Here is a 112,892-nt window from a genome sequence, read left to right as displayed (position 1 = left end):
GAGGCCCTGAAACACGGGCGGGAATGGTTTCTCAAACCGGCATGGCCTCCCTATGTGCTTTGGTGGGTTGACGCGAGCCACCGTCCCACATGGCAGGAGGCCGTGGTGCGGCACGAGTTTCTGCACGATCAAGGAGCCTGTCCTTTCGCTTTTGATTTCAAGAGCCCGTTTGACAGGGAAGGAAAGCAGACCTCGATTGATCGTAAGGCGGTCAGGTCGAAGGCCCTGTTGAACGAGACCCGCCAGAAAAATTTCGTCTGATATGTGCGAGCTATCGCGCTTCAGTACATTCGCGCCGCCCGAAGCGCTCGGGCGTGTCCCGCTCCCGGCGGCGGCCGTCCTACACGACTTCGCGATCCGGGCGGGCCGCGCGGAACCTCGAAGGCTAAGGCGAATTGTTGGCTTGGGATGCGCAATTGTGGCGCAACCCGCCGGGCGGTACGAGCCGCCCAGGAAAAGTCCGCCATGTCGCTGGCCGAATACATGCTCCGCAAGCCCATTGCCGAGATCATCCGCGCCGCGCCGGGGCATACGCTGAGGCCCAGCCTCGGCGCCTTGAGCATCACCGCGCTCGGCATCGGCTGCATCATCGGCGCCGGCATCTTCGTCCTGACCGGAACCGCGGCGGCGCAATTTGCCGGCCCGAGCATCATGCTTTCATTCGTGCTGGGCGGCATCGCCTGCGCCTTCGTGGGGCTTTGCTATGCCGAACTGGCGGCGCTGATCCCGGTCTCCGGCAGCACCTATACCTACACCTACGTCACCTTGGGCGAGCTGGTCGCCTGGATCATCGGCTGGGACCTTGTCCTCGAATACGCCATGGGCGCGGCCACCGTCTCCGTCGGCTGGTCGGGCTATGTCGTCAGCCTGCTGAAGAATTTTGGCATCGTCATTCCGCCGGCCTTCGCCGCGGCCCCCGGAACGGTCGCCGAAAAGCTTGCCGACGGCACGGTGGTGTATGGCATCGTCAACCTGCCCGCCGCCTTCATCGTCGCCGTCCTGACCTATCTCCTAGTCATCGGAACCAGCGAGTCGGCGCGGCTCAACAACGTCATGGTCGCCGTGAAGCTGGTCGTGGTGCTGGCCTTCATCCTGATCGGCTCGGCCTATGTCTCGTCCGCCAACTGGCATCCCCTCATCCCCCAAAACACAGGCGAATTCGGCCATTTCGGCTGGAGCGGCATGCTCCGCGGCTCGGCGGTGGTGTTCTTCGCCTTCATCGGCTTCGACGCGGTTTCCACCGCCGCGCAGGAGGCCAAAAACCCCCAGCGCGACATGCCCATCGGCATATTGGGCTCGCTTGCCATCTGCACCGTGCTCTACATCGCCGTTTCGGCGGTGCTGACCGGCATCGTCCCCTACCAGGAGCTGAACGTCGCCGACCCGATCGCCAAGGCGGTCGACGTCATCGGGCTGACGTGGTTTTCGGTGCTGATCAAGATCGGCGCCCTGGCCGGCCTGACTACGGTGATCCTGGTGCTGCTCTACGGCCAGAGCCGCGTCTTCTTCACCATCGCCCACGATGGCCTGCTGCCGCCGGTGTTCGCGCAGATTCATCCTGTTCGCAGAACCCCCTGGAAAAGCCAGATCCTGATCGGCACCGTCGTGGCTATCGTCGCCGCCCTGACCCCGATCGGCATATTGGGCGAGATGGTGAGCATCGGCACGCTATTCGCCTTCGTCCTGGTCTGCGGCGGGGTCCTCTATCTGCGTAAGAGCCACGCCACCGTTGCGCGGCCGTTCCGCGCGCCCGGCGTGCCGGTCGTGCCCATACTGGGCATCCTGTTCTGCCTGCTCCTCATGGCCGGGCTGCCGCTGGAAACTTGGCTGCGGCTGCTCGTCTGGCTGGTCATCGGGCTCGCGATCTACTTCCTATACGGCCGCAATCATTCGGTCCTGCGGAAGAGATCGTTGCCCATGGCGCTGGGCCGCGAGCCATGACATGACCGGGCAGCGTCGGACTTTGAAGCGCTAGCGGCAGCATCCCCTAGTTCGAGAGGGCTACGAGACCGCGCGCGTGCGCCCGGGATGCGAGGAGGATTGAGGGATGGAAGACAGAGAGATTCGAGCTGCTCTCGATCGCCACTGGGCCGCCTCCGACGCGAACGACTTCGAGGCCGAGCATCGGATTTACCAAGAGGACGCGGTGCTTGAGTATCCGCAGTCGGGGGAACGCATACGCGGTCGGCACAACATTCAGGCATCTCGTTTCGCACAGCCGAACAAGAAACGCTTCACGGTGCAGCGGATACTCGGCGCTGGCGACCTCTGGATCACCGAATTGGTCCTGACCTACGACGGGCAGCCGTCTTACACGGTAAGCATTATGGAGTTTAGCAACGGGCAGGTGGCCCGCGAAACCCAATATTTCGGTGATCCGTTCGAACCGGGCCTTTCACGGGTTCAATGGGTCGAGCGGATGCCTTGAAACGCCCGCCAGGCGTCAATAGGGCGTCGCCCAGTAGTTCAGGACCGCCGACGAAGCCGCGCCTCCGAGCACGCAGGGCAGGCCGAAAGCGACCTGGCCGGTCGCCGCGGCAGCGATGCATCCCACCGAAAGCGCGCCCTGCCCGAGCTTGCCCCACCACGCGACATCGCGATTGGAGCCGGGGCCCATGCGCTTGAGATTCTCCAGCCGGTCGAGTGCGGTCTTGCGCAGGGACGAGATCTCGACGGTCTCGGCCGCTTCGATCGTCTCCGCAAGCTGCTTGGCCGTCTCCTTGTCGGTCTGCTGCGCCTGCAGCGTCTTGAGAAGCTTGAGCAGCTTGGGGTCACGCGACGCGTTCATCGCCAGGGTGAATTTCGCCATGCTGCCGATGGTCAGCTTCTCGACGCTGTCGCGCTCGACCGACCAGGGCAGCATCTTGATCATGCGCTCGACCGGCGGGGCGCTGCGTGAGGCGTAGTAGTAGCCCCAGTATATGTCGAGCGTCTCCGGGCGCTGATCGAGCGGAATTTCCTTGTTCTTTTCCTTCTTGGCGAACCACTTGGCCGGATTGGCGCGGTCCTTCCACGTGGTCTTCTCTTCGTCCAACGGAGTGTCCGGGGTCGGCAGCTTGCCTTCTAGATATCGCTGCGCCATCAGCGCGCGGGTCGGCATCTTCGGCGCCGCTCGCGTCATCAGCCCGCGCCAGTCCGGATGATCGGAATAGGCGATGGCGCGAACGATCGCCCAGTGATCGGCCGCGCGCATGTGAACCAGCTTGTCGATGACGGCATCGGCCTTTTTGGGATTCGATCCGATCATCCCGGCCATGAACCCGACATACATGCCGGCCCCTTCCGGATCGTTGAGCACGCCAAGGTCGCTCGCCATCTTCATGACCGACGGAGCGCGCGCGGCATCGCGGTTCGGATCATAGGCATTGATCCAGGCCAGCACGTCATCCTTGGAAGGTTTGGCCGGCGGTACTGCAAAGGCCATGCCCGAAGCCATAAATACGGCAAACAGCGCAACAAAAAGAGCTCGCATATCCAAGATCGCGCTCCGGCGCGCCCCACATCTTGATTGTCGTAGAGTGTCCATGATCGCGGGGGAATTCATCAGGCGCGTGGGACCATTTCACGACGCGCTTGCGACCATTTTGCGGCGAGAACGCCACGAAAGCGGCGGATTTAGGCCCTCCGGTCCGGTTCGAGGCCGTTTCGTTGCGCTGCATCGAACAGCGCGATGCCTCTCCACGCCACCCCGCCAACCGCCGGACAGGTCGACATAACCGAGAATCAAAGTATCCTCCGGTCCTTTACTGGAGCGCACGCTATGGCCGAAAAAGTACCCGAGAAATCGGCGAAGGCTGCAGAGCCGACCCTCCTCTCGGGCGGCAACCCGCAGATCGCGAAAGGGGACGGCGACGCCCCTGTGCAGGCCTACATCGCGGCCATGCCGGGATGGAAAAGCGCCGTCGGGCGCCGCCTCGACGCACTCGTCGTGCGCACCGTGCCCGGCGTGCGCAAGGCGGTCAAATGGAACTCGCCGCTCTACGGGGTCGAGGGTCAGGGCTGGTTTCTCGGCATTCATTGCTTCGCGATATACGTCAAGGTGGCCTTCTTCCGCGGCGCGGCGCTGAGCCCTGTCCCGCCGGTCGCGTCCAAGAGCCCGGACACGCGCTATCTCCACATCCATGAGCACGACCAGCTCGACGAGGCCCAGTTCACTGACTGGGTGAAGCAGGCCAGCCAATTGCCCGGCGCAAAAATGTGAGCGTCCGGCGCGTGGCCGGGCGAACGACAGCAACAGAATGAATGCGAGGACCGATGCAAGACAACCAGGCTAAGAAAGAAGGGGGAGCCTCCCCCTCTCAGCTGATCGACGCCAGGATCAGCGAGCTGGGTGGCTGGAGGGGCGAAACGCTCGCCCGGGTCCGGGACCTCATCAAGCAGACCGATCCCGAAGTGGTCGAGGAGTGGAAGTGGAGAGGCGTCCCGGTATGGGAGCACGCCGGCATCATCTGCACCGGCGAGACATACAAGAGCGTCGTCAAGCTGACATTCGCCAAGGGAGCCTCATTGCAGGATCCGGCGGGCCTCTTCAACTCCAGCCTCGAAGGCAACACCAGGCGCGCCATCGATATCCGTGAGGGCGAAACGATCGATGAGGAGGCGCTGCAGGCGCTCATCCGCGCCGCGGTGGCTCTGAACATTTTGGCGCGCGCCGCCCGCTCGGGGAAGCGACCGAAGAGCGCCTGAGGCGCGTCGCGAGAATTGACTGCCGCGGGTGGGACTGGCCAGTCGCCCCATCCCGCGTGACCAGCAAATTGCCGTCGGTTGCCCGATTCTGCTCGGCCCCCTTCAGTTGAGATGCGGTCTGCGCTTGTCGCTTGGAGGCAATGGTGGTTACCTTAGAGGGCCCCAACGATGCCTGGGACCATAGTCCCTGGGATGGTGGATCATGCCCAGTGCTGGTGAAGTCGACGCCAAAGTAAGGAGACTGTTCACCTCGAACCGAGCCTGGCTTCCTTACCTGATGTTCGGCGCGGCCTATGCGGCCCTCTTTGCTCTTGGCGTCTACACGGAAGACAACAGCGTATTGGCGCTGGCCTGGCCTGCCAACGCTTTCATGCTCGGCATGCTGGTACGCTTTCCTCTGTTGGCCCGCCCTCCGGGCTGGATCGCCTGTCTTGTCGGGTTCGCGATCGCCGTCGCAATAATCGGCTACGGGCTCCCCGAAGGCGTGAGACTGGGCGCCTATAATTTCGGCATCGCCGCAATCGGCTATATCCTGCTTACGAGTTTCAGCCGGGTCGACCAGCGCCTGCAGCGCCCGATGTCGGTCTTTTATCTTCTTGCGGCCGTGGTCCCCGCGTCGCTTTACGCCGGGGTCGCGGGCGCGGCCCTGCTCGGGTCCTTGGTCAGCATCCCGGATGCCGTGAACCCCTTCCGCTACTGGTTCTCGGTCGAGTGCTTGAACCAGCTTGCCTTCTTGCCGATGATCCTGACTTTTCCGGAAGAAAAGCATTGGCCGCGGCACCTGCCGCTCACCTTTCACGAGCAGGCGCCTATCATCGTGCTGATCCTTTCGGCCGCCGCGGGAGTATTGTTCGGCGGCCTGGCCGCCCTCGCATTTCCGGTTCCAGCTCTCTTTCTATGCGCGATTTCCTATCGTGTTTTCCCCACAGCCGTACTGACGTTCGTGTATTGCGCGTGGACGATCATCGCGACGACGTTTGATTTCGTCGAACTGTCGAATGCCGACCATTCGCTGGTGTTGTCGATCGCGGTCGGCCGCGCACTGACCATCTTGGGACCGCTCATTATCGCCACGACCACGGCGACAAGAAGCGAGGTTCTCGAGCAGTTGAGATATCTCGCCGCCGAGCGCGAGATCGTGTCCCATGAACTCGAGCATCGGATCAAAAACCTGTTCGCGCTGGTCAACGGGCTGATCGGCCTGTCCATCAAGGACAACCCGGATCTGAGGCCGTTGGCGGACACGCTGAGAAATCGGCTCGTAGCGCTGCAGCATGCGCATGGACTCATACGCAGTGAGAACACGTCCCCAGGCACGACAAGTGAACTGACCTCGCTGAAAGAGCTGATCAGCGTTCTGCTGAAACCATACGAGGGAAGTACCGGCAATCAACTCGTCGTCGATGGCGATGATGCCTTCATCGATCGCGGAACCGTGACGGTGCTGGCCCTCGTCTTTCACGAGTTGGCAACGAACTCGGCCAAATATGGCGCATTGAGCGAATCCGACGGCATCTTGGAAGTTCACATCAGCCGCAAGATCGACGAAGTGCATATCCACTGGGTAGAGAAGTCTTCAGGGCTGAGTGGTCAATCGGAGATCGTCGACAGCGGCTTTGGCTCGAAGCTCCTGGACCTCACGATCAAGTCGCAATTGCGGGGAATCTATACGCGCAACCGCAAGGAGGGCCGTGTCGACATCGACATCTCTCTTCCCGGCAAACTCTTCCACTACCTTCCGGCAAGCAGGTGAGCTCGATGGGACGTTCGCTGCCCCCTCGCCCCGTCGGCGAGAGGGTGGCGGCGAAGCCGAGGTGGTGACGGCGTGCCGGGACAGCCTGCCCCCTATGCCACGTCCAGCACGATCTTGCCGATATGCTCGCCCTCTTCCATCCGCTCATGCGCGCGCCAGGCCTCGCGCAGCGGGAAGATCATGTCCATCACCGGGGCGATGCGGCGGCTGGCGAGCAAGGGCCATGCATGCGTCTCCAGCCCCGCCGCGATCTCGCCCTTGACCTCCACCGGGCGCGGCCTGAGCGTCGAGCCGGTGTGGACCAGCCGCTTCACCATCAGCTTGGAGAAGTCGGTGCTGGCCACCGCCCCGCCCATCGTGGCGATCTGCACGATGCGGCCCTCGACGGCGGCCGCTTCGTAGTTGCGGGCAACATAGTCGCCGCCGACCATGTCGAGGATGACATTGGCCCCGCGCCCTTCCGTCGCCTGCTTGACCACGGCGACGAAATCCTCGGTGCGGTAGTTGATGGCGCGATCCGCCCCCAGCCGCAGGCAGGCCTCACATTTTTCCGGGCTGCCGGCGGTGGTGACGACATAGGCGCCGAAGGCGGCGGCAAGCTGGATCGCCGTGGTGCCGATGCCCGAGGAGCCGCCATGCACCAGAAACACCTCGCCACCCTTCAGCCCGCCGCGCTGGAAGACGTTGTGCCAAACGGTGAAGAAGGTTTCCGGCAGGGCGGCCGCCTCGGTGAAGGTGAAGCCGGCCGGTATCGGCAGTGCGTTGGTCTCGTGCACCTTGGCATATTCGGCATAGCCGCCGCCGGGGGTGAGCGCGCAGACCTGGTCGCCGACGCGCCAGCGCTTGACCTCGGCGCCCAGCGCCGCCACCTCGCCCGACACCTCCAGCCCCGGCAGTTCGGAAGCGCCCGGCGGCGGCGGATAGGCGCCCTTGCGCTGCGCCACGTCCGGCCGGTTGACGCCGGCGGCCTTGACCCGGATGAGGATCTCGCCGAGGCCAGGCAGCGGCACGTCGCGCCGCTCGGGCTTGAGCACCATCGGGCCGCCGGGGGTCGTGATCGCCACCGCCATCATCTTCTCGGGTATCGTCTCGCCGCTCGTCATCGCTCGCTTCCTTCCTTCGGCCGCTCCGGTTGGCATCCGGTATTTGCATGTTGGGTCCACCCTTATGTAGGCTGTCGCTTCAACAGGCAAACCAGCAGCAATCACTGGCGAGGCGACGATGGCGATCTTCGACGACGAACCCAAGAAACCGGCAGCCACGCATGTCGTCGGACAGGATTTGTCGCTGCTTTCGGTCGCCGAGCTTGCCGAGCGAATCGCCCAGCTCAAGGCCGAGATCGCGCGGCTGGAGGTCGAGCTGAAAGCCAAGGACGCCACCAAGAATGCCGCCGAGGCGTTGTTCAAGCGCGAATAATTGGCCAAACATGTCGCAGTCGCGCCGCCGAAAAGTCGGAAAGTCGGTATTTTCAGGCGATACCCACTCCTCAGCACGATTCGACGGGTAGACGCATGCTCGCAGCCTACAGACCAATCTTCTCGCTCTTGCGCGGCACCGCATTCCTGCTCGCAGCCTCCGGCCTGCATGGCCTGCTGTTGCCGCTGCGCGGCCAGGAAGAGGGTTTCTCCACCGCGGCCCTCGGCCTTATGGGCTCCGCCTGGGCCGGCGGTTTCGTGGCCGGCTGCTACTTCGCCCCGCGCCTGGTGCGGCGGGCGGGCCATGTCCGCGCCTTCGGCACCTTCGCCGCCTCGGCGGCGATCATCGCGCTGCTCACCGGGCTGTGGATCGACGAGCTGGTCTGGATCGTGCTGCGGGCCTTCACCGGCTTCGCCATGGCCGGCGCCTTCATGGTGATCGAGAGCTGGCTCAACGAGCGCGCCACCAACGAAAACCGGGGCACCGTCTTCGGCCTCTACATGATGGTCACCTACGCCTCCATCATGGCCGGCCAGATGATCGTGGCTGCGAGCGATGTGCGCAACGCCTCATTGTTCATGGTCGCCGGCATCTTCTTCTGCCTGTCGCTCATCCCCACGGCGGTGTCCAGCGCGGCACATCCCAAGCCGCTGCAGGACGTGTCGCTCGACCTGAAGGGGCTCTACGCCAACTCACCGGTCTCGTTTGCCGCCTGCCTGCTGATCGGCGTGGCAAACGGCGCCTGGGGCACGCTGGGCGCGGTCTATGGCGCGCGGATCGGCATCTCCACCGCCGAGATCGCGCTGATGATGAGCCTGGTGGTGGTGGCCGGTGCCGCCATGCAGATGCCGATGGGCCGCATTTCTGACAAGACCGACCGCCGCTTCGTGCTTGCCGCGGCCTCTTTCGGCTCGGCGGCGGTCGGCGTGCTCATCTTCCTGATCGCACCGCGCAACGGCGTTTTCGTCATCGCCATGGCCGCAGCCTACGGGTCGCTCGCCTACACGCTCTATTCGCTGGCGGTGGCCCATGCCAACGACCACGCCCGCCCGGAGGACTTCGTCAAGGTTTCGGGCGGCCTGCTGCTGCTCTACGGCTTCGGCACGATGATCGGCCCGGTCATCGGTGCCGGGCTCATGGGCTCGATGAGCCCGGAAAGCCTGTTCCTGGCCACGGCGCTCGCGCATTTCTTGCTGGCCGGCTACACGCTGCTGCGTATCAGCCGCCGCGCGCCCGTGCCGGTGGAGGATCGCGAAGCCTTCAAGACATTGCCATCCGAGCGCGGCGTCACGCCCGAGGCCGTCCGCCTCGATCCGCGCACCCCGGCCGTGCAGGAGGGCTGAGCCCAACCCGTGCGGAACCTTTGGGAGGGTGTCGGGTTAGTCAGGTATTGGTGGATAGGGTTTCCGGCCGTCTCGAATGAGGGCAACAAATTCCCTTGATCTCCGGCGGCGAGACAATGCTGCCGCCGGGGTAGAAGACACGCCCGCTAGCGCGTCGGGAGAGAGGTAGGCTTCAGTGCGTGGTCGTATTCGCCTTCAGTTTTTCAATCTCGTCCTTGATTGCCAGCTTGCGTCGCTTGAGAGACGCGATCTCGAGATCGTCTACCGACGGATGGTTCATCGCCATGTCGATTTCGCGATCAATATCGCCGTGCTTCCGCTGCAACTCTTCAAGATGGTTGGCAAGAGACATGATTGGTACTCCCTTTCATGGTTTCCTCGATCGTACGCGCCATAGGGCGTCCCACCGCAGGTCTTGCTCTGTGACGGTACGATGACAGTCTGCCACCAGATCGCTTGCATGTCGAATGCGGCGTGGTAGCATTTCCTGAAAGCATGAAATGTGCTATGAGGAGTGGGTCGGGGACAACATGCTTCCGGCAGCGCCTGCTAGCGATTTCGGCGCGATTTTTTGCAGACGGTGGACATGTCAGACCAGGAACAGACTGAGATTCGTCTTGAGTTTGCAAAGCTAAAGCAAGAGCATGCCGACTTCGACGCGGCGATCAATGCGATGATAGCAACCGCGTGCGACCCCCTTCAGATTCAGCGCATGAAGAAGAAAAAGCTGATGCTGAAGGACAAGCTGTCCAAGCTGGAAGACAGAATCATCCCCGACATCATCGCCTAAGCCCCCGAATCACCCGGCGCCTGCGTTGGGCGTGGTTGACGTGGCACGTTCGGACACCAGCGACAGTGTTTCCGGCCGCGAAGCGCTTGCGGTACCGGCGGCATTTCGTTAATGCCGCGTTACGCTAGCTACCAGCAGGCCAATTCGACAACCGGAGGCCGGACATTGGGCAAAGGACGCGCCGACGTCGCCATCATCATGGGCAGCCAGTCCGACTGGGCAACCATGCGCCACGCCGCCGAGACGCTTGAGGCGCTCGGTATCTCCCACGACAGCCGCATCGTGTCCGCGCACCGCACGCCGGAGCGGCTCTACGATTTCGCCCGCAACGCCAAGGCCGAAGGCTTCAAGGTGGTCATCGCCGGTGCGGGCGGGGCAGCGCATCTCCCAGGCATGACCGCAGCGCTGACCTCCCTGCCGGTATTTGGCGTTCCGGTGGAATCGAAAGCGCTGTCGGGACAGGATTCGCTGCTGTCTATCGTGCAGATGCCGGCCGGCATCCCGGTCGGGACGCTTGCCATCGGCAAGTCCGGCGCGGTCAACGCCGCCCTCCTCGCCGCCGCCGTGCTGGCGCTGGGCGACGACGCGCTGGCCGCACGGCTGGATGCATGGCGCGCCGATCAGACCGCCAAGGTCGCCGAACGCCCGGTGGACATGCCATGACCACTCCGCTTCCCGCAGGCTCGACGATCGGCATCATCGGCGGTGGCCAGCTTGGCCGCATGCTGGCGATGGCCGCAGCCCGGCTCGGCTATCGGACGATCGTGCTGGAGCCGCAGCCGGATTGCCCAGCCGCACAGGTTGCAAACGATCAGATCGTGGCCACCTATGACGACGCAATCGCCCTGCGCGAGCTTGCCCGCGTCTGCGATGTGGTGACCTACGAGTTCGAAAACGTTCCGGTCACGGCGGCGCAGGTGCTGGCAGAAACCGTCTCGGTGTTTCCGCCGGCGCGCGCCCTCGACGTGTCGCAGGACCGGCTGGCGGAGAAAACCTTCCTCAACGGCATCGGCATAGGCACGGCTGATTTCCGCGCCGTCGACGATGACGAGGACCTTCACGCCGCACTGCGCGACTTCCACGGCGTCGGCGTCCTCAAGACCCGGCGCATGGGCTATGACGGCAAGGGGCAGCGCGTCTTCCGCAATGCCATGCCCGGCGAGGCCAGCGGCGTCTTCACCGCCATGGGCGGCGTGCCGCTGATCCTCGAATCCTTCGTGAGCTTCGACCGGGAAATCTCGGTCATTGCCGCGCGCGGCACCGACGGCGCCCTTTCCGCCTACGACCCGGCCGAAAACCTCCATCGCAGCGGTATCTTGCACAGCTCGACCGTGCCGGCCGTCGTGGCCGCGAGCACCGCCGCAGCGGCCAAGGACGCAGCCTTTTCGATCCTTGAGGCGCTCGACTATGTCGGCGTGATTGGCGTCGAGTTCTTCGTGCTTGCCGACGGCTCGCTGCTCGTCAACGAGATTGCGCCGCGCGTGCACAATTCCGGCCATTGGACGGAAGCCGCCTGCGCGATCTCGCAGTTCGAACAGCATGTGCGCGCCGTTGTCGGCCTGCCGCTGGGATCGACCATGCGGCACTCCGACTGCGTGATGGAAAACCTGATCGGCGACGACGTGCAACGCGTCGAACAACTGGCCGGCGAGCCGAACCTGATGCTGCATCTCTACGGCAAGGCCGAAGCGCGGCCCGGCCGCAAGATGGGGCATTTCACCCGGCTCATCCGCATGGCACGATAGCTGATCGCCTGTGCCGCTTCCTGACACAGCGGAGGCGGATTGGGGGGATCAGCATGGATGCATCGCGGAATGCCGCGCCGAACTACAGGCAGGCGCTTCTGAAGGCCTACGAGGACGAAGTGGCAGGGGTGACGTACTTCGCCGAACTGGGCAAGCGTTACCACGACCCTCGTGCCGGCCGCACACTGGCCTTGGTATCCGAACTCGAAAAGGTGACGGCGGCTGCGCTGCAGCCAGTGCTCGACAGGCACGGTATCACCTACCGCGACACCGAACTGCTCTACGACCTTGGCCGCGAGGAAGCGCAGGCACAAGTGGAAGGGAGCTGGCCGGAATTCGTTGCCTTCATGTTGCGCGATTACCCGCCCTATGTGGAAGCCTTCCGCGACATGGAGAGAATCGCCCCAGCCGACGACCGGCCGGCGCTGCATCTGCTGACCCTGCACGAGGTCGCCATCGTGGCCTTTGCCGAGCTGGAAGCGGCAGGGGCAGAGGACAGCACATGGCCTTTGCGCCAGTTTCTGGACGCCGCGCTGCCAAAGCGCTGAATCGATGCAAGCCGGACTGCTGAATCACGCGGGGCGCGGTTGACAGGGTGGACGGACCTCGTCTATGAGCCTCTCACAAATTTGGACGCGCTCTCGGGCGCGTCTTTCAGTTCGGCCCGGGAACGGGCCCAATTCGACGGATCAGACCATGAAGATCAAGAATTCGCTCAAGGCCCTCAAGGCCCGCCATCGCGACTGCCAGCTGGTTCGCCGCAAGGGTCGCGTTTACGTCATCAACAAGAGCGCTCCGCGCTACAAGGCCCGCCAGGGCTAAGCCTCCGGCCGAAAAGTTTCAGGCTTTTCGGAAGGTATCGGCTTCGCGTTCGCTTCTGTCACGCGAAATTCAATTTGACGTTCCCATGCCGGAGCATAGACTCTCCGGCATGAGGAGCGTTTTTGCATTTTTCATTGGCATCGCCCTGATTGGCGCCTGTAACGCAGCCAATGCGCAATCTGCCACTCCCCGGCACGACCAACCGCGAGCCGCCAAGGCTGAAAGCCGGCTCGACTCGCTGTTCACCGAACTGAAGCGCGAGCGCAATGAAAAGGCGGCAGAGCGCGTCGCCGCCCGCATCCAGGAACAGTGGGAAAAATCCGGCAGCGCCTCGATCGACCTGATGATGCAGTGGTCGAAGAAGGCCATGGAAGCCGAAAAATTCGACGTTGCGCTCGACTTCCTTGACCAGGTCGTGACCCTGGCACCTGACTATGCCGAAGGCTGGGACCGGCGCGCGACCGTGCACTTCCTCATGGGAAACTACGGCAAGTCGATGTCCGACATCGAACACGTGCTGGTGCTCGAACCTCGCCATTTCGGCGCGCTGGCAGGCATGGCGGAGATCATGGAGAAGACAGGCCGCAAGCAGCTGGCACTGGAAGCCTGGCAGCGCGTGCTCGACGTCTATCCGATGCTGCGCAGTGCCCAGGACAAGGTGGCGACCCTCTCGGAAGAGCTGGCCGGCGAAGCCATCTAGAACGTCGAGCCGGACGGAACCGGCTCAACCAATCAATCCACCTGGTTTCGCTATGGAGTGGGCAAGCGCTCAGGCGCCGCCCCGGCCCTCCGCACCGACATAGGCGATGCGCAGCATGTTGGTGGCCCCCGGCGTGCGCAGCGGCACGCCCGCGGTGATGATGACCCGGTCGCCCGGACGGCCGAACCCTTCCTCGTAGGCGATGCGACAGGCGCGGTTGACCATATCGTCGAGGTCGATCGCGTCCTCGGTCACCACGCAATGCGTGCCCCATACCAGCGACAGCCGGCGCGCGGTCTCGACCACCGGCGACAAGGCGATGATCGGCACCTGCGGCCGCTCGCGCGCGGCGCGCAGGCCGGTCGTGCCGGAAGAGGTGTAGGTGACGATCGCCGAGAGCTTCAGCGTTTCCGCGATCTGGCGCGACGCAAGCGAAATGGCGTCGGCGCCGGTCGCCTCCGGCTCGGAGCGCTGGGCATTGATGATGCCGGCAAAGTTCGGATCCTGCTCGATGCGGATGGCGATACGGTTCATCGTCGCCACGGCCTCGACGGGATATTCGCCTGCTGCCGATTCGGCCGACAGCATGACCGCGTCGGCGCCCTCGAAAACCGCAGTGGCGACGTCCGACACCTCGGCGCGCGTCGGCACCGGGGCGGAAATCATCGATTCGAGCATCTGGGTGGCGATGACCACCGGCTTGCCGGCACGCCGCGCCGCCCGCGTGATCTGCTTCTGGATGCCGGGCACGGCCTCCAGCGGCATTTCTACGCCAAGATCGCCACGCGCCACCATCAGCGCGTCGGAAAGCTCGATAATTTCGGCGAGACGCGCCACGGCCTGCGGCTTCTCGATCTTCGACAGGAGCAGAGCACGGCCCCGCGCGATCTTGCGCGCCTCGGCCAGGTCTTCCGGGCGCTGGATGAACGACAGCGCGATCCAGTCCACGCCTTCGGCCAGCACCGCGTCGAGGTCGGCGCGGTCCTTCTCGGTCAGCGCGCCTACCGGCAGGTCCGTATCGGGCAGGCTGACGCCCTTGCGGTCCGAAATGCCCGTACCGGAGACAACCGTGCAGACGATCGACCGGCCGTCGCAGGCTTCCGCTCTCAGTTCCAGCTTGCCGTCGTCGATCAGCAGGCGGTGGCCGGGGCGCACCGAACGGAGAATCTCGGGATGGGGCAGGTAAGCGCGCGTTGCGTCGCCCGGCTCGGGATTGTCGTCCAGCGTGAAGGTCTGTCCGACCTCGAGCGTTTCCCGGCCCTTGGCGAACTTGCCGACCCGCAGCTTGGGGCCCTGCAAATCAGCAAGGATGCCGATCGGCCGCCCAAGCTCCGCCTCAACCGTGCGGATGCGGCGGACAAGCTCACGCATCAAAGCATGGTCGGCATGGCTCATATTGATGCGGAAGGCGTCGGCTCCCGCCTCGAAGAGCTTCCGGATCATGGCCTCGGAAGAGGAGGCCGGGCCGAGCGTTGCGAGGATCTTTACCTTTCGGCTGCGTCTCATGGAGAATTTGTTCCCGTGACGGCGGCTGTGCCGTCCGTTGCGGGCTCGTCGGTCAGTTGGACCATCCAGCTTGCCTGCTCGCCCGTATCATATTCCTTGAAGCCTGCGCGCTGGAAGCCACGGGCGACACAATCGGTCACGCCAGCGATCTTGAACTCTTTCTCGGCAACGCACATGTTGATCGGACCGTCCCAGCGCCCACCGCGCTCGGCATCCTCTGCATAAAGATAGTAAAACCGCGATGACAATGGACCCTCGATGAGGGTCTTGCAGGTCGAGGCTTCAATATGCCACCAGCCTTCCGTCACCCAGCCCGCCTTTGCGCGGTAGCCTATGCCGACGCCGACAAGATTCTGCGTGGCATTACAGACCCGGAAATCGGCGTGCGCGGCGCCTGCAGTCATGACGAGGGACAGTGGAGCGACGAGGGAGAAAGTCAACGCAGCCCACGCAAATCGAATGCGCGGCGCCACGGCAAAGCTCATCCTCGACCCCCTTTTGCTTCGTATCGGCATATCAGGTGCTCCTTTTCGGCAAAGTCCGGGCGCATGTCAACGCGCCCCAGCACTCAATCCAATCGATTTAGATGCAGCTGTGTGGCGCCGTCCCTCGCTACGACACGGTTTCCGCCAGAACATTGACCAAACAACGGCATTGCATGCAGCCTAACTTCATGAAATGACGACCGTATCCCCATCAACACCGGCAGACGGGACCTTTGCAAGACTATGACGCGATCCGCAGTTTTTGCCCCCGTCGAAATCGTTGAGGGCGACCGCAAGCGGGGGATTGTTTTGCTGGCCGACCATGCAAAGCGGGATCTGCCCGACGAGTATGACGATCTCGGCCTGCCGGCCAGCGAATTCCAGCGTCATATCGCCTATGACATCGGCGTGGAGCAGGTGACGCGAAAGCTTGCCGCATTGCTCGGCGTGCCGGCGGTGATGGCCAATTTCTCGCGACTGCTGATCGATCCGAACCGCGGCGAGGACGACCCGACGCTGATTCGCCAGCTCTACGACGGCACGGTGGTGCCGGGGAACTATCCACTGACACCGGAAGAGCGCGAAAGGCGGCTCGAGAAGTATTATCGCCCCTATCACGACGCGGTTGGCGCCATGGTTGCCTCGGTGGCACGGGAGTCCGGCAAGGCGCCGTTCCTGCTCTCGATGCATTCCTTCACGCCGGTCATGCAGGGGCATGTGCGGCCGTGGCATGTCGGCCTCTTGTGGGACCGCGACGACCGCGCCGTTCTGCCGCTGATCGAGCTTCTGGCGCAGGACAGGACGCTCACCATCGGCGACAACGAGCCCTATGACGGCGCGCTGCGCGGCGACACCATGTTCCGGCACGCTATCGTCAATGGCTACGCCCATGCGCTGATCGAGCTTCGCCAGGATCTGATCGCCGACGAGGCGACCGCCGAGGACTGGGCGATGCGGCTCGCGCCCCTCGTTGACGCCGTCAACGCGCGCGCCGATATACACGAGGTCAGACAATTCGGCTCGCGCACCGGGCCGCTGTGACGGAGGCCGCCATGGCAGAACTGAACGAAGAGCAGAAGCGCGATTTCGAGGCAGCCGCCTTCCGTCGGCTGGTCCGGCACCTGCGCGAACGCACAGACGTGCAGAACATCGACCTGATGAACCTTGCCGGCTTCTGCCGCAACTGCCTGTCCAACTGGTATCGTGAGGCGGCCGAAGAGACCGGCGTGGCGCTCTCCAAGGAAGAGTCGCGGGAAATCATCTACGGCATGCCCTACGCCGAGTGGCAAGCGAAATACCAGACCGAAGCCTCCGACGCCAAGAAGGCGCAGTTCGAGACGAGCCGGCCGAAGGATCATTGAGCCGCGCGCTTCATCCGACACATGCCCGAACACGGCAAACCGAGCCTCGACAGGCTGACAAGATGGCTTTTCGGGGCAATTGTGTTGCCATTCCGCCCTTGACCCCTCAAGTCGGGTAAGGCATCGAACGCCGACCCATCCGCCGCGCCGAGTCGCGGCTTTTTCATCCGGAGCAAGAGAATGGCCGACGAGATCACCGAAACCAGCCAGACAGTTGCCGCGGGCCAGTTGCGCGCCTTCATCGAGCGCATCGAGCGTCTTGAGGAAGAGAAGCAGACCATCGCCGACGATATCAAGGACGTCTTTGCCGAGGCAAAGGGCACCGGCTTCGACACCAAGGCGCTGCGCACCATCATCCGCCTGCGCAAGAAGGATGCAGCCGAGCGCCAGGAAGAGGAAGCGATCCTCGACCTCTACATGGCCGCGCTCGGAATGGCGTGAAGCAGCACAGCTTCAAGAAGCGCCGGACCTCGACCCAGAGCGGGGCCGGCGTGGCGCCTATTTTCAGTTGCTCCAGACGCTTCTCGATTTCTCCGCGGGATCTGGCGTCCTCGGTTGCCGTCTGTCGGCCGCCCTGTTGTACTGCTCCACGAAACGCTTAGTGTTAGCTCACCCAGCTCCAAGGCGCATTGTTGGGTGACTCGTCTGTCGACGGGCGCGCGCGTAGCCGTGGCTCCACGCCGCTCTTCGGATCGAGCGCATTCCTTCGTGCGTCGGGCACAAGCATCTCGATCCGGTCCTCAATGCCGAGCGCCTTCATGACCCGCAGGAGGCTGTCGATCGTGCCCCGCCGGCTTCGATCCTGGCGGCTGCGCCGCGGGAGATGCCAGCCTCGTGGGCGATGTCTTCCTGCCGAATGTTCCGCTACAGCCGGAAGGCGGCGATATAATCACCCAGACCCCGGGCCAGTACGGCAATTGGCTTGTCAGCCGCAAGTTTTCGCTCCACTTTCAGCTCACTAAGACAGGAAATCGGCCATACCGCTTCAAAATTGATGCAATGGCATCAGGGCTGGTTGGCATGGTCAGGTCGATCAGCCTTCTCCACCGATTCGAGAGCCTTCTTACGGAATTCCCAGTGGCTTTGCAGCAGCCAAGGAGCCGGTCTCGTTGCTCGTCCTCATCCATCGCCGGGATAGCGTCCTCGATCCGGGCCAACGCCAGTTGATCGCCCGCAGCGGCCACCCTCAAGCCACCGGAAGGGACGTTCCGAAGCCACTTATAGCATTTGTGATGCCTGTCGCTTCCGCAGTATCGAGATCACGGAAGCTCGTCAAAGAAAAGATAGACGGCGGCAATCTTGCCGTCTCGGACAATCATGAAGTCGGTTCCGGCGTAAGCTGGCGGCCTGCCAGGGCTGCCCGCCACCCAACGGACACGCCCACCATCGCCCATCTCCTCTGGCGGAGCGATCGGCTGATATTCGAAGTCGGGATGAATAGCTTTGATTACACCCGCGATACGGTCGATCTCGGCGCGGCCACGGCAAACTCCGTTGTTCGGATCGTAGAAAACAGCGTCTTCGTGGAAGATCTCATCGATCACTGCGCGTCGCCGCACGGGGTCAATCTCACCGAACACGTCGTGGAGATTGCGAAGCAACAAGGTCGATATAGTGTAGGACATGCCTTCCTCCGTATGGCATCGGATCCAGCTTGCGCCGTCTCGACGCGTCCTCTCTGCCTTCTCATCAACCCTTCCGAGCGAGGGGGTGGGACTTCGTAAGATAAGGCCGGCCACGTTGAATGACCCTGGGGGCGCAATGTTGCGCCTTCGCCGTGAAACATGGGAGAGAGGCCGGCGCGATCATTGCCCCATACACGCCGGCCGGGCAGGTCCGACCAGGTCCGCCACGATCTGAACCTTGCATGATCACAGTGGTCTGTCACGTAATACCAAAGGATACGCCCAACTTGCCGTTCGCCATTACGGCGTTTTTCGTTTCGGGAGCCAATAATTGTCGGCCGTGCTGCGGCAGGTCCATCAAGAGGGAAATTCTCCAAAGTAGCTTTGGATCTGGCGGGTGTTTGCCTCGGACCAGTCGAACTGATGCTCCGCCTTGAAGGAGTTCGCCCGCTGGGCGGAGTTTTTTGCTTCTCGAATCTGGTACTTCCGCCAGCAAGCACCATTCCCGCTCCATGGCTGGCTCTGTGACCGTATTGGTCTGTCCTGGATTCGGCTAGGCCACACGAAGCACGATCTTGCCGCGTGGCTTGGGTCTCGCCGCTCCCGGTCCACCGGGTGGCACCCCATGAACCCCTGGCAGGTTGCCTGCGATGTCCTGCCAGGCGCGGGCCACATCTTGAAGCGAATATACGGTCGCGACGCCTGGTCGTATCGCCCCCTCTTCCAGCAATTGCCCGATTTTGCCGAGCAGGTCGCCCGACGGGGCGAGCCGCATCATCATACCGGACACACGGTGCACCGCGGCTTCTTCCTGCGATACGGGCTGGATAGCAGAGACGAGATTGCCGCCTTCCTTCAAGACGAGGAACGACCGCGTCTGCGTATCGCCACCGACCAAGTCGAAGACCACATCGACCTTCTCTTGCAGGACCTTCTCGAATTGCGTCGCTCGATAATCGATAACCCGGCTCGCCCCGAAGGATTTGAGGTACGCCTCATCGGCGCCGCTTGCGGTGGCGATGACGGTGGCGCCGGCACGCGATGCCAATTGCACCGCATAGGTCCCCACTGCGCCGGCGCCACCATGGACCAGGATCGTTTGTCCCTTTTTCAGGTGCGCGTGCGTGAAGATGCCCTGCCATGCCGTTTGGGAGGCCACCGGGACGGATGCTGCCTCCTCAAATGAGAGGTTGGACGGCTTCCTTGCAATGGCCGTTGCCTTTACAGTCAGGTACTCCGCGTAAGCGCCCATTCCGCTGGTCGTACCGAATACGGCATCACCCGGCGCATACGTCGCAACGTCACTGCCAATCTGTTCGACGACGCCTGAAAACTCATGACCGGGTATCCACGGCAGGTCGATCGGAAGTATCTGTCTTGCCCTTCCGGAGGCCTCGACAAGGTCCAGATGATTGACGGCACTACACCTGATCTTGACCAGTACCTCGTCGCGCGCAATCGTCGGTTTCGGTACGTCGTTGAACGCCAACTCCCCACCATATTCCAACAGTGTGACGGCTTTCATGGGAGCTCTCCCTATTCTCTGGCTGCTGAACGCGTCGGACGCGCGGCGTCCTAGGCGCCTTGCAGAAGCGCTTTCCAATCCTGTGCCTTCGCCCATGACTCGAAGTCGTGAAAGGCGACGTCGGGGAACTCACGGCGCAGCGCCGCGCGATCGATGGTGAAGCCGATACGGTCGAACCACTCGTACATCTTGGCACCGTCCTCCCCCATGCGCTGGCGGATGACGTCCAGCGGAACCTGGAAATAGGTGATCGGGCGACCGGTGACACGCGAGAGGATGGCGACGACATCGTTGCCGGTGAGTTCGTCGCCCCCGAGATCGAAGCGTTTGCCTGCGAAGCGGCCCGGGTCCTCCAGGAGGCGAACGGCGACAGCCCCGATATCCGCGACCGCGACTTGCGCAAGCTGCCGGGTTGGCGGAAGCGGCGTGGCATAAATGCCCTTCGCGAGCTGCTCCTTACCGAAATAGAGGTTCTCCATGAAATAGACTGGCGCCAGAACCGTGGCGCGTACGCCGATCTTGGCGATGTGCTTTTCGACCTCGTACTTGCTGTCGAAGTGCGGGACGCCTGTCTGCCGGTTGGCGGAACCGACCGAACTGAAGACGAGGTGTACACCGGCCGCGCTGGCCGCGTCCGCGGCGGAGATGCCTTGTCGCGTCTCGGCTTGCGGGCCTCCTTCGAATGGCGTCGTCATCGCGAAGAGTGAGGTCGCTCCTTCGAGCGCGTTGGTGAGCGCGGCCGTGTCTTCGAGTGACGCGCGCACGAGCGTGACGCCCGCGCTTGCGAGCTCTTTCGCCTTCGCCGAGTCGGTATTGCGCGTGACGGCGCGAACCTCGTGACCGCGCTCGAGCAGGTTCTTCACCACAGCGCCACCTTGTTGGCCCGTGGCCCCGATGACGACGACGGTAAGTTTCTCATTCATGACCAATCTCCTTTCGCTCGACCGGTTGCGGCGAACCGGCAACCCACGTTGGAATGACGCTGTGGGAGTGGGCCGAATGGCCGCCCACAACGCTCAATCGACTGACGCCAACTCGGCTGCGGTCTGACGTCCGCTTTGCAGTGTGCGGCTCCACCAGGACAGATCATCGAGCAGTGCGACGGCCGCCTGTTCGAGATGTGGAAAATCCGAAAAATCCTTGCCCTGCTGCCAGATGCCGAAGAACTCGGCCATGCCGATGTTCACAGACTTCGGGATCGGCGCCATCTGAAGTTCGACGGCGACCATGCGCAGTTGCTCGATGGCGCGTGCCGCGCCGACGCCGCCATATCCGACGAAAGCGGCCGGTTTGCGGTTATATGCCTGATAGGCATAGTCCAGCGCGTTCTTCAGCACCGCGCTGTAGCCGTGATTGTATTCGGGCGTGACGAAGACGATCCCGTCCAGTTCGCCCAGCTTCGCCGCCCAACGCTTTGCGGCCTGGGCCTTTGGCGGCATCCAGGCCGGCGATGCCGGCTCATCGAAGAATGGCATCGGGTAGTCGCGCAGGTCGATCACTTCGACGCTGAGATCGGCGCGCCGGGCCGCAATCTTTTGAAACCATGCGGCCGCGCGCTCGCTGAAGCGGCCCTGTCGCGTCGAGCCGATGACGATGCCGATATGCGGGTTCTTGGACATGTGGGACGCCTTCCCTGTGGCTGATCGAACTATCGGAACCGTATGCAGTTCCCGCTGTCCCTAAACATGAGCACCGCATGTTTTATTGACTAGTTGGGGATATCGGATTTGACTCCCCCATTATTCGAAGGAATACCGATGATGCTCGATTTGAACGACATCGGCCTGTTCGTTCAGGTTGTTCGCTTCGGCAGTTTCGCGGAGGCCGGGCGGCACCTAGGGATTCCGGCTAATACGGTCAGCCGGCGCATTCAGGAGTTGGAAGATCAGCTCGGCGCCCGGCTCATGCAGCGATCGACCCGGAAGCTGAAGCTCACCGATGCCGGGTATGAACTCTACGGTAACAGCGCCGCGGCCGTGGACGGACTGCACCAAGCGGGAGAGGATCTGATTGCCGGCGCGCGGATTCCCAAGGGGCTGATACGCGTGGCCATGCCCGCCGACTTTTTCGACTTCTACAAGATGGAATGGGTGGCCGATTTTCTGGCCGCGCACCCGCAAGTGCGCATCGAGTTCGTCCTGAGCGACGCCATGGCCGACCTCATCGAAGAAGGCATCGATGTCGCCCTCCGAAGCACACAAACGCCTAGTCCGAACTATGTCGTGCGCAAGATCCTAAGCCGGTCGATCGGACTTGTTGCCAGCCCTTCCTATCTCGCGGCGCGCGGGATGCCGACCACGTTGCAGGACCTGACCCGTCATGACTGTCTGTTTGCGCCTCAGGCGCGGGACTACGCCACCTGGCGCCTGCAAGGCCCCGACGGTGTCGAGGAAGAGGTGACGGTTACCGGCCGCGTGATGGCCAACACCGCGCAAGCGATCCGAAAGGCGGCGATTGCGGGTCTCGGCATCGCCTTGACCCCGATACTCGGCACGGCCGACTTCGCCGCCGGCCGACTGGTGCCGGTGCTGCCCCACTACATGCGGCGCAACCTCTCCATGAGCGTCGTCTACCCAAACCGGACTCACCTGCCGCTGGCGGTTTCGGCGTTCATTGATTCCGTCGTCGGCAAGATGCGCACCGAAATAATGAGCGCATAAGGATAGCTGTAGTTCGGGCCAGCCGCCGGTCCAACATCAGATGGGCTCGATCCCGGCCTCCGACCTCACATAGCTTGCGACATTCGCCGCGCCGCTTTGGGGCGCACGCCGACCGTCCGGTTCTGGGATGCTTAGTCGCTTACGGGTCGAGAGGCGTCACGAAGTGTTCTTTTCACCTCGAGGCGGCTCTGGTAATCGCCGCCGACTAGGTTTCGGAGATTGCTTGACTGCCGGCCACCGAAGTGGTGCTGTCCAGGAAGGAAGCAAAGCTGCTTCGGTTTTCCGATGGGGGCCAAGCTGACCCCAACAGCTTAGCGTGACCGCGATGCGCATAGATTGAGGGCGGGACTCAATTCAAGCCATGCCTCCGAAGGCCCGACCCGACCTCCTGGCAGGTTCGGGCACAACGGCATAGCCGTCGTCAACAGCACGACGGCTTATCGCATCGACGCTCGACCGCCCAAGGTCAAGATCGCGAGGTTCGCGCGCGTTAAAGTTCTACTCTTTCAGGAAGGCGAGCAGATCAGCGTTGATGGTCTCGGCCTCGGTCGTGGGCATCCCGTGTGGATAGCCCTTGTAGGTCTTGAGCGTTCCGTTCTTCAAAAGCTTCGCCGATAAAGGCCCGGAATCGGCATACGGCACCACCTGATCGTCCATGCTGTGCATCACCAGTGCAGGCACCGTGACCTTCTTCAGGTCTTCGGTGAAATCGGTCTGCGAGAAGGCGACAATCCCGTCATAGTGTGCCTTGGCACCTCCCATCATGCCTTGCCGCCACCAGTTTTCGATGACCGCCTCGGAAGGCTTGCCGGTCTTGTTGTAGTTGTAAAAGGGACCGGCGGCGAAGTCGCGATAGAATTGCGAGCGATTGGCGGCCAGTTGCGCCTGCAGCCCGTCAAAGAAATCCTTGGGCAATCCTCCGGGATTGGCCGCCGTCTTCAACATCAAGGGCGGCACTGCCGAGATGAGCACAGCCTTTGCCACGCGGCCTTCGCCGTGACGGGCAATGTAGTGCACGACCTCACCGCCGCCGGTAGAATGGCCGACATGGATGGCGTTTTTCAGGTCGAGATGAGCTGTCAACGTCGCGAGATCGTTTGCATAGTGATCCATGTCGTGGCCGTCGCCGGTCTGCGTCGAGCGGCCATGGCCGCGGCGGTCGTGGGCGATGACGCGATAGCCATTATTGACGAAAAACAGCATCTGCGTGTCCCAGTCATCGCTGGACAGCGGCCAGCCATGGCTGAATACGATGGGCTGACCTTGTCCCCAATCTTTGTAGTAGATTTCGGTGCCGTCCTTGGTGGTGATCGTAGACATGGAGAGATCTCCTTTCTGGTCAGTAGTGGCTCCATTTGGACGGCTCGTCGCCGCCAACGACTTGGCCGGGACCCCAACCGCCACCGCAGCCGAAACATCGAGAAGCACGTCTCTGCGGGACGCAATGAATGCAGCCCGCGAATTTGTGCTTGTCATGGGTCTTCCTCAACTTGGAAAACGGTCGCCGAACATTGGTAAGCCGCTAAGGGATTCCGCTTGGGTCGCTTCGTCTTGAAGGACGTCCCAGTGCTCGGCGAGCTTGCCGTTTTCGATGCGCACGACGTCGGCGGCGACCCACGAGGCGGTACGCCCGTGGCCCGAAAAGCGACCATGCGCGATCACGTAGTCCTCTCCAGCGAGGATCACGTGGCATTCGTAACGGAGTGTGTCGGGGAGGCCGCGAACAAGTTTGAACAAGCCGTCGCGGCCGGGAGGGATATGTGCGCTGTGTTGAATGTATGTCTCCGACCACAGCGGCTCCGCCGCGACGTAGTCGCGTTTATTGAACAGCGTATCGAAGGCTTTGAGCACAAGCGCTTTGTTTTGTTCGGGTGAAGTTGCAGTCACGTGGGTCTCCATGAGTAGCTGGTGAAGACGGCAGCATGCCTTGCAGCCTTATTACCTAGTGGGAGCGCCGGCGGGGGCAACGCAAAACCTGTGAAATTTTGTAAGGAGCTCGGGCTCGCTCGGCCGGTAGCTTGGCCAGGTCCGCCGCAACACAGCCGAAAAACAGCAGGCTGCAAGATCTCAGATTGAGCCAAGAACTTGCGCGGCGCTACGCAGGTCCTTGGAGTTGAAGCCTTGCTTGAAGGTTTTGTAAATCGGCGCCAAATGCGGTTCGCGTATTCGTCCTTTCGTCGCGCTCCAGATAGTGCTCGGCAAGACTGATGGCGATACGGGTCGGCACTCACTGAGAGCCCAGCCTAAAGGGTGGCCCGGCGACGTAGGACTGCAAGCGGCCAAAGGCTTTCTCGCTTTCCTCCAGTGGATCGTAACTCCAGGCGAGCCGGGCAATGATTGCGTCGTCCGGGTAGGGAAGCTTCCCGTCACGGGAGGCATTGAGGGCAGATGTACATTTTGGCGATCAGGCCAGCGAATGTCGGCCAAGAGCTCAATTTACTGTGCCGCCGTTTTTGCGCCCTTCGCGGCGGTTTCGATGAGGGTTGCCACTGCTCTGGGCTGCGAGACATAAATCGCGTGGCTGCCCTTGGCTTCGGTCATGGTTGCGCCCGCGCGTTTGGCCATTGCCCGCTGTGCCTCGGGCGGGATCATCTTGTCTTCCGTTGCAACGAGGTACCAGGTCGGCTTCACCTTCCAGGCGGGAGCCGTGATCTTGCCCTCAAGTGCGGCCACGCCCCACGCAACCTGCGAGTGGGCCATGAAGGATGCAAGGTCCGGCTGAACGTCGGCGGCGAACGAGCTTGCGAACTTCGCCTTGTCCAGGAACAGGAAGCCGTCAACCGGGGGCAGGATCGGGGGCACCGGAGCACCCGGCGCCGGGTTGGCAATCAGGCTCGAAACCGACTCCCCAGCGTCGGGAGCAAAGGCGGTGATGTAAACGACTGCCGCCACCTTGGGATCGGTGCCAGCCTCCGACACGACGACGCCGCCATAAGAGTGCCCCACCAGGACCACCTGACCTGGAGCCGCCGCAATGGCGCGCTTGGTGACGGCGACATCATCGGCCAGCGAGGTCGTGGGATTCTGGACAATCGTCACGTCGTATCCGTCCTTCTTCAGGACATCGTAGACGCCCTGCCATCCAGAGCCATCGACGAAACCGCCGTGCACGAGCACGACGGATTTCACATCGGCGGCCTGAGCTTTGGTCGCTGTTGCGGTGACGCCCAGCGCAAGCGCGGAGGCTGCTGCAAGCAAAGTGAACAAATTCGACATCTGAGTTCTCCTTTCAGAACCTTGACAGTCGAGAATCTATGGCAGAGCGGCCGTTGGATCGTGAACGAAACGGCCAAACGTGGAACGATCTGGCCAAAACTATTCAAGCCCAAATCTATTCAAGCATGGTGAGGCGCCATTTCCTTGGCGTGACGCCGACGACCCGTAAGAACGCTCGGGTAAAATGGCTCTGGTCTGCGAAACCGCACTCGAAAGCGATAGTGCCGAGCGAAATAGTGGATTTCGCCAGGAGCTGCTTTGCCTTGTCTATCCTGCGATGTTGCAGCCATTGGTAAGGTGCCAGCCCGGTCGACTGGCGAAAAGCGCGCGTGAAGTGGCGTTTCGAAAGGCTGCATGACTGCGCCAGCGCCTCCAGGGTAAGGCCGCGATCGATGTTGGCCTCCATGAGTTCCTTGGCCCGGCGTTCTTGCCATGGTGCGAGTCCGCCTCCCCATTGTCGCGGCAACTGAGCGACATTGCCGTATTTGCCGGCGAGGTGGATCGAAAGAGCCAATGCCACGTGGTCGACGAACAGTTCGGAGGTTTCCTCCGGTCTCGCGAGGGTCGGGCGCATCGACAGCAGCAGATCGCGCACGACCGGATCGCGAACGGTGCCGCCGACTGTGTGACGAAGTTCCTGTATATGCCGCGGGATATCCCCATCATCGCCCATGGCCAAAAGAGCCTTGTGCGGCACGTAGAGGTTTATGGCGTGGAACGGGTCGCGCAGGTCGGTAGCCAGTTCCATCCTCAGGTCGAAGATGGCGGTCTCACCGGCCTCAAAGCCCTCAGGCTGGATGAATCTGCCGCCGGCGAACAGGTCGAAATCGGTGGACCTTCTCAATTGAAGCGCGATCAGAAAAGCGTTTTCGCGCACCGGCACGGTGACGCCGGCGTTGCGCCGCTCGCAATTGAGCTCGAGAAACTCCATGCCGGTCCCTCGCGCCGCGCGCGCAGTGGTCAATGCCGGCGCGTCCAGCAGACCGACCGCCACTGCGACGGGATTTCTCGTGAACTCTGCTCTGGCACGATGGGGCATTGGCCGAGTTGATCCGCTTCGACGAAAGCGGGCGATGGCTGCACATGGCGACCGCCCGCCGACATATCTGCTGGCTAACCGCTTCCTACGCGGTCATTTCGAGATGCTGCGCGATCTCCCAGCTGACCGGCAGTTCAACGTCTCCGTTGATGCGCACATTGACGATCACTGGGCCGTCTTCGACGGCAAGAGCCTTGTCGATCTCGCCGAAATCGTCCGCGCGATCGACTCTGAACCCCTTGGCGCCAAAGCCGGCGGCGAGTTTTTCGAAATCCGGCTGGGCGATATCGGCGTACTTCGTCGGGAACCCCTTGTGGACCAGGTCGTGCCGCTCCTGGCCGACGGCATTGTCGTTGAACACGATGACGGTGAGCGGCAGGTTGTGACTGACCGCAGTGTGGAAATCGGCCACGTTCATCATGAACGAGGCATCCGCCGTGAGGTGGGTTATTCGCTTGCCCGGCCGGGCAAAGCAGGCCCCCAGCGCGATGCTCAGTCCTTGCCCGATGGCTCCAAAGTCCAGTCCGAGCGCCCAGTTGTCGGCGCTGGGGCTGCTCATGGCCCGGCAGGTCACCATTGCGGAGTGGCCACCGTCGAAGACGAGAATGCGATCCTGCTTCGGCAGCTTGTCTTCCAGGTAGCTGGCGACGCGGCGCGGATCGACCGTCTGTCCGTCGTCGTAGCTTATGGCCGGCGGCTTCCGCTGCTGGAATTTCTGAACTGTCTCCGCATCCGGCTGACGCGCCGGCGCGCCGTCTGCCTGCAGCCGCTCGAGCAGTGCCGCGACCGCTATCTTCGCGTCGGCTTCGAGGCCCACCGTAGCCCTTGCAAACCAGCCGAACGCATCCTCGCGATCATCGATCTGGATGATCTTCTTGCCGTTTTCGAGGATCTTGCCGAAATGCGTCGTCCACTCGTTCAAGCTCGCACCGACGACGATCATAACATCGCTTTCGGCCAGGGTATCGACCGTGAAGTCGGAGCCCAGGCCGCCGCTGATGCCGAGATAGAGCGGGTACTGGGCGCAGAAGCCTGCTGCGTACAGCGTCGTTGCCACCGGTGCGCCGAGATATGCGGCCAGTTTCTGGACCTCTGGCTCGGCCCTTGCCTGGGCAGCGCCAAGCCCGCAGAGAATGATTGGCTTTTTGGCCCCGGCCACGATCTTGGCCGCTTCGGCGACGTCTTCCGGCCGCGGCGGTTGCAACACCTTCGCCTTGTACATGGGGCGGTAGGTCCAGTTCGGGTCCTGGAGGACATTGTGCTGAACGTCTTGCGGCAGGTTGAAGACGAACGGTCCTTTCCTCGCTCTCAATTGGCGGAAAGCTTCGCCAAGGCAGTAGTCGACATTGTTGGCATGATCGATTTTCACCGTCGCCCCGGCCGTGAGCTTGGCCATCGCGTCCTGATCGACCATGCCTTGCGGGTTATAGGGGTCTCGCAGTGAGGCGTGGCCGGCCAACATCAAGACCGGCGATCGATGCAGCCGAGCCAGAACGAGCGAGGTCGTCGCGTTGGTGTAGCCGGGACCTTGCGTGGTGGAGGCAAGGCCAATCTTACCGGTGAAGCGCGAGTAGCCGTCCGCCATGCCGATGGCAGCAGCCTCATGATGCGCGTGAACGAATTTGAGCCCGTGTTTTTCGCACAGCTCCACAATGATGTCCTGATTGGCATCGCCCATGACCGCGAAGATGTGATCGATGCCCTCAGCCGCAATCGCTGCCGCTATCGCTTCAAGTACCTTCATGGTGACCTCCATTTGGTTGAAGTGCCTGCACGTAACCAAACTTCATTCGAGCCGAGATGGTGCCGCCACCCTTACTGAACCAGGCACATGCTCGGCACTTCACCGGGCGCGATAGTCGTCGCCATGGCTTCATCTACCTGACCGTCTTAGGCCGACTTAGCCCGCCGACGGCACCAGAGCCGTCGGCGTTTTTCTTTTCCAGTTGTTCGCGCCCATCGCACAAGCCGGGGCCTGCCCTCGCACCGCCATGCTGACGGCGCGCGTTGTGTATGAACGCCGGTTGGCGCGAATTGTTGCGCTGCGTGCCTGACACGGTGAAAGAACAATTTCGAGATGGGTCGAGAAGGGCGCGAAAGGGCCGAAACGCCCATCACCCTCGCGAACTGAGGCGGCCTTCCTCGATCAGACCGGGGGCAACTTCTGCTTGGATTGCCTGACCACCCTGGTGCCGATCATCGGCCTGTCGCCATGATCCGTGCCCCCAAATCATCAGGTTTGCTGCGCCCAATGGCGCCATAGCCATGCCGGCACCGACTTGGCGGCAGCCACGTTACGCTGTCAGTTCTGGCCCGTCTCTCACCCAAGGCGGCGGGCTTCTCTCTTGAGTTTCAGCGGCTGTTTCGTTGCGCTCTGCTTCGGTGTCATCTGCTGGAACACGACATGGTTGGACAGCCGCAACGCGTAGCGTGCCCGTCCAATCCGCTACCGGCATCTCCTTGTCATTGGGCATTTGATTTCTCGGAACGAATTCAGCCCCAGCACGGTTAAGCATCCTCACGCGAACCACTTCTCAAGGCTCATGACCGCAAGCGGGAGCTCAGACATGCGAAAGTTCGCCTCGATCTTGAGCGCCATGCTCTTCGCCACACCCGCCCTGGCCCAGGTTCAGCCCTTCCCACCCGGCTTCAGGGCCGAAACGATCTCCACCAACGGTGCACAGATCTTCGTCCGGTTCGGCGGCCACGGGCCGGCGGTGGTGCTTTTGCGGCCGAGCAGCCCGACCGTGTGACAAAATTCGTGCTCATGGATGCGCCAATTCCAGGCATCGGCCCCTGGGAGGAGATCCTGAAGAACCCATTGTTGTGGCATTTCCGCTTCGGGGGCCCCGACATGGAACGGCTGGTCGAGGGGCGCGAGCGCATCTATCTCGATCGCTTCTGGAATGAGTTTTCGGCCGATCCGAAGAGCTTCGACGAAGCTTCGCGTGCGCACTATGCCGCGCTCTATGCCAGGCCCGGAGCCATGCATTCCGGCTTCGAGCAGTTCAGGGCCTTCGACACCGCATTGGAGGGGATGACGCCTAGGATCGGTCATGCAAGGTTCAGATCGCGGCGGACCTCATCTGGATCTGCCAGGCCGCGCGCTTGGGCAATGATGAGGTCGGCCACTCTCCCGCCGGCTTCGAACTTTGCCGAATTCCGGTAATAAATATTTCCCGATGTCGGCACAGGCGGCGTTGACACGTCCTCGGGACATTAATCGCCCGTCCGACATCCGCGCGGTGTCATGCGGCGGCAGAGGAAACGTCCGGGGGAGACTGCTATGAACCATTCCTATCGCTGGGTTATTGTGGCGGCAGGCGGCCTGCTGGGCTGCGTTGCCGTCGGCGCCATGTTCTCGCTGCCCGTATTCCTGCGGACAATTTCACAGGACACCGGCTGGTCCATCACCGGCATATCCACGGCGATGACCATCGGCTTCCTCGCCATGGCGGCGGGCAGCGTGGTGTGGGGCACCCTCTCCGACCGGTTCGGCCCGCGCCCTGTGGTGCTCACGGGATCGGCCGTCCTGGCCGCGAGCCTGGCGCTCGCCAGCCGCGCGGAATCTCTGGTCGAGTTCCAGCTTCTGTTCGGCCTGCTGGTCGGGGCGGCGACCGCCGCCGTCTTCGCGCCGATGATAGCCTGCGTGACCGGCTGGTTCGAGACCCAGCGAGCGCTTGCCGTCTCGCTCGTCTCTGCGGGCATGGGCATGGCGCCGATGACCATGGCACCTCTGGCTGCCTGGCTGATTACCATCCACGACTGGCGCACCGCGATGATTATCATCGCCGGCATCACAGCGGCCCTTATGATCCCCGCCGCGCTGCTTGTGCGGCGCCCGCCGGCGCTGAGCGGCGGGTCGGCGGAGATGGCAGCAGACGAGCCGCAATCTGAAATGACCGTCAGGCAGGCGGTCCGCTCGCCGCAGTTCATCATCCTGATGCTGGCGAACTTCTTTTGCTGCGCCACCCATTCCGGCCCGATCTTCCATACGGTGAGCTACGCCGTGACCTGTGGCGTCCCGATGATCGCGGCCGTGTCGATCTACAGCGTCGAGGGGCTGGCCGGCATGGGCGGACGCATCGCCTTTGGCATCCTCGGCGACAAGTTCGGCGCAAAGCGCGTGCTGGTGCTCGGTCTGATGGCACAGGCCTTCGGCGTGCTCGCCTATGTGTCCGTCTCGACGCTCGGCCCATTCTACGCGGTGGCAGCGTTGGTCGGCTTCATCTATGCCGGCACGATGCCGCTCTACGCCGTGATCATCCGGGAGAATTTCCCGCTGCGGATGATGGGCACGATCATCGGCGGCACGGCGATGGCCGGTAGCCTCGGCATGTCGACCGGTCCGTTGCTGGGCGGCCTGATCTACGACCATTTCGATAGCTACGCGCTGATGTATGTCGGTTCGTGGGGAATGGGGTTGGCAGCGGTTTTGATCCTGATGCAGTTCCGGCCGTTTGCCAGGAGGCAGGTGGAGATGGCGATGGCGTAGAGCAAAACGTCACCGCAACCTCCAATCCTACAGGGAGCGTGGAAAACCGGCCGGGATCGGCCTCAAAAGCGAAAGCACAAGCAATGGCTAGGAGGGCGTTTCCCCGGCGCGATGGATCTTCATCATGACCTCATTCGGATCAGGATGGGGTTTCGACGCGCAGCAGATGTTCGCCGCGCACGAGTAGCGGCTTGGCTCCTGGTCGAGGCGACAGAGACGGATCAGGCCGCGCGAACCGCGAGAATGGAACGCATGGTCACGGCGCGCCCTCGACTCGCAGCTTGGCGACTGGCAAACGGCATGCCACTGCGCAGCGCCGGCTACCCGGTCCGACGGAACAAGCGTGCAGGGACGCCCGGGCGGCGGCGGGTGGCGGCGGCTTTCCCTTATCGAACCGTATCAATTTCATGGCGGGACCCATCGCAGATCGAAGCATTTGCAATGATGAGATCGCGCCCCGCGCGCGAGAACCTCGATTCTTGCCTTCAAATCGAATTTTGGCTGGGAACCAGAGCCACCACGTCGAACATGTATCGCCCGCATCCCAGTGAGCCGCCAGCTATCTTGCGGGCGCCCGCGATCAGGTCGCTCGCCAATCCGTAAGCTGCCGATCGACGAGCGATACGGCAGGATCCGATTGGATGGCAAGAAACGGAGTTTCGCGCGCCGCAAGCGCCGCTATCCCACTCCGAGATTATCGGCCAGTGCCGATGATCCTAGCTTCATCAACCCTGGAGTGTTCAAAATGAGCAGAGAGGAAGATAACAAGGCCATCGTCGTTCGGTGGTTCACCGATTTCTGGGGCGACAAGGTCAATCTGGACGTCGTCGACGAGATTGCGGCGCCGGATATGCTGATGAAATACTCGCTGCATGAACCGCGCCGCGGTCATGCCGACATCAAGGAATTCATGCGCGATTTTCGAGCGGCATTCCCGGATCTGGCTTTCGGCGCCACCGCCGACCTGATCGCCGAGGGCGACTATGTCGTCGGCCAATGGGAAGGTGGCGGCACCCACACCGGCCCGGCATTCGGCGACTTCATTGCCGGCTCACTTCCTGCCAATACGGGACGCAAGATGCGGTTCACGGGCACGACCGTGTTGAAAGTCGTGAATGGCAAGATCGTTGAGGAAATCGGCCTCGACGACGGTGTCGCGTGCCTCACGCAACTCGGCATACTAAAGACCGCTTGATCTAAAAGAAACCCGCCCGCGATACGCTCGCGGGCGCCTCTTGCTTGGCGCGCGCGCTCATTGCGCGGCCCCTCCCCTCCGCCACTTATTCCATCAGGATTCGGGTGGCCGACTGCATGCAGGAGTGTCAGGGTACTTGCCTTGGACATGCGGCGCCGCGCTGCTCCGCCAATCTGGATTTGCGAACAAGGATCGGAGTGCCGGACAGCGTTGCCGCGGTCAAAAATGTCCCAAACTACCCGACAGGAAACTGCCATGCTTACGTTGACGGCCGAGCAAGCTAGAAAAACGATCCCAAGTGTGGCGGACGACCATCGTTGGACGCGGATTGTCGCGCGAGACAAGTCCGCCGACGGTCTCTTCTGGTACTCCGTTGCGACGACCGGAGTGTACTGCCGTCCCTCATGCCCGTCGCGGACCGCGAATCCGAAGAATGTGCAGTTGCACGACACGCTCGCCTCCGCCCGGGCTACGGGGTTCCGGCCATGCAAGCGTTGCAATCCGGAAGGACTGTCCATCGACGGAGAGAATGCCGCGATCGTGGCGCGCGCCTGCCGCCTGATCGAGGCGAGCGAGGAAGAACCGTCGCTGTCTGATCTGGCCGGCGCGGTCGACCGGAGTCCAAGCTACTTTCATCGCGTGTTCAAGGCGACGACGGGGCTCACCCCCAAGGACTACGCGACCGCGCATCGCTCGAAACGAGTTCGGCGCTGCCTGCACTCCAGCAAGAGCGTAACCGGCGCGATTTATGACGCCGGCTTTAACTCCAGCGGTCGCTTCTACGAGAAATCCACGGACATGCTGGGCATGACGCCGACCCAGTATATCAACGGGGGCACAGACGAGGAAATCCGCTTCGCGGTCGGTGAAACCTCGCTCGGCTCCATCTTGGTCGCATCCAGCCACAAGGGAGTGGCCGCTATCTTGCTCGGCGATGACCCGGATGAACTGGTCCGCGATCTGCAGGATCGCTTTCCCAAGGCCCGGCTGATCGGAGCCGACCCGAACTACGAAGCCCTCGTCGCACGGGTCGTCGGTTTCGTTGAAATGCCGCAACTCGGCCTCGACCTACCGCTGGACGTTCGCGGCACCGCCTTCCAGCAACGGGTATGGCAGGCGTTGCGTGAAATCCCGGTCGGACGCACGGTCTCCTACGCGGAGGTCGCCTGCCGCATCGGCGCACCAAAGGCCGTCCGCGCCGTTGCTGGGGCATGCGCGGCGAACAATCTCGCGGTGGCAATCCCGTGCCACCGCGTGGTGAAAAGCGACGGCACCGTCTCGGGCTACGCATGGGGCGTGGAGCGGAAACGCGCGCTTCTCAAACGCGAGGCTCAGCCCGGCGGCTAGCCGCTGCGGGCGACCAAAACATCGCCAGCCAAATCGCCAATAGCCGCCGCGGAGCTCTCTCCGCACCCGGCGCCACCATGTCCGCAGATTGCCTGATCAATGAGTCTCTTCGCCCGCTACAAGACATCCGTTTCCTTCCTTCGCAACCTGGACGCCGATTGGGCAAAGCTCATCGCGCATGTTGGACCGTGCCGACATGACCCAAAGGCCGCTCGAGAGCCATACAAGGCCTTGATCCGCGCGATCGGATATCAGCAACTCACAGCCAAGGCTGGAGACGCGATCATCGCCCGACTGAAGGCCCTGCACCCTGCAACCGCATTTCCAACGCCGGACAACTCAACATCTCGCGCAGGAAGTCGCACTCCGAAAATTGCGTTCAAATCGGATAGAGGCGGGCTGACGCCCAGCGCGTCGGGTCTTTGAGAAAAGTTTCCGCGCTTTTTTGATTTGAAAGCAAGGAACGGATCGTGTTGCCGGCGTCCTCGTGCGGAACTTGGACCTACTCATCATCCGTATCGAGGAGGCACCAATGCGTGAGCAAATCAAGTTCGCCTGGGGTGACAGTTCACTCGGGCATTTTCTTGTAGCCGTTTCGAAGGACGGCATCGTGACTTTCGAGTTCGGCGAGCACGGCGGCGCTATGTTGGATGCACTGCGCGCTGGTTGCCCGGACGCCGAGCTTGTCGAAAGCCAAGACGCTCTGGCAGCAGTGATCGCGAAACTGGCTGATGTCGTCGAGCAACCAGGCATCGACCCAGGATTGGCGCTGGATATGCGAGGCAGCGAGTATCAGCGCCAGGTCTGGACGCTGCTTCGCGAAATACCTGCTGGCGAGACGACCAGCTATGGCGCTTTGGCACAGACTGCGCCTATTTTATTCTCTGTTAGCCCGTAGCCGCGAGCGGTTGCGGGCGACCAAGGACGAGGGGGCCAATGTTCCCGACGAGCGGACTGGATGAAAGAACGCGTCGCGAGCGGCGTTGCGGACGAACGTTGAGGCAGGACCACATTGGCAGCCGTCATTACGCCGACAGGGACAAGGCGCTCGTCATGTCCTTCCTTTGCCAATTGGTAGCCGACGGACACGCCGAATGGACAGAGCTCGACAATGGCGATGTCGAGCTTCGATTCTATTCCGGGCAATGCTTCCTTCTCGCGCGCCACACGATTACGCGCCTCGCATAGTCGGCAAAATTGTTGCGGCAGCCTAGTCCTCCCTCTCCGGACTCCCGCACCCATACTCTGCATGCCGCCCGTTTTCGTCGAGGTCAGATATTTCGTCGATTTGAACGCAAGGACCGGAGTGAGCGAGGGGCGCGGCAGCCCTAGCTTCGGGGAAGAAACGCAACCCCGGAGACTTTCACATGAACCTCCACCACACACGGGCCAGGCGGGTTTCTGGCGAGGCCGCAGCGGCGCAGGCGCCGACGGCAAGAGACGAAGTGGTCTATGCCACCGGCGAGAGTACGCTTGGAAAGGTCCTGGTAGCACGCAGCCCCGTTGGGATTTGTGCGATCCTTATGGGCGACACCGAGGATGAGCTGGCCACCGATCTGGCCGCTCGCTTCCCGAACCGGGTGCTTGTCTCCAGCAGATCCAGGACGGGCGATGACCTGGGAAAGGTCCTTCGGTTCATCGACAAGCCGTCCACCGGGCTCGACCTGCAGTTCGACATGCGCCATGGGACAGCCTTCCAGCGCAGAGTGTGGGACGTGCTTCGTACGATTCCTTGCGGCGCAATCATCACCTACGCCGCACTCGCTCGCCGCATCGGGCAAGCTGAGGCAGTTCGGGCTGTTGCCAATGCGTGCGCCGCGAACGCGATTGCCCTCGGCATTCCATGTCATCGCGTCCTCAGGAGCGACGGAACGCTGTCGGGCTATCGGTGGGGCGTTGAACGGAAGCGCGCGCTTATCAATAAGGAAGCACTGTCATGAACTCGCTTGGAACCGCTGAGCTCAAATCCTTCAAGTCGCGGCAGGCTGAGGGCCGGATAAACGACTACGACTGGACGAAACTCGCGAACGACCTCAGCGCGTTTGGGTACGCCGTCATCGAAAGGCTGCTGTCTGCTGATGAATGCAGACAAATCTCTGCCCTTTATGCTGACGAAGGTCATTTTCGCAGCCATATTCACATGGCGCGTCACGGCTTCGGCAAAGGGGAGTATCGGTATTTCAAATATCCGTTGCCGGAGATTCTGGCAGGGCTAAGAACGGCCTTATATCCCAGACTCGCTGTCGTCGCGAATGACTGGAACGAGCGCCTGGGAATAACCGAGCGGTATCCGGCGGAACATTCCGCATTCCTGCAGCAATGCCATGCCGCTGGTCAGACGAGGCCCACTCCACTGTTGCTGCAGTATGTGCCGGGAGACTTCAACTGCCTCCATCAGGACCTTTATGGCGACCTTGCATTTCCCTTGCAGGTTGCGATCCTTCTCTCCGAGCCCGGACAGGATTTTACAGGCGGGGAGTTTGTCTTGACGGAGCAGCGTCCGCGCATGCAAAGCCGTGCCGAGGTCGTGCCACTGCGTCAAGGCGATGCCGTCGCATTCGCAGTCCACAACCGGCCCGTGCAGGGAACGAAAGGAACCTACCGCGTCAATCTACGACACGGGGTCAGCCGCCTACGCTCAGGAATGCGTCACACCGTCGGGATCATCTTCCACGACGCAAAATGAATCTTGCTCTTCAAATCGAAAATTTCCATGCGCCGCTGGTGTCTTCCGTCAATCGGAAGTCGCAAGCGGCGGGGCACTTCTGTTTTGGCGACAAGAACCGGAGTGCAGAAACTGGCACGCGAGTCATCCTTCTGAGTGTGCATATGGGCCAACCGGTCCATCCGCGGTGCAGGAGGCCGACCGATGTTTTCCCTACTTCGCTCTTTCCACGCAATCGCAGCTCGACGCGGAGACGGGCTGCTTCCCGCATTTCTAAACCTGCAGTCTCAAACAGGGACACTGCCAGTGCTCGTGCAAGCAAAGGACAATGCCATCCAGACGAGAGTCAAGGAACTCCGTGAACATCGGCGCGGCATAGAACCGGATGGGTACGATGCACCCCGAGAAGCTCGAGCGCCCGGCGATGTGAAATCCAGCTAGGTCGCCATCGCTGGTGCGGCTTGACAGATCCCACTTCGACGATGCGCCCCAGAGCAATTTGGACCCAGGCGGAAGCTTCGCTCCATTCTCGATCAGGACAACAACTGTCAACTGGCGCGCAAATTTGCCCCCTATTTGGAGTGCGCCCCTGGAGGTGGACACTGATCAGGCCCCTGTCATGCCGGTCTGCCGACCAAGGACTTGCCGACGTCATTCTCGCCCCGAGTCACCATCAGATGTGAATGAGCGAGCGCATGCGCGTTCCGATCTATGGACTGATCGAGCAATCGTCGATTCAGCCGTACTTGGATCAATTGACAGCATAGCCCCTGCGTTTTGTAGACACGGTTGGGGTTGCGTGATGCTATCTTGGCGCGTCAGCTCTAGGATTGAAAGCAATGCCTCTAAGCGTCCGATTTGTGGCGCGATGCCGCCCGGCAGCTTGGGGGCAGTGAGCGGACGGTCTGGTTTCTGGAGCTACACGGCTAAAGCGGCCGTTCTGGTGCCGACCCGTTGCGGTCATCCAAATCTTCGGGTGCGACGGCGTAAATTGACCCGGAGCCGACATCCCTGAACAGCATTGCTTGCCTAAAACCGACCTTGGCGCAACCAGCTTAGTGTCTCAGAGCGACCTTTTTTTCAACCAGATTGCTTGCCCGGAAGCCAATCTCGCGATCACGGCTCCGGCTCAAGTCGGACAAGTATGCGTGGCTTCAAAGCAAGGTAGTGGCGACTATCAGGCTCTGCGACGAACTTGACCCCGCGCTCGTCTCCTCGACAGAGGTTGATGAGCGGTAGGTGCAGAAGCAGCTTGGCCACGCCAACGCCGAGATGACCCGCAAATACCAGCGACGCACGAAACAGATTCCGCGTCAACCTGACCAAGGTGGCAGGGCTGTAGGGAAAGGCTCCCTCTCCCCAGATCAAGGCAACGGCTGCCAAGAAGAAGAAGGATCTGAGCTGCCCGATCGCGGTGCGAGCACCGGGGCGACAAGGGGAGCGTTGAACAGTTGCTTACCCTGTCAGGGGCGCTCAAGGGCGATGTTTCGGTCCAGCGCGGCGGCAAGACCCGTTAGCGACACGGTCAGCGTTACCTCCTGACTGGTGTCGGCTGCACTTGCCTTGAGGTTCAGCGTTGCGCCGGCCCGAAGGGCGGCGACGGCGTTGTTGTCGAAGCTCAGCGCCACAACACAACCGGCGGGCAGGCAGGTGCGGAAGCGTAATGGCGCCAGAGCCTGCCTGTCGTCGATCTGCAAGGTGACGCCGGCATCGAGCAGCAGGCCGAAGGGCAGGACGAGTGTGCCCGTCGCGGTGTCGCCGGCAGCAGCTTGCAGTTCGACCGCGAGCACGCGTTGTCCATCCGGCCGGACCTGCTGCTGGGAGACGGCGCACAGCTTTGCGCCGTTGACGATCTGGCAGGCGACACGCCAGTCCTGATAGGTCTCCTGCAATGAGGAGGCGCCACCCGGAAGGGGAGTCGCCTGCGCCAGGACCGGGACCGTGCGGAAAGCGGCACCTGCGATCAGCAGAGCGGCCAGACGGAGGCCGCGGTTGAGCGTCATGCTGTGAGAGGGTCCCATGCTCAGAACCTCACCGCGAGGTTTGCCTTGAAACCGTGATCCCGTGCGCCGGAGGCGAACTGGCCGATATAGGACAAGCCGAAGGTCGCGTCGGGCGTCAGCTCAAGGTCAAGCCCGGCCTCGATCACCGCACTGTTCCTGGCGAGCGGCACGCCGGCGATGGTGAAGGCGTCACCGGCCGAGAACGCCTGCGTGGCCGTCGGTGTGGTGTCGCCGAAGGCATGCCGCCAGCCGAGCATGCCGCGCACCGTGGCGTCAACCGTGCCGAGGCCAAGCTTGTGCTCGGCGCGCAGGCCCAGCGTGGTGAAGCTGACGTCGGTCGTAGCGCTGCGGCCGGAGAGCGCCGCCGCGCCACCATTTTCTGCAAAGCCATTGGTATGCAGGCTGACATGGACGAGGTTGGCGAAGGGCTCGAAGCGGACTGCTCCGGCCTCGATGCCATAGCCGAGTTCGCCAAAGGCCTGAAAGGTGCCGGCATGGTAGCCGACGCTGAGGCCATCGGCGATGCCGGGAATGGCGACAGAGCGGCAGGTGGAGAGATCGTTCCACGTATAGGCAAGGCCGCTCCTGAAGGCCAGATTGCCCCATTGCGTGCCGCCATAGAGACCGAGATGGTAATTGTCGCTCGATCCGGACGAGAAGCGGTTCTCTACGTCGAAGCGGGAATGGCTGTAGCCGGCCAGAAGACCAACCCGCCAGTCGCCAACCAGGCCATCGGTACCGATCAGCAGGCCGCCGGTGGAGCGCTTGAGGCTGGCGGCATTGCCGTCGCTGTCGATCGAGCCCCACGCGCCGAAGCCGTAGCTCCAGAACACCGGGCCGGCATGGTCGGCGGCGACCACCATGGGTGTGTCGCCCGGTCCGTAGGCCAGCACCGGCGCCTGCGACGCACCCGGCGCGGCGAAGGCGGCGCGCAGACGGTCGTCGATGGCGTTGCGCACGAAGCGGCTGTCCTCGATGAGCGCGGACTTGGCCGAGGCGTGGATTTCGCCCGAGAGCGCATCGAAACTCTGGCGCACGATGTCCGCATCGACGGTCAGCGCGATCGAGCGCCAGACGGCTTGGCTGTTGTCGAGCGTATCGATGGCGCCGCCAGTGGCGCTCTGGTTGCGGGTCCGGCCGACGCTGGCAAAGGCCAGATCGTTGCGCTGCAGTTCCAGCGTCACGTCATTGCCGTCGCCGCCGGCATAGTCGAGCAGGGCGTCCAGGAAGAGCAGGTTCTGGGTCACCGGGTCGACGAATGTTCCAACCACGGCGCCGGCGCTCTGCTTTTCGATAATGGTGAAGGGGCCGTTGAAGACGTTCCAGCTTGCCGCAGCCGTCGGAGACAGCACCAGGTCGAGGGCCGCACCGGTGATGTCGACCGATCCGGCAACGACGATCTTGTCGGCCGCGCTGGGTGTCGCCTCGATGCGCAGCGTACCGTGGCTGACGTAGTCACCAAGCACATGCTGGACTCCGATGGAGTTGCCCGGCGCATGCACCGCGCCCGCTTCGATGGTGACGATCGAGCCGGTCGAGCCGAGATTGCCGGTGCCACCGAGCAGGCCGCCCGACTGGATGGTGAGTGAGCCGCCAAGCGCGCCAATCCCATTCTGGCCAACGATCAGTTGCCCACCCATGACGGTGGTTGAGCCGGCAAAGGCTGAACTATCGCCCGTCAGCAGCACAGCACCCGACCCGGCCTTGGCGAGGCTGCCCGAGCCGGACAGCACGCCGGCATAGGCGCCACCGTTCGTCTGGTCGAACACGAGGGATGCGCCGCTTGCGATCGCCGCACTGCCGCCAAAGCGGTCGCTGGCCGAGACCAGCCCGCCGGCCTCGATGGTCCAGTTCAGCGACGATGTGCCAGCCAAGGTAAGAATGCCCACGCCGCGCTTGGTCATGGCGCCATTCGTGCCGCCATAGCCGGCTATGGCGCCGTCAAAGCTGGCATTGCCGGCCTGCTCGAAGATCACCGTTCCGGCATTGCCCAGATCGCCCCGGATCGCGGCCGCGTCGCCGATCAACGTGCCGGCCGCTACGGCTGTATTGCCGCCATAGCTGTTGGCGCCGCTCAGGACCAGCGCGCCTTCGCCCTGCTTGAGCAGCGCGCCCGTGCCGCCGATCGCGCCGGACAGGCCAAGGCTGGTGCCCGACGCCACATCGAACCTGCCGGCCGCATCGAGCGTGATCGCCCGGCTGCTGGCAAAGCTGGCTGTCGTGGCCAGTGTGCCGCCCGCAAAGGTCAACCCGCCACTCGCGGCGCCGAGATTGGCGTCGGCCGACACCGACAGTACGCCGCCCAGCAGGCTCGTGCCGCCGGTATGGGTGTTGGTTCCCGAAAGGATCAGCGTGCCGTTGCCGACCTTGCGCAGAATCGCGCCGGCACCGTCGCCAATCGTCGAGGCAATGGTGGTCGAGATGCCGTTGTCGACATTGAGCGTGCCGCCGCCGGCGACGCCGAGCGCCAGCGCGCCGTCCTGCACGACATAGCCGTTGGTCGAGAATTGCAGCGTGTCGAAGCTCTGGATGCCCGCGACGGTGACGGTCCCGCCCGCCGCGCCGGCGAAGACGCCAACCGAGCCGCCCCAGGTGCCGTTGATGTTGGCCTGCCCAGGCTGACCGGTCCAGTTGGTGCCAGCCGTGCTCCACGTGCCGGCGCCGCCGTCAACGACGCCGTTGCCGGTGCTGTCGCTTCCGTCCCAGAACTGCATGGTCTGGCCTGTCGCCAGCACCGGCAGGTTCACCTGGTTGGGAATGCCGTACTGGATATCGGGATTGTTCGGTGCCATCGGCACGAAGCCGCCGGTGCCCGTCACCGTGCCGCCGGAGAAGGTGCCCGAAACAGTGCCGCCATAGTTGAACAGCCGGTAGTAGCCGGCCGCCGCGACGTGCGCATCGAGCGTGCCGCCAAGCGCCAGGTCGCCGTTGACGACGACCAGGTCGTTGCCGGAAGCACCGGCCCCACCGACGCTGCCGGGGCTGTTCAGCTCGAACACCGAGGTCGAAGCGGCATTGAGCGTCAGGTCGTTGGCAAAGGTCAGCGTGCCGGGGCTGTTTCCGGCCGACAGCGTGCCGGCGATCGTGGTTGGGCCGAAGATCGTGCCCGAGCCGCCGAGCGTGCCGCCGGCGCCGACATTGACGGTTCCGCCGAGCGTGCCGTTGCCGGCCGCGTCGCCGACCAGCAACGTGCCGCCCGATACCGTCGTCGTCCCGGAAAAGCCGGAGCTGTCGCCGGTCAGCGTGGTCGTGCCGGCGTAATGGTCGAGGGCGGGGGTGCCGGTGCCAGCGCTGGTCAGGGCCGCCGCGAAGGTGGTGGCGCCGCTGTGGTTGAAGGTGAGTGTCCCGGTGCCCTTGTCGAACTGGATCTTCGTCGCCTCCAGTGTGCCAGCGGCGACGGCGGGGTCGCCCGCTGCCGCTTTCTGTCGGCTACCTCGGCACCGGCGCGCTGCCGTTGGCGTCCGTACCGGAGACCGTCACCGTACCGGTTGAGTTGGAGGTACTGCCGATATAGCCGTCCGTGTTCGTGACCTTGCCGCCGCCCTCGATGTTCAGCGTGCCGGTGCCGATGAAGCCGACAAAGAGCTCTCCGGAATTCGCCCAGGTCGAGGCGTTGCCGCTTGCGTCCGCTCCGGAGACCGTCACCGTGCCCGTCGAGTCGGCGTAGCGGCCGATATAGCCAGTCGTGTTGGTGACCTTGCCACCATCTGCGACGGTCAACGTGCCGGTGCCGGAGCCGCCGACATTGAGCGCGCCGGAATTCGTCCAGGTCGAGGCATTGCCGCCTGCGTCCGTGCCGGAGACCGTCACCGTGCCAGTCGAGCCGCCGTTCCAACCGACATAGCCGGTCGTATTTCTGACCTTGCCGCCATCCGCGACGGTCAGCGTGCCGGTGTCGTAGACGCCGACATAGAGGGAGTCGGAATTCGTCCAGGTCGAGGCGTTGCCGCTGGCGTCCGTGCCGGAGACCGTCACCGTGCCAGTCGAGCCGGCGTAGCGGCCGATATAGCCAATCGCGTTCGTGACCGAGCCACCATCCGCGATGGCTAGCGTGCCGGTGCCGCTGGCGCCGACAAAAAGCTCGCCGAAATTCGTCAAGGTCGAGGCGTTGCCGCTGGCGTCCGTGCCGGAGACCGTCACCGTGCCCGTCGAGTCGGCATAGCGGCCGACATAGCCATCCGTGTTGGTGACCTTGCCACCGTTCGCGATGGTCAGCGTGCCGGTGCCGTAGTTGCCGACAGAAAGGAACCCGGAATTCGCCCAGGTCGAGGCGTTGCCGCCTGCGTCCGTGCCGGAGACCGTCACCGTGCCGGTTGAGTTGGAGCCATAGCCGACATAGCCAACCGTGTTGGTGACCTTGCCACCATCCGCGACGGTCAGCGTGCCGGTGCCGAGGTAGCCGACATAGAGCGCGCCGGAATTCGTCCAGGTCGAGGCGTTGCCGCCTGCGTCCGTGCCGGAGACCGTCACCGTGCCAGTTGAGTTGGAGGGACTGCCGCCGATATAGCCGGTCGTATTGCTGACCTTGCCGCCATCCGCGATGGTCAGCGTGCCGGTGCCGTACTCGCCAACACGGAGGTCGCCACCGATGCTCCATGTCGGTGAAGTGGCTCCGGCCGGGGCCACGTCACCGGTGACCGTCACCGTTTGCGCCTGCGCCGGCTGGAACCCGGCGCTCGCCCAGAAAATAGCGGCCAGTGCTGGGGAGAAACACAAAGATCGGCGATGCCGGGCCGTTGCCCGGGCGCTTAACGCAAGCGTGAGAGCAACAGCCGAAACGCTTGCGTTAAGCACGCTGCGTGCAGCCTGCCGGCGGCCGGCCTCACATGGTCGATTCATATGCTTCCCCCCGGCCTGCGCAGGCGCCTGCGCCATGTCCCTCACCCAACCTTGGAGCATGGTCGCAAGTGATTTGTGATTGCCGTCCCAAGCAGCCATAACAAAACATTCTCGCGCCAATATTTGGCCGAGATGTTTTGACGTCGTTTTCTGAGATTTTATTTTCTTCCAAATGCCAGGAAATTTTATCCTGAGTCATGCAATATGACTATTGTTGGATATACTTTAGACATGAACTGACCGGGCGCCAGCCGATTGTGACAGAACCGGAGGAGCCGGCGCCACGCCAGGGTCTGCTCCGCCAACCCACCGGGAGAGCCATGCAATCCGTGCGCTATGCCGATCTGATGTTCCAGCCCGACATGCTCTCCGCAACGAAAGATGACGGAACGGTCCTGCGGCTGACCCGGCAGGAGCGGGCTCTGATCCTGCAATTGAGCCGCCAGCCACACAAACTGGTTACCCGACCGCAATTGCTGGAAGGCCTGGGCGACCTCGCTGGAGAGCTCAGCGAACGCAATGTCGACTATCTGATCAACCGCCTGCGCAAGCGGCTGGGAGACAATGCCCGCGCTCCTCGTTTCATCGCGACCCAGTATGGCGAGGGCTATCTGTGGGTCGCCGATGCGGTCGCGGCCGAAGCCGTCTCGGCCTTCCTGCTGATCGGTCCTGCTTATGGTCTCGCACAGGACACGGGCCAGCTCCGGTTGATCGTCGAGAGCCTCGCGAAGCATCTTGGATCTGCGCTTGGGGAAGAGCGTAAGGTCCTATGCATGCCGCAGTGGCGGTTCGAGCAAGACGCGGTAGGCACCGTTGCCCATAGTCTGGAAGTGAGCCTGCTGGCCGACGGCGGGCACGTTCATATGGCGCTGGTTCTCAGGGATGGCCGAACCAACATGTTGATTGCGCCCTTCCGGATCACCTTACCAGGTCCGTCACATAGCGCGGATCTGGAAGCCTTCTCTCAATCACTGGTCCAGTCGATCTGGACCCATGCGGCCTTGCCTGACGGCGAGCCCCCGGAGCCGACCGACCGGCCATTGCATTTGCGCTTGCACGACGCGGCCCGACTGGTCTCGCCTGGTTCCGAAAGCTGGCACCAGAATGCGCCAAGACTTGAAGCGGCGCACGCAGCCAATCCCGATGATCCCACCATTGCCGTTCTGCGCGCGCTCAACCGCTATGCACAATTGGTCTTGGCGCCGCTCATGCCGGGTACACCGCCCCTCACGGATGCCGAATGGCTGGCCATCGAGGATGAGATCGAACGGCTGGCGCTGGGAGCGCTGCCGAAAGCCGGGGGCAAGCCCATGTTGCTCATGGGAATCGCAAAAGTGCTGCGCTTCCTCGGCCGAGGCCATCTGCAACTGGCGTGCGGGCTCACCGACGAAGCCTTCCGGACAAGCACCGCCTTTGCTGCGGCCTTTGCCATGAAGGGGCAAATCCACGCCAGCCAGGGCGATATCGAGCGCGCGATCGAGCTCTACGACAGGGCAATCGAGCTGAGCAAGGCCGGATCGCAGTTCCACATCTATCTTCTGGTCATCAAGGGGACCGCTTTGCTTGCCGCAGGTCGTCGCGGCGATATCGCCCAACTGACGGCCGAGCTTCATACGCTTGACCCGGCCAGCCGGCTCAGGGTCGGCCTGTTCTTCCTGTCACCCAAGGCCCGCCTTGTCCCGGCGGTGCTCAAGCCGGTTCTGGCTGCTGTGACGATGGCCCACGGGCAACGCATGCTCATGTACCTGTACAGGGTCTCTGCACGCCAGTTTGAGCGCCGGCACCACCAGAAGAACGTGTTGCTGGGACTGTCTGTTCATCTCGTCAACATGCATGGCGAGCGTGTAATCCCGCCAGAACTGAAAAGTCGCTTCCCGGATCTGGCTGTCAGACAAGGCAATGCACCAAAGTAGCAGCATTCGTTTGAGATGACCTAAACGCGATCCGAGTCCACTCGGTGATTTCGAACTGGTCCTCCTCTGAATAGCGATCCCGCGGTCGCGCACGTCTCCGGAGAGCCTCGCCGCCCGCGTTGACGAAGCGTGGTGTTTCCCAAGGGGACGTCTATCAAATGATGACTTACGGAGAGCTCTACCGGTGCGGAACGCTGACCCTGCTCTATCCACGCCACGCCGGACTAGCGACGAGCGAAGGCGTTCAGGCTGATCATCGGGTCCCTGGCGGTGCCAGACGGCTGAGAATGGCGACCATCGACATCTCTACGGTGGCTGGAATCGACGAGCGCCTAGCGGCGATTGCTGGCACGCACCCTGACAAGCCCCCCGCACGGGGCATTATCGCGCACTAGCATCAGGCGATAGAAAGATCCACGTTCGGGATCGCCACACAAGCGTCTCGTCTGGCGCGTTGTTTCGATGACTGTATGGGGGTCGGAATCGGACCGTCGGCTTTCGGGGTAAACTCAGAAAAATCAGACATTCTGCGTTAGCCGGTTTGGCCGACGCCAACCCCGTCGCTTCGCCAACCGAACGCCGTGTGAAACTCCGCCCACTTTCGCACCGAAATGGCCAGAAGCAGAGCGCGGGTAATGCACCGCTTGCAGGATCAAGGGCTTGTTCGGCTTGGGCTTGGTGCCTAGTAAGGGCCTCGGCTCAGCCCTGCGGGAGAGCAGCATGGCTGATGAAATTAGTCGCGACTATCGCGTCGTCTTCGCGCGGCGCCCTATCGGTGGGCAGGAACCCGGCGGCCATGGGCTCGTTTCGCGTTTCCGTCAATTGATCGAGAGAGCCGCGACCAGATTCTGCTCCAGATCCGCGTCCTCATGCCTGGTGGCAGCGAGGCCTTTTTCTCGAAATCGCGGCGGCAACCGTCATACGCGTGTTAAGTAACGTTCTTATGCCTGCGCTCGGCGAAGGGTGCTGCGTCACCATTTGCACAGCTGTGCAAGGCATAAAGATGAGCGAAGATGGTTTTTTGTGCGTTACGAATCTGTCGGCTGGCTATGCCGCCACGGCGGTCCTTAACGGGCTGGACCTGACGATCCGGAGAGGCGAGTTCGTCGCCCTCCTGGGCTCGTCCGGCTGCGGCAAGACCACGTTGCTGAGGGCGATTGCTGGCTTCGTCCAGCCGAGCGGCGGCGCCATTAGCGTGGCCGGCCGGAACGTGACGAACCTGCCGCCGGACCGGCGCGGCATGGCGCTGGTGTTCCAGTCCTATGCGCTGTGGCCACACATGACGGTTGCGCAGAACATCGGCTATGGGCTCAAGCTCAAGCGCCAGCCGCGCGCGGAGATCGAGCGCCGCGTCGCCGAGATGGAAGCGCTGCTCGGCCTCTCCGGTCTCGGCGCGCGCAAGCCGGGCGAACTGTCCGGCGGCCAGCGCCAGCGCGTGGCGCTTGGGCGGGCGCTGGCGATCGATCCGCAGATCCTGCTGCTCGACGAGCCGCTGTCCAATCTCGATGCCCGCATCCGGCTGCAGGTGCGCCACGAGATCCGCGCGCTGCAACAGCGCCTCGGCATCACCGCCGTCCATGTCACGCACGACCGGGAGGAGGCCATGGTGATGGCCGACCGCATCGTCATCATGAATGGCGGTCGCATTGCCCAGCAGGGCACGCCCGAGGACGTTTACAACCGTCCGGCCTCTTCCTTCGTGGCCGCCTTCATGGGCGCGGAAAACAGGCTGGTCCTGACCGGCCACGCAGAAGCCTCCCGCTTCGAGATCGTGCCCGGAAACGGCAATGCGGGCTGCGTGGTGCCGCTCGACGGCCGCCCGCTGGCCAGCGGCACGGTGGAAGCGCGCTTCCGGGCCGAGGCAGCCCAGCTGCTGACCGGCAAATCCACGGAAAGCCTGCCGCCCTCCAATCTCGAACTTGAAGGGCGGGTCGGCAATGTCAGCTATCCCGGCGGCTTGTGGCGGCATTCGGTTCGCGTCGGTGACGCCGAGATCCTGGTCGACGCACCATGCGCCTTTGCGCCCGGCGAGACCGTGAAGGTCCGTATCCCGCACGAGGCTCTTTTCTTGTTCACGACGCGGGAGGCTGCGCCCTCCCCCGCCAACCCTTCCCGGAGCGGCATCCAAAACCGCGCCTTGGAAACATCCGAAGCCTGACCCTCTTCAACCGGAGATCCCTACCCATGAAGACTTTCCTGCAAGCGACGGCGCTGGCGCTCGTCCTCGGCACGGTGCCTGCCACCGCCGCCGAACTGACGGTGGTGACCGCAGGCGACCAGAACATGGTCGACTACATCAACGAATATCTCGGGCCGTTGTTCGAGAAGGAATATCCCGGCAACACCGTCCGCGCCGTCGGCACGGGCCCGGGCGATGCCGGTTCCCAGAAGATCACCGAGCGCTTCGAAGCGCAGGCCAAGGCCGGCTCCGAGAAGTGGGACACGGACGTGGCCGTGGTGCATGAGAAGTTCGCCGGCCCAATGGTCCAGGCCGGTTACCTCGAGGCCTATCGCCCGAACATCGAGACCGGCAAGCTGGTGACGCGCGCCAATGCCGATATGGCCCTTGGCACCAATGTCAGCGGCTATGTCATGCCGATGTTCAACAGCCAGACCGCGCTCGCCTACAACCCGGCTCTCGTCGCCAACCCGCCGAAGAGCTACGAGGAACTGGTCGCCTGGGCCAAGGAGCACCCCAAGCAGTTCGGCTACAACGGCATCAAGGGCGGCGCCTCGGGCGTCAGCTTCGTCATGGGCTGGATTTACGCCTTCGGCGGCAGCGATGCGAACAAGCTGATGAACGGTCCCTTCGAAGAGGCCGAGACCAAGAAGTGGGACGGCGCCTTCGCCAGCCTGAAGGATTTTACCCAGAACGCGACGCTCACCCCCGGCAATGCCGGCACGCTAGACCTTCTGAGCCGCGGCGAAATCGCCATCGGCCCGGTGTGGGTGGACATGTTCTATTCCTGGCAGGCTGACGGCCGCATGCCGCCGGAAATCAAGCTCGTGCTGCCGGCCCCCGGCATGCCCGGCCAGCCGATGCACTATGTGATCCCGGCCAAGGCCGCCAACAAGGATCTCGCCGAGAAGTTCGTGGCGCTCGCCACCAGCCCGAAGGTGCAGGGCGAAGGCATCGTCAAGCGCTTCAACTGGTATCCGGGCATCGACGCCAAGTACGTCCAGCCCGAGCTCGACGAAGCATCCTGGAACAAGCTCTTCACCGACATCTCGCCGGAAGACCTGGCGACGAACGGCAAGACCTTCCCGATCGCGCCCTACAACAACGCGATCCTGGAAGCCTACGAACGCCAGGCCGCCAACTAAGGCTGAGCCTCACATTTCCCGGCCCGGCTCCTCGTCTGAGGCGCCGGGCCTACCCTCTATCAGGTTCCCGTCGATGTCGAAGCGCCTGCTCGGTCTGATCCTTGTCCTGCCCGCCCTTGCGGTCATCGTGCTGCTTTTCCTCGTGCCGCTCGCCGCGTCGGTCGTCGGCGCATTCGTGGCTGATGGGCGCTACGGGCTTGCCAATTTCGAGAAGGCCTTTGCGCTCTACACGCAGGACATCATCTTCACGGTGGTGATCGTCTCCTTCTCGGCATTCATCATCGGTGCGCTGTCGACGGCCATAGCCGGCTATCTGACGCTCGGAGAAAACCCGCGCGCGGTCGCCATTCTGCGCTGGCTTTACCGCTGGCCCATGTTCATTCCCTTCATCGTGGTCGGCCAGGTGCTGCGCACCTTTCTCGCCAAGAACGGCCTGATGAACAATATGCTGATCGGCGCGGGGCTCATCACGCCGATGCAGGCAAGCGGCATGCTGGACTGGCGCGGCATCGTCATTGCCTTCGTCTGGAAACAAACGCCCTTCGTGACGCTTCTGCTGGCGGGCGCCATGGCCTCGCTCGACCGAGGCACCATCGAGGCCGCACGCAATCTCGGCGCCTCGCGCCTGCGCATCCTGTTGGAGATCGTGCTGCCGCAGGTCGCCACCACGCTGGTTGTCGGCCTGATCCTGTCCTTCGTGACCATGATGTCGGTGCTGTCCGTGCCGCTGATGATCAATGCGCAGTCGCCGACCATGATCACCGCCGACATCGCCTTCCGCATCAACGCCTATGGCGATTATGGCGTCGCCAATGCGCTCGGCCTCATTTCGCTCGGCGTGACGGCATGCGTCGCCTGGATCTATCTGCGCCAGACCATGAAGGAGCGGGCATGACCGCGCTGACCAATTCCATCGCCGCGCCGTCGCGCCTGCGCTTCGATCTCTGGTGGCTGCCGCGCGGCATTCTCCTCGGAGTGCTCGCCTTCGCCATCTTCGGGCCGCTGGCAAACCTGCTTTTGTGGGCGGTGACCGAGCGCTGGTACTTTCCGCACACCCTGCCGCTGGAATATGGCTTCAGCTTCTGGGCCCGCGTGTTCTCGCCGCGCGGCAACGCGATGGAATCGCTGACCAACAGCGTCGTCGTCGCGATCCTCACCGTCGTCGTTTCGCTGGCGCTGGCGATCCCTGCTGGCTACGCGCTGGCGCGGCTGAAGCTGCCGCTGCGCGGCCTGATCCTGCTAGCCTTCATGATTCCGCAGGCGTTCCCGAACCTTCCGATCTATGTCAACATCGCGCGTCTTTTCTATGAGATCGGCCTCAACGGCACCGTTGCCGGCGTCGTGCTCGTGCATGTCACGCACGGCCTCGTCTTCGCCGTCTGGATCGCCACAGCGGCCTTCGCGGCGGTCGATGTCGAGCTCGAGCAGGCAGCGCGCTCCATCGGCGCCGGCCCCTTGCGCACATTTCGCGACGTGACCCTGCCGCTTGCCATGCCCGGCCTGATGGCCAGCGCCATCTTCGTCTTTCTGGAATCGCTCGACGAATTCACCGGCAGCTATTTCGTCGGCGCGCCGGATGTGAACATGCTGCCGCTGCTGCTCTACAATGCAGGTGCCGGCGGCAACTACCAGATCGCGTCCATCACCGCGCTGTTGCTTCTCATTCCGTCGGTCGGTTTCATGCTGGTGGTGGAGCGATTCCTGAAGGCCGACGTGCTGTCCAGGGTCGGGCGCTGAGGAGAGCAGGATGGCGGAGGAAACGACAGTGGCGGCCAAGCCCGGCTTCGTCAGCGCCCTGCAGGTCGCGCAGCGTGCGGGCGTATCGCGCTCGGCGGTGTCACGCACCTTTACCCCCGGCGCCAGCGTCTCGCCGGAAACGCGCGAGAAGGTCATGCGCGCGGCCGAGGAACTGGGCTACCAGGTCAACGACCTCGCGCGCGGCCTGCTGGCGAATGCCAGCCGGCTCGTCGGCCTCGTCGTCACCAAGCCCGAGGTCGGCTTCAGGGCGCATCTGATGGCAGCCCTTTCCAGGGCGCTCATCCGGCGCGGCAATGTGCCGATCATCATCGACACCGGCCAGACAGAGCCGGAACTCGACGCCGCCCGCAAGGCGCTGTTCGGCTATCGAGCCGAGGCAACCATCATCCTCTCCGGCTCGCCGCCCTCCTCCTTCGTCGATCTCGCGCGCTGCAATGGCCAGCCGCTGATCGTCATCGGCCGTTCGGAATCCGATTGCGATCATGTCCGCATCGACAACAAGGCGGCGGCACGCGAGGCAGCCGCTCGTTTCGTCGGCCGCGGCTTCAGGAGGCTCGGCCTTGCCGGATCGAAATCCGGCACGCCGAGCATCGTCGAGCGCGAGGACGCGTTCCGCGCCGAGGCGGCCCGCCTCGGAGCGGAAGTAGTTTTCGAGCGCGGCGGCGATTCCGACTATGCGGGCGGGCGCGAAGCGGCGCGCTTGCTGCTGAACCGCCCCGATCGACCGCAGGCGATATTCTGCGTCAACGACCTGATCGCCTTCGGCGTGATGGATGTCGCCCGCCATGAGTTGGGCCTGTCGATACCGCAAGACCTCTCGGTCATCGGCTTCGACGACGTTCCCGAGGCAGCCTGGGACGCCTATGGCCTGACCACCTTCCGGCAGGACCCGGACGTGATGGCGGCCAGGGCAATGGAGTTGCTCGACCGTCGGCAAGGCGATGCAGGCCTTGCACCGACCGTGGTGAAGATCACCGCCCCGCTGATCGTCCGGCAGAGCGCCGCACTTGCCGAGGTTCCCACCGCCGGGCAGGACATTTCGAACCGATGAACACGCACCTATCGATGGATACCGCAATGCCCCCTTCCCCGACCGACGCAGGCCTCCGTTTCGACACTGCCCGCGAGGCTGTGCTGGAGGCCGGCGCACTGGCGCTGTCCTATTTCAACGATCTCGGATCACTCGCCATTGAGGCCAAGACCAACGCGCAGGATGTGGTCAGCATCGCCGACCGCGAGGTGGAAAAGCTGCTGCGCGCGCGCATTGCCGATGCCTTCCCGGACGACGGTTTCCTCGGCGAGGAATTCGGCCTGACCGAGGGCGCTTCCGGCTTCACCTGGGTGGTCGACCCGATCGACGGAACCAGCCCCTTCCTGCACGGCATGACGAGCTGGTGCATCTCGGTGGCGCTGATGAGCGGGCGCAAGACGCTGCTCGGCCTCATCTACGCGCCCTGCGCCGACGAGCTGTTCACTGCCGAGAAGGGCGCGGGCGCGTTCCTCAACGGCCGGCCGATCCGCGTCGAGCCCCTGCGCGACCTGCGCAGCGGCCTTCTCGGCGTAGGCGCAAATCTGCGCGTGCCGCCGCGCCTCATCTCCGGCTTTATCCACCGGCTGCTGGAAAGCGGCGGCATGTTCATCCGCAACGGATCCGGCGCGCTGGCGCTGGCCGACGTCGCCTGCGGCCGGCTAGCGGGCTACTACGAGCCGCACATCAACGCCTGGGACTGCATGGCCGGCCTTTGCCTCATCCGCGAGGCGGGAGGCTGGACGAACGACTTCGCCGCCGACGATCTCCTCGCCGGCGGCCCGGTCATCGCCTGCGCGCCGCGGCTTCGCGCCGAACTCGCCGCCCTGATTGCCTCCGCGGAGCCAGCCGCATGAAGATCATCCAAGTCACCGACCTCCACCTCGTCGCGCCGGGAGAAAAGCTGTTCGACCTCGATCCGCTGACGCGTCTGGAGGACTGCATCGCCGATCTCAACAGCAACCATGCCGACGCCGACCTCGTTGTCTTCTCCGGCGACCTGACGGAGCGGGGCGAAGCGTCGGCCTATGCCTCGCTATCGGACCGGCTCAAGGAGCTTGCCGCTCCCTATCGCCTGATGCTCGGCAACCATGACGATCGCGTGGACTTCCGCGTCGCCTTTCCCGAGGCGCCAGTAACGGGCGGCTTCGTCCAGTCGGTCGCCGATCTGCCGGCTGGCAGGGTGGTGCTTCTCGACACGCATGAGCCTGGCGCGGTCGAAGGCCGGCTCTGCGATGCGCTGGGCATGGAGTGAGTTGCCGCCGGCGACTTGGAAAGATCAAGGCTGCGGTCACCTTGCCGCAGCCTTTTCTTTTGGCCAGCGCAACGAGGCGTCACGGCCTCAGCCGAGCAGCGCCTCGCGAAGCACAACGGCATCGTTGTGGGCTTCATCATGCGCCGAATAGACCAGCGTCACGACGCCGTCTTCGGCCAGCTCGCGCAGACGATCCAGTTCCTGGCCGTGCACGGCAAGTTCGGCGCGATAGCGCCGCTGGAACTCTTCCCACTTTTCAGGATCGTGGCCGAACCATTTGCGCAGTTCGGTGCTTGGGGCGACGTCCTTCATCCAGTCGTCGATTGCGGCGTCCGCCTTGCGGATGCCGCGCGGCCAGAGCCGGTCGACCAGGATGCGGGTTCCATCCTCGGCGGACGGGGCCTCATAGGCTCGCTTGAGCCTCACCCTCTCCGCCGGGATTTTCCCGCCCATGGCCTCAGGCCGGCTGGAAGTTCAGCGCCACGCCGTTGATGCAGTAGCGCAGGCCGGTCGGCGGTGGGCCGTCCTCGAAGACGTGGCCAAGATGGCTGCCGCAGCGCGCGCAATGCACCTCCGTGCGGACCATGCCGTAGCTGCGGTCGACTGTGGTTTCCACCGAACCCTCGACCGGATCGTTGAAGCTCGGCCAGCCGGTGCCGCTTTCGAATTTCAGCTTCGATTCGAACAGCGGCTGGTCGCAGCCGGCGCAGGTGAAGGTCCCGGCCCGCTTCTCGTGGAGCAGCGCACAACTGCCCGGCCGCTCGGTGCCATGGCCGCGCATGACCGCATATTGCTCCGGCGTCAGAAGCGCCCGCCATTCCGCGTCGGTGCGGGTCACCGGATAGCGATGTTCGTCCATCTTTCTCAATCTCCCAGAAATGCCGGGCCGCCCCGTTAAACGGCGGCTGCGCCGAAATGTAGTGCCGCTGCCGTCCCGCCGAAAGGCCAAGTACCGTCTTTCGCTGGCGCTCAGTGCTTCCTCGACAGCTCCCTGGTCGCGCTCTCCAGCCCCGACAGGGTCAGCGGATACATGCGGCCCGCAAAAATCTCGCGGATCATGCCGATGGAATGCGTGTAGCTCCAGTGCTTCTCGGTCGTGGGGTTGAGCCAGACGGCGTTCGGCCATTGCTGGAGCACGCGCTGCAGCCACACCGCGCCGGGCTCCGGGTTCCAGTGCTCGACCGAGCCGCCTGCATAAGAGATCTCGTAGGGGCTCATCGAGGCGTCGCCGACGAAGATCACCTTGTAGTCGTGGCCGTATTTGTGCAGCACGTCGAGCGTCGGGATGACCTCGGCATAGCGGCGGCGATTGTCCTTCCACACGCCCTCATAGAGACAATTGTGGAAGTAGAAATATTCGAGCTGCCGGAATTCGGCCCGCGCCGCGGAGAACAGCTCCTCCACGCTCTTGATGTGGTCGTCCATCGAGCCGCCGACGTCGAAGAACATCAGCAACTTCACCGCGTTGCGGCGCTCGGGACGCGTGCGCACATCGAGATAGCCGTGCTCGGCCGTGGCATGGATCGTGCCGGGCAGGTCGAACTCTTCGTCCGCCCCTTCGCGCACCCAGCGCCTCAGCCGCTTCAGCGCCACCTTGATGTTGCGCGTGCCGATCTCGATCGCGTCGTCGAAATTCCTGAACTCGCGCTTGTCCCACACCTTCACCGCGCGGCGATGGCGGCTTTCGTGCTGGCCGATCCGCACGCCCTCGGGGTTGTAGCCATAGGCGCCGAAGGGCGACGTGCCGCCGGTGCCGATCCATTTCGATCCGCCCTGGTGGCGACCCTTCTGCTCCTGCAGCCGTGCTTTGAGCGTCTCCATCAGCTTCTCGAAGCCGCCTAGCGCCTGGACGAGCTTCTTTTCCTCGTCGGTGAGGTGCTTTTCGGCGAGACGGCGCAGCCATTCCTCCGGAATGTTGGCGACATCGATGGCTCCCTCGCCCGACACCGCCTCCACGCCCTTGAAGACATGGGCAAAAACCTGGTCGAAACGGTCGATATGGCGCTCGTCCTTCACCAGCGCCGAGCGCGCCAGATAGTAAAAGCCCTCGACGTCGTAGTCGACCAGCCCTGCCTCCATGCCTTCGAGCAGCGACAGGTATTCTCGCAACGACACCGGAATCTTGGCCGCCTTGAGTTCGAGGAAGAAGGGTATGAACATGCCTTCACTTTGCGTCGCATCGGCGCGCGAGGCAAGCCGCGCCGGCGCGCCGCTGCAGCGCCACATGTGTAAAAATTCGGATTCAGCCTTTCTTGGTAATTTCCCGTTAGGAATTCGGGCAGTGGGTTCCGATGGGCCGGTTTTGGCCCTCGGACTGTTTTGTTTGCGTACGGGTACCTATGCGTTTCTCTGGCGTGTCAGCAATTCTCTTCGCCTGCATGGCCTTGGCCGGCTGTTCATCCAACTCGGGTCTCGGCGACCTATTGGCACAGGCGCAGCCGCCTTCCCGCGAGACGACGAGTTCCGTCACCAGGCCGAGCAGCCCGGTGCCGGCGGCAAATGTCGAGCCTGTGGTTGCGGAACAGCCGGCACCCAGGATCGAGGTCGAGATGCTTGCGACGCCGCAGATGGCGATGGCCGCCCCCATGCCCGTGCCCATGGCGCTGGTAGCGCCCAGGCTCGAGCCGGAACTGCCCATCCCCTCGGCCAAGCCGGTGGCATTCGTGGCACCGTCGAACCCGGCGGCAGGCACGAAGCCTTACGCGCGCGGACAGATCTATGGCCACCGCTTCCGCGACGCCAAGCCGATCAATTTCGGCAAGGCCTCGCCCAGGGCGCTCGCCGTCCACGGCGTCGACGTTTCCCGCTGGCAGGGCGATATCGACTGGCCGAAGCTGCGCACGCAGGGCGCCAACTTCGCCTACATCAAGGCAACCGACGGCGGCGACTATCTCGACCCGATGTTCAGGAAGAACTGGCGCGCGGCGCACGAGGCCGGGCTGAGGCGCGGCGCCTACCACTTCTTCTACTGGTGCCGGACGGCGGGCGAGCAGGCCGACTGGTTCATCCGCAACGTCCCGCGCGACCCGAACGCCCTGCCGCCGGTCATCGACGTCGAATACAATGGCGAGTCGAGCTGCAAGAAGCGCCTGTCGCCCGAGAAGATACGCGAGAAGATGCAGGTCTTCATGGACAAGCTGGAACGCCACTATGGCCAGCGTCCGATCATCTACACCGCGCCGGACTTCTATCGCGATAATCTTCAGGGCGCATTCCTGGACTATTCCTTCTGGCTGCGCGCAGTGGCGGAGCATCCGTCAAAGGTCTATCCCGGCCGGAAGTGGGTGTTCTGGCAGTATTCGGGGTCCGGCCTTTCGCACGGCGTGGAAGGCAAGATCGACCTCAATGTCTTCCATGGCAGCGAGGAGATGTGGCACCGCTGGGTATCGACACGCTCAAGCTGAAATCTTCGCAGTCCACAAAATTGCGAAGAAACAGTCGCACGAAATTTCGCGATTAGAGAAATTTATACATTTCGATCCAAAGTCTCTGGATGGATTTGCAGCAACTAGAAGAATTGCAGCAAGCAGCCGCGAGCATTCTCGGGAACTGGTGGCAGGATGATCGCCGTTACTGGTGCGCCTATTGCGGAATACCAATGCGCAGGCGCACCACACGGGGAATGCCCCAGCCCCCGACTCTTGCGACCCGCGACCACGTAATTCCCAAGGCTCACCACGGTGGGCTCATAACCATTCCGTCTTGCAAAGCCTGTAACGCATCCAAGGGCACCATGTCGGTGCCCGAATATCTCAATAGCGAAAACTTCAAGCTCCGGCGTAAAGGCAATCACAGGCATCGGTGGCCGGAACATGCGCTTTGGGCGGTTGCCGGCATTGCGGCATTAAAGCGGGCTGCCGTGATGGCACCCAAGACCGCCTCGCAACAAAAAATGCCTGGCAAGAAGCCTTTAGACACCAGCCTCAAGTCAAATCGTATTCGATGAAGCCGGTCTGCCGCGCGACGCGGTCATAAAGCTTGCGCGCCGTGGCGTTGGTTTCGTGCGTCATCCAATAGACATTGGTCACGCCGATCTTGCCCGCTTCCTGCTTCACGGCCTCGATCAGGGCAGCGCCCACACCCTTGCCGCGCGTTTCGGGCGCGGTGAAGAGGTCCTGAAGATAGCAGTTGTTGACGATCGACCAGCCGGAACGGTGATAAAGATAGTGCACCAGCCCGACCGGCTTGCCGTCGATCAGCGCCAGAAAGCCCTTGGGCTCGAACTCGCCTTCGGTGAACAGGCGCTTCCAGGTGGTCTGGTAGACCTCCTCGGGTACCGTCGTCTTGTAGAATTCGAGATAGGCGGTCCAGAGCCGGCGCCATTCGTCATGGTCGGTCTGCTGGAGGGGGCGGATGGTGACGTCGCTCATTGGCTCGGCTTTCTGTCGCTTGTTGCTGGGTTACTGTCCGCAACCTGCCCCAAGCATGGACGCACGGCCAACGGTCCAGAACCGCCAAAAGCGCTGACAGTTGTTACCCCTGCCTTCTCGCCATGAACGCCAGCCGCTCGAACAGATGCACGTCCTGCTCATTCTTGAGCAGTGCGCCGTGCAGCTTGGGCAGCGCGTTCTTCGGGTCGGCGCGCAGGTCGGCCGGATCGACGTCGTCGGCAACCAGCAGCCTGATCCAGTCGAGCGCTTCCGAAGTGGACGGCTTCTTCTTCAGCCCCGGCACGTCGCGCACCTCGTAGAACTGTGTCAGCGCCGCACGCACCAGGCTCTGCTTGATGCCCGGATAGTGAACCTCGACGATCTTGGCGAGCGTCTCGGCATCGGGAAAGCGGATGTAGTGGAAGAAGCAGCGGCGCAGGAAGGCGTCCGGCAGCTCCTTCTCGTTGTTGGAGGTGATGATGACGATAGGGCGGTGCTCCGCACGGATCGTCTCGCCGGTCTCGTAGACGAAGAACTCCATCTTATCGAGTTCCTGCAGCAGGTCGTTCGGGAACTCGATGTCGGCCTTGTCGATCTCGTCGATCAGCAGCACGACCTTGCGGTCGGCGGCGAACGCCTCCCACAGCTTGCCGCGGCGGATATAGTTGGTGATGTCGTTGAAGCGGTCGTCGCCGAGCTGGCTGTCGCGCAGGCGCGAGACGGCGTCATATTCGTAAAGGCCCTGCTGCGCCTTGGTCGTGGACTTGATGTGCCATTCGATGAGGTCGAGGCCCAGTGCCGCCGCCACCTGCTTGGCAAGCTCGGTCTTGCCAGTGCCGGGCTCGCCCTTGACCAGCAGCGGCCGCTCCAGCGCGATCGCCGCGTTGACGGCCACCATCAGATCCTTTTCGGCGACATAGGCCGAAGTGCCTTCGAAACGCATTCCAAACTCCGCTTTCATGTCGGCGGTGACACTAGGTGTCACGAAACCTCGCGGCAAGGCGTGTTGGCCTCAGATAGGGCCTGTTCGCAATCTTGTTGCACTGCAATATATAGAATGGATCGCACCCTCGGACAAAGGACTACGCAATGACCGCCAGGAAGACTGCCATTGTCACCGGATCGACCTCGGGCATCGGCTTGGCGATCGCGAGGGCCTTGGCCGCAGAGGGCTGCAACATCGTCGTCAATTCCTTTTCCGACACGGAAAGCGACCATGCCATCGCCAAGGAGATCGCCGCCGACCACGAGGTCGAGGCTGTCTATATGCAGGCCGACATGTCGAAGCCGGCCGAATGCCGGTCTTTGGTGGCCAAGGCGGCAGAACGCTTCGGCTCGGTGGACGTTCTCGTCAACAATGCCGGCATCCAATATGTCGCGCCGGTCGAGGATTTTCCGATGGAGAAATGGGATGCGATTATCGCGATCAACCTCTCATCGGCCTTCCACACGATCGCGGCCGCCATTCCGTTCATGAAGAAGCAAGGCAAGGGCCGCATCGTCAACATCGCGTCCGTGCATGGCCTCGTCGCCTCGCCGTTCAAGTCAGCCTATGTCTCTGCCAAGCACGGCATCCTCGGGCTCACCAAGACGGTGGCTCTGGAACTGGCGACCTTCGGCATCACCTGCAATGCAATCTGCCCCGGCTACGTGCTGACACCTCTGGTCGAAGGCCAGATCCCCGACCAGATGAAGGCCCACAAGATGGACCGCGAGACAGTCGTCCGCGAGGTCATGCTCGAAAAGCAGCCGACCAAGGAGTTCGTCACAGTCGGGCAGATCAGCGCAGCCGCGGTCTTCCTGTGCTCGGACGCTGCGGCCCAGATCAACGGGACCCACCTTTCCATCGACGGAGGCTGGACGGCGGCCTGAGGCGACGAGGTATTTTCAACCGCACATGGGAACAACGCCATGACTGGAAACAGCAAGGCGGAGGAGAAAAAACCGATCAACATCGCACTTCAGGGCGGCGGCTCGCATGGAGCCTTTTCCTGGGGAGTGCTGGACCGGGTACTGGAGGATGGGCGGCTGGACATCGCCGCCATCTCCGGCACCAGCGCAGGGGCCATGAATGCCGTGGCGGTGGCCGACGGCTGGGTTCGCGACGGCGCGGAGGGCGCGCGCCGGAAGCTTCACGACCTGTGGCGGGCGATAGCGCTGAAGGGCCGGTTCAGCCCGGTGCAGCGCATGCCTTGGGACGTGCTTTGGGGCAACTGGTCGGTCGAGCATACCCCGGGCTACATCTGGCACGACACGTTGTCGCGAGCGCTGTCGCCCTATCTTGCCAATCCACTCAAGCTCAACCCGCTGCGCGACGTGGTCAAGGCTGAGATCGACTTCGACAATGTCCACTCCTGCAAGGCGATCAAGCTTTTCGTCTCGGCCACCAATGTCGAGACCGGGCAGTTGCGCGTCTTCGAGCCGAACGAGATCACGCTCGACGTCATCATGGCTTCGGCCTGTCTGCCGCAAATCTTCCAGGCCGTCGAGATAGACGGCACGCCCTATTGGGACGGCGGCTATGGCGGCAATCCGGCGATCTTCCCATTCTTCAGCGAGACCTCCTGCGAGGACGTGCTCCTGGTGCAGATCAACCCCGTCACCCGCGAAGGCACGCCACGAACCGCCAACGAAATCCAGAACCGCATCGATGAAATCACCTTCAACGCGGCGCTCCTGCGCGAATTCCGCTCGATTGCATTCGTCAAGGAGCTGATTGCCGCCGGCCGGCTGCCGCATGGCGAATACCGTGACATCCGCATGCATCGCATCGATGCCGACGATGCTTTGAAGGACCTGTCGGCCTCCTCGAAGATCAATGCCGAATGGGCATTCCTGGAATATCTGCGCGACCTCGGCCGCAATGCCGCCGACGACTGGCTGGAAGAGAATTTCGACGCGATCGGCAATCGCCCCACGCTCGACCTGACCGACGAGTTCCGCGGCCGCTTCGGACCACTGCGGCATCGCGTTCCCGGCAAGCACGTGCGCGAATTCCTGGCAACGCGCAAGAAGCCCAAGGTGGCGTGACGACAAAGCAAGCGTCTTGACGGCACATGGCTGGGATTTTCGGTAAGCGCGGCATGCTATAGTAACCAGCCGTTGCACGACTGGAAGGAAACGCCATGCAGCTGACCGTCGATGGAAAGCCGATCGAGATCGATGCCGATCCTGACATGCCGCTTCTGTGGGCGCTGCGTGACCTCGCCGGCAAGAGGGGCGTAAAATTCGGCTGCGGTATCGCCCTCTGCGGCGCCTGTACGGTGCACGTCAACGGCGAGGCAGTGCGCTCTTGCATACTGCCGGTCGGCCAGGTGGACGGGCCGGTCGTCACCATCGAAGGCCTTTCGACCGATGGCAAGCTGCATCCGGTGCAGCAGGCCTGGCTGGAGGAGCAGGTGGCGCAATGCGGCTATTGCCAGTCCGGCCAGATCATGAGCGCCGTGGCGCTGCTCGAGCGGACGTCCGAGCCGACCGACTCCGAGATCGACGCGGCGATGAGCGGCAATCTGTGCCGGTGCGGCACCTATCCGAGGATCCGCGCGGCGATCAAACGCGCGGCCTCGATCAAGGCAGGTGCGTGACATGGTCGGAAAGATTGCACGACGCAGCTTCCTGATCGGCGCAGCCGCAATCGCCGGCGGCGTCGCCTTGGGCTACTACACATATCGCAAGCCGTTCCCGAACCCACTCGATGACGAGCTGTCGGGCGGCGAGGCGACCTTCAATCCCTATGTGAAGATCGCGCCGGACAACACCATCACCGTGATCGCCCCGCGCGCCGAAATGGGCCAGGGGGTGGAGACCACGCTCGCTGCATTGGTGGCGGAAGAACTCGACCTCGACCTGGCTGCCATAAACGTCGAGCATGGGCCGGTCGCCTCGGCCTACGCCAACATCGCAATTCTTCGCGACGGCCTGCCCTTCCCCGTCTTCGACCAGTCCACACTGGCCAATCTGGCACGTGACGGCATGGCCGTGGTCGGCAAGTTCCTGGCCGTGCAGGCCACCGGTGGCTCGACGACCACGGTCGACGCCTTCGACAAGATGCGCCATGCCGGCGCCGCCGCCCGCGAGATGCTGAAGGCCGCCGCGGCCAAGGAATTCGGGGTAGCGGCCGCCACGTTGACCACGCGGGACGGCAAGGTCGCCGACCCCGCCTCGGGCCGACGCCTCACCTATGGCGAACTCGCCGCCGCTGCCGCGAAGCTCGCGCCGCCGACGGAGATCGCGCTGCGCGAGCAGGCCGAATGGCGCCTGCTCGGCAAGCCACAGATGCGGACCGACATGCTCGCCAAGGTCACCGGCCAGCCCATCTTCGGCATCGACGTCGATCTGCCGGACATGGTCTTCGGCACCGTGCGCATGAACCCGCATCTCGGCGGGGCGCTCGTCTCGCTGGATGCGTCCGAAGCCGAGAAGATGCCGGGCGTCATCAAGGTCGTGCCGATCAGGACACATCTGGGTAATGGCTTCGGCGTGATCGCCAAGACCACATGGCACGCCTTCCAGGCGGCCGACGCTGTGAAGGTCGAATGGGGCCAGGCCCCCTACCCCGCCGACAGCGCCGGCATGTGGCAGGTGCTGACCGATGCCGCCGCCAACAGCGGCTCGGTGATGCGCAACGACGGCAATGTCGCGGTCGAATTCGCCGACGCGCCGCGCGAACGGCTGATCGAGGCAGAATACCGGGTGCCCTTCCTCGCCCATGCCGCGATGGAGCCGATGAACGCCACCGCGCAATTCAAGGACGGCGTGCTCGACATCTGGGTCCCCAACCAGGCGCCATCGCCGCTGCGCACCGTCTGCGCCCGCGAGGCCGGCATCGCCGAGGCGAAATGCAACGTCCATATCACCTATCTCGGCGGCGGCTTCGGCCGACGGCTGGAGGCCGACTACGCACTCTATGCCACCAAGCTTGCGCAAGTCGCCGATGGCCGTCCGGTGAAGGTGACCTGGACGCGCGAGGAGGACATTACGCACGACACCTACCGGCCCGCCGCGCTCGGCCGCTTCCGCGCCCGGCTGGACGAGGCCGGCATGCCGCTGGCGGTCGACCTGAAGGTCGTCTCGCCTTCGATCATGGCAAGCGTGCTGCCGCGCTTCTATCCGATGCTGGCCGCCTTGGGACCCGACAAGACGCTGACCGACGGCCTGTTCAACCAGCCCTACACGATCCCGAACTACCGCGTCGCCGGCGTGAAGGCGGATCTCACCGTGCCGGTCGGCTTCTGGCGCTCGGTCGGCAATTCCGTCAACGGCTTCTTCCACGAAGCCTTCATGGACGAAATCGCGACGGCCGGGGGCATCGATCCGGTCGAACTGCGCAAGCGGCTGATGGCCGCCCGTCCGACGGCCGTGAAGGTGGTGGAAAAGGTCGCCGCCATGTCGAACTGGGGCGAGAAGCTTCCGGCGGGTAAGGCAAAGGGCTTCGCCTTCGTGCTGAGCTTCGGAAGCTGGGTCGCGGAAGTGGTGCAGATCGCGGACACGCCGCAAGGCATCCGCATCGAAAAGGTCTGGATCGCGGCTGACGTGGGCACAGCGCTCGACCCCGGCATCATCCAGGCACAGCTCACCTCCGCAGCCATTTTCGGCCTGTCGGCAGCGATGGGACAGGAGATCACCTTCGCCGGGGGCATGGTTGAACAATCGAATTTTCATGATTTCGACGTAATGCGCATATCTCAGTGCCCCGAATTCGAGGTGGCCATTCTGGAGAACGCGCCTGAGATGGGAGGCGTCGGGGAGATCGGCACGCCGCCTTCGCTCCCCGCTCTCGCCAACGCCGTCTTTGCCCTTACCGGCAAGCGTATCCGTGAATTGCCGCTGAACAAGGAGGTGACGTTCGCCTGAACCGTCGATTTCCTGGAGAGGGATCGTATGATGCAAGGTTTATGTAACATTGGCGCGCGAAGGGCTCGACCGAGCTCTTGCAGCCGGAAATATTCCGCTGACATGTCGGCTACGCTGAAAGTTAAGCGTCTCTTGGAGACTCTTGTGTCAAGGACGCTTCCTGACAACCCATTGTCAGGATTGGTCGACAGATGAATTTTTCTGACTGTTTTGCGTTTTGACTTTGATGTAGAAACCGCCGCCGACGCGTGCCACGCGACCAAACCGATTTAAATTGGCATTGGACGCTGGTTTAGGCACGCCAAGCTACGACCGTGGTCTCGATGGGGGACCCACATACTGGAAATGATCATGGCCAAGGTTAGGTTCCACAAGCTTGCCGCTATAGGTGTGCTCATCGGCTTTGCCGTCTGGATGGGCACGGGCGAGTTTTCATCCGTCGGCAGCGCCGCGACCGAGAGCGAGAAGTCGCCCGAGGCCGAACAGGTCAAGCCTCCTGTGAGGACTGTGGCCGTCGTTACGCCGGCCCGCACCCTACACGCTCGCGCCATCCGCATGTCCGGCCAGACCGCAGCGGACAAGCGTGCTGTTCTGGCGACGCGCACAGGGGGCATCATCGCCAAGCTGCCGGTAAAGCAGGGCCAGCACGTCAATGCAGGCGATCTGGTGCTGATGCTCGACGCCGAGGAAAAAAACGCGGCCGTCGAGACGGCGAAGCAACTCGTGGTGCAGCGGGAAGCCGAATTCGCCGCCCAGCAGCGGCTGGTCCAGTCCGGCAACTCGCCCAAGCTTCAGGCCGACAGCGTTCGCTCTGCTCTCGCCGCGGCCCGGTCGCAGCTCGAGGCGGCACAGGCAGAGCTTGCCCGCACCCAGGTCAAGGCGCCGTTCGACGGCGTCATCGACCGCGTGCCGGTCGAGCCCGGCAGCTCGATCATGGCCGGGGGCGAAGTCGCTACAATCCTCAGCCTTGACCCGATCGTCGCCAAGGGCGAGCTCAGCGAGCGCGACCTGAGCTATGTCCAGCTCGGCGACGACGCCGAGGTCAAGCTCGTCAATGGCGAGACCGTCAAAGGCACGGTGCGCTACGTCAGCCGTGACGCCTCCGCGCCGACGCGGACGTTCCGCATCGAAGTCGCCGTTCCCAATCCCGAAGGGACGATACCGGCGGGCATGACGGCCGAGATCACCGTGCGCGCCAAGCCGGCCGACGCGGTCATCCTGCCGCGCTCGGTGGTGACGCTCAGCGGCAATGGCGACCTCGGCATTCGCGCCGTCGATCAGGATCACAAGGTCACCTTCCATCCGATCGACCTCATCGACGACACGCCGACCGGGCTGGTGCTTGGCGGAATTCCGACCGACGCCCGCATCATCGTCGCCGGCCAGGACCTGGTCAGCGAGGGCGACACGGTGGACGCCGTCGAGGCCGACGCCGAAACGATCAAGAAGCTGGCCAGCGAAGTGGCCGGAAGCCTCCAGCAATAAAGCCCTTCAGGGCGCTGCCTCTTACGACAAGGGCTCGAAGCATGGGTATCGTTGGCTACGCAATCCGCAATGCGCGGCTTACGCTTTCCTTTATGGTGTTTTTCCTGATCGCCGGCGCGCTGGCCTATCAGTCAATTCCCAAGGAAGCCGAACCGGACGTCAAGATTCCGATCATCTATGTGAGTCTTGCCTATAACGGCATTTCTCCGGAAGACGCGGAGCGCCTTCTGCTGCGGCCGGTCGAGACCAGGATGAAAAGCCTCTCCAACGTCAAGGAGATGCGTTCGGCCGCCTATCAGGGCGGCGGCTATGTGCTGATCGAATACAACGCCGGCGCGGACCTTTCGAACGCGCTGGAAAACGTCCGTGCCAAGGTTCAGGACGCCAAGCGCGACCTGCCGCAGGGTGCGGAGGAACCGACCGTCAATGAGGTCAACCTCTCGGAATTCCCGGTGCTGGTGGTGACGCTGGCCGGCAATGTGCCGGAGCGGGCGCTGACGGCCGCGGCGCGCGAATTGCGCGACCGCATCGAGGAAGTGCCGGGTGTGCTCGAGGCGGCCCTGCAGGGCGCGCGCGACGACCTTGTCGAGGTCATCATCGACCCGGTCAAGCTATCCTCCTACGGCTTGCGACTGGACCAGCTGATCCAGGGCGTGGGCGCCTCCAACAGCCTGGTTGCCGCCGGCAATATCGAAGGTTCCGAAGGCCGCTACGCAATCAAGGTGCCGTCGCTGATCGAGACGCCGGAAGACGTCGCCAACCTGCCGGTCGTGGCAGGGCCCAATGCCGTCGTGAGAGCCCGGGACCTCGCGACCGTGCGTTCCACCTACAAGGACGCCGTGACCGTCACCCGGCTCAACGGCAAGCCGGCGATCGCCATCGAGGTCAAGAAGCGCACCGGCGCCAATCTGGTCGAGACTGTCGACGCGGTTAAGGCCATGGCCGACGAATTTGCCAAGAAGCTGCCCGAGGGCAGCGTCGTCTCCTACAGCCAGGACAAGTCGACCTCGATCCGCCAGCTGCTCGGCGACCTGCAGAACCACGTGATGATTGCCGTCATCCTGGTGTTCATCATCATTCTCTATGCGCTTTCCGGCCGGGCTTCGATGCTGATCGGCCTGGCTATTCCGACCTCGTTCCTGCTCGGAATATTGATGCTCTCGCTGGCCGGTTTCACGGTCAACATCGTGGTGCTGTTCAGCCTGATCCTGGCGGTGGGCATGCTGGTGGACGACGCCATCATCGTCACCGAGTTTGCCGAGCGGCGAATGGCCGAAGGCATGGACAAGAAAGAGGCCTATGCTCTGGCGGCCAACCGCATGGCCGGGCCGGTGATTGCCGCCACCATGACCCGCATCGCGGCCTTCTCGCCGCTGCTGTTCTGGCCGGGCATCGTCGGCGAGTTCATGAAGTACATGCCGATCACGCTGATCGTGACGCTGTCGGCATCGATGCTCTACGCGCTGGTGTTCACACCGACGCTGGGCGCCATCTTCGGCAAGGCGCATCACGAGCCGGAGCACAAGGACGGGCTCTACATGGGCACGGTGAAGGTGGCCGTGCGCCATCCGATCATCACCATGCTTCTGGCGATTGCCCTGCTGGTGGCGGTACCGTGGGTCTATGCCCACAAGGGCAAGGGGGTCGAGTTCTTCCCCAATGTCGAGCCCGAATACGGCCTGCTCTACGTGCACGCCCGCGGCAACCTTTCACTGGCCGAAATGGACGCGGCCGTGAACCAGGCGGAAAAGCGCATTCTCGGCTGGCCTGGCGTCAAGTCGGTTTATACGCGTGCCGGTAAGACGACCGGTGGCGGCAACAATGTCGACGAGGATGTCGTCGGCGTGATCCAGTACGAATTCGTCGATTGGCGCCAGCGCAAGCCGGCGCATGAGGTGCTGAGCGAACTGCGTACCGCTATGGCCGGCATTCCGGGCGTAAGTGTCGAGGTACAGGTGCCCGAGGCTGGGCCGCCGACCGGCAAGGCGATCCAGGTGCGGCTGTCGGCCGTCGACCCCGCAGGCCTCAACGACAAGGCCAAGGAAGTCGCGGCGATGCTGAAGACGATCCCCGGCGTCATCGACGTCTCGGACGGCCTGCCGCCGCCGGGCATCGACTGGGCGCTGAAGATCGACCGCAGCAAGGCCGCGCAATATGGAGTCAGCCCCTTCGCGGTCGGCTCCGTCGTCCAGCTCGTCACCACCGGCCTCAAGCTGTCGGACTACCGCCCCGCGGGCGCCGACGACGCCGTCGACATCCGCCTGCGCCTGCCGGAGGACCGTCGCACGCTGTCGACGCTCGACCAATTGCGCGTGGAAACCGCGCAAGGGTCGGTGCCGATCTCCAACTTCGTCACCCGCGAGCCTCAGCAGAAGGTGGGCATCCTCAACCGTATCGACGGCCAGCGCACCATCGTGGTGCAAGCCAACGTCGCCAGCGGCGTGCAGCCGGCGGCGGCGCAGGCAGCGGTGACCGAAGCGATGAAGAAGATGGACCTCCCCGGCATCCGCTGGAAGCTCGCCGGCCAGGACGAGGAGAGCAAGGCGGCAAGCGCCTTCCTCGGCAAGGCATTCGGCGCGGCGCTGTTCCTGATCTTCATCGTGCTGCTCGCCCAGTTCAACAAGTTCAGCAGCGTGCTGATGGTGTTGTCCTGCGTGGTCATGTCGACGATCGGCGTGTTCCTCGGCCTGCTTATCACCGGCCAGCCATTCGGCATCGTCATGTCGGGCATTGGCGTCATCGCGCTCGCCGGCGTGGTGGTGAACAACAACATCGTGCTGATCGACACCTACGACCGGCTGCGCCACGAGGGCTGGGACAAGTTGGAAGCGGTGCTGCAGACCTGCCGCGAACGCGCCCGCCCGGTGGTGCTGACGGCGCTGTCGGCCATCTTCGGCGTGCTGCCGATCGCCTTTGGCCTCGGGCTGGAAATCTTCCACCACGAGACGACCATCAACGCGCCTTCGACGCAGTGGTGGATCTCGCTGTCGAGCGCCATCGTCTTCGGCCTGTCCTTCGCGACGGTCCTGACGCTGATCGTCACGCCGGCGATGCTGATGGTGTTCACGCGCAGCAAGAACAGCCGCGTAAGTCGGTTCCTCGGCCGCGTGTTCCGCCGCAAGCGGAAGGCCGATGCGGCGGCCGAGGAAAAGGAACTGGCCCTCGACTCCGATACCGTCGCCTATCCCAAGGCTGCCGAATAACGAGACAGCGCCGCACGCCGACCTGAACGGCGTGCGGCGCATCTTTCCGGGCATCCCCCCGTCGCGCCCGCACATTCTTGGCGAAGAAGAGCCTCTCGGCACGAGAGGAACCACAGTATAGGTCCGGCATTGTCCTCCCGTTGAAACGCTTCAATGGAGGGACACCATGACGTTGAGCACTCTTCTCGTCATCATCCTCATTCTAATTCTTATCGGCGCCGTACCGGCTTGGCCGCATTCGCGCGGCTGGGGCTATGGCCCGTCCGGCATCGTCGGCATCATCCTGATCGTGCTGTTGATCCTGTTGCTGATGGGCCGGATCTGACCGGACTGCCACCGACGGACAAACGCCCGCAGCAGGTTTGCTACGGGCGTGCTGAACTCTCGCTTCTGTCAGGCTGCCTTTTCGCTAAGGGCGCCCATAATGCCGAGGTCGGCCAGCGCCTGCGACACGGCCTCATCCAGCGACGTATGCGGAATGGCTCCGATGATGCCTTCCAGCCGCGACGACACCAGCCGGTGCTCTTCGAAGCGCAGATAGGACATCGACAGGATGGCCTTCCACATCGGCATGAACGGGCTACCCGCGCGCAGCACCCACCAGGGCATCGAGGCGAGCTTCAGCTTGCGCCCCAGGGCCTTCTCAGCCGCTGCCATTATCTCGAGGTCGGTCACCGCATGGCCGGGAAAATTCAGATTCTCAAAGGCATCGAGCGTGTCGCGCCTGTCGGCGAGGGCAACGAAGGCCGCCGCGAAATCCGGCAGATATGCCCACTCATGCACCAGATCGATCGGGCCCGGCGCGGTGTAGACGCCCTTGGCTAGCTTGGAGGCGACCACGAGGTCGAACCACGAGCCCGTGCCCTTGCCGCCGAAGAAATCTCCGGCCCTGAGCAGTATGGTGCGAACCCGGCCGGCAGCCGCCTCGCGGCGGAACAGCTCTTCCATGGCAACGCGGATGCGGCCCTTCTCGGTCGTCGGGCGCTCCGGGGTTTCCTCGGTGATGACCGCCGGAATGGGCGATCCGAAATTGTAGACCGTGCCCGGAAAGAGATGCAGGGCGCGGTTGGCATGGCAGGCGGCCATAACGTTCTCCGCCATGGGCAGGCAGGTGCTCCAGTCGGAATAGATGGGGTTGAGCCCGTTGAAGACGATGTCCACGCCTTGCGTGGCTCGGATCAGCGACTGCCTGTCGAGTGCGTTGGCGGCGACGGCTTCCGCCCCGGACAATTCGGCCGGCAGCTTGCCGTCGCGGGTCACTGCGCGCACCTCATATCCGGCATCGAGAAAGGCCTTTGCAACGACCTGGCCAAGCCGGCCACGGGCACCCAGAACTGCGATCTTGGTCATTTCGGTCACTCCTGTTTGTGTGAGTGACCTTCATATGATCCATGCATGGGCGGAAAGAAATTGACTGAAACCGGCGTTTCGATATTCATTTCTGAATATGAGCGAGATCGATTGGAACCTGATCAGAAGTTTTGTCACTGTCGCTGAAACCGGCAGCCTGTCGGCCGCCGCGCGCCAACTGTCCGCCAGCCAGCCCACGCTCGGCCGGCACATCGCGGAACTGGAGCAGGCGCTTGGCGTCACCCTCTTCCGGCGCGGCCGGCAGGGTTACGTGCTGACCGAGGCCGGCAGCCTGTTGTTCGAGCGTGGCCGAGCCGTCCATGAGGAGGCAACCGCGTTTTCGCGGCTGGCGCTGGGCTCGGTGGAGGCCATCGAAGGCACGGTCCGAATTGCCGCAAGCGAGATCGTGGCCGCCTGCGCGCTGCCCGAAATGCTCGCCCGCCTCGGCGTCGAGGAACCGAGCATCGAGGTCGAGATCGTCGCCTCCAACCAGGTCGAGAACCTTCTGCGCCGCGACGCCGACATAGCCATCCGCATGGTACAGCCGGCGCAGAACGAACTGGTGGCGCGCAAGGTCACGGACATTCCGCTGCGCGCCTGCGCCGCGAAAAACTATCTCGACCGGCGGGGACGGCCCGAAAGACCGGAGGATCTACGCGAGCACGACCTGATCGGATTCGACCGCAGCGACGAGATGATCCGTGGCCTTGAACGCTACTTGCCGGGATTGACGCGGCATACCTTCCGCCTGCGCAGCGACAATCACATCGTGCTCTGGGAAGCTATCCGCACCGGCAACGGCATCGGCATTGCGCAGGAGCCGCTTGTCCGGCGCGATCCCGGCGTCGAGATCGTGCTGCCCGACCTGCCCCTGCCCGCCCTGCCCGTATGGCTCGCCATGCACCGCGACGTGCGGGCAAGCGTCCGTATCCGCCGCGTGGCGGATTTCCTCCACGAGGAGCTGAAGCGCTATTCGGCCGGTTGAGTCGCCGGCGCGAAGTCGGCATGGCGGGCCATACCCGACATCAGGAACACGACTATCAGCAGCGCCGAGACCGAGACGAAGACCGGCGCAAAGCCCGTGTGCTGACCGACGAAGCCGATGGCCGAAGGCGCCATCAGGATACCGGAATAGCCCATGGTGGTGACCACGCTCATCCCCGCGCCGGCCGACAGGCCAGGCTGGTTGCCGGCCGCCGAAAAGATGATCGGCACCATGTTGGCAATGCCGAGCCCGCAGAAGGCAAAGGCCGCAATGGCCACCCAGGGCGTCGGCGCAAAACCGGCGACAAGCATGCCCGTAGCGGCGATCAGGCATGAGACGCGAAGCGTGGTTACGGCACCGAAACGGTTGCGTACGGCATCGCCCATGAAGCGCACCGTCGCCATGGTGCCGGCAAAGAAGGCAAAGGCGAGGCCGGCGGTGGCAATGTCGGCGCCATGCTCCTGCTTGAGATAGAGCGCCGCCCAGTCGAGCACCGAGCCCTCGGGGATCATCGAGAGCAGCGCCATCAGGCCCACGAGATAGATGGCCGGGTTCCTCGGCAGCGAGAATTTTCTGTGCTCGGCAACGATGTGCCGCTCTTCGACGATGAGATGGCGAAGCGACAGCGAAAGCAGGATGGCTGCGACGATCGTCACCAGCACGGCGTGGACGAGATGGCCGTAGTTCTGGATGGCAAAGCCGCCCAGGCCGCCGCCGACAAAGCCGCCCAGGCTCCAGAAGCCGTGCGAGGAGGACATGATGGCGCGCGAGAGCCGCTTTTCCACGGCCACCGCATTGGCGTTCATGGCCACATCCATGCCGCCGGTGACGCCGCCGAACAGGAACATGGCCACCGCCGCCGTAATCACGTTGGGAGCCAACGCGACGATCAGCAGGCCGAAGGTGGCGGCAGCACCAAACCAGCGCACTACGCTGCGCGAGCCATGGCGCGCGATCAGATAGCCGCACCACGACATGAAGACCACGGCGCCGGCGCCGAAGAGCAGGATGAGCAGACCAAGTGTAAACTCGCTGATGCCGAGCCGGGTGAGAAACACCGGGATCTGCGGGGCCCAGCTGCCGGTCATGAAGCCGTTGACGAAGAACGCCGTGGCAACGGCCCAGCGACCGCGTTTTGCGGTTTCGATCATGTTCGTGGCGTGCATTGTGGCGTTCCGCGTCCAGTGGTTGTGCGAGGCGCGAATTTAAATCGGTTTAACCGACAGTCAACACGTTAAATCCGGCGAAATATTGGACCAGACGGCGGCGGGCCGACCGTCATGGCCGCGGACGTAACTAGCGGAAAGCTGCCCCGCTGTCCCCCTGGCAAAGTGTAGCGGCTATCCGAACCGGCCTTGAAACGGCCGGCCCGGATTTCGCAGAGATCGCTATGCGAACACCACCAGAAGGTCCTTGGCGTCGATCTGGTCGCCGGCCCTGACCAGCACTTCGGTGATGATGCCGTCGCGCTCTGCGTGCAGCGCCGTCTCCATCTTCATCGCTTCGATGGACAACAGCACGTCGCCGGCCTTCACCGCCTGCCCGGCCGCCACGGCAAGCGTGGAGACCACGCCCGGCATCGGCGCGCCGACATGGGCGTCGTTGCCCGGCTCGGCCTTGCGGCGCACTTTCGATGCCGAGGCGCCATGTGCCCGGTCCGGCACCTTCACGCGGCGCGGTTGGCCGTTGAGCTCGAAGAACACGGTGACCATGCCCTTGTCGTCGACATCGCCGACGGCCAGGCAGCGGATCACCAGCGTCTTGCCCTTCTCGATGTCGACGAAAACCTCGTCCTCCGGCTCCATGCCGTAGAAATAGGTCAGCGTGGGCAGCACGCTGACCGGGCCATAGGTCTCCTGCGCGCCCGCGAAGTCCGAAAACACCTTCGGATACATGAGCCAGGAAGCGAACTCGAATTCGCTGAGGGATCGGCCGAGCTTTTCCTCGATCTCCTTGCGGTTTGCCTTGAGGTCGGCGGGCTTCAGCAGCGAGCCGGGGCGGACGGTGATCGGCCTTTCGCCCTTCAGCGCCTTCTTCTGCAGCGCCGCCGGCCAGCCGCCCGGCGACTGGCCGAGATCGCCGCGCAGCATCGATACCACCGAATCCGGGAAGGCGATGTCCTTGTCCGGGTTCTCGACGTCGGCGACGGTCAGGTCCTGGCTCACCATCATCAGCGCCATGTCGCCCACAACCTTGGACGACGGCGTGACCTTGACGATGTCGCCGAACATCAGGTTCACGTCGTGATAGGCCTGCGCCACCTCGTGCCAGCGGGTTTCGAGGCCGAGCGAGCGCGCCTGCTCCTTGAGATTGGTGAACTGGCCGCCCGGCATCTCGTGCAGATAGACCTCCGAGGCCGGCCCCTTGAGGTCGCTTTCGAAGGCCGCATACTGGTTGCGCACCGCCTCCCAGTAGAAGGAGATGCGGCGGATCCATTCCGTGTCGAGGCCCGGATCGCGCGCATCGCCCTTCAGCGCCTCGACGATGGAGCCCAGACATGGCTGCGAGGTGTTGCCGGAAAACGCATCCATCGCCGCGTCAACCGCGTCGACGCCGCTCTCAACCGCTGCAAGCACGGTCGCGGCCGACAGGCCGGACGTGTCGTGCGTGTGGAAATGGATCGGCAGATCCGTCGCCTCGCGCAGCGCCTTGAACAGCGCGCGCGCCGCACCCGGCTTCAGCAGGCCGGCCATATCCTTGACCGCGATGATATGCGCGCCCGCCGCTTCCAGTTCCTTGGCGAGACCGACATAGTATTTCAGGTCATACTTCGCCCGCGCTGGGTCGAGGATGTCGCCAGTGTAGCAAATCGCCGCCTCGCAGAGCTTGCCCTCGGCCACCACGGCATCCATGGCGACGCGCATGTTCTCGACCCAGTTCAGGCAGTCGAACACGCGAAATAGGTCGATGCCGCCATCGGCGGCCTGCCGGACGAAATGCTGCACGACGTTGTCGGGATAGTTGGTGTAGCCGACGCCATTGGCGCCGCGCAGCAGCATCTGCAGCAGGATGTTGGGCGCGGCCTCCCGCACGCGCGACAGGCGTTCCCACGGGTCTTCCGTCAGGAAGCGCATGGCAACGTCGAAGGTCGCGCCACCCCAGCATTCGAGCGACAGAAGCTGCGGCAGCGCCCGCGCATAGGTGCCAGCGATACGGGCAATGTCGTAGGTGCGCATGCGCGTCGCCAAAAGCGACTGATGCGCGTCGCGCATCGTGGTGTCGGTGATCAGAACCTCTCTCTGCTCACGCATCCAAACCGCGAATTTTTCCGGCCCAAGCGCATCGAGGCGCTGCTTGCTGCCGTCCGGCACGGGGCCGGTGAACCACGGGATGATCGGCGCGGCTGCCTCCGGATCGGGCAGCGCGCGGCCGCGCGTCTCCGGGTGGCCATTGACGGTGACGTCGGCGAGATAGTTCAGCAGCTTCGTCGCGCGATCCTGCCGTTTCACCTGGGCGAAGAGCTCCGGCGTCGTGTCGATGAAGCGCGTCGTGTAGCTGTTCGCCTGGAAGGCCGGGTGCGTGATGATGGCTTCAAGGAAGGTCAGGTTGGTGGCCACTCCACGGATGCGGAACTCACGCAAGGCGCGGTGCATACGCGCAATCGCCTCGCCGGGCGTCGGCGCCCAGGCGGTGACCTTCTCCAAAAGCGGGTCGTAGAAGCGCGTGATCACCGCACCGGAATAGGCGGTGCCGCCATCGAGGCGGATGCCGAAGCCGGTCGCGCCGCGATAGGCGGTGATGCGGCCATAGTCGGGGATGAAATTGTGCTCCGGGTCTTCCGTGGTGATGCGGCACTGCAGGGCATGGCCGTTCAGCCGGATGTCGGCCTGTGTAGGGACGCCCGATTCCGGCGTACCGATGGCAAAGCCGTCGAGGATATGGATCTGCGCCTTTACGATGTCGATGCCCGTGACCTCCTCGGTGACGGTGTGCTCGACCTGGATGCGCGGATTGACCTCGATGAAGTAGAACTTGCCGGTGTTGGCGTCCTGCAGGAACTCGACCGTGCCTGCACCGATATAGCTGGTCTCCTTGGCGAGCTTCAGCGCATAGCCGCACAATTCCTGCCGCAGCGCGTCGCTGAGATACGGCGCGGGCGCGCGCTCGACCACCTTCTGGTTGCGGCGCTGGATGGAGCAGTCGCGCTCGAACAGGTGCACGGCGTTGCCATGCGTGTCGCCCAGCACCTGCACCTCGACATGGCGGGCGCGCTCGATCAGCTTTTCGAGATAGACCTCGTCCTTGCCGAAGGCCGCCTTGGCCTCGCGCTTGCCTTCCATCACCTCGCGGGCGAGGTCGGCCTCGGAGCGGATGGCGCGCATGCCGCGCCCGCCGCCGCCCCACGACGCCTTGAGCATGACCGGATAACCGATCTTGGCGGCGAGCTTCTTGACCTCGTCAATGTCGTCCGGCAGCGGGTCGGTCGCGGGCACCACCGGCACGCCGACCTCGATGGCCAGGTTGCGGGCGGCCACCTTGTTGCCCAGCCGGCGCATCGTCTCGGGCTTCGGACCAATGAAGGTGATGCCGGCCTCGGCGCAGGCCTCGGCGAATTCGGGGCTTTCGGAAAGCAGTCCGTAGCCAGGGTGGATCGCATCGGCGCCCGAAAGCTTGGCAACACGAATCACCTCGTCGATCGACAGGTAACTCTCGATCGGCCCCAGGTCCCGAGTGAGGTGCGGGCCGCGCCCAACCTGGTAGGATTCGTCCGCTTTGAACCGATGCAGCGAATATTTGTCTTCCTCGGCCCAGATCGCCACGGTTTTGAGCCCCAGCTCATTGGCGGCGCGAAACACGCGGATCGCGATTTCGGAACGGTTGGCGACGAGGATTTTGCTGATCGGCAAGGACGGCCTCCGAGTGACGTAAGGAGAGGTTGAAGTCGCCGGCCTGCTTAGCGCCACAATTGCTGCAGCGCAAACAAAAATGCCCGGCGCAAGCGCCGGGCATTTTCTTCAAGCGTAAAGCTTAGTCGATCTGGAAGTAGTTGTACTTGCCGTCGTCACCCTTCTTCCACTGGTAGACGACATAGTCAGCGTCGGTACGGTCGCCCTTCTCGTTGAAGGAGAGGTCGCCCAGAACGGTCTTGAACGGACCCTTCTCGCGGATCGCCTTGGCAACTTCCTGCGGGTCGTTCGAGCCGGCAGCGGCGGCTGCCTGCGCGATCACCTGCGTGGCAGCGTAGGAGTAGAGCGTGTAGGCCTCAGGCTCGAAGCCGGCCGCACGGAACTTCTCGACCACTTCCTTCGCGTTCGGGTTGTTGCGCGGATCCGGGCCGAAGGTGTTGTAGGTGCCCGCAACGGCATCGCCGGCGATGGAGGCGAGTTCGTTCGACACGATGCCGTCGCCCGAGAACAGCGGCGCCTTCAAGCCCTGGTCGGCCGCCTGGCGGATGATCAGGCCGGCTTCGGTGTGGAGACCGCCCCAGTAGATCATGGTGACGCCGGCTTCCTTCATCTTGGCGATCAGCGCCGAGAAGTCCTTGTCGCCGGTGTTGACGCCTTCGTACATGACTTCCTTGTGGCCGGCAGCCTCGAGCGCCTTCTTGGTCTCGTCGGCGAGGCCCTGGCCGTAAGGCGTCTTGTCATGGATGACGGCGACCTTGGCGTCGGGGAAGTTCTTGGCGATGTAGGCGCCGGCAACCTCGCCCTGCTGGTCGTCGCGACCGCAGACGCGGATCGTGTTCCACAGGCCGCGCTCGGTGAAGACCGGGTTGGTGGCGGCAGGGGTCACTTCGAGGATGCCGTTTTCGGCATAGACTTCCGAGGCCGGAATCGAGACGCCCGAGTTGAAGTGGCCGACAACGAACTTGACGCCGTCAGCGACGAACTTGTTGGCAACCGAGATGCCCTGCTTCGGATCGGAGACGTCGTCGCCGACGGAAACCTTGATCTGCTCGCCGTTGATGCCGCCGGCGGCATTGATGTCGGCAACGGCCTGCTCAGCGCCCTTCTGGAGCTGCGCGCCGAAGGCAGCATTCGGACCGGTTATCGGACCGCCAACGCCGAGCAGAACGTCCGCCCAAGCGCTGCCACTGAACGCCACCATCGCAGTCAGCGCAACTGCGGACAACAGTGATTTTTTCATCGAAACACTCCCATTATACGGGTGGGCGTGGATGATGCTTTCATGCGATGCCCACCCTTATCGCAGAAAGATCAGTTTGCCGATTTTCCGGCTTTTGTCACGCCGATTCGAAGTTGAAGCGGCGCTATTCTTGACTGTTCAGCCTTTCGGCCTCCAGCTTAACAGAGAAGCTCTTTCATAGACCCAGTGGTACTGCGTCACCATCTGGTTGGTGCGCGTGTATTGGAAGCCGAGAGTCCCCAATACGATCAGAACCAGCGTGTCCACCGCGTAGTATTGAAGCGAGAACATCGTTCCCTCGAACAGCGCGTGATGGATGAAGCGCACGGCTATTCCGAGCAGCAGCAGATAGAACACCAGCGCGGCAAAGCTGCGCCAGGTTTGCGCGCAGGCGCGGCCTGTCATCCAGGCCGCCCAGCCGCCAAGCAGGCAGGTCACGAAAAAGAACTGCCAGATCGAGGCTTCCTCATAAAGAATGCCCTGCATTTCACTCCCTCCGGACGGACCTTTTTCGTCCTGTTCCTGCCTCTTCGAGCCACCGGCGCGGAAACCGTCATCCGCCCCGGCGTCGCCAACTTGCCTAGTGCCGCCCACCTTCGAGGTAGGCTGCGCGCACTTCCGGATCCGCCAGAAGCTCCTTGCCGGAGCCGCTCATGGTCACCTTGCCGTTCACCATCACATAGCCGCGGTCAGCCAATCGCAGCGCGCCGAAGGCGTTCTGCTCGACCAGGAACACGGTCAGGCCTTGCGTCTTGTTGAGCACGCGGATCGCGTCGAAGATCTGCTTGACGATCAATGGCGCCAGACCGAGCGACGGCTCGTCGAGCAGCAGCAGCTTCGGGCGAGCCATCAGTGCGCGCGCGATCGACAGCATCTGCTGCTCGCCGCCCGACAGCGTGCCGCCGCGTTGGGTGATGCGCTCCTTGAGGCGCGGGAAAAGTTCGAACACCTTTTCCACATCCTCATTGAAGTACTTCAGATTGTCGAGGCTTGCACCCATCTGGAGATTTTCCAGCACCGTCATGCGCGGGAAGATGCGGCGTCCTTCCGGCGATTGGGCGATGCGCAGCCGGGCGATCTCGTGCGTCGGCAGGTTCGTGATGTCCGTGCCGGCAAAAGTGATCTTGCCAGTCCGGGCCCGCGGATTGCCGAAGATGGTCATCATCAGCGTGGACTTGCCGGCACCGTTGGCGCCGATCAGCGCAACGATCTCGCCCTCGTTCACGGCGATGTTGACGCCGTTGAGAGCGCGAATGTTGCCGTAGTAGGTTTCGACCGCCTCGACGTTGAGCAGAGCTTTGGACGTCATCATGCGCGCCTCCCGCCCTTGCCCGACGCCGATTTGGCAGCGGTCTTGGCCAGGGTCTTCGCCTGGACAACCCAGTCCTCGCGACGGATACGACCGTCAAATGCCAGATAGGCTTCCACGGCGTCGATGTCGGCCTTCTTCCAGGCAGCGATCTGGTCGAAATGGAAGATGCCGTGTTCGTTGAGCTTGCGTTCGTTCACCGGCCCGATGCCCTTGATCTGAGTAAGCCTGTCCGGCATCCCGTCTCGCGGCGCGGCAAGCGAATTCGAGAGTTTCTTCTGCGCGTCATCCGTTTTCGGTGCCTCGGCCCCGGCCGCCTTGGTGGCGGTTCGCGCCTTGCCCGACGATGCCTCCGCCTTTACGGCCTCGGGCGCCGATGCCTTTTTCGCGGCGGGCGCGGCGGCTTTTGTGCGCGCCTCGCGTTGCTCGACCTGCAGCGCCTTCGATGCATCGGCCGAGACCCTGACGAGCTCGCCGTCGCCATTGCTGTGGCCGATCGTTTCGCTGATCGGCCCGGCCATCATCGACGACGACACCGAGGGGCCGTGCGCGGGATCCGGCTCGCCGTCCAGCTCGTGGATGACATGGTCATCGCCGACGCCCGTGAGAACCTCGGCCACCTCTTCGTCGTCGACGCCGAGATAGGCGGCAATGACGCGCGGGTCGTTCTTGACCTTGTCGGGGTTGCCGTCAGAGATCTTGCGGCCGTATTCCAGCACCACGACGTGGTCGGAAATCTGCATGACCACCGACATGTCGTGTTCGATCAGCAGGATCGAGGTTCCGCTGTTTTCCTTGATGTCGTTGAGCAGTTCGTTGAGCTGCAGCGACTCCTTCGGGTTGAGGCCGGCCGCCGGCTCGTCAAGGCACAGAAGTTCGGGCTCCGTGCACATGGCGCGCGCGATCTCCAACCGCCGCTGCGCACCATAGGGCAGGTCGCCCGCCGGGTCGTCGGCACGGTGGATGAGATCAGCCTTCTCGAGCCAGAACTTGGCCAGTTCGATCGACTCCGCCGAAGCCTGGCGGTAGCCGCCGAGCCCCAGGAGACCAAGGATCGTATAGCCGGACGCGCGCATCAGCTTGTTGTGCTGCGCCACCAGAAGGTTTTCGAGCAGGGTCATGCCCGAGAACAGTCGGATGTTCTGAAAGGTGCGTGCGACCTTTGCCTGGGCCGTGATGCGGAAGTCCGGCATGCGCTCGAGCAGGAATTCCTCACCGCCACGGCCGGTCATGCGGATCATGCCTTCCGACGGCTTGTAGAAGCCGGTGATGCAGTTGAAGACGGTTGTCTTGCCGGCACCGTTCGGCCCGATCAGCGCGGTGATTTCGCCGCGCCTGGCCTCGAAGGACAGATCGCCGATGGCGACCAGACCGCCGAACTTCATCGAAAGGTGCTCGACCGAAAGGATCGGCTTGTTCATGTTGGTTCCCGTAGCCATCAGCCGTGTCCTTCCTTGGTGAAGGAGGCCGAGACGGCTTTTCGTTCATGCAGGAATGCGGTGGGTTCTCGACTGCCGACGAAGCCGCGCGGCTTCCACAGCATCACGAGCACCATGGCGCAGCCGAACAGCAGCATGCGATAGAGCTCGGGCGTGAAATCAGACCCGAAGACGTATTTCAGGAACTCCATCTCGCGCAGGGCCTCGGTACCGCCGATCATGACCACGGCCGCCACCGCGATGCCGGTGAGCGAGCCCATGCCGCCGAGCACCACGATCGCCAGGATCATCGCCGATTCCAGGAACACGAAGGATTCAGGGCTGACGAAGCCTTGCCGCGCGGCGAAGAAGGAGCCGGCAAAGCCGCCGAACATGGCGCCCGTTGCAAAGGCCGTAAGCTTGGTGGTGGTGGTGTTGATGCCGAGCGAGCGGCAGGCGATCTCGTCCTCGCGCAGCGCTTCCCATGCCCGGCCGACCGGCATGCGGCGCAGCCTGATGGTGACGAAGGCGGTGAGCAGCGCAAGCAGCAGGATCAGGTAGTAGAGGAAGATCTTATAATAGGCACCGGACTGGGCGATGTTCAGCACCTTGGCGATGTAGTTCGGGTCGCTGACATTGAACGACATCAGGCCGAAGAAGCTGACCTTCGGAATGCCGGACACACCGGCCGAGCCGTTGGTCACCTCGCGCCAGTTGATCAACACCAGGCGGATGATCTCACCGAAGGCAAGCGTCACGATCGCCAGATAGTCGCCGCGCAGGCGCAGCACCGGGAAGCCGAGGATGACGCCCCAGAAGGCGGCCATTATGCCGGCTGCCGGCAAGAGGATCCAGAACGACCAGCCGAACTGCGTGCCCAGCAGCGCGTAGGAGTAGGCTCCGACCGCGTAGAAGGCGACATAGCCCAGATCCAGCAGGCCGGCGAGGCCGACGACGATGTTGAGGCCCCAGGCCAGCATCACGTAGATCAGGATCTGGATGCCGAAATTGTCCACCCACTTCAGCGAGCCCTGGAAGCCGAACATCAGCACCATCAGCACCGGGTAGATGAACAGCAGCAGGATGGCGAGTTGCGAGAAGTTGCGGCGGATGAAGCTCTTCTCGCCCGCCTTCGGCGTGGAGCGGGCCTTTTCGGCATTGCGCCGGTCGATCGCCGGCTGCACGAAGGCCACGAACAGGAAGCGGCCGATCATGGTGACAGCCACCACGCTCGCAAGCAGCCACCAGCGCTGCACCAGGATCAGCTCGTTGTTGATATTCTGATCGGTCCTGAGACCGATCAGCAGGACGAACAGGCCGAGCGAGACAAGGCCCGCATAGAATGCCTGACGAAAGGCGTTCGGGAACGGGCTTTCCATTTCTGCCCGGCTCGTGGAAACAGCTTCAGCCATGATCTCAGACCTTTTCCACTTCTGGTCGGCCCAGCAGGCCGGAGGGCAGGAAGATCAGCACGATCGCGAGGATGGAGAAGGCTGCCACATCCTTGTAGTCGATGGAGAAATAGGCCGACCACATCGACTCGATGAAGCCGATCAGCAGCCCGCCGACGACCGCGCCTGGAATGGAACCGATGCCGCCAAGCACCGCCGCCGTGAAGGCTTTGACGCCCGGCACGAAGCCGTCGGAGAACACCACCACGCCGTAATACATCAGGAACAACGTGCCGGCGACCGCGGCCAGGCTGGCGCCCATGATGAAGGTGATCGAAATGGTGCGGTCGACGTCGATGCCGAGCAGCGCCGCCATCTTGCGATCCTGCTCGCAGGCGCGCTGGGCGCGGCCGAGCGAGGTCCTGTTGACCAGGTACCAGAAGATCACCAGCAGAGCGGAGGTCACCAGCACGATGATGATCTGCTTCAGCGAAACGCTGACGCCCTCGATGGTATAGACCTGGCTGACCATCGGCGGGATCGGCTTGTTGCGCGGGCCCTGAGTCACCTGAACGAAGTTGGACAGCGCGATCGACATGCCGATGGCCGTGATGAGCGGGGCAAGCCGGAAGGAGCCGCGGAGAGGCCGATAGGCGACCTTTTCGATCGTCCAGTTGTAGAGGCTGGTGAGCAGCATCGCCACGATCATCATGATCAGAAGCGCCACCACCACCGGCACTGAATAGAACAGGCCGACCAGAATGAGGAAGACGATGAGCGCGGTGAAGGCACCGACCATGAAGATATCGCCATGGGCGAAGTTGATCATGCCGATGATGCCGTAGACCATCGTATAGCCGATCGCGATCAGGCCATAGATCGATCCCAGCGTCAGCCCGTTGATAAGCTGCTGGATGAAATATTGCATGTAGAAGCGGCTCCCCTGGAATGTCGCCTCATGGACGCATTCCTTTTCGTATTTCCCCTAGTCGTAAAGCCTCGAGCCCGGATTGCAACGTCGTTTCTTGTTACCGGACGGGAAGCCTCGAACCCGTGTCCAGGCTGTCTGCTTTTTTGTTTCAGCTTGCTGGACTATCGCGGAAGCTAGCATTGGCCCAACGCAATGTCCTTGTCTAATTGGCAACTATTTTGGCCATTCTATCGCAAATTTGTGCGCCGCATAGGCCATTTGAGACGATTTATTGCAGAAAATTCAGCAGCGCATTTCCGCGCGCCCGCCGTCGGAAGCCGCTCCTGTCAGGTCGCCACAAAGCCATGTGCAAAGCCCCGACGCCGCGGCCAAATGCGTAGAACACGTCCTGGCGCCCACCTGGCACGGCCGACCACCGCAAGCGAACCCGGAAGCGACGGCCGATACCCCATCCATTCGCACCCACGGTGAAGTCCAATCCCGACAGGAACTGCATGCACGAAGAGGCCGCGCACGAATTTCGGTGAAAGGCCCGGCTGATGGTCCGGCAGTTCATGCCTGTCAAGATGCCGATATTCGATGCCCAAGCGATTGCGCGCAGCGCAGCCTGAAACTCGCCTTTGCATTCATATCTGCAGTGCGCGACCGCGCCGCCCGATATATCTCCGCCGAGAGCAAGCTGCCAATTGGATTTGGGCTCTGATATATCAAGGATTTTCAGCCGGAATTGCACGTTTTGAACACCAATAACATTGTCGCCGCACGCGCAGATGTGGCCGAGCCGGTCAGCCTGAAGGCTTATCATGCGCTGGAGGAAATGATCGTCACACTGGAGCTTGCTCCCGGCAGCATCACCACCGAGCGCATGCTTGTAGAAATACTAGGGCTCGGTCGCACTCCGGTGCGGGAGGCAATTCAACGGCTTGCCTGGGAGGGGCTTATCTCGGTGCGCCCGCGCGCGGGCCTCGAGATCGCGCCGCTGCACGCGGCCGACTGGCTGCGCGTGCTCGACGCGCGCCGGGGCGTGGAGATCATTCTTGCCCGCTCCGCAGCACGCTTCGCCACCGCTGAGATTTCCAGCCGCCTTCAGGCGACGGCGGTGGCAATTCACCAGGCCGTGCTGGGCAACGACGTAATCAGCTATCTCGAGGCAGACAAGTCGCTGGACGAGGCGATAGCGCTCGCCGCCGACAACCAGTTCGCCGCTCGCCTGGTGGCGCCGCTGCAGACCCATAGTCGCCGCTTCTGGTTCCGCTTCCGGAGCCGCACCGGACTTGCGGAGGCCGCCGGCAACCATGTCGCACTGATCCGCGCGATTTTGGACCGCGATGAAGAAGCAGCCGCCACCGAGGCCGACCGACTGATGGCGCTTTTGCGGCTGCATGCGCAGGCAGCGGCGATGCGGTAAGAGGAGACCTGGCCCGACCACGCAAATTGCCCGGCCGGATTGGTGGCAAACTCGGCAAATGTGGTCTCATGTCGGGATCACGCCGGCCGGAACGTCTTTTACTTGATCCGCGGCACGAAACCTTCGACCGCCGCATGGCACGGGAGGACAAGGGAAGCCCCATGAGCAAAAGCATCGCCATCATCATCGCCAGGCTGATCTTCGCGGCCGTCTTCATCATGGCAGCCGCATTCAAATTTTCCGGCATGCAGGCCACGGCCGACTACATCGCCGCCGCCGGATTTCCGTTTCCGCTCTTGCTGACCTGGGCTGCTGCGCTGTTCGAAGTGGCGCTGGCCGCCTGCTTCCTCAGCGGCGCATTCTTCCGCGAGGCTTCGCTCCTCGCCGCGGCCTATGTGATCTTCCTCGGCTTCGCCTTCCACGGTCCATCGCATTGGGAAGGCAACCAGGCCGAATTCGGCTTCTTCGTCGACCACTTCACATTCCTTGCCGGCCTGCTTTTTGCAGCCGTCTATGGGCCGGGCGAGAAGCTGGCGCTGCCCTACGGCAAGCTCTGGAAATAAAAGCTTCGAGCAAAGAGAAAGGCCGCGGTTGACCGCGGCCTTTCTGCGTCAAACGAGAATCGTCGGGCTCAGTTCATCGTCGGGATGACGAACTCAGCACCGTCCTTGATGCCCGACGGCCAGCGCGAGGTGACCGTCTTGGTCTTCGTGTAGAAGCGGAACGCATCCGGGCCGTGCTGGTTGAGGTCGCCGAAGGAGGAGGCCTTCCAGCCGCCGAAGGTGTAGTAGGCGATCGGAACCGGGATCGGCACGTTCACGCCGACCATGCCGACCTGCACGCGGGATGCGAAGTCGCGGGCCGCATCGCCGTCGCGGGTGAAGATGGCGACCCCGTTGCCCATCTCGTGGTCGTTGGCGAGCTTGATCGCGTTCTCGTAGGTGGGCGCACGGACGACCGACAGCACGGGGCCGAAGATCTCTTCCTTGTAGATGCGCATGTCGGCGGTAACGTTGTCGAACAGACAGCCGCCCATGTAGAAGCCGTTCTCATAGCCCTGCATCTTGAAGCCGCGGCCGTCGACGACGAGCTTGGCACCTTCCTTCACGCCGATGTCGACGTAACCCTTGATGCGTTCCAGCGCCTCACGCGTCACGACCGGGCCGAAGTCGGCAGAGGAGTCGGTCGACGGGCCGACCTTCAGGCTCTCGACGCGCGGGATCAGCTTTTCCATCAGGCGATCGGCCGTGTCGTGACCGACCGGAACGGCAACCGAGATCGCCATGCAGCGTTCGCCAGCCGAGCCGTAGCCGGCGCCGATGAGGGCGTCGACGGTCTGGTCCATGTCGGCGTCGGGCATGATGATCATGTGGTTCTTGGCGCCGCCGAAGCACTGCACGCGCTTGCCGGCAGCGCAGCCGCGACCGTAGATGTACTGGGCGATCGGGGTCGAGCCGACGAAGCCCACCGCCTTGATGTCCGGATCGTCGAGGATCGCGTCGACCACCGTCTTGTCGCCGTTGACGACGTTGAGCACGCCTGCCGGCAGGCCCGCCTCGATGAACAGTTCGGCGATGCGCAGCGGCACGCCCGGATCACGCTCTGACGGCTTCAGGATGAAGGCGTTGCCGCAGGCGATCGCGGGTGCGATCTTCCACAGCGGGATCATGGCCGGGAAGTTGAACGGGGTGATGCCGGCGACGACGCCGAGCGGCTGACGCATCGAATAGACGTCGATGCCGGGGCCCGCACCGTCAGTGAACTCGCCCTTCATCATGTGCGGCGCGCCGATGCAGACCTCTACCACTTCGAGGCCGCGCTGGATGTCGCCCTTGGCGTCGGCAATCGTCTTGCCGTGCTCGCGCGCCAGCAGTTCGGCCAGCGAGTCATATTCCTTGTTCACCAGTTCGAGGAACTTCATCAGCACGCGCACGCGGCGCTGCGGATTGGTGGCGGCCCAGGCCGGCTGCGCGGCCTTGGCGTTTTCGACGGCCGCGCGCAGCTCGTCGGCAGAGGCCAGCGCCACCGTGCCGCGCACGGAGCCGTCCATCGGCTGCATGACGTCCTGCTTGCGCCCGCTTGTTCCGGCGACATGCTTGCCGCCGATGAAATGACCATATTCGACCATGATGGCTCTCCCTAATTGGACCGTTGCCTCATTGTCATGCTTTGCGCCGCGCATTGCAACGCGAGACGTCCAGCAACCGTTGTGCATAGAATAATGCACCTCGGACGCTTGAGCACGGTTTTCTGCAAATGCTAGAGTGCAAGCGCTTCTCCCTTCGTGGAGAACGGTACTGGGAGGCCCTCATGAACTGGGATGACGTTCGCATTTTCCTCGCCGTCGCCCGCGCGGGCCAGATCCTGGGCGCGGCACGCAGGCTGGAGCTTAACCACGCCACGGTCTCGCGCCGGATTGCGGCGCTCGAAGAGGCGCTGAAGACAAAACTGTTCCGCCGACTGACGACCGGCAGCGAGCTGACCGCCGCGGGCGAGCGTTTCCTGGATTTCGCCGAGCGCATGGAAGCCGACATGATCACCGCTCGCGCGGAGGTCGCCGGCGAAGGCGACGACGTTTCCGGCACGGTGCGCATCGGCGCCCCGGACGGCATCGGCGTGGCCTTCCTGGCGCCGCGGCTGGGCGCCTTGACGGCACTGCATCGTGACCTGAAAATCCAGCTTGTGCCGGTGCCGCGCTCTTTCTCGCTGTCCCGGCGCGAGGCCGACATCGCCATCACCGTCGAGCGGCCGACCGAAGGCCGGCTCGTCGCCAGCAAGCTCGTCGACTATACGCTCGGGCTGTTTGCCTCGCGCGCCTATGTCGAGCAGGCCGGCATGCCACAGACCATCGCAGAGCTTTCAGCGCACCGGCTGGTGGGATATGTGCCCGACCTCGTCGCCAGCCCCTCGCTCGACTATGCCGCCGAGTTCAGCCCCGACTGGAACGCCGGCTTCTCGATTTCCTCCAGCCTCGGCCAGACCGAGGCGGTGCGGGCGGGTGCGGGCATCGGCATGCTGCACAGCTTCATCGCCCGCTCGATGCCCGAACTGGTGCCGGTGCCGGCCGCAAAGCCGATCCGCCGCGCCTACTGGCTGGTCTATCACGAATCGATGAGGCCCCTGCGCCGCATCCAGACGGTGGCCGGCTACATCACCCGCACCGTGGAAAGCGAGAAGGCGCTTTTCATTTAAGAGTGCCGGAAAAGCCAAAGGCCGCATCCTCGCGGATGCGGCCTTTGCATGTGCGCAGGAATCCTGCCTCAGTTATAACGGCTGAGATTGAGCGGCGCGGCGTCGATCTCCGGCTTGCGGCCCGACACGAGGTCGGCCAGAACGCGGCCCGAGCCGCAGGACATGGTCCAGCCTAGCGTGCCGTGACCGGTGTTGAGGTAGAGATTGTCGTAGCGGGTCTTGCCGATGATCGGCGGACCATCCGGCGTCATCGGGCGCAGGCCGCACCAGAAGGTGGCATCCTTCACCGAGCCGCCCTTCGGGAACAGGTTGGAGACGGAGAACTCCAGCGTGTCGCGGCGGTCCTTGTGCAGGCGCAGGTCGAAGCCGGAAATCTCGGCCGTGCCGCCGACGCGGATGCGGTCGCCGAGACGGGTGATGGCAACCTTGTAGCTGTCATCCATCACCGTCGAGACCGGCGCGACATCCGGATTGGTGATCGGAACCGTGATCGAGTAGCCCTTGACCGGATAGACCGGCACCGACACGCCCAGCGGCCGCAGCAGGAACGGGGAATAGCTGCCCAGCGCCACCACATAGGTGTCAGCCTTCAGCACGCCGGCGCTGGTCGCGACGCCCGAAATGCGCCCGCCTTCGACCAGGATCCTGTCGATCTTGGTATTGAACCGATACTTCACGCCGCGCTCGGTGGTATGGGTCGCCAGCTTCTCGGTGAAGATCTTGCAGTCGCCGGTTTCGTCATTGGGAAGCCGCAGACCGCCGGCAAAGGAGCCATCGGCCGTTGCCAGGCCCGGCTCGGCGCGAATGCAACCTGCACGGTCGAGAACCTCGAACGGCACGCCGAACTGCTTCAGGACCTCGATGTCGCCGCCAACGCCGTCGAGATGCTTCTGCTCGCGGAAGAGCTGCAGCGTACCCTGGGCGCGATCGTCATAGGTGATGCCGATGGTCTGGCGCATTTCCTTCAACAGGTCGCGGCTGTATTCGGCCACGGGCACCATGCGCGCCTTGTTGACCGCGTAGCGGGAGGAGGTGCAGTTGCCGAGCATCTTGAACAGCCACGACCACATATGACGGTCGAGCTTCGGCCGCACCACGAGCGGGCCGTGCTTCATCATCAGCCACTTGATCGCCTTGGTCGGAATGCCGGGGCCCGCCCACGGCGAAGCGTAGCCGGGCGACACTTCGCCGGCGTTGCCGAAGCTGGTTTCCAGCGCCGGTCCCTCCTGGCGGTCGATCACCTCGACCTCGTGGCCGGCTTCGGCCAGATAGTGGGCCGAGGTGACGCCAACCACCCCGCTCCCCAACACAAGAACTTTCATGTCTGCAATTCTCCCTTAAATTGATGCGTGAGCGGAGGCGAGCCGCTCAACCGCCTTCGTAGATGCGATGGAAACGGTGGCCGAGGCCGGTCAGCACCTCGTAGCCGATGGTGCCGGCATGGCCGGCGACGTCATCCACCGTCTGGTTGCTGCCGATCAGCTCGACCAGATCGCCGGCCTTCAGCGCGCCTTCCGGCAGCGTCGAGATGTCGATGATGATGCTGTCCATCGAGACGCGGCCGATGAACGGAAGCCGGACGCCATTGAAATAGGCACCAGCAGCGGCGCGGCGGTGCCAGCCGTCGGCATAGCCGAGCGAAATGGTGGCGGCGCGCAGCGGCCCGGTGGTGCGGAAGGTGTGGCCGTAGCCGATGCCGATGTTCTTATCGAGCGTACGGGTCTGGATGACCTTGGCGTCCAGCCGAACGACCGCGCGCATCGGATTGGCGTGGCCTGGCGTCGGATTGATGCCGTAGAGCGCAGCGCCCGGCCGGGCGAGATCGTAGTGATAGTCAGCGCCCAGGAAGATGCCCGACGAATTGGCCAGCGATGCGGGTGCTGCCGGCAGCATGGCACGCAGCTGGTCGAAAGCCTGCTTCTGCGCGGCATTGGCCGGATTTTCCGGCTCGTCGGCACAGGCCAGATGGCTCATCACCAGCACGACGTCGAGGCCGTCGAGCAGGCTGGCATCGGCCGCCAGTGTCTCGACCTCGGACGGCATCATGCCGAGCCGCGACATGCCGCTGTCGACCTGCAGCGCCACCGGCAGCTTCCGGCCCACGGCACGGGCGGCCGCGCGCCACGCCTCCAGCTGTTCGAGGCTGTTGGCCACAGTGGTCAGGCCGGCGGCAGTAGCCTCGAGCTCGGCCCCGGGCTGAGTGCCGTTGAGCACGTAGACCGCAGGGCCCCGGCCGATCTCCGCCCGCAGTGCCAGCCCCTCGCCGGCATGCGCAACGAAAAAGGTGTCGCAGCCTTCCTCGATCAGGACGCGTGCTACCCGAGCAGCGCCCAGCCCGTAAGAATCCGCCTTCACGACGCCGGCGCAACGCGCACTGCCGAGGCGGGACTTGAGTTGGCGGTAATTGTCACGGACCGCGGAAAGGTCGATCGTCAGGACTGCACCTGCCTCCGCCAGGCTCGCCTGCCCCAAATCGCGATTATTTGCGTAACACTGGTCCATTCCGTCGAAAATTCCCTGATGCTGGCGCAAAATCCCTTCCAAACGATGGAAAATTGCGTATAGCCTTACCTTGAAGCATGATCCTTCATGAAATCCGTCGAATATTCGAGGATCATCCTCCACGGCCACCATTAGTTCGGGAAAGATTGCACTGCAATATGGGGCGATGTGGCACAACGCCTTGGTCCATTGTATCAGGGAGCGGCGAAAGGTCGCGCCTCGCCATTTCCTTCCAAAAAAACGCTGCAAATCGCCGATGAGCACAGTGCATGGCGATCTCGCGCGTTGACTACACGCGAGACGAGTTCGGAAGGATCAATCGAGGTTGTGGGGCTCCGAGCCTCAGCCGGAAATCGATCCGCGCTTGTCGGGCCGGCAGCGCCTTACGGCGCGAGATGCCGGAAGGCGGCCACGACTTCGTCGTAGACCTTGCGCTTGAACGGCACGATCAGCTCCGGCAGTTCGACCATCCGCTTCCAGGCCCAGAGATCGAACTCGGCCTCATGGCCGCCCGGCGGCGGGTTGATGGCAATCTCGCTCTCGTCGCCTTCGAAGCGGAAGGCGAACCATTTCTGCTTCTGGCCGCGATACTTGCCCTTTAGCGCGACACCGACCTTGTCGGCGGGCAGGTCGTAGTGAATCCAGCCTGGTGCCTCGGCCAGCAACGAGACGCTGCGGATTCCGGTTTCCTCGTAAAGCTCGCGCAGCGCCGCCGGCAGCGGGTCCTCGCCCTTGTCGATGCCGCCCTGAGGCATCTGCCAGAGCTTGTCGGTTCCATCCATCTCGCCATCGGGCTCGGGGATGCGATGGCCGGCCCAGACGAGCCCGGCATGGTTCAGCACCATGACGCCAACGCACGGCCGGTAGGGAAGCGTCTGCGGATCGACCTTCTTTGTCATTCTCTTTCTTCAGCCCTTTTCCGGATCGGTGGCAACTGCCGAGACCGGCACGATCTCAATGCCGCGCCGCTGCGCCTCGCCGACCCATTGCGCGACGGCATCGACGGTCACGTCGAAGGCCGAGCCGGTGCCGATGGCAAAACCCTTTGCCCGTGCGATGCTCTCCAACTGGTCGAGCTTCTTGAGGATCGTCTCGCGGTCTCCCACGGCATCGATGATCCCGTCGCCGGCAACGAAGGGAACGCCGTCCTTTACTGCCAGCTCCGGTGCAAGGCTGCGCGCCGAGGAGCCGTCATCGAGGTAAAGCAGGCCACGCTTGCCAAGCTCCGCCATGATCGGCTCCATGGCGGCCGGATCAGCGACGAAACGCGCGCCCATATAGTTCATCACGCCCGAATAATTGGTGGTGCGCGACAGCGCCCAGCGCAGGTTCTTCAGGTTTTCCGCCGCGGACGCCGCCACGGTCAGGGTATTGCGACCGGGGTTGACGTTCGGGTAGTCGAACGGCTCCAGCGGCACCTGCATGACGATCTCGTGGCCCTCGCGACGGCCTTCCTGCATCCAGCGACCGATGCTGTTGCCATGCGGCGCGAAGGCCAGCGTGACTTCCGGCGGCAGCTTGCCGATCGCCCGCTGCGTGCCGGTCTGCGACAGGCCGAGCCCGCCGATGACGATGGCCACGCGCGCGCCGCGGGCGCCCGACCATGGCCGTGCATAGACATCGAAGGGTCGCCTGCCGTCGACGGCGCGGATCGGCAACGGGCCGGTCTCGCTCTCCTCGATCAGGTCCTTGTCGGGGAGATGGGCGACACGCAGATTCTGGCCGACGGCGGACGCGTCACGAATGACGACCACATTGCCGGCCGACCCGTCCGGTGGACTTACATGGATGATGGATGGACCGTCAGCCTTCGGTCGCGAGGGGGGAGCTATCCTAGCGACCTCGCTCGTCTTGGCCGGCTCCGTGACCTGCGGTGTGGAAACAACTACCGGCGCGGGGTTGCGAAAGGGCTTTTCGCGGAAGGCGATCGCACTGGCGGAGGCGACAATCGCGACCACGGCCACGGCGGCCATCACCGTGCCGGCGCGGACGGTAAAGTCGTCCGATACCTTGGGGGCGGCAGAGGCGTTCTGGCCAAGCGGGCGATCGATGTCCTTCTGCACGGGCGACAAGCCGCATCCTCACTGCCGGCGGGAAGAGGCTTCTTCGGCAAATCCCGCCGGGGAAACCGGCGGGTCCGCTCGCTGACGGTCGTTGCAGGCAGCCCCCGCGTCTGCCTGCAAGCCGTCTTTACTGCTGGTTCAGTACGGCCTTTTGGGGATTCGGCGGGTAGGCCGGATCGGTCTTGGTGCCGTGCATCAGGTCCAGCGCATAGTTGAGCTGGATGTCGTCCTTCGCCTCCGGCGGCACATAGGCGGCCGAACCAGAACCCTGGTCGTTCTCCTCGACGCCCTTGATGTGCCCCTTGAGCTCGGACTCGCCACGCGTCACGTCGCGGCCCTTGAGCTCGTCGGGCAGTGGCTGCTCGACCTTGATGTCGGGCGTGATGCCCTTGCCCTGGATCGATTTGCCCGACGGCGTGTAGTAGAGCGCCGTCGTCAGTCGAAGCGCGCCGTTCTCGGCAAGCGGGATGATCGTCTGCACCGAACCCTTGCCGAAGGACTGCGTGCCAAGAACGGTGGCGCGGCGTTGATCCTGCAGGGCACCGGCGACGATTTCCGACGCACTGGCCGAACCGCCGTTGATGAGCACGATCAACGGCTTGCCGCCGGTCATATCGCCGGAACGGGCGTCGAACCGGGTGATGTCCTTCGGGTCGCGGCCACGGGTCGAGACGATCTCACCGTGATCGAGGAAGGTGTCGGACACGCTCACCGCCTGATCGAGCAGGCCTCCCGGATTGAGCCTGAGGTCGAGGATGTAGCCCTTGAGCTTGTCATTCGGGACCTGCTTCTTGATCTGTTCGATCGCATTTTGCAGATCGTCGAAGGTCTTTTCGGTGAAGGACGTGATCTTCATGTAGCCGACGTCGCCATTCTCGACGCGGAACTTCACTGCCTTCACCTTGATGACGTCGCGCATGATCGTGAGATCGATCGGCTTGTCGGCACCCTGGCGCAGGATGGTCAGCTTGATCGGTGTGTTGACCGGGCCGCGCATCTTCTCCACGGCGTCGTTCAGCGTCATGCCGCGCACTTCCTCGCCGTCGATCTTGGAAATGAAGTCGCCGGCCAGCACCCCGGCCTTGGCGGCCGGCGTATCGTCAATGGGCGTAATGACCTTGACGAGATCGTTTTCCATCGTGACCTCGATGCCGAGGCCACCGAACTCGCCCTTGGTCTGGACGCGCATGTCCTTGGCGGCTTCGGCGTTCATGTAGGACGAATGCGGGTCGAGCGAGCTGAGCATGCCGTTGATGGCGCTCTCGACCAAAGCCTTCTCGTCAGGAGGCGTCACATATTGTGCGCGCACGCGCTCGAATATGTCGCCAAAAATCGCAAGCTGGCGATAGGTTTCCGACCCGGCTGCGTTCGCCGTCGAGCCGGGCACGCCATAGACCAGGGTCATGGCGGATGCGCCCATCAGCGCACCGGCTAACAGAAGCGACAATTTACGTATCATTTCCTGTCCTTCCCGAAAGCCGCTCCGCCCACCACGGGGTCGGATCGACGGGTTTTCCATCCTTACGGAACTCTACATAGAGCTCCGAAACAGTGTTTCCATTGGGAGACGCAGAGGTGCTCGCCACCCTGGCTTCCCCCATCGCGCCAATCGGTTCGCCTGCGAGGACAGACTGCCCCTGCGAGACGCTGATTCTGCTCATGCCCGCAAGGACGATATGATAACCGTCGCCCGCGTTCAGGATCAAGAGTTGTCCATATGAACGAAAGGGTCCCGCATACAATACGCTTCCATCAGCCGGCGCGGTCACGATGGCGCCCGATTGTGTCGCAACCGTGTCGCCAAGCATCACGCCGCCGTTATCGTCGCGAGAGCCAAAATGCCGCTCGATCCGGCCGGTGACCGGCAGCGCGATCTGCCCGCGCAGGACGGAGAATGGCGCGGAGGCCAGCAAGCGGTTGGCATCGGGCAACGCCGCCAGCTCGGCCTCGCGGGCCAGCCTCCGTTCCTCGGCGCGCCTGGCCTCCTCGCCGCCCACGCGGCTTCTGTCGGCCTGTGCCTCCAGCGAGGCGATCAGGTCCTTCAGGCTCTTTGCCCGCGCGGCGAGTTCCTGCGACTTGGCCCGCTCCTCCGCCAATGCCGCCTCGGTTTCACCGTGCAGCCGCTGCTTTTCGTCCAGAAGCAGGCCGAGGCGCTTCTTCTCGGCCATCTGCTCGCCGACCGAGGCGACCAGTCGTTGGCGCTCGGCCTCGATCGAAGCGGTGACGCGCGACATTTCCTTCATGTCGGCCATGAGGATCTCGGTTTCGGCCCGCAGCTCCGGGACCACCGCGCCGAGCAGGATGGCACTGCGAACGGAAGACAGCGCATCCTCCGGCTTCACCAGGATCGCCGGCGGCGGGTTCAAGCCCATGCGCTGCAAGGCGCCCAGAACCTCGGCCAGAACGCCGCGCCGCGCCGTCAGCGACAGGCGTATCGCTTCCTTCTGCTCCTTCAGCTCTTCAAGCCGCCCGGTGATGTCCTCGATGTCCTGGCTGAGCTTTTTCTCGGTCTTGGCCGACTGGATCAGGGCAGCGGTGATGCTGGCGTAGTCCTTCTTCACCTTGCCGATCTCTGCCATGAGCGATTCCATACGCTCGGCCGAGACGTTCATGTCGTGCGAGACCTGTTCGTATTCGGCCTGGCGTTCGTCTTGGCTGGCCGTGATCGACGCCTGGTCCTGCGCCTGCACGCAGGTTGCCGACAGCACGAGCGTGCAAGCGGCGATCATGCCACGGCATGCCGACCCAAAGCCCGCTCTATTGACCACCGTTGGAGACATTCCGACACGCCGCATATTTCGTCGTGACCTTAGCGACCCGTTCGTTAACGAACCATCAACCATGTCGCAGCACACGGCGCCAGCTCGCAAAATAGTGGCGGATTTCGTCGACACCTGGCCCATCAGGCTCGATGGTACGGGTGACCAGAAAGTATCGTGGCGACGCGGTAGAGCTGCTCGGCCAGCATGATGCGCACAAGCTGATGCGGCCAGGTCAACGCACCGAAGGAGATCGTAAGCGCCGCAGTTTCGCGCAGGGCTGCGTCATGACCGTCCGGTCCGCCAATGGCGATGACCACGCTTTTCTGGCCGCCATCGCGCAGACGCCCGATCCGCTCTGCGAAATCCTCCGAGGAGATGTTCTTGCCGCGTTCGTCCAGCAGGATCAGCGCCGCGCCCGAAGCAAGCTGCGCCTGCAGCTTCTGCGCCTCCTCTCGCTTACGTTCGTTGACGCCCTGCGCGCGGCTTTCCGTCGTCTCGACGACGCCCGCGAATTCGAGCCCGATGGCCGGACCGCTCTTGGCAAAGCGGTCGAAATATCGGTCGGCCAGTTCCTTATCGGGGCCGGCTTTCATCCGGCCCACGGCATGTACAGCGATCTTCATCCTGCCCTGATCCCGGAAACGGCGCCCCGCGCCTCACCCGTAAGGCGCATTTCCCACCGGGCAGCGCCATAAGCAATTTGGACTCTGTCCGTTCGGACACGCACCCCCCCCTGCTCACGGTGGACCGGGCCGCCCCGGGTCCAGAGACGTGACTCTATGAGCTAGAGTGAACTGCGCTGGAAAGCTTGCTTACACCTTCCTGATCCCTCTCTCAGTGAACGGTTTCTTCCTCGAGGCCCGGCGCCTGCCACATCTTTTCGAGATTGTAGAAGTCGCGGACTTCGGGGCGGAAGATGTGCACGATGATATCGCCTGAATCGATCAGCACCCAGTCCGCCGCCGATAGGCCCTCGATGCGCGGGGTGCCCAGTCCGGCATCCTTCAGCGCCTTGAGAAGATGGTCGGCCACGGCTGCGACGTGACGATTCGAGCGTCCCGACGCCACAACAATGTGGTCGGCGAGGCTCGATTTACCGTTAAGGTCGATGGAGACGATGTTTTCGGCCTTGGAGTCTTCCAGACTGACAAGGACTGTCTTGAGGGCGCGGGACACGGCTTCCATTCCGTTCACCCCGGCCAGTGAAGGCATGACGTTTGCCTTCTTCCTCAGTGCTGTTCTCAGTGTCTTTCCTTTCGAAACAAGAACAACGGGATATCCTGCATGGATCGCAGGCACACCCATTAGATATGCAGAGTCGTAACTCAGTTTCAAGACGCGCCCCCTTCCCCTGATGCCTGACGAAATCAGCCCTTGGCGGAGCCGTTACGTATGGCCGTGGAAGACAGAAGCGAACGTCGACCGTGGATGAAGGTCCAGGCCGGCGCCTGCATCCGCGCCAGGCGCGGCGCGGCGGATTCGTCGACACGCGCATAGGCGAATGCCTTCGCCACAACCGATGACAGGAAGGACAGCGTCGAACCCGGTCGGTCGATGACCGCGATCGGGAAGGTCATGACGATCTGGCGCCAGCGCTGCCAATGGTGGAAGTCGCGCAGATTGTCCGCACCCATGATCCAGACGAAATCGACGCCCGGATTGCGCGCCTTGATCAGCGCCAGCGTGTCGGCTGTGTAGCGCACATGGTAACTCGCCTCGAAGGCGGTCACCTTCATGCGCGGATCGCGGGCGATTGCTTCGGAGAGTCGGATGCGCTCGGCAAGCGGGGCGAGTTCACGGGCGCTCTTGAGCGGGTTGCCGGGCGTGACCATCCACCAGAGTTGGTCGAGCCGCAGCCGCCGCAAGGCAATCTCGGCGACCAGCGCGTGGCCGGCATGGGGCGGGTTGAACGAGCCGCCAAACAGGCCGACCTGCATGCCCTTTTCGACATGCGGCATGCGGAGATATTTCTCGCTGACCCCCAAATGCACGATGTCAGCCATCCCCCTCTGGCGCGAGCCACGCGCAAGATCGACGGCCGGTCATGCGTGCGCCCCTCACGCGAACGTCACGGCCGCACCTGCCCCGTTCCGCGGACGCGGTATTTGAAGGAGGTGAGCTGTTCGACGCCGACGGGCCCGCGCGCATGCATCTTGCCGGTTGCGATGCCGATCTCGGCGCCCATGCCGAACTCGCCGCCGTCGGCAAACTGGGTGGAGGCATTGTGCAGCAGGATCGCCGAGTCGATCTCGTTGAAGAAGCGCTCCACGGCAGCCGCATCTTCGGCGACGATCGCCTCGGTGTGGTGGGACGAATAGGTCTCGATGTGCTCGATGGCGCCGGCCACGCCGTCCACCAGCTTCACCGAGATTATGGCATCGAGATATTCCGTCACCCAGTCAGCATCCGTTGCCGGCTTGGCGTTGGCAAAAGCCTTCAGCACCTCTTCGTCGGCGTGGATTTCGCAGCCCGCCTGACGCAGCGCCTCCAGCACCGGCACCAGATGCGTACCGGCCCCGGCCCGATCGACCAGCAGCGTCTCGGCCGCGCCGCAGATGCCGGTGCGGCGCATCTTCGCGTTGACGGCGATCTTCACCGCCATGTCGAGATCGGCCGACTTGTCGATATAGAGATGGCAGATGCCCTCGAGATGCGCGAACACCGGCACGCGCGCCTCGTTCTGCACGCGCTCGACAAGGCTCCTGCCGCCGCGCGGCACGATCACGTCGAGGTTTCCCGACAGGCCTTTCAGCATCTCGCCAACGGCGGCGCGGTCGGTGGTCGGCACGAGTTGGATCGCATCTTCCGGCAAGCCGGCGGCCCGCAGCCCTTCGACCAGACTGGCATGGATGGCCGCCGAAGAATTCAGCGAGTCCGAGCCGCCGCGCAGGATAACCGGATTGCCGGCCTTGAGGCACAGCGCGCCGGCGTCCGCCGTCACATTGGGCCGGCTCTCATAGATGACGCCGATGACGCCGAGCGGCGTGCGCACGCGCTCGATGTGCAGCCCGTTCGGACGATCCCACACGGCAATGACCTCGCCAACGGGATCGCGCAGATCCGCAATTGCGCGAACGCCGTCCGCCATGTCGCGGATGCGCTGCGGGTCCAGCTTCAACCGGTCCATGAAGGAGCCGCTCAAGCCCGACTGCTCGCCGTTCTTCACGTCGATCGCATTGGCTCCGAGGATCTTTTCCTCGCCGCGAAGAATTGCATCGGCCATGGCCAGCAAGGCGGCGTGCTTACGCTCGGCACTGGCAACGGCAAGCGGTCGGGCAGCAGCGCGCGCCTTGCGGCCGAGCGCTGCCATCAGCGCAACCGTGTCCAGCCCGGATTTGTCACTCGCCACCAGCATGGCTCAACCTCCCACCCGCGCCGTTTCCGCGTCGCTGTGGCTCACCACCAGATCGTCTCGATGGATCATAGCCGAACGCGCCTCGTAGCCAAGCACATCGGCGATCTGGTCGGTCTTCAGTCCCGCGATCCTTACGGCATCGGCCGCGTCGTAGGCAACAAGGCCGCGCGCGATCTCGCGCCCCGCCGGGTTGATGATAGCCACCGTATCGCCACGCGAGAAATTGCCGTCGACCACCGTCACGCCGGCAGGCAGCAGCGACTTCCCCGACAGCAAGGCGCGGACAGCACCGGCATCGACGACCAGCCTGCCCGCGGGCTCGAGCTGGCCAGCGATCCAGGTCTTGTAGCCCTTCACCGGATTGGCGCTCGGCTTGAAGAAGGTGGCGCGCTCGCCGCGGTCGATGGCGCCGAGCGGGCTGAGCCGCGTGCCGGCGGTGATGATCATCGCCGTGCCGGCGGCGGTGGCGATCTTGCCTGCGTCGAGCTTTGTCCGCATGCCGCCGCGCGACAGCTCGGAGGCCGCCGCACCCGCCATGGCCTCGATGTCGGGCGTGATGCGCTCCACCAGCGGAATGAATTTTGCCGACGGATCGAGCGCCGGCGGGGCAGTATAAAGCCCGTCGATATCGGAGAGCAGGACGAGAAGATCCGCCCCCATCATGGTCGCCACGCGCGCGGCCAGACGATCATTGTCGCCATAGCGGATTTCGCTCGTCGCCACCGTGTCGTTCTCATTGATGACCGGCACAGCCTTCATCTTGAGCAGCGTGGAAATGGTGGCACGCGCGTTGAGATAGCGGCGGCGCTCCTCAGTGTCGCCGAGCGTCACCAGAACCTGCCCGGATTTCAATCCGTTGCGGCCGAGCTCGTCCGACCAGGCACCTGCCAGCGCGATCTGGCCAACGGCGGCGCAGGCCTGGCTTTCCTCAAGCTTCAGTACGCGTTTGCCCAGGCCTAGAATGGTACGTCCGAGCGCGATGGCGCCCGAGGACACCACCAGCACCTCGCACCCTGCCTCGGCAAGCGCGGCAATATCGTCGGCAATGGAGGCCAGCCAGCCGCGCTTCAACCCGGTCGAGCGATCGACCAGCAAGGCCGAACCGATCTTGACGGTGATGCGCTTGTATTTCTTCAGCGGCTGCAGGCTCATGGCGGTCCCCTATCTCTGCCACCGCTCGTCGGGTTCGCCCGGCTCTTTTTCCACGCGGGCCGACTGCACCTCCGCCATCAGCGCGCGCAACACGGCCTCGACGCCTTCGCCGGTCACGGCCGAAATCATCATTGGCGTCGTGCCGGTCGCTCGCTTCAGCGAAGCAAGCTTCTTCTTGCGGCTGTCGGCATCGAGCGTGTCGATCTGGCTGAGCGCCACGATCTCCGGTTTTTCGGCAAGGCCGTTGCCATAGGCTTCCAGCTCGCCGCGCACGGTCTTGTAGGCCTTGCCGGGGCTTTCCTCCTGCGCAGAAACCAGATGCAGCAGTACCCGCGTGCGCTCGACATGGCCGAGGAAGCGGTCGCCGATGCCCACGCCCTCATGCGCACCCTCAATCAGGCCGGGAATGTCGGCGATGACGAATTCGCGCGCGTCGATGCGGGCGACGCCGAGGCCCGGATGCAGCGTGGTGAAGGGATAGTCGGCAATCTTCGGCTTGGCCGCGGTTACCGCCGCCAGGAAAGTCGACTTGCCGGCATTGGGCAGACCGACCAGTCCGGCATCTGCAATCAGCTTCAGCCGCAGCCAGACCCACTTTTCCTCGCCCGGAAGGCCGGGATTGGCGCGGCGCGGCGCCTGGTTGGTCGAGGTCTTGAAATGCTGGTTGCCGAAGCCGCCATTGCCGCCGGCAGCCAGCCGGAAGCGTTGGCCGACCTGGGTCAGGTCGCAGATCAGCGTCTCGTTGTCTTCTTCATAGACCTGCGTGCCGACCGGCACCTTCAGCGTGATGTCGGCGCCCTTGGCACCGGTCATGTTGCGTCCCATGCCATGAATGCCGGTCTTGGCCTTGAAATGCTGCTGGTAGCGATAGTCGATCAGCGTGTTCAGCCCATCGACGACTTCCAGCCAGACGTCGCCGCCACGGCCGCCGTCGCCGCCGTCCGGCCCGCCGAACTCGATGAATTTTTCCCGGCGGAACGAGACGCTGCCAGCGCCCCCGTCGCCGGATCGGATATAGACTTTTGCCTGGTCGAGGAATTTCATCGGAAACTGGCTTTTCGCTACTGTCGGTTTTGTTGGACCTGCTCTAGCGCAAAGAATGCACGAGGGCGAGTGCGGGATTTACCGTTCCCATACTCGGAAACAGCGAGGGACGGGCATGAAACTGGTCACCTACAACATCCAGTACGGCATCGGCCGCGACAAGAAATTCGATTTGCCGCGCATCGCGGCAAGCCTCGAAGGCGCCGATATCGTCGCGCTGCAGGAGGTGACGCGCAATTTTCCACGCAACGGCGGTGCCGATCTCGTGGCGGGCCTCGCCGAATTGCTGCCCGACTTGTTCCACGTCTACGGCCCGGCCATGGATGTCGATTTCGGCCTGCGCGATGGGCATGGCCGGCCGGTCAACAAGCGCCTGCAATTCGGCAACATGGTGATGTCGCGCTGGCCGATCGCGGCATCGCGCAACCAGCTCCTGCCGCGCACGCGTCGCTTCAACCGCGGCAATCTTCAGCGTGCGGCGCTGGAAGCGCTGATCATGACCCCGTCCGGCCCGCTGCGTGTCTACTCGGTTCATCTCGATCACATCAATCACGAGGAGCGTTCGGCCCAGATCCGCCACCTGAAGGAGCGCGTCTATGCCTATCCATTGGAGGGCGGCGCCATCACCGGCTCGGCCGAATACGGGTTTCCCGAGTTGCCCTGCCCGGAGGAATTCGTTCTGATGGGCGATTTCAACATGATCCAGGGATCGCCCGAATATGCCCTGATGGCCGGTGAGTCCGACTACGCCGAGGGCCGCCAGATCGTGGCCCACCACCCGGTCGACGTCTTTTCGCTGACCCACGGTGCACCGGATGGCGCGATAAGCTGGATCGACGATGAGAAGCCCGAAGACAACCGGCTGATCGATTTCGCCTTCGTCCACGCCAGCCTTTCAGGCTGCGTCAGGCGAAGCTGGATCGACGCATCCGCTACCGGCTCGGACCACCTGCCAGTCTGGTTCGAGCTGGAATGAACGGCCGGCGGACCGGCCGCTCATTTTCTTTCCTGTTCCTGCAGATACCCGCCGTTGCCGGCGTCACGATTTGCGGTGCGACTTCGCTCAAAGGCGTGCCCACGTCCTGAGACTCACCCAGGTCTTGCGGTCCAGACGATAACGTTCGACCGGCACCTTGCCGGCGACCATCGAGTTCAGCATGCCCTGGCCGGCATACTGGAAGCCGCACTTATGGATCACCCGCCGCGAGGCCGGATTGATGACCCGGCAGGAGGCGTGCAGCACGTTGATGGTCGTGGCGCGGAAGGCGAGGTCGACAAGCGCGTGCGCGGCTTCCGTCGCATAGCCGCGCCGCCAGTATGGCTCCCCGATCCAGTAGCCTAGCTCGAGCCCGCGTTCGGTGGCGTTGAGCCCCGCACAGCCGACGAAGGCGCCGGTTTCGGCCAGAGTCACCGCATAGACGCTGCCCGCACTGCGCGACTGGTTGGCCATGGCGAGGAACGAGCGGGCTTCGGCCTCCCCGTAGGGGTAGGGCATGCGCGACAGCATCTCGGCCACGCGCGGATTGTTGGCGAGCGTGATCAGCTCAGCGACGTCATCCTGATGCGGCGGGCGCAGCACCAGCCGCTCGGTGACGAGCACCGGGCAATCTATACTCAGACTTTCGTCTTCGAAGTCCTCCGATTCGGCAACCATGTCCAATATCCTCCAGGCAAAAGAAAAAGGGGAGCTGGCGACCCATCTCCCCTGATCCTTTTCTGGATTCTACCAGACACCGGTTCCCGAGATGGGGCGCCGGTGTTGTGGTGCGGATCCGGCTATTCCGCGGCTTCGGTAAATGGATTCACCGATACGTAGGTTCGGCCGTTGGCTTTCTTACGGAACGCAACTGCACCGGCTTCGAGCGCAAAAAGGGTATGGTCAGTGCCCATGCCGACGTTCACGCCGGGATGCCACTTGGTGCCGCGTTGACGAATGATGATGTTGCCCGGAACGACAACTTCGCCGCCGAACTTCTTCACGCCGAGGCGCTTGGATTCCGAGTCGCGACCGTTGCGCGACGAACCGCCAGCTTTCTTATGTGCCATTGGTCTACTCCTTCAGTCCTCGAACTTACTCGTTTTCCGCCGCGGCAGCAGCCTTTTTCGGCGCGGCCTTCTTGGCGGGCTTCTCGGCAGCTTCAGCAGCAGCAGCCTTCTTCGCCGGCTTGGCACCGCCCGTCAGGATTTCGGAAATCTTGATGACGGTTTCGTGCTGGCGATGGCCGCGCTTGCGGCGCGAGTTCTGGCGACGACGCTTCTTGAACGCGATGACGGTTGCGGCGCGGCCCTGCTCGACCACTTCCACCGCCACGGTGGCGCCTTCCACGAAGGGAGCGCCGATCGAGACGTCCGCACCGTTGCCCACGGCGAGCACTTCGGTGATTTCAATCACGTCGCCAGCATTGGCGTCGATCTTGCCGACGGTGATGACGTCGTTGGCGGCAACGCGATACTGCTTGCCACCCGTCTTGATGACTGCGAACATTTTTTGCCTTTCGCTGTTCGGTCCGACCTCTTTGAACGCGGGGAGCGTTCGGGTCGTCTTTTTGTCAGTCTTGGGGTTCAAATCGACTCCGACGCGGGCAAGACCCTCGCCGGAACTGTGCGCGTGTAACCGAAGGGGCGCATCGAGTCAAGGCGACCCACAAATAAGTCGCGAAGGGGCCTTGTGCATCCGGCCGCGACTCGTTATCTACCGGGCCGCGCCGGTAACGGCCCAACCACAGTTGCGGAGAAGTGGCAGAGTGGTTGAATGCACCGCACTCGAAATGCGGCATAGGTGCAAGCCTATCGGGGGTTCGAATCCCTCCTTCTCCGCCAGAAACTTTAGTAACTGTTTGTAATGGTTGCGATATTTCCCCCGATAGTTTGGGAAGCCCTCATTTTACCCCACAGTCTGTTTGGATTTTGATGGTCTGAATTGGTCGCAGGTGGACAACGCATGGGCAATATGTGCCAGCAGCGCTCATCCAGACCGGCGGGGATCGACGTGACTTGGCCCGATGGCGACCTCCGCAATATCACTATTCAAGATCAGCTTTTGTACAGTCGAGACAGGCAGGAGCTTCCACTCTAAGGCAGCCCTGCATGCCCCCAAATCGTCGCATTCGAATTCAGTTCGCTATTGATGGTGCGGGCTAACAAGCCCGGACGCCGAATGCTCGACTTCGCGGCACAGGAAAGACAAGACAGCCGCGTTTATTGCTCACAGTTCTCAATTCCCGTAGAGAAAATCTCCGAGGAAGTAATGGTAATTGCTTGCGTTACGACGTGCATCATCTGGTCTATCGGTCGCCAGCTGCAAAACTTCATCCTCTTTGTATAACTCGGCCGGCACCCCGTTGCTATTTGCATTGGCGACATCCGGTAGATGTGTCATTTCGTGAAAAAAAATTATTGGACGTGAAATCACACCGACCTCAGGGTAAGAAAAGTACTTGGCTGTAAACAACAGCTCGTGGCCACCTTCTGCAGATGCCACAGCGTCTTCAAACGTGTTGCTGTCGTTAATCATATCACACGCGAATGTCACGCTGTCTGCGAGACCACGCGCCGCGATAAGTATGCCGAGAATTTGCTGTTGTTGGTTTGAGCTGTTTACACCCAGCCACTTGGTGAGCTTGTCCACGGCCCTCGCATCCTCATTTCTCACGGCAGTGATAGCGCGATCCAGCCCCCTCTTCATTTCGCTCCTCGCCGCGTCGAGCATCGAGGCCGGCGACCCAGTGCATGTAACAGGAGCAGCAAAGCCGACAAGTGGCGTCAGACTACCGATTAGTGCCATGGATATCGTTGCAATGAGCTTCATGATAACCTATACGTTGACAGCACAACTGGCATTATACGTGTATTTAGCGGTAATTCTCAATTAAAAAAAACTGTCTTTGATTCGCCTAGCATCACCATGACACCCCCGTTAAGGCACCAACCATGTATAGGTTATTGAACAATATTCTTGTCGTCAATGAATACAATTAGGTGAAAATAGTAGTTACTACAATACGTTGTTTCCGTTGGCCAGACTATATTCGTGATCTTTCTCGCGACGCCGCAAGGTAGTTGAGTGCGCCCTTGCGCCGGCCAGCGAAGCATGTTTCGGAAGAGGGGCACATGAAGGACTGGTCCACTGTAGTTTGCCAGCTGAACAAGGCCGTCGGCGACGTAGTCGACAGAATCCACCTGCGGCGATCTGATCAGATTGGTGTCGGCACGCACGCGCATGTGGAGATGGTGCGGTGGGACAACCCGGCTGATTTGCTGAAGATCTTAGACAGCGTCCAACATGGTGACCATCCGGTCTTTGAGCCCGGACCGGATGGCCGACTGATCGGATTTGCCACGGGAGCGCCTGCTGGCGCTGCGCCGCGCGCCGCGACCCCCATTGGTACGCCGACGAATCCGGAGCTGGTGGAAGGTGTCTCGCGGCTGGCCCGCGCGATCGACGAGGCTCGCGTTGCCGATTTTGCGCTGCGGCTCAAAGTCAGTGCGGCCAAGGCAGCGCAGGTCTTGGGGGCGAAGCCAAAGAGCCCCACGGCGGGAAATGCGCAAACGCCGCAGGAAGACCATTCCGTCAGCCTAGGCGCGCGGCTCCAAGAATTCAAGCAGGCGCTACTGGCCACCCTGCAGCGCGCCATGGATGTAAATGGCGTGGCGTCTCGAGCGGGGGACCACCTGATCTCGGCCCTGGCAGAACTACAGCCGCGAAAGGAGAAGGTGCAGAACGACTACTCCCGCGCCCATGTACCTGACGCCTTCATGGACGAATTGGCCGTTGCGATAGAAGTTGGAGCACAGGATTTCGTCACCGTTCTGCTCGACCACATCGAAGTGTTTTGGCGAACTGAGATCGTACGGGCGCTCACCGAGGAAGAGACCCTGCTCGTGAGCAAGGCTGGCCTCACGCCCGAGGCAGCACGGGCCAGCTTTAGCGGCGATCTGCGGCGGCTCCGCAAGGCGATCCACAAGGCCGGCGACGATTTCGCGCTGCGCATGCGAAGCGGTGGCGTCTCGGCGCCCGTACTGGCGATTCCTAAACCCTTCGGCGCTTTGAGTGTCCTAGGCAGCGCTGTCCGTTATCCGATGCAGTTTGCGGCGTTGGCGACCTTCATTCTCATACCTGCGGCGCTGGTCATGGGGATCTCGCTTGAGGCAACGTCGGGACCTGCCTTACTGCGCGGGCTCGTCATTTTCGTGCTGCCGGTCCTGCTTGTCCTCGCCTTCTACCAAGCCAGACGGACCAGAATCCTTGCCATCGATGCTGCGCTCGAAAACGCCCGGAGGCAGATCCATGCCGAGAAGGCTAAGACGGCGCGCGAGATAAGCGAAGCTGTAGGCAGCGCCGTTTCAACCTTCATCGACTCTCTCGATGCCCGCCTGGAACACGATGTCATTGCGGCGGCAGAAGCTATCCGTAGGCATGCACGCAAGCGTGAGGACAGTGGACGGGAACTAACCCGGACAGCGACCTCGAGTCGTGTGAAAGCACTCGAACAGCTACAGGATGACCTCGCATCGGCAATCGGTGCGGCGCAGAGCCAGATCGGCAAGCTGCTCGAGGCAGAACTCGCCGTCAAGGCTCGGGTCGAGGCAAGGGCTAAGGGCGAGATTGATCGCGCCGCTGCTCTGGCGAGCCGCCAGGAGACGCGCCGGAGAAAGCTCGAAGAAGCCAAAAAGAAACGTGCGGAGTCTAGAGCCGGGAAATCGACTGAACTCGAGGGGGCACGATAATGAAAATCGGTGTCGAGCTCGGCTGGCGTGCCGTTCGCATTATTACTGTAGGTGCCCAGAATGAAATTCTTTCGGTCAACGATGTCGCACAACCCGCCGTCGTCTCGACGCCGCCAATCGTTGCCCTTTCGGGAGGTGGCGCTCTGGTGGGGCAGGCCGCCATCGACTTAGTTCGGGACGAGCAACAGGCGGGCAATCTCGTCACGATCGGGCATGCGCTTGCTGGCTTAGGAGACAGCAACCACTCCCCTGAGCTGTTGGCCGTCCTGCTTGAGAAAATTGGACGGGATATCGAAGGGTTTGGAAGCATCCGTTCCAATGTCGCCTTCATCGTCTCCGATGACATCATCGCTCGCGACGAGCGCGGTGACGCCGCACGAGATCAACTGGCCAAAGCGGCGGCGTGGGCGAACTTCAAGAACCCGTCCCTCTTGTATCGGGTGGAAGCGGCAGCCCGTGAGGGGCTGGACACGTACAGCAAGGCCGAGCTCGACGCCCTAACAATTGCGACGCGGCCAGTGGTGCGGACGCTGGTTATCGATGCCGGGCCGCTGTCGCTTTCTGCGTCCACACTTGGCATCGTGTTCGAAGAAAATAGGCACGTCGGTCCAACGACTAGAAGGGCGTTGTGGGCTGGGCGGCCGGCAGCGGCGCCTGGGGGGCTGCCCGATGGCGAAGCCGACACGAAAGCAGAGCAGAGCATTGCGCTTGCGTTCGATATGTTCAGGCATTTTGCCCAGACGGTCGAAGCGCAAGCGGGCGCAAGTTTCTCCGCGCCTACACTGGACAGGATCTGGGAGCTGGTTCGCAGTCCTCATTCTCCACCATTTCAGCCGGTCATCGATAGCGTGGGAACGCGCCATCTCTTCGATGTCAAGGAATGTCGTCGAAACCTGGCAGACGCGGTACGGCGCGATCTTCCTGGCCTCCTGGCGGACTTTAAGACGCATAGCGACCACAGCTTCATCTTCATCGGAGGGCAATACGCTACGATAGCCGAAGTCAACGAAGCCATTCGCGAAGTCTGCAAACAACGGCTCGGCCCTACTCTGCACTTCACGGAACTTCCTGCGCATGGCGTCGCGGGTGCCGTCCGGTTCGATGACCTTTCCTCTGTTCCACTTGTCACGCCTACACCTCTCCAAGAAGCGCCTAAGTCTCTAAGCGACATCCAGGGAAAGCCAATCAACGACGGCGAGTTGGATTGCCTCCCTCAAGAAAAAAAGAAAGGTGGCGGGACCTCGGTTGTGTCGGAACCCAATTTGCTAGACCCAATCGTTTCGCCGATCCCATTCGACTTGACGAGAGGCGTTGACGAGGCCGGCAAGCAGGTAGGGGTCTTCTGGGCGGAGAAGATCGACAGGTTGCTGAGGCTCCGAGGCACCGCGCCTAGCGTTGGACTCAAGGAGCACTACGAGCGACATTTGAGGAAAGCGGGCATCGGTGAAACTGTCCAGAGAGTTGGACCAGACGGCCTAGCATCGTTGTGGAAGCGCATGTTCGGTCCGCGGACCGTCGACGATGCGACCACCAATCCGAGCAAAGTCTATCTTAGGCCAGCGATCGTGGATGGTTTGGTCGCGGAACTCCAAGCGCTAGCGGGGACAGTGGTGTTCGACAAAGCGTCTGCAAAGGCGAGCGTTGAAGCAAGCTTCAGGAATGCAACCGAATTTCGTGACGCAGAACAGTTGCAGATTTCGGAACATTTCGCGACCTATGTCAGTTCACAGCGCAACGGTGCTGTCCCAGAGTCCACTGCGTTGGCACTCTTCAACGGTTATGGTTCCTCAGGGGCAAAGCGGCCTGCCGGCGTATCAGTGCCAGATCAGATCATTTTGACTGATGCGGGCGTCACGCGCACCCGTCTGTCCGGCCGAACGCGACACCACACCCTTGGATATGCGCCCGAAGGCTTTCGCAGCATTCTTGCATCCTCCAGCAGGACGATTCGCCGCTGGCAGTTTATGCCCTGGTTCAGGTGGCTGATGGGCGGGCATGTCAGTCTGGTACAGATGGTTGGGATCGTAGCGCTATTCGCGATCGTCCTGACGCTTTCAGGCATGTCGATCGTCAGGGCCTTGCAGCCTACTCTCCTGTATGCAGACACCGAGGGAGGCGTTCTCGACTGCAGCGCCCCTGATCCTGAAAGTACCGATCCGGCAAAGCCTCATAATGTCACCTGCACTGGCGCAACCGAGGCCAGCTTCGGAGCGAGCTCGCGGTTCCATGACGGCTGCTATCTTAATGTTCTTCGGCTCGTACTTCCTGGTCAGAACCTGCCCTTCGGCGTCGAGCAGGTCTCATCGATATGGGCGCCCTCGGAGAGTGACGCCGACCTGGTTTGTCAAGAATCCAATGGCTTCGACATGCTCGGGATCCTCAATGACCATAAGAACTTGGACAAGTTGACATTTTTGCTCAGGCAACGACCTGAGGGACCTGAGGGAGCCGCGGGACCTGCGATCTCTACGGGGCAGAGTCCGGACGCACGGTATGCGTGGCGCTTTGTAGACTTCAAATTTCCGGCCGACCCGCCCGTTGGGCCGGTGAAGCTCGTTGACATCACGTGGCTTAGCGCGGCACCTGGGCCCGAGGGCATTCCGCTACGTAGCCCGTTTAATTTCGTTGTTTCGGACAGTCAGAACAGCAATACCCAGCTTCAAGTTACCGAATCTGGCCTGTGCGTGGATGTAGGCGCGCGCCTGAGCATCGTCGCGATCGGATCAGGGAAGAACCCTGCAGATAAGCTTGCGTCGATAGTAAGTGACGGTCCCGGCAAGGATATCGAGTTCATCCGGTTCGCGATCAAGGACAAGCCCAACTTGGCCTCAATCAATAAGCCTTTGGCCAACAACAAGCTATTCATGACTCGAACGGCACGTGCCGATCCGGCGGGGTTTGGCCCACCCCCCAACCGCAATGACATGCTGCAGATCTACCCTGATATGCACGAGCTTCTGAGGAAAGCGCCGCCATTGGGATTGGGTCGCCCACGACTGGTTGGGACGTGCACCTAGATGACCGACGAGGATGTCGAGGGCCTCATCGGTGACCTTGAGGCCCGTCTTGCGCAAACGGAAGCCGCAATCGTCGAAGTGGAAGGCTTCGTCGCGACCGCAAGGCTGATCCGTGGCGCAGCCGGTGGGGGAAGGCAGGCGTTGGCCGAGGTGATCAGGCCCATCTCGACACGCCTGAATTCTGAACTTGCCAACCTTCTGGTGCTTCCCGATGCGGTGATTGCCGGACTCGGAACCTTGAGCGGGCAATTGGAGACGGCGCCGGAGGATGTCGCTGCCATGCTCGACGAGGTGGAGGGGCGGCTGGAGAGTCTGCTGGAAGAACTCGCGAGCCATACGGAGGCGCTGAGTGTGCAGGCAACCGAAGCCATCGACAGCGCGACGGCCGAACTCGACGCACGTTTGGCCAGCCTCGCAGAGTGGGTAGATGAGCTGCTCGGTTCGTTCGAGGACGGAATCGGAACTGTCGAGGAGCTGCTTGACGACACCATCGGACGGATCGACGCCATTCACGGAGCTAGCCTTGGCGAGGCATTGGACTTCGTCGAACACCTTGATGGCAGCCTGGGGCGCATCATCGACGGTCTGGAGGACATAGAGCGCGTCATCGAGCCTGTCATGCCCGTAATCTCGGTGCTGGAATCGGTGACATGACCCTCAAGGTGTCCATGGATCGCCTGACAGCCTCGTTGAAGAGCCTCGATGCAGCCGCTGACATCCCGAGCTTCGACACGGTCACACTTCCTCCCTCGGTCCAGCGACTGCGTGATGAATGTCAGAATCTGGCTCAGGCCCTCGCGAATATCGGAGATTGCGTCTCTACCAATGTCGTCATACTCAGGGATCTGGACCAGCGAATTCAGAACGAAGATCTGGTGAGCGACCTTTTGTCGTCGATCGAGGCCGAAGCCGAGGCATCGCAGGAGCAGGTTCAGAATGCGATCGATCAGTTCGACGAGCTTGCCCAGAACATTGGTCAACGGTTGACGGACGAGATCGAGGATTGGTTTGCCGACGCTCTCGAGAGCCTCGGCGACACGCTGCAGAACTCGTTAGATGAGCTGAGGGACGCGGCGTTGGAAGGTCTTGAGGCTCTTGGAGATCATGCCAGGGATTCAATCCTCGACGTTGGCAATAGAGTTGTCGATCGCATTGAGTTGCGATTGCGCGGCGCGGCCGGAGACGTTGTCGAGGCTGCCGCCGAGCGCGCTCTGACCGAGTTGGCCGAGACCATGATGACCGCACAGATGGGCGTGATGGTTACAAGCGCCATCGGACCCTACTTGCCAGTCGTGATCGCCCTGCAGCCGGCGCTCCCAGCTCTCCAGGACGCACTCGACATCATGCGCGGTGGCTTCTGATGTCGCGCTTGCTCACCGAGGATGAAGAGACGGAACTGGCTCTCGCAATCGATGATCTCGCCAGGGAGGTCGATACGCTCTCGGCGTTTCTTGATGGGCTGAAGACGACGATTTCGAGCTCCATGACCCAGGTCCAGGCGGTATTTGATGGCTTCGAACGTGATGCGGCTAGCCTCACCGACGAAGTCCACGGGATGACCACGCTGGCCAACGAGGCCGCGGACACTATTCAGCGGGCAGGATCGGAAGCCGCCGATGCATTGACCGCGCTCAATTTCCTGCTCGACGCCGCCGAGGAGACGGCCTCGCCGATGTTCGCCATTGCCGACCAGATCGAGGAAGCAGCGACGGCGATAAGGGAGGACATGGAGGCGTTCGTCGATGATTGGCTCAGCTCCCAACGTGACGCGCTCGACGCGGGAGTGCTCGAGTTGGGAAGTGCACTCGATGAGGCGCTGGTCGAACCTGTAGCGGAAGCATTGGACGACGTCCTGGCCGCACTAACCGACGCAACGGACCAGGCACTGGCGGAGGCGCTTCAGCCCGCAGCTGACACGCTGACTGAAACGGTTGAAGGCATGCTTGATGAAATCGTCGAGCGCCTGACTGAAGGTGACGCGGAAACGCAAGGCGTGAATGCGGCAATCCAGCCCGTGATCGACGCCCTGAGACAGCCCATAGAAGCGCTGATCGATCAGGTCGAGCGCGTGACCCCTTTGGCATCCATGGTCGGAATGGCGTGAGAGAGCGGAGATGGCCACTAAGCACGAACTCATAAGTAGGCTTCGCATTAACACCGCTCATGCGAAAGGCCTGTTCATTCGGGCGCAAGCTATCGCCACGTCAATAGCGAAGCTGAGTGAGCCGGTCGCAGAGGGCACCGACGCGGACACAATTCTGGATGAAGCGAGGGCTATGCTGGTTGATGTCGGCCAGAGTGGCCTCGACAGGATTTCCCAGCATCTCGACGAGGGAATGAATGAGATCCGGCGGATCGCCGAGCAAGTGGAGCAGGTCGCCGGGAGGGTCGCAAATCTGCCGGAGACGCTTTCCGAAGGCACCATAGAGCTGCTCAAGGAAACGGCTGACGCGATGGAGGATCGCATCGCGGAGTTGATCGATATGGCGACAACGACCTTTGAGGAGACCGAGCAGCGAGTTGTCACCTGCATCGAGGAAACCCGATCGCGGGTGGCGTCACTTGCCGAGCAGGCGCAAAACACCGTCTACGCTGCTCTCGAAGACCTAGGGCGAGTCCTCAAGCAGTCCCGTTCCGACGTGGACAGGATTATCTCAACCCTGGAGCGGACCCGTGCAACCGTTCTGACGATCTGTAATACGGTTGGGATCGGCGCGTCGTCCGCCCGTCCCGTCATTGAAACTTCGGTCTCGGCTTTTTCCGCGGTGAATTGATCCGCCAGCTTTCGACGGGAAAGGGGGCAGTTAAGCGTTCAGTAGATGCTCGACCGGCTCGGGTGAGCCCCAGGCGCTGTCGGCGGCCAGCCTCTCGGGATAGAGGTCGAGCCGATCCTGGGCGCACTCGATCATCGTCCGCGCCGCAACAACCTGCGCCTGACGGATGGCGGTGCTCGCCTCGACATCGACGATGGCCACTTCGCCTGTTCGATCGGATGTCCGCTTTTAAGATGCGACTAAGGTCTGCTCAACGTCCGCTTTTTCGGGCGCGAATAGGTTCGCGCTTGATGGCGATCGATTGGGGCCGGTGCCGTACCGTTACCTAGTCGGCAAACTTGAAGGTGCATGGCGAGTGCATTTGGCAGGCCATACAGCGCGCTTAGCAGCGTTTGCTGCTTTTGGCGGTGGCAGGGGCGTGCCGAACTGCATTCTACGCTACACGGGCATGCCCAGCAGCGGCTGCTTGAGCCCGGGCATACTCATCATCCCGCGCCCCCGCCACAGCCACTTTCCATCAGGCGGAAAGCCGAAGAGCCTGCCTAGGGCTGCTAGCAAGGGATAGGGCTGTGCCCATGGTCAGTACTCCTCTGCCCGCATGATGGTGAGCACACGGGCAGTGACGGTGGGATCGGCCGGATCGGGAGAGCCATAAATGAAATCACGGTCATAGTAGTCGATCTTCCAAAAATATCTGACGCCGCCGTGCTCGATTGCTCCAAAGTCGTGCTCGCCATGTGGATCGTTGCCGGTATCGAAAGCGTCGAACTGGGCACCGTCTCTTAAAAGCCCATGAAGTGCCTCCTCGCCGAGGAGGGCTACCCCGTGGGTGACAACGACCCTCCCGCCAACGAGCGTACGGCGGAAGATGTCGTTCACCTGAGTAAGCGATAGTGCAGCACCGCTCATTCGTAATGACCGCACAGCCATATCGCGGCTCAACATGCGGTATCGATCGGGTAGGCCGGATGCAGCAATGCAATCCGGTTTCGGCTCCGCACGAAGTTCGGCAAGTCCGGCCAGCGGCGCAAGTTCCTCCGCACCCACTACATGAACAAGTTCCTGAGCCGGTGAGATTGCCGGGAGGCAAAGGGAGGACTGGATGGCTGAAAGTCTAGCTCAAAAGGTCTGCACGCCGTGCCGGGGTGGCGTTTCACCACTGACGCAGGAGGAAGCGGCGGACTACCTGTCCCAGACGCCGGGATGGGAGTTGGAGGACGACGGGCACTGGCTGCGCCGCAAGTTCAAGTTCGCTGATTTTCGGGAAGCGCATGGCTTCATCGACAAGGTCGGCCAACTCGCTGAGGAACAGGGCCATCATCCCGACATCTGTTTCGGCTGGGGTTACGCCACCGTCTCGCTACAGACCCACAAGATCAAGGGGCTCCACGAGAACGACTTCATCATGGCAGGCAAGATCAGCGAGCTGGCTGGCCGGTGATCAGCCGAAGCGGTCCTGGATCTGGGGCATGGCCGACCTCATTCAGCCGAAACTCGTAAACGAGCCGTTCTCGGATCCTGTCCTGTTTCTCGATTTCCGCTTCCGGCGCCGCGCGCTTTTGTTCGACCTGGGATATCTGACGCCGCTTTCCACCCGCGAGATCGTGCGCGTGAGCCATGTTTTCGTCTCCCACATGCACATGGATCATTTCGTGGGCTTCGATCGATTGCTTCGGTCGCAGCTCTACCAGCCAACCGGTCTCCATTTGATCGGCCCACCGGGGCTCGGAGATGCGGTCGAAGCCAAGCTCAGGGCATATACCTGGAACCTGCTCGGCCCGCATTCGGCCGACCTGGTGATCTGCGTCGCCGATTGGACCCCGGCCGGGTTCGTTCGATGCAGTCATTTCAGGGCTCGGGCGGGCTTTGCGCGCGAGGAAGGCGAGCCGCCGCGGGTGCCAACCGGCGTGCTTCTCGAGGATGACGAGTTTCGTGTCGAAGGGGCGATGCTGGATCACGGAATCCCCAGCCTTGCCTTTGCGTTGCAGGAGAAAGTCAGGGTCGATGTGCGCAAATCGCGGCTCGACCAGCTCGGCCTGCCCGTTGGGCCCTGGCTGACCGAGGCCAAGCGGTCAGTTCGGCGTGGCGATGCTCCTGACACGAAAATTGCGATCGGCCGTCGAGACATATCGCTGGCCGAGCTGTTGGCCACCCAGGCACTGACGATCGGTCCCGGACAGCGGGTCGCCTATGCGACCGACCTCATTTACAACCCGGAGAACGTGGCGCGCGTCGTCGCGCTGGCACGGGGTGCCAGGCAGTTCTTTATCGAGGCCGGCTATCTCGACGAGGATCGAGCGCTGGCCGCCTCGAGGCGCCATTTGACCGCCGCGCAGGCGGGACGTATCGCCCGTGCGGCAGGCGTGACCCGTGCCTTGCCGATGCATTTTTCCTGGCGTTACCTGGAGCGCGAGGATGAGCTCAGGCGCGAATTCGAAGCAAACTTCGATGGCGGCCGGAAGGCCGGGCATCCCAAAATGACGCGCAACGGTTCCAACTCTTGAGCGCATCCTGCGGTCGGAAAGTCGTTTCCGATCATTGAAAGGAGCATTTTGACGACCACAGTTGGCCGTGCCTCCGCGTCAATGCCGATGCCTGGCGCGCCGCGCATGACAAGGCCGAGAAAGAGGTCCGCGGCATCTGAGGCGATCAAGGCCGGCATCTTCCAGCCAACATGACCGCGGAGATGGATGCGCGTAAGGCGGAGTTGGCGGGCCTGCTATCCAACAGGTTACCGAGCGCCCCTCAGCGTCGGCACCGACTGCCTGCTTTGAGGAAAAAATGTAGCTGATCCGAATGACCAACATTCGGGCGCGTTGCTGACTGGCAGTTTGGGGGCCGTCTGCGGTCAGTCCGCTGTTGGTGACCGCCGAGTAAAAGCGGACAGGGGCGGTGACGTTGCCCCCAGGTTTTATCCAGTTTTGAGTTCGTTTCCGGCGTTGGTTTTGCCCTGATGGGCGGGTGGAACGGCGGGCGTTGGCGCGGAGCTTTTCGCATTGCGCAGCGCCAAGGCCCGAGGCG

At 62.9% G+C, this 112,892-nt stretch carries 104 protein-coding genes, 1 tRNA gene and 3 pseudogenes (1 of these 108 running past the window's edge); 58 read left to right on the top strand and 50 right to left on the bottom strand.

The window, feature by feature from the left end; all coding sequences use genetic code 11:
- The 3 genes from ABLE85_RS12195 to ABLE85_RS12185 all read left to right on the top strand — a co-directional run.
- On the top strand, window positions 1-261 hold the final stretch of the coding sequence (locus tag ABLE85_RS12195; protein WP_348792998.1) for a DUF3291 domain-containing protein. It extends 294 nt beyond the left edge of the window; 261 of the gene's 555 nt are visible here — the last part of the coding sequence; its start codon lies off the left edge, out of view; the stop codon is at window positions 259-261.
- A gap of 204 nt (window positions 262-465) precedes the next feature.
- Window positions 466-1,941 carry an amino acid permease gene (locus ABLE85_RS12190; protein WP_348792997.1) on the top strand — a complete coding sequence of 492 codons (1,476 nt, stop codon included), beginning with the start codon at window positions 466-468 and terminating at the stop codon, window positions 1,939-1,941.
- A 106-nt stretch (window positions 1,942-2,047) separates the two neighbouring features.
- Window positions 2,048-2,428, top strand: a complete 381-nt coding sequence (locus tag ABLE85_RS12185) for a nuclear transport factor 2 family protein (RefSeq protein ID WP_348792996.1) — start codon at window positions 2,048-2,050, stop codon at window positions 2,426-2,428.
- 15 nt (window positions 2,429-2,443) lie between these two features.
- Here the strand turns inward: ABLE85_RS12185 and ABLE85_RS12180 are convergent, their stop codons facing one another.
- Entirely contained in the window at window positions 2,444-3,424 is a 981-nt protein-coding gene (locus ABLE85_RS12180; protein ID WP_348792995.1) for a hypothetical protein, read from the bottom strand.
- A 336-nt stretch (window positions 3,425-3,760) separates the two neighbouring features.
- Here ABLE85_RS12180 and ABLE85_RS12175 point away from each other — a divergent pair, with 336 nt between their 5' ends.
- From ABLE85_RS12175 to ABLE85_RS12165, 3 genes are all read left to right on the top strand, one after another.
- Entirely contained in the window at window positions 3,761-4,201 is a 441-nt protein-coding gene (locus tag ABLE85_RS12175; protein ID WP_348792994.1) for a DUF1801 domain-containing protein, read from the top strand.
- Between the two features lie 53 nt (window positions 4,202-4,254).
- The gene (locus ABLE85_RS12170; protein ID WP_348792993.1) at window positions 4,255-4,686 is read left to right on the top strand and encodes a DUF1801 domain-containing protein; all 432 of its coding nucleotides are present in this window, start codon (window positions 4,255-4,257) and stop codon (window positions 4,684-4,686) included.
- A gap of 202 nt (window positions 4,687-4,888) precedes the next feature.
- On the top strand, window positions 4,889-6,439 hold the full coding sequence (locus tag ABLE85_RS12165) for an HWE histidine kinase domain-containing protein (RefSeq protein ID WP_348792992.1): 1,551 nt from the start codon (window positions 4,889-4,891) through the stop codon (window positions 6,437-6,439).
- A 92-nt stretch (window positions 6,440-6,531) separates the two neighbouring features.
- Here ABLE85_RS12165 and ABLE85_RS12160 read toward each other — a convergent pair whose 3' ends face one another.
- A complete protein-coding gene (locus ABLE85_RS12160) occupies window positions 6,532-7,542 on the bottom strand; it encodes an NAD(P)H-quinone oxidoreductase (RefSeq protein WP_348792991.1) in 1,011 nt (336 codons plus the stop codon).
- Window positions 7,543-7,660: 118 nt separating this feature from the next.
- Between ABLE85_RS12160 and ABLE85_RS12155 the strand changes: the two genes are divergently transcribed.
- Both ABLE85_RS12155 and ABLE85_RS12150 read left to right on the top strand, forming a co-directional pair.
- Window positions 7,661-7,855, top strand: a complete 195-nt coding sequence (locus tag ABLE85_RS12155; RefSeq protein ID WP_348792990.1) for a DUF1192 domain-containing protein — start codon at window positions 7,661-7,663, stop codon at window positions 7,853-7,855.
- Window positions 7,856-7,950: 95 nt separating this feature from the next.
- The gene (locus ABLE85_RS12150) at window positions 7,951-9,198 is read left to right on the top strand and encodes an MFS transporter (RefSeq protein WP_348792989.1); all 1,248 of its coding nucleotides are present in this window, start codon (window positions 7,951-7,953) and stop codon (window positions 9,196-9,198) included.
- Between the two features lie 172 nt (window positions 9,199-9,370).
- On the opposite strand, the gene ABLE85_RS12145 is transcribed toward ABLE85_RS12150, so the two are convergent.
- Window positions 9,371-9,550, bottom strand: a complete 180-nt coding sequence (locus ABLE85_RS12145) for a YdcH family protein (protein ID WP_348792988.1) — start codon at window positions 9,548-9,550, stop codon at window positions 9,371-9,373.
- 234 nt (window positions 9,551-9,784) lie between these two features.
- On the opposite strand from ABLE85_RS12145, the gene ABLE85_RS12140 reads away from it, so the two are divergent.
- The 6 genes from ABLE85_RS12140 to ABLE85_RS12115 all read left to right on the top strand — a co-directional run bounded on the left by ABLE85_RS12140 (window position 9,785) and on the right by ABLE85_RS12115 (window position 13,255).
- Window positions 9,785-9,988, top strand: coding sequence for a DUF465 domain-containing protein (locus tag ABLE85_RS12140; RefSeq protein ID WP_348792987.1), 204 nt, complete (start codon window positions 9,785-9,787; stop codon window positions 9,986-9,988).
- Window positions 9,989-10,153: 165 nt separating this feature from the next.
- Window positions 10,154-10,651: a 5-(carboxyamino)imidazole ribonucleotide mutase gene (purE, locus tag ABLE85_RS12135; RefSeq protein WP_348792986.1), complete on the top strand. Its 498-nt coding sequence runs from the start codon at window positions 10,154-10,156 to the stop codon at window positions 10,649-10,651.
- Complete coding sequence (locus ABLE85_RS12130) at window positions 10,648-11,733, top strand: 5-(carboxyamino)imidazole ribonucleotide synthase (RefSeq protein WP_348792985.1); 1,086 nt, start codon at window positions 10,648-10,650, stop codon at window positions 11,731-11,733. The genes purE and ABLE85_RS12130 overlap by 4 nt, the downstream gene beginning before the upstream one ends.
- Before the next feature lie 53 nt (window positions 11,734-11,786).
- On the top strand, window positions 11,787-12,281 hold the full coding sequence (locus tag ABLE85_RS12125) for a hypothetical protein (protein ID WP_348792984.1): 495 nt from the start codon (window positions 11,787-11,789) through the stop codon (window positions 12,279-12,281).
- 148 nt (window positions 12,282-12,429) lie between these two features.
- Window positions 12,430-12,555 carry a type B 50S ribosomal protein L36 gene (gene ykgO / locus ABLE85_RS12120; RefSeq protein ID WP_348792983.1) on the top strand — a complete coding sequence of 42 codons (126 nt, stop codon included), beginning with the start codon at window positions 12,430-12,432 and terminating at the stop codon, window positions 12,553-12,555.
- A gap of 85 nt (window positions 12,556-12,640) precedes the next feature.
- On the top strand, window positions 12,641-13,255 hold the full coding sequence (locus ABLE85_RS12115; RefSeq protein WP_348792982.1) for a hypothetical protein: 615 nt from the start codon (window positions 12,641-12,643) through the stop codon (window positions 13,253-13,255).
- A gap of 69 nt (window positions 13,256-13,324) precedes the next feature.
- On the opposite strand, the gene pyk is transcribed toward ABLE85_RS12115, so the two are convergent.
- Window positions 13,325-14,761: a pyruvate kinase gene (gene pyk / locus ABLE85_RS12110; protein WP_348792981.1), complete on the bottom strand. Its 1,437-nt coding sequence runs from the start codon at window positions 14,759-14,761 to the stop codon at window positions 13,325-13,327.
- Window positions 14,758-15,165 (bottom strand): DUF1036 domain-containing protein, encoded by a 408-nt coding sequence (locus ABLE85_RS12105; protein ID WP_348793209.1) that lies wholly within the window; start codon window positions 15,163-15,165, stop codon window positions 14,758-14,760. Before ABLE85_RS12105 ends, pyk begins: the two co-directional genes overlap by 4 nt.
- Window positions 15,166-15,489: 324 nt before the next feature.
- On the opposite strand from ABLE85_RS12105, the gene ABLE85_RS12100 reads away from it, so the two are divergent.
- The 3 genes from ABLE85_RS12100 to ABLE85_RS12090 all read left to right on the top strand — a co-directional run bounded on the left by ABLE85_RS12100 (window position 15,490) and on the right by ABLE85_RS12090 (window position 17,048).
- Complete coding sequence (locus tag ABLE85_RS12100; protein ID WP_348792980.1) at window positions 15,490-16,287, top strand: N-formylglutamate amidohydrolase; 798 nt, start codon at window positions 15,490-15,492, stop codon at window positions 16,285-16,287.
- An 11-nt stretch (window positions 16,288-16,298) separates the two neighbouring features.
- Entirely contained in the window at window positions 16,299-16,607 is a 309-nt protein-coding gene (locus ABLE85_RS12095; protein WP_348792979.1) for a DUF1244 domain-containing protein, read from the top strand.
- Window positions 16,608-16,787: 180 nt separating this feature from the next.
- Window positions 16,788-17,048: a DUF2312 domain-containing protein gene (locus tag ABLE85_RS12090; protein ID WP_348792978.1), complete on the top strand. Its 261-nt coding sequence runs from the start codon at window positions 16,788-16,790 to the stop codon at window positions 17,046-17,048.
- Between the two features lie 818 nt (window positions 17,049-17,866).
- Here the strand turns inward: ABLE85_RS12090 and ABLE85_RS12085 are convergent.
- The 4 genes from ABLE85_RS12085 to ABLE85_RS12070 form a co-directional block, all read right to left on the bottom strand.
- Window positions 17,867-18,232 carry a nuclear transport factor 2 family protein gene (locus tag ABLE85_RS12085; RefSeq protein WP_348792977.1) on the bottom strand — a complete coding sequence of 122 codons (366 nt, stop codon included), beginning with the start codon at window positions 18,230-18,232 and terminating at the stop codon, window positions 17,867-17,869.
- Window positions 18,233-18,785: 553 nt separating this feature from the next.
- Complete coding sequence (locus ABLE85_RS12080) at window positions 18,786-19,757, bottom strand: NADP-dependent oxidoreductase (RefSeq protein WP_348792976.1); 972 nt, start codon at window positions 19,755-19,757, stop codon at window positions 18,786-18,788.
- Window positions 19,758-19,807: 50 nt separating this feature from the next.
- Entirely contained in the window at window positions 19,808-20,680 is an 873-nt protein-coding gene (locus tag ABLE85_RS12075; RefSeq protein ID WP_348792975.1) for an NmrA/HSCARG family protein, read from the bottom strand.
- Window positions 20,681-20,773: 93 nt separating this feature from the next.
- A complete protein-coding gene (locus tag ABLE85_RS12070; protein WP_348792974.1) occupies window positions 20,774-21,376 on the bottom strand; it encodes an NADPH-dependent FMN reductase in 603 nt (200 codons plus the stop codon).
- Window positions 21,377-21,514: 138 nt separating this feature from the next.
- Between ABLE85_RS12070 and ABLE85_RS12065 the strand changes: the two genes are divergently transcribed.
- Window positions 21,515-22,417, top strand: a complete 903-nt coding sequence (locus ABLE85_RS12065) for a LysR family transcriptional regulator (protein WP_348792973.1) — start codon at window positions 21,515-21,517, stop codon at window positions 22,415-22,417.
- 498 nt (window positions 22,418-22,915) lie between these two features.
- Here the strand turns inward: ABLE85_RS12065 and ABLE85_RS12060 are convergent, their stop codons facing one another.
- The 5 genes from ABLE85_RS12060 to ABLE85_RS12040 all read right to left on the bottom strand — a co-directional run bounded on the left by ABLE85_RS12060 (window position 22,916) and on the right by ABLE85_RS12040 (window position 28,416).
- Window positions 22,916-23,737, bottom strand: a complete 822-nt coding sequence (locus tag ABLE85_RS12060; protein ID WP_348792972.1) for an alpha/beta hydrolase — start codon at window positions 23,735-23,737, stop codon at window positions 22,916-22,918.
- Window positions 23,738-23,902: 165 nt separating this feature from the next.
- Window positions 23,903-24,304, bottom strand: coding sequence for a nuclear transport factor 2 family protein (locus ABLE85_RS12055; RefSeq protein WP_348792971.1), 402 nt, complete (start codon window positions 24,302-24,304; stop codon window positions 23,903-23,905).
- Window positions 24,305-24,853: 549 nt separating this feature from the next.
- Entirely contained in the window at window positions 24,854-25,633 is a 780-nt protein-coding gene (locus ABLE85_RS12050; RefSeq protein ID WP_348792970.1) for an alpha/beta hydrolase, read from the bottom strand.
- 115 nt (window positions 25,634-25,748) lie between these two features.
- Window positions 25,749-26,564, bottom strand: coding sequence for an AraC family transcriptional regulator (locus ABLE85_RS12045; RefSeq protein ID WP_348792969.1), 816 nt, complete (start codon window positions 26,562-26,564; stop codon window positions 25,749-25,751).
- Window positions 26,565-26,757: 193 nt separating this feature from the next.
- The gene (locus ABLE85_RS12040) at window positions 26,758-28,416 is read right to left on the bottom strand and encodes a thiamine pyrophosphate-binding protein (protein ID WP_348792968.1); all 1,659 of its coding nucleotides are present in this window, start codon (window positions 28,414-28,416) and stop codon (window positions 26,758-26,760) included.
- Between the two features lie 853 nt (window positions 28,417-29,269).
- Between ABLE85_RS12040 and ABLE85_RS12035 the strand changes: the two are divergent.
- From ABLE85_RS12035 to ABLE85_RS12000, 8 genes and pseudogenes are all read left to right on the top strand, one after another.
- Window positions 29,270-29,694, top strand: a pseudogene (locus ABLE85_RS12035) (hypothetical protein); the annotation flags it as partial.
- 264 nt (window positions 29,695-29,958) lie between these two features.
- A complete protein-coding gene (locus ABLE85_RS12030) occupies window positions 29,959-31,167 on the top strand; it encodes an MFS transporter (protein ID WP_348792967.1) in 1,209 nt (402 codons plus the stop codon).
- A gap of 745 nt (window positions 31,168-31,912) precedes the next feature.
- A complete protein-coding gene (locus ABLE85_RS12025) occupies window positions 31,913-32,362 on the top strand; it encodes an ester cyclase (protein WP_348793208.1) in 450 nt (149 codons plus the stop codon).
- A gap of 255 nt (window positions 32,363-32,617) precedes the next feature.
- Window positions 32,618-33,709 carry a bifunctional DNA-binding transcriptional regulator/O6-methylguanine-DNA methyltransferase Ada gene (ada, locus tag ABLE85_RS12020; RefSeq protein ID WP_348792966.1) on the top strand — a complete coding sequence of 364 codons (1,092 nt, stop codon included), beginning with the start codon at window positions 32,618-32,620 and terminating at the stop codon, window positions 33,707-33,709.
- A gap of 532 nt (window positions 33,710-34,241) precedes the next feature.
- Window positions 34,242-34,607 (top strand): MGMT family protein, encoded by a 366-nt coding sequence (locus tag ABLE85_RS12015; RefSeq protein WP_348792965.1) that lies wholly within the window; start codon window positions 34,242-34,244, stop codon window positions 34,605-34,607.
- Between the two features lie 469 nt (window positions 34,608-35,076).
- Window positions 35,077-35,649, top strand: a complete 573-nt coding sequence (locus ABLE85_RS12010; protein WP_348792964.1) for a methylated-DNA--[protein]-cysteine S-methyltransferase — start codon at window positions 35,077-35,079, stop codon at window positions 35,647-35,649.
- The gene (locus ABLE85_RS12005; RefSeq protein ID WP_348792963.1) at window positions 35,646-36,395 is read left to right on the top strand and encodes a 2OG-Fe(II) oxygenase; all 750 of its coding nucleotides are present in this window, start codon (window positions 35,646-35,648) and stop codon (window positions 36,393-36,395) included. The genes ABLE85_RS12010 and ABLE85_RS12005 overlap by 4 nt, the downstream gene beginning before the upstream one ends.
- Before the next feature lie 1,185 nt (window positions 36,396-37,580).
- Window positions 37,581-37,716, top strand: a pseudogene (locus tag ABLE85_RS12000) (integrase); the annotation flags it as partial.
- Window positions 37,717-37,837: 121 nt separating this feature from the next.
- Here ABLE85_RS12000 and ABLE85_RS11995 read toward each other — a convergent pair.
- From ABLE85_RS11995 to ABLE85_RS11985, 3 genes are all read right to left on the bottom strand, one after another.
- Window positions 37,838-38,377 (bottom strand): invasion associated locus B family protein, encoded by a 540-nt coding sequence (locus tag ABLE85_RS11995; RefSeq protein WP_348792962.1) that lies wholly within the window; start codon window positions 38,375-38,377, stop codon window positions 37,838-37,840.
- 20 nt (window positions 38,378-38,397) lie between these two features.
- Window positions 38,398-41,565, bottom strand: coding sequence for an autotransporter domain-containing protein (locus tag ABLE85_RS11990; RefSeq protein ID WP_348792961.1), 3,168 nt, complete (start codon window positions 41,563-41,565; stop codon window positions 38,398-38,400).
- Between the two features lie 241 nt (window positions 41,566-41,806).
- A complete protein-coding gene (locus tag ABLE85_RS11985) occupies window positions 41,807-43,021 on the bottom strand; it encodes a hypothetical protein (protein ID WP_348792960.1) in 1,215 nt (404 codons plus the stop codon).
- A gap of 515 nt (window positions 43,022-43,536) precedes the next feature.
- Here ABLE85_RS11985 and ABLE85_RS11980 point away from each other — a divergent pair.
- The 9 genes from ABLE85_RS11980 (at window position 43,537) to ABLE85_RS11940 (ending at window position 52,493) form a co-directional block, all read left to right on the top strand.
- On the top strand, window positions 43,537-45,129 hold the full coding sequence (locus ABLE85_RS11980) for a winged helix-turn-helix domain-containing protein (RefSeq protein ID WP_348792959.1): 1,593 nt from the start codon (window positions 43,537-43,539) through the stop codon (window positions 45,127-45,129).
- Window positions 45,130-45,248: 119 nt separating this feature from the next.
- Window positions 45,249-45,524 (top strand): hypothetical protein, encoded by a 276-nt coding sequence (locus tag ABLE85_RS11975; RefSeq protein ID WP_348792958.1) that lies wholly within the window; start codon window positions 45,249-45,251, stop codon window positions 45,522-45,524.
- Between the two features lie 608 nt (window positions 45,525-46,132).
- Window positions 46,133-47,287, top strand: coding sequence for an ABC transporter ATP-binding protein (locus tag ABLE85_RS11970; protein WP_348792957.1), 1,155 nt, complete (start codon window positions 46,133-46,135; stop codon window positions 47,285-47,287).
- Between the two features lie 26 nt (window positions 47,288-47,313).
- Complete coding sequence (locus ABLE85_RS11965) at window positions 47,314-48,453, top strand: extracellular solute-binding protein (RefSeq protein WP_348792956.1); 1,140 nt, start codon at window positions 47,314-47,316, stop codon at window positions 48,451-48,453.
- Window positions 48,454-48,526: 73 nt separating this feature from the next.
- Window positions 48,527-49,348, top strand: a complete 822-nt coding sequence (locus tag ABLE85_RS11960; RefSeq protein WP_348792955.1) for an ABC transporter permease subunit — start codon at window positions 48,527-48,529, stop codon at window positions 49,346-49,348.
- Window positions 49,345-50,190 (top strand): ABC transporter permease subunit, encoded by an 846-nt coding sequence (locus ABLE85_RS11955; RefSeq protein ID WP_348792954.1) that lies wholly within the window; start codon window positions 49,345-49,347, stop codon window positions 50,188-50,190. Before ABLE85_RS11960 ends, ABLE85_RS11955 begins: the two co-directional genes overlap by 4 nt.
- Window positions 50,191-50,200: 10 nt before the next feature.
- Entirely contained in the window at window positions 50,201-51,262 is a 1,062-nt protein-coding gene (locus tag ABLE85_RS11950) for a LacI family DNA-binding transcriptional regulator (protein WP_348792953.1), read from the top strand.
- Window positions 51,263-51,288: 26 nt separating this feature from the next.
- Window positions 51,289-52,095: an inositol monophosphatase gene (locus tag ABLE85_RS11945; RefSeq protein ID WP_348792952.1), complete on the top strand. Its 807-nt coding sequence runs from the start codon at window positions 51,289-51,291 to the stop codon at window positions 52,093-52,095.
- A complete protein-coding gene (locus ABLE85_RS11940) occupies window positions 52,092-52,493 on the top strand; it encodes a metallophosphoesterase (RefSeq protein ID WP_348792951.1) in 402 nt (133 codons plus the stop codon). Before ABLE85_RS11945 ends, ABLE85_RS11940 begins: the two co-directional genes overlap by 4 nt.
- An 87-nt stretch (window positions 52,494-52,580) precedes the next feature.
- Here ABLE85_RS11940 and ABLE85_RS11935 read toward each other — a convergent pair whose 3' ends face one another.
- The 3 genes from ABLE85_RS11935 to ABLE85_RS11925 form a co-directional block, all read right to left on the bottom strand.
- Entirely contained in the window at window positions 52,581-52,946 is a 366-nt protein-coding gene (locus tag ABLE85_RS11935) for a DUF488 domain-containing protein (protein ID WP_348792950.1), read from the bottom strand.
- 4 nt (window positions 52,947-52,950) lie between these two features.
- Window positions 52,951-53,352, bottom strand: coding sequence for a peptide-methionine (R)-S-oxide reductase MsrB (msrB, locus tag ABLE85_RS11930; protein ID WP_348792949.1), 402 nt, complete (start codon window positions 53,350-53,352; stop codon window positions 52,951-52,953).
- A gap of 110 nt (window positions 53,353-53,462) precedes the next feature.
- Window positions 53,463-54,653, bottom strand: a complete 1,191-nt coding sequence (locus ABLE85_RS11925) for a VWA domain-containing protein (RefSeq protein ID WP_348793207.1) — start codon at window positions 54,651-54,653, stop codon at window positions 53,463-53,465.
- Window positions 54,654-54,832: 179 nt separating this feature from the next.
- Here ABLE85_RS11925 and ABLE85_RS11920 point away from each other — a divergent pair, with 179 nt between their 5' ends.
- Together ABLE85_RS11920 and ABLE85_RS11915 are read left to right on the top strand one after the other, a co-directional pair.
- The gene (locus ABLE85_RS11920; RefSeq protein ID WP_348792948.1) at window positions 54,833-55,897 is read left to right on the top strand and encodes a GH25 family lysozyme; all 1,065 of its coding nucleotides are present in this window, start codon (window positions 54,833-54,835) and stop codon (window positions 55,895-55,897) included.
- 329 nt (window positions 55,898-56,226) lie between these two features.
- Window positions 56,227-56,439 carry a hypothetical protein gene (locus tag ABLE85_RS11915; protein WP_348792947.1) on the top strand — a complete coding sequence of 71 codons (213 nt, stop codon included), beginning with the start codon at window positions 56,227-56,229 and terminating at the stop codon, window positions 56,437-56,439.
- Here ABLE85_RS11915 and ABLE85_RS11910 read toward each other — a convergent pair.
- Both ABLE85_RS11910 and ABLE85_RS11905 read right to left on the bottom strand, forming a co-directional pair.
- Window positions 56,417-56,863, bottom strand: coding sequence for a GNAT family N-acetyltransferase (locus tag ABLE85_RS11910; protein ID WP_348792946.1), 447 nt, complete (start codon window positions 56,861-56,863; stop codon window positions 56,417-56,419). The two genes, ABLE85_RS11915 and ABLE85_RS11910, sit on opposite strands and share 23 nt — an antisense overlap.
- Window positions 56,864-56,966: 103 nt before the next feature.
- Window positions 56,967-57,806 (bottom strand): MoxR family ATPase, encoded by an 840-nt coding sequence (locus tag ABLE85_RS11905; RefSeq protein WP_348792945.1) that lies wholly within the window; start codon window positions 57,804-57,806, stop codon window positions 56,967-56,969.
- 146 nt (window positions 57,807-57,952) lie between these two features.
- Between ABLE85_RS11905 and ABLE85_RS11900 the strand changes: the two genes are divergently transcribed.
- The 7 genes from ABLE85_RS11900 (at window position 57,953) to ABLE85_RS11870 (ending at window position 67,729) form a co-directional block, all read left to right on the top strand.
- Entirely contained in the window at window positions 57,953-58,735 is a 783-nt protein-coding gene (locus ABLE85_RS11900) for a 3-hydroxybutyrate dehydrogenase (protein WP_348792944.1), read from the top strand.
- Between the two features lie 39 nt (window positions 58,736-58,774).
- A complete protein-coding gene (locus tag ABLE85_RS11895; RefSeq protein ID WP_348792943.1) occupies window positions 58,775-59,893 on the top strand; it encodes a patatin-like phospholipase family protein in 1,119 nt (372 codons plus the stop codon).
- Window positions 59,894-59,988: 95 nt separating this feature from the next.
- On the top strand, window positions 59,989-60,447 hold the full coding sequence (locus ABLE85_RS11890; protein ID WP_348792942.1) for a (2Fe-2S)-binding protein: 459 nt from the start codon (window positions 59,989-59,991) through the stop codon (window positions 60,445-60,447).
- Between the two features lies 1 nt (window position 60,448).
- Window positions 60,449-62,716, top strand: a complete 2,268-nt coding sequence (locus ABLE85_RS11885) for a xanthine dehydrogenase family protein molybdopterin-binding subunit (protein ID WP_348792941.1) — start codon at window positions 60,449-60,451, stop codon at window positions 62,714-62,716.
- Window positions 62,717-63,067: 351 nt separating this feature from the next.
- Complete coding sequence (locus tag ABLE85_RS11880; RefSeq protein ID WP_348792940.1) at window positions 63,068-64,201, top strand: efflux RND transporter periplasmic adaptor subunit; 1,134 nt, start codon at window positions 63,068-63,070, stop codon at window positions 64,199-64,201.
- 41 nt (window positions 64,202-64,242) lie between these two features.
- Window positions 64,243-67,404 carry an efflux RND transporter permease subunit gene (locus ABLE85_RS11875; protein ID WP_348792939.1) on the top strand — a complete coding sequence of 1,054 codons (3,162 nt, stop codon included), beginning with the start codon at window positions 64,243-64,245 and terminating at the stop codon, window positions 67,402-67,404.
- A gap of 166 nt (window positions 67,405-67,570) precedes the next feature.
- Window positions 67,571-67,729, top strand: coding sequence for a DUF3309 family protein (locus tag ABLE85_RS11870; protein ID WP_106725156.1), 159 nt, complete (start codon window positions 67,571-67,573; stop codon window positions 67,727-67,729).
- Window positions 67,730-67,797: 68 nt separating this feature from the next.
- On the opposite strand, the gene ABLE85_RS11865 is transcribed toward ABLE85_RS11870, so the two are convergent.
- The gene (locus ABLE85_RS11865) at window positions 67,798-68,754 is read right to left on the bottom strand and encodes an SDR family oxidoreductase (protein ID WP_348792938.1); all 957 of its coding nucleotides are present in this window, start codon (window positions 68,752-68,754) and stop codon (window positions 67,798-67,800) included.
- Between the two features lie 97 nt (window positions 68,755-68,851).
- Here ABLE85_RS11865 and ABLE85_RS11860 point away from each other — a divergent pair, with 97 nt between their 5' ends.
- Window positions 68,852-69,739 (top strand): LysR family transcriptional regulator, encoded by an 888-nt coding sequence (locus tag ABLE85_RS11860; RefSeq protein ID WP_348792937.1) that lies wholly within the window; start codon window positions 68,852-68,854, stop codon window positions 69,737-69,739.
- Here the strand turns inward: ABLE85_RS11860 and ABLE85_RS11855 are convergent.
- The 8 genes from ABLE85_RS11855 to ABLE85_RS11820 form a co-directional block, all read right to left on the bottom strand.
- Window positions 69,724-70,905: an MFS transporter gene (locus ABLE85_RS11855; protein ID WP_348792936.1), complete on the bottom strand. Its 1,182-nt coding sequence runs from the start codon at window positions 70,903-70,905 to the stop codon at window positions 69,724-69,726. The two genes, ABLE85_RS11860 and ABLE85_RS11855, sit on opposite strands and share 16 nt — an antisense overlap.
- A gap of 222 nt (window positions 70,906-71,127) precedes the next feature.
- Window positions 71,128-74,586, bottom strand: a complete 3,459-nt coding sequence (gene pyc / locus ABLE85_RS11850) for a pyruvate carboxylase (protein ID WP_348792935.1) — start codon at window positions 74,584-74,586, stop codon at window positions 71,128-71,130.
- Window positions 74,587-74,707: 121 nt separating this feature from the next.
- Window positions 74,708-75,826, bottom strand: a complete 1,119-nt coding sequence (locus ABLE85_RS11845) for a branched-chain amino acid ABC transporter substrate-binding protein (RefSeq protein WP_348792934.1) — start codon at window positions 75,824-75,826, stop codon at window positions 74,708-74,710.
- A 138-nt stretch (window positions 75,827-75,964) separates the two neighbouring features.
- Window positions 75,965-76,312, bottom strand: coding sequence for a DUF6867 family protein (locus ABLE85_RS11840; protein WP_348792933.1), 348 nt, complete (start codon window positions 76,310-76,312; stop codon window positions 75,965-75,967).
- 94 nt (window positions 76,313-76,406) lie between these two features.
- Window positions 76,407-77,135, bottom strand: a complete 729-nt coding sequence (locus tag ABLE85_RS11835) for an ABC transporter ATP-binding protein (protein WP_348793206.1) — start codon at window positions 77,133-77,135, stop codon at window positions 76,407-76,409.
- Entirely contained in the window at window positions 77,135-78,574 is a 1,440-nt protein-coding gene (locus ABLE85_RS11830) for an ATP-binding cassette domain-containing protein (RefSeq protein ID WP_348792932.1), read from the bottom strand. Before ABLE85_RS11830 ends, ABLE85_RS11835 begins: the two co-directional genes overlap by 1 nt.
- Window positions 78,574-79,932 (bottom strand): high-affinity branched-chain amino acid ABC transporter permease LivM, encoded by a 1,359-nt coding sequence (gene livM / locus ABLE85_RS11825; protein ID WP_348793205.1) that lies wholly within the window; start codon window positions 79,930-79,932, stop codon window positions 78,574-78,576. Before livM ends, ABLE85_RS11830 begins: the two co-directional genes overlap by 1 nt.
- 37 nt (window positions 79,933-79,969) lie before the next feature.
- Entirely contained in the window at window positions 79,970-80,872 is a 903-nt protein-coding gene (locus ABLE85_RS11820; protein WP_348792931.1) for a branched-chain amino acid ABC transporter permease LivH, read from the bottom strand.
- A 754-nt stretch (window positions 80,873-81,626) separates the two neighbouring features.
- Here ABLE85_RS11820 and ABLE85_RS11815 point away from each other — a divergent pair.
- Entirely contained in the window at window positions 81,627-82,283 is a 657-nt protein-coding gene (locus ABLE85_RS11815) for a GntR family transcriptional regulator (protein WP_348793204.1), read from the top strand.
- A gap of 161 nt (window positions 82,284-82,444) precedes the next feature.
- The gene (locus tag ABLE85_RS11810; protein WP_348792930.1) at window positions 82,445-82,846 is read left to right on the top strand and encodes a DoxX family protein; all 402 of its coding nucleotides are present in this window, start codon (window positions 82,445-82,447) and stop codon (window positions 82,844-82,846) included.
- Between the two features lie 68 nt (window positions 82,847-82,914).
- On the opposite strand, the gene ABLE85_RS11805 is transcribed toward ABLE85_RS11810, so the two are convergent.
- Window positions 82,915-84,411 (bottom strand): CoA-acylating methylmalonate-semialdehyde dehydrogenase, encoded by a 1,497-nt coding sequence (locus tag ABLE85_RS11805; protein WP_348792929.1) that lies wholly within the window; start codon window positions 84,409-84,411, stop codon window positions 82,915-82,917.
- Window positions 84,412-84,593: 182 nt separating this feature from the next.
- On the opposite strand from ABLE85_RS11805, the gene ABLE85_RS11800 reads away from it, so the two are divergent.
- Window positions 84,594-85,475, top strand: a complete 882-nt coding sequence (locus tag ABLE85_RS11800) for a LysR family transcriptional regulator (protein WP_348792928.1) — start codon at window positions 84,594-84,596, stop codon at window positions 85,473-85,475.
- 68 nt (window positions 85,476-85,543) lie between these two features.
- Here the strand turns inward: ABLE85_RS11800 and ABLE85_RS11795 are convergent, their stop codons facing one another.
- The 12 genes from ABLE85_RS11795 to obgE form a co-directional block, all read right to left on the bottom strand.
- A complete protein-coding gene (locus tag ABLE85_RS11795) occupies window positions 85,544-86,797 on the bottom strand; it encodes a D-amino acid dehydrogenase (RefSeq protein ID WP_348792927.1) in 1,254 nt (417 codons plus the stop codon).
- Window positions 86,798-86,843: 46 nt separating this feature from the next.
- A complete protein-coding gene (gene alr / locus ABLE85_RS11790; protein ID WP_348792926.1) occupies window positions 86,844-87,977 on the bottom strand; it encodes an alanine racemase in 1,134 nt (377 codons plus the stop codon).
- 383 nt (window positions 87,978-88,360) lie between these two features.
- Window positions 88,361-88,876: an RNA pyrophosphohydrolase gene (locus tag ABLE85_RS11785; protein WP_348792925.1), complete on the bottom strand. Its 516-nt coding sequence runs from the start codon at window positions 88,874-88,876 to the stop codon at window positions 88,361-88,363.
- A 9-nt stretch (window positions 88,877-88,885) separates the two neighbouring features.
- A complete protein-coding gene (locus ABLE85_RS11780; protein ID WP_348792924.1) occupies window positions 88,886-90,049 on the bottom strand; it encodes a divergent polysaccharide deacetylase family protein in 1,164 nt (387 codons plus the stop codon).
- Between the two features lie 118 nt (window positions 90,050-90,167).
- Window positions 90,168-91,499 (bottom strand): S41 family peptidase, encoded by a 1,332-nt coding sequence (locus tag ABLE85_RS11775; protein ID WP_348792923.1) that lies wholly within the window; start codon window positions 91,497-91,499, stop codon window positions 90,168-90,170.
- Window positions 91,489-92,769, bottom strand: a complete 1,281-nt coding sequence (locus tag ABLE85_RS11770; protein WP_348792922.1) for a murein hydrolase activator EnvC — start codon at window positions 92,767-92,769, stop codon at window positions 91,489-91,491. The genes ABLE85_RS11775 and ABLE85_RS11770 overlap by 11 nt, the downstream gene beginning before the upstream one ends.
- 173 nt (window positions 92,770-92,942) lie before the next feature.
- Window positions 92,943-93,425, bottom strand: a complete 483-nt coding sequence (gene rlmH / locus ABLE85_RS11765) for a 23S rRNA (pseudouridine(1915)-N(3))-methyltransferase RlmH (RefSeq protein WP_348792921.1) — start codon at window positions 93,423-93,425, stop codon at window positions 92,943-92,945.
- A gap of 211 nt (window positions 93,426-93,636) precedes the next feature.
- A complete protein-coding gene (rsfS, locus tag ABLE85_RS11760; protein WP_348793203.1) occupies window positions 93,637-94,014 on the bottom strand; it encodes a ribosome silencing factor in 378 nt (125 codons plus the stop codon).
- 155 nt (window positions 94,015-94,169) lie between these two features.
- Window positions 94,170-94,760: a nicotinate-nucleotide adenylyltransferase gene (locus ABLE85_RS11755; RefSeq protein WP_348793202.1), complete on the bottom strand. Its 591-nt coding sequence runs from the start codon at window positions 94,758-94,760 to the stop codon at window positions 94,170-94,172.
- 110 nt (window positions 94,761-94,870) lie between these two features.
- A complete protein-coding gene (locus ABLE85_RS11750) occupies window positions 94,871-96,157 on the bottom strand; it encodes a glutamate-5-semialdehyde dehydrogenase (RefSeq protein ID WP_348792920.1) in 1,287 nt (428 codons plus the stop codon).
- A 3-nt stretch (window positions 96,158-96,160) separates the two neighbouring features.
- Entirely contained in the window at window positions 96,161-97,303 is a 1,143-nt protein-coding gene (proB, locus tag ABLE85_RS11745) for a glutamate 5-kinase (protein ID WP_348793201.1), read from the bottom strand.
- Between the two features lie 15 nt (window positions 97,304-97,318).
- Window positions 97,319-98,353, bottom strand: a complete 1,035-nt coding sequence (gene obgE, locus ABLE85_RS11740; RefSeq protein ID WP_348792919.1) for a GTPase ObgE — start codon at window positions 98,351-98,353, stop codon at window positions 97,319-97,321.
- Between the two features lie 115 nt (window positions 98,354-98,468).
- On the opposite strand from obgE, the gene ABLE85_RS11735 reads away from it, so the two are divergent.
- Window positions 98,469-99,329, top strand: a complete 861-nt coding sequence (locus ABLE85_RS11735; RefSeq protein ID WP_348792918.1) for an endonuclease/exonuclease/phosphatase family protein — start codon at window positions 98,469-98,471, stop codon at window positions 99,327-99,329.
- 87 nt (window positions 99,330-99,416) lie between these two features.
- Here ABLE85_RS11735 and ABLE85_RS11730 read toward each other — a convergent pair whose 3' ends face one another.
- From ABLE85_RS11730 to rplU, 3 genes are all read right to left on the bottom strand, one after another.
- Window positions 99,417-100,007: a GNAT family N-acetyltransferase gene (locus ABLE85_RS11730; RefSeq protein ID WP_348792917.1), complete on the bottom strand. Its 591-nt coding sequence runs from the start codon at window positions 100,005-100,007 to the stop codon at window positions 99,417-99,419.
- Window positions 100,008-100,129: 122 nt separating this feature from the next.
- A complete protein-coding gene (rpmA, locus tag ABLE85_RS11725; protein ID WP_348792916.1) occupies window positions 100,130-100,399 on the bottom strand; it encodes a 50S ribosomal protein L27 in 270 nt (89 codons plus the stop codon).
- 25 nt (window positions 100,400-100,424) lie between these two features.
- Complete coding sequence (rplU, locus tag ABLE85_RS11720) at window positions 100,425-100,838, bottom strand: 50S ribosomal protein L21 (RefSeq protein ID WP_106725128.1); 414 nt, start codon at window positions 100,836-100,838, stop codon at window positions 100,425-100,427.
- 245 nt (window positions 100,839-101,083) lie between these two features.
- On the opposite strand from rplU, the gene ABLE85_RS11715 reads away from it, so the two are divergent.
- Window positions 101,084-101,173: transfer RNA gene (locus ABLE85_RS11715), tRNA-Ser, on the top strand.
- A 394-nt stretch (window positions 101,174-101,567) separates the two neighbouring features.
- Here the strand turns inward: ABLE85_RS11715 and ABLE85_RS11710 are convergent.
- Window positions 101,568-102,038, bottom strand: a complete 471-nt coding sequence (locus tag ABLE85_RS11710; protein WP_348793200.1) for a M35 family metallo-endopeptidase — start codon at window positions 102,036-102,038, stop codon at window positions 101,568-101,570.
- Between the two features lie 425 nt (window positions 102,039-102,463).
- On the opposite strand from ABLE85_RS11710, the gene ABLE85_RS11705 reads away from it, so the two are divergent.
- From ABLE85_RS11705 to ABLE85_RS11680, 6 genes are read left to right on the top strand one after another with little or no spacing between them, the layout of a single operon-like run.
- Window positions 102,464-104,080, top strand: a complete 1,617-nt coding sequence (locus ABLE85_RS11705; RefSeq protein ID WP_348792915.1) for a hypothetical protein — start codon at window positions 102,464-102,466, stop codon at window positions 104,078-104,080.
- Window positions 104,080-107,097, top strand: a complete 3,018-nt coding sequence (locus tag ABLE85_RS11700; RefSeq protein ID WP_348792914.1) for a hypothetical protein — start codon at window positions 104,080-104,082, stop codon at window positions 107,095-107,097. The genes ABLE85_RS11705 and ABLE85_RS11700 overlap by 1 nt, the downstream gene beginning before the upstream one ends.
- Window positions 107,098-107,751 (top strand): hypothetical protein, encoded by a 654-nt coding sequence (locus tag ABLE85_RS11695; RefSeq protein ID WP_348792913.1) that lies wholly within the window; start codon window positions 107,098-107,100, stop codon window positions 107,749-107,751.
- Entirely contained in the window at window positions 107,748-108,458 is a 711-nt protein-coding gene (locus tag ABLE85_RS11690) for a hypothetical protein (protein WP_348792912.1), read from the top strand. Before ABLE85_RS11695 ends, ABLE85_RS11690 begins: the two co-directional genes overlap by 4 nt.
- Window positions 108,458-109,201: a hypothetical protein gene (locus tag ABLE85_RS11685; RefSeq protein ID WP_348792911.1), complete on the top strand. Its 744-nt coding sequence runs from the start codon at window positions 108,458-108,460 to the stop codon at window positions 109,199-109,201. The genes ABLE85_RS11690 and ABLE85_RS11685 overlap by 1 nt, the downstream gene beginning before the upstream one ends.
- A gap of 10 nt (window positions 109,202-109,211) precedes the next feature.
- Entirely contained in the window at window positions 109,212-109,871 is a 660-nt protein-coding gene (locus tag ABLE85_RS11680; RefSeq protein ID WP_348792910.1) for a hypothetical protein, read from the top strand.
- Window positions 109,872-109,907: 36 nt separating this feature from the next.
- Here the strand turns inward: ABLE85_RS11680 and ABLE85_RS11675 are convergent.
- Window positions 109,908-110,066: pseudogene (locus ABLE85_RS11675) on the bottom strand (IS5/IS1182 family transposase); the annotation flags it as partial.
- 384 nt (window positions 110,067-110,450) lie between these two features.
- Window positions 110,451-110,918, bottom strand: coding sequence for a DUF3768 domain-containing protein (locus tag ABLE85_RS11670; protein WP_348792909.1), 468 nt, complete (start codon window positions 110,916-110,918; stop codon window positions 110,451-110,453).
- 55 nt (window positions 110,919-110,973) lie between these two features.
- Between ABLE85_RS11670 and ABLE85_RS11665 the strand changes: the two genes are divergently transcribed.
- Together ABLE85_RS11665 and ABLE85_RS11660 are read left to right on the top strand one after the other, a co-directional pair.
- A complete protein-coding gene (locus tag ABLE85_RS11665; RefSeq protein ID WP_348792908.1) occupies window positions 110,974-111,312 on the top strand; it encodes a 4a-hydroxytetrahydrobiopterin dehydratase in 339 nt (112 codons plus the stop codon).
- 28 nt (window positions 111,313-111,340) lie between these two features.
- Window positions 111,341-112,375, top strand: coding sequence for an MBL fold metallo-hydrolase (locus tag ABLE85_RS11660; protein WP_348792907.1), 1,035 nt, complete (start codon window positions 111,341-111,343; stop codon window positions 112,373-112,375).
- Window positions 112,376-112,892 lie beyond the last annotated feature (517 nt).

The sequence above is a fragment of the Mesorhizobium sp. KR1-2 genome, from assembly GCF_040045035.1.
GTDB lineage: Bacteria > Pseudomonadota > Alphaproteobacteria > Rhizobiales > Rhizobiaceae > Pseudaminobacter.
Note: the sequence above shows the minus strand (reverse complement) of the source record. Positions and strands in the feature narration are given on the sequence as shown.

Excerpts from the sequence above, each read along its gene's own strand:
- ABLE85_RS11800 (WP_348792928.1), top strand. The coding sequence starts at position 84,594 with ATGAACTGGGATGACGTTCGCATTTTCCTCGCCGTCGCCCGCGCGGGC.
- ABLE85_RS11660 (WP_348792907.1), top strand. The coding sequence starts at position 111,341 with ATGGCCGACCTCATTCAGCCGAAACTCGTAAACGAGCCGTTCTCGGAT.
- ABLE85_RS11775 (WP_348792923.1), bottom strand. The coding sequence starts at position 91,499 with ATGATACGTAAATTGTCGCTTCTGTTAGCCGGTGCGCTGATGGGCGCA.
- ABLE85_RS11915 (WP_348792947.1), top strand. The coding sequence starts at position 56,227 with ATGTCGGTGCCCGAATATCTCAATAGCGAAAACTTCAAGCTCCGGCGT.
- ABLE85_RS12060 (WP_348792972.1), bottom strand. The coding sequence starts at position 23,737 with ATGTCTACGATCACCACCAAGGACGGCACCGAAATCTACTACAAAGAT.
- ABLE85_RS12190 (WP_348792997.1), top strand. The coding sequence starts at position 466 with ATGTCGCTGGCCGAATACATGCTCCGCAAGCCCATTGCCGAGATCATC.
- ABLE85_RS12090 (WP_348792978.1), top strand. The coding sequence starts at position 16,788 with ATGGCCGACGAGATCACCGAAACCAGCCAGACAGTTGCCGCGGGCCAG.
- ABLE85_RS11845 (WP_348792934.1), bottom strand. The coding sequence starts at position 75,826 with ATGAAAAAATCACTGTTGTCCGCAGTTGCGCTGACTGCGATGGTGGCG.
- ABLE85_RS12080 (WP_348792976.1), bottom strand. The coding sequence starts at position 19,757 with ATGAAAGCCGTCACACTGTTGGAATATGGTGGGGAGTTGGCGTTCAAC.
- ABLE85_RS11960 (WP_348792955.1), top strand. The coding sequence starts at position 48,527 with ATGTCGAAGCGCCTGCTCGGTCTGATCCTTGTCCTGCCCGCCCTTGCG.
- ABLE85_RS12175 (WP_348792994.1), top strand. The coding sequence starts at position 3,761 with ATGGCCGAAAAAGTACCCGAGAAATCGGCGAAGGCTGCAGAGCCGACC.
- ABLE85_RS12045 (WP_348792969.1), bottom strand. The coding sequence starts at position 26,564 with ATGGAGTTTCTCGAGCTCAATTGCGAGCGGCGCAACGCCGGCGTCACC.
- ABLE85_RS11875 (WP_348792939.1), top strand. The coding sequence starts at position 64,243 with ATGGGTATCGTTGGCTACGCAATCCGCAATGCGCGGCTTACGCTTTCC.
- ABLE85_RS12070 (WP_348792974.1), bottom strand. The coding sequence starts at position 21,376 with ATGTCCAAGAACCCGCATATCGGCATCGTCATCGGCTCGACGCGACAG.
- ABLE85_RS11945 (WP_348792952.1), top strand. The coding sequence starts at position 51,289 with ATGCCCCCTTCCCCGACCGACGCAGGCCTCCGTTTCGACACTGCCCGC.
- livM (WP_348793205.1), bottom strand. The coding sequence starts at position 79,932 with ATGGAAAGCCCGTTCCCGAACGCCTTTCGTCAGGCATTCTATGCGGGC.
- ABLE85_RS11970 (WP_348792957.1), top strand. The coding sequence starts at position 46,133 with ATGAGCGAAGATGGTTTTTTGTGCGTTACGAATCTGTCGGCTGGCTAT.
- ABLE85_RS11895 (WP_348792943.1), top strand. The coding sequence starts at position 58,775 with ATGACTGGAAACAGCAAGGCGGAGGAGAAAAAACCGATCAACATCGCA.
- ABLE85_RS11735 (WP_348792918.1), top strand. The coding sequence starts at position 98,469 with ATGAAACTGGTCACCTACAACATCCAGTACGGCATCGGCCGCGACAAG.
- ABLE85_RS12005 (WP_348792963.1), top strand. The coding sequence starts at position 35,646 with ATGAACTCGCTTGGAACCGCTGAGCTCAAATCCTTCAAGTCGCGGCAG.
- ABLE85_RS11890 (WP_348792942.1), top strand. The coding sequence starts at position 59,989 with ATGCAGCTGACCGTCGATGGAAAGCCGATCGAGATCGATGCCGATCCT.
- ABLE85_RS11935 (WP_348792950.1), bottom strand. The coding sequence starts at position 52,946 with ATGGGCGGGAAAATCCCGGCGGAGAGGGTGAGGCTCAAGCGAGCCTAT.
- ABLE85_RS12130 (WP_348792985.1), top strand. The coding sequence starts at position 10,648 with ATGACCACTCCGCTTCCCGCAGGCTCGACGATCGGCATCATCGGCGGT.
- ABLE85_RS11730 (WP_348792917.1), bottom strand. The coding sequence starts at position 100,007 with ATGGTTGCCGAATCGGAGGACTTCGAAGACGAAAGTCTGAGTATAGAT.
- ABLE85_RS11695 (WP_348792913.1), top strand. The coding sequence starts at position 107,098 with ATGACCGACGAGGATGTCGAGGGCCTCATCGGTGACCTTGAGGCCCGT.
- ABLE85_RS11885 (WP_348792941.1), top strand. The coding sequence starts at position 60,449 with ATGGTCGGAAAGATTGCACGACGCAGCTTCCTGATCGGCGCAGCCGCA.
- ABLE85_RS12050 (WP_348792970.1), bottom strand. The coding sequence starts at position 25,633 with ATGTCGAATTTGTTCACTTTGCTTGCAGCAGCCTCCGCGCTTGCGCTG.
- ABLE85_RS11705 (WP_348792915.1), top strand. The coding sequence starts at position 102,464 with ATGAAGGACTGGTCCACTGTAGTTTGCCAGCTGAACAAGGCCGTCGGC.
- ykgO (WP_348792983.1), top strand. The coding sequence starts at position 12,430 with ATGAAGATCAAGAATTCGCTCAAGGCCCTCAAGGCCCGCCATCGCGAC.
- ABLE85_RS11700 (WP_348792914.1), top strand. The coding sequence starts at position 104,080 with ATGAAAATCGGTGTCGAGCTCGGCTGGCGTGCCGTTCGCATTATTACT.
- ABLE85_RS12100 (WP_348792980.1), top strand. The coding sequence starts at position 15,490 with ATGACGCGATCCGCAGTTTTTGCCCCCGTCGAAATCGTTGAGGGCGAC.
- ABLE85_RS11900 (WP_348792944.1), top strand. The coding sequence starts at position 57,953 with ATGACCGCCAGGAAGACTGCCATTGTCACCGGATCGACCTCGGGCATC.
- ABLE85_RS11940 (WP_348792951.1), top strand. The coding sequence starts at position 52,092 with ATGAAGATCATCCAAGTCACCGACCTCCACCTCGTCGCGCCGGGAGAA.
- ABLE85_RS11685 (WP_348792911.1), top strand. The coding sequence starts at position 108,458 with ATGTCGCGCTTGCTCACCGAGGATGAAGAGACGGAACTGGCTCTCGCA.
- ABLE85_RS11680 (WP_348792910.1), top strand. The coding sequence starts at position 109,212 with ATGGCCACTAAGCACGAACTCATAAGTAGGCTTCGCATTAACACCGCT.
- rlmH (WP_348792921.1), bottom strand. The coding sequence starts at position 93,425 with ATGAAGATCGCTGTACATGCCGTGGGCCGGATGAAAGCCGGCCCCGAT.
- ABLE85_RS12170 (WP_348792993.1), top strand. The coding sequence starts at position 4,255 with ATGCAAGACAACCAGGCTAAGAAAGAAGGGGGAGCCTCCCCCTCTCAG.
- ABLE85_RS12140 (WP_348792987.1), top strand. The coding sequence starts at position 9,785 with ATGTCAGACCAGGAACAGACTGAGATTCGTCTTGAGTTTGCAAAGCTA.
- ABLE85_RS12105 (WP_348793209.1), bottom strand. The coding sequence starts at position 15,165 with ATGACTGCAGGCGCCGCGCACGCCGATTTCCGGGTCTGTAATGCCACG.
- ABLE85_RS12160 (WP_348792991.1), bottom strand. The coding sequence starts at position 7,542 with ATGACGAGCGGCGAGACGATACCCGAGAAGATGATGGCGGTGGCGATC.
- ABLE85_RS11665 (WP_348792908.1), top strand. The coding sequence starts at position 110,974 with ATGGCTGAAAGTCTAGCTCAAAAGGTCTGCACGCCGTGCCGGGGTGGC.
- ABLE85_RS11820 (WP_348792931.1), bottom strand. The coding sequence starts at position 80,872 with ATGCAATATTTCATCCAGCAGCTTATCAACGGGCTGACGCTGGGATCG.
- ABLE85_RS12145 (WP_348792988.1), bottom strand. The coding sequence starts at position 9,550 with ATGTCTCTTGCCAACCATCTTGAAGAGTTGCAGCGGAAGCACGGCGAT.
- ABLE85_RS11810 (WP_348792930.1), top strand. The coding sequence starts at position 82,445 with ATGAGCAAAAGCATCGCCATCATCATCGCCAGGCTGATCTTCGCGGCC.
- ABLE85_RS11910 (WP_348792946.1), bottom strand. The coding sequence starts at position 56,863 with ATGAGCGACGTCACCATCCGCCCCCTCCAGCAGACCGACCATGACGAA.
- ABLE85_RS11950 (WP_348792953.1), top strand. The coding sequence starts at position 50,201 with ATGGCGGAGGAAACGACAGTGGCGGCCAAGCCCGGCTTCGTCAGCGCC.
- ABLE85_RS11955 (WP_348792954.1), top strand. The coding sequence starts at position 49,345 with ATGACCGCGCTGACCAATTCCATCGCCGCGCCGTCGCGCCTGCGCTTC.
- ABLE85_RS12085 (WP_348792977.1), bottom strand. The coding sequence starts at position 18,232 with ATGTCCTACACTATATCGACCTTGTTGCTTCGCAATCTCCACGACGTG.
- ABLE85_RS12010 (WP_348792964.1), top strand. The coding sequence starts at position 35,077 with ATGAACCTCCACCACACACGGGCCAGGCGGGTTTCTGGCGAGGCCGCA.
- ABLE85_RS12180 (WP_348792995.1), bottom strand. The coding sequence starts at position 3,424 with ATGGCCTTTGCAGTACCGCCGGCCAAACCTTCCAAGGATGACGTGCTG.
- ABLE85_RS12065 (WP_348792973.1), top strand. The coding sequence starts at position 21,515 with ATGATGCTCGATTTGAACGACATCGGCCTGTTCGTTCAGGTTGTTCGC.
- ada (WP_348792966.1), top strand. The coding sequence starts at position 32,618 with ATGCTTACGTTGACGGCCGAGCAAGCTAGAAAAACGATCCCAAGTGTG.
- ABLE85_RS11965 (WP_348792956.1), top strand. The coding sequence starts at position 47,314 with ATGAAGACTTTCCTGCAAGCGACGGCGCTGGCGCTCGTCCTCGGCACG.
- ABLE85_RS11830 (WP_348792932.1), bottom strand. The coding sequence starts at position 78,574 with ATGGCTACGGGAACCAACATGAACAAGCCGATCCTTTCGGTCGAGCAC.
- obgE (WP_348792919.1), bottom strand. The coding sequence starts at position 98,353 with ATGAAATTCCTCGACCAGGCAAAAGTCTATATCCGATCCGGCGACGGG.
- alr (WP_348792926.1), bottom strand. The coding sequence starts at position 87,977 with ATGGACCAGTGTTACGCAAATAATCGCGATTTGGGGCAGGCGAGCCTG.
- ABLE85_RS11805 (WP_348792929.1), bottom strand. The coding sequence starts at position 84,411 with ATGGTCGAATATGGTCATTTCATCGGCGGCAAGCATGTCGCCGGAACA.
- ABLE85_RS12040 (WP_348792968.1), bottom strand. The coding sequence starts at position 28,416 with ATGAAGGTACTTGAAGCGATAGCGGCAGCGATTGCGGCTGAGGGCATC.
- ABLE85_RS11690 (WP_348792912.1), top strand. The coding sequence starts at position 107,748 with ATGACCCTCAAGGTGTCCATGGATCGCCTGACAGCCTCGTTGAAGAGC.
- ABLE85_RS12095 (WP_348792979.1), top strand. The coding sequence starts at position 16,299 with ATGGCAGAACTGAACGAAGAGCAGAAGCGCGATTTCGAGGCAGCCGCC.
- rplU (WP_106725128.1), bottom strand. The coding sequence starts at position 100,838 with ATGTTCGCAGTCATCAAGACGGGTGGCAAGCAGTATCGCGTTGCCGCC.
- ABLE85_RS12115 (WP_348792982.1), top strand. The coding sequence starts at position 12,641 with ATGCCGGAGCATAGACTCTCCGGCATGAGGAGCGTTTTTGCATTTTTC.
- ABLE85_RS11905 (WP_348792945.1), bottom strand. The coding sequence starts at position 57,806 with ATGCGTTTCGAAGGCACTTCGGCCTATGTCGCCGAAAAGGATCTGATG.
- ABLE85_RS11980 (WP_348792959.1), top strand. The coding sequence starts at position 43,537 with ATGCAATCCGTGCGCTATGCCGATCTGATGTTCCAGCCCGACATGCTC.
- ABLE85_RS11860 (WP_348792937.1), top strand. The coding sequence starts at position 68,852 with ATGAGCGAGATCGATTGGAACCTGATCAGAAGTTTTGTCACTGTCGCT.
- ABLE85_RS12165 (WP_348792992.1), top strand. The coding sequence starts at position 4,889 with ATGCCCAGTGCTGGTGAAGTCGACGCCAAAGTAAGGAGACTGTTCACC.
- ABLE85_RS12030 (WP_348792967.1), top strand. The coding sequence starts at position 29,959 with ATGAACCATTCCTATCGCTGGGTTATTGTGGCGGCAGGCGGCCTGCTG.
- rsfS (WP_348793203.1), bottom strand. The coding sequence starts at position 94,014 with ATGCCTTCACTGGCCGGGGTGAACGGAATGGAAGCCGTGTCCCGCGCC.
- ABLE85_RS11865 (WP_348792938.1), bottom strand. The coding sequence starts at position 68,754 with ATGACCAAGATCGCAGTTCTGGGTGCCCGTGGCCGGCTTGGCCAGGTC.
- ABLE85_RS11835 (WP_348793206.1), bottom strand. The coding sequence starts at position 77,135 with ATGACGTCCAAAGCTCTGCTCAACGTCGAGGCGGTCGAAACCTACTAC.
- pyk (WP_348792981.1), bottom strand. The coding sequence starts at position 14,761 with ATGAGACGCAGCCGAAAGGTAAAGATCCTCGCAACGCTCGGCCCGGCC.
- ABLE85_RS11795 (WP_348792927.1), bottom strand. The coding sequence starts at position 86,797 with ATGAAAGTTCTTGTGTTGGGGAGCGGGGTGGTTGGCGTCACCTCGGCC.
- ABLE85_RS11855 (WP_348792936.1), bottom strand. The coding sequence starts at position 70,905 with ATGCACGCCACGAACATGATCGAAACCGCAAAACGCGGTCGCTGGGCC.
- ABLE85_RS11770 (WP_348792922.1), bottom strand. The coding sequence starts at position 92,769 with ATGATCGCCGCTTGCACGCTCGTGCTGTCGGCAACCTGCGTGCAGGCG.
- ABLE85_RS11785 (WP_348792925.1), bottom strand. The coding sequence starts at position 88,876 with ATGACAAAGAAGGTCGATCCGCAGACGCTTCCCTACCGGCCGTGCGTT.
- ABLE85_RS12015 (WP_348792965.1), top strand. The coding sequence starts at position 34,242 with ATGCGTGAGCAAATCAAGTTCGCCTGGGGTGACAGTTCACTCGGGCAT.
- msrB (WP_348792949.1), bottom strand. The coding sequence starts at position 53,352 with ATGGACGAACATCGCTATCCGGTGACCCGCACCGACGCGGAATGGCGG.
- ABLE85_RS12155 (WP_348792990.1), top strand. The coding sequence starts at position 7,661 with ATGGCGATCTTCGACGACGAACCCAAGAAACCGGCAGCCACGCATGTC.
- ABLE85_RS12025 (WP_348793208.1), top strand. The coding sequence starts at position 31,913 with ATGAGCAGAGAGGAAGATAACAAGGCCATCGTCGTTCGGTGGTTCACC.
- ABLE85_RS11925 (WP_348793207.1), bottom strand. The coding sequence starts at position 54,653 with ATGTTCATACCCTTCTTCCTCGAACTCAAGGCGGCCAAGATTCCGGTG.
- ABLE85_RS11755 (WP_348793202.1), bottom strand. The coding sequence starts at position 94,760 with ATGCCGCATGTCGAAAAGGGCATGCAGGTCGGCCTGTTTGGCGGCTCG.
- ABLE85_RS11710 (WP_348793200.1), bottom strand. The coding sequence starts at position 102,038 with ATGAAGAGGGGGCTGGATCGCGCTATCACTGCCGTGAGAAATGAGGAT.
- ABLE85_RS12150 (WP_348792989.1), top strand. The coding sequence starts at position 7,951 with ATGCTCGCAGCCTACAGACCAATCTTCTCGCTCTTGCGCGGCACCGCA.
- ABLE85_RS12075 (WP_348792975.1), bottom strand. The coding sequence starts at position 20,680 with ATGAATGAGAAACTTACCGTCGTCGTCATCGGGGCCACGGGCCAACAA.
- ABLE85_RS11750 (WP_348792920.1), bottom strand. The coding sequence starts at position 96,157 with ATGCTGGTGGCGAGTGACAAATCCGGGCTGGACACGGTTGCGCTGATG.
- ABLE85_RS12125 (WP_348792984.1), top strand. The coding sequence starts at position 11,787 with ATGGATGCATCGCGGAATGCCGCGCCGAACTACAGGCAGGCGCTTCTG.
- ABLE85_RS12185 (WP_348792996.1), top strand. The coding sequence starts at position 2,048 with ATGGAAGACAGAGAGATTCGAGCTGCTCTCGATCGCCACTGGGCCGCC.
- rpmA (WP_348792916.1), bottom strand. The coding sequence starts at position 100,399 with ATGGCACATAAGAAAGCTGGCGGTTCGTCGCGCAACGGTCGCGACTCG.
- ABLE85_RS11995 (WP_348792962.1), bottom strand. The coding sequence starts at position 38,377 with ATGACGCTCAACCGCGGCCTCCGTCTGGCCGCTCTGCTGATCGCAGGT.
- ABLE85_RS11920 (WP_348792948.1), top strand. The coding sequence starts at position 54,833 with ATGCGTTTCTCTGGCGTGTCAGCAATTCTCTTCGCCTGCATGGCCTTG.
- ABLE85_RS11880 (WP_348792940.1), top strand. The coding sequence starts at position 63,068 with ATGGCCAAGGTTAGGTTCCACAAGCTTGCCGCTATAGGTGTGCTCATC.
- ABLE85_RS11840 (WP_348792933.1), bottom strand. The coding sequence starts at position 76,312 with ATGCAGGGCATTCTTTATGAGGAAGCCTCGATCTGGCAGTTCTTTTTC.
- ABLE85_RS11870 (WP_106725156.1), top strand. The coding sequence starts at position 67,571 with ATGACGTTGAGCACTCTTCTCGTCATCATCCTCATTCTAATTCTTATC.